This is a genomic window from Actinomadura meridiana, assembly GCF_039537545.1.
In the GTDB taxonomy this organism is placed as follows: domain Bacteria; phylum Actinomycetota; class Actinomycetes; order Streptosporangiales; family Streptosporangiaceae; genus Spirillospora; species Spirillospora meridiana.
The window spans coordinates 167,600-277,833 of record NZ_BAABAS010000007.1 but is presented as its reverse complement, the minus strand read 5'-3'; the positions used below and the strand labels follow the sequence as shown (position 1 = coordinate 277,833).

Annotated in this window: 123 protein-coding genes and 3 tRNA genes (2 of these 126 running past the window's edge); 22 read left to right on the top strand and 104 right to left on the bottom strand. The window is 68.8% G+C overall.

Translation table 11 applies throughout. The features are described from left to right. From ABD808_RS19360 to ABD808_RS19350, 3 genes are all read right to left on the bottom strand, one after another. On the bottom strand, positions 1 to 369 hold the start of the coding sequence (locus ABD808_RS19360; RefSeq protein WP_344898573.1) for an alpha/beta fold hydrolase. Its footprint begins 714 nt before the window's first position; only the first 369 of its 1,083 coding nucleotides appear in the window; it begins with the start codon at positions 367 to 369; its stop codon lies off the left edge, out of view. Positions 370 to 382: 13 nt separating this feature from the next. Continuing rightward, positions 383 to 1,507, bottom strand: coding sequence for an alanine racemase (gene alr / locus ABD808_RS19355; protein ID WP_344898571.1), 1,125 nt, complete (start codon positions 1,505 to 1,507; stop codon positions 383 to 385). Between the two features lie 140 nt (positions 1,508 to 1,647). Continuing rightward, positions 1,648 to 3,129, bottom strand: coding sequence for an NAD(P)H-hydrate dehydratase (locus ABD808_RS19350; protein ID WP_344898569.1), 1,482 nt, complete (start codon positions 3,127 to 3,129; stop codon positions 1,648 to 1,650). Positions 3,130 to 3,357: 228 nt separating this feature from the next. On the opposite strand from ABD808_RS19350, the gene ABD808_RS19345 reads away from it, so the two are divergent. The 3 genes from ABD808_RS19345 (at position 3,358) to ABD808_RS19335 (ending at position 4,938) form a co-directional block, all read left to right on the top strand. Further along, on the top strand, positions 3,358 to 4,218 hold the full coding sequence (locus ABD808_RS19345) for a helix-turn-helix domain-containing protein (protein ID WP_344898567.1): 861 nt from the start codon (positions 3,358 to 3,360) through the stop codon (positions 4,216 to 4,218). A 42-nt stretch (positions 4,219 to 4,260) separates the two neighbouring features. Beyond that, the gene (locus ABD808_RS19340) at positions 4,261 to 4,482 is read left to right on the top strand and encodes a DUF397 domain-containing protein (protein ID WP_344898565.1); all 222 of its coding nucleotides are present in this window, start codon (positions 4,261 to 4,263) and stop codon (positions 4,480 to 4,482) included. Between the two features lie 246 nt (positions 4,483 to 4,728). After that, positions 4,729 to 4,938 carry a DUF397 domain-containing protein gene (locus tag ABD808_RS19335; protein WP_344898563.1) on the top strand — a complete coding sequence of 70 codons (210 nt, stop codon included), beginning with the start codon at positions 4,729 to 4,731 and terminating at the stop codon, positions 4,936 to 4,938. A 191-nt stretch (positions 4,939 to 5,129) separates the two neighbouring features. On the opposite strand, the gene glmS is transcribed toward ABD808_RS19335, so the two are convergent. Further along, positions 5,130 to 6,974, bottom strand: a complete 1,845-nt coding sequence (gene glmS / locus ABD808_RS19330) for a glutamine--fructose-6-phosphate transaminase (isomerizing) (protein ID WP_344898561.1) — start codon at positions 6,972 to 6,974, stop codon at positions 5,130 to 5,132. A 122-nt stretch (positions 6,975 to 7,096) separates the two neighbouring features. Here glmS and coaA point away from each other — a divergent pair, with 122 nt between their 5' ends. After that, positions 7,097 to 8,038, top strand: a complete 942-nt coding sequence (gene coaA / locus ABD808_RS19325) for a type I pantothenate kinase (RefSeq protein WP_344898559.1) — start codon at positions 7,097 to 7,099, stop codon at positions 8,036 to 8,038. A gap of 8 nt (positions 8,039 to 8,046) precedes the next feature. On the opposite strand, the gene ABD808_RS19320 is transcribed toward coaA, so the two are convergent. The 3 genes from ABD808_RS19320 to ABD808_RS19310 form a co-directional block, all read right to left on the bottom strand. Then, the gene (locus ABD808_RS19320; RefSeq protein WP_344898557.1) at positions 8,047 to 9,411 is read right to left on the bottom strand and encodes an alkaline phosphatase PhoX; all 1,365 of its coding nucleotides are present in this window, start codon (positions 9,409 to 9,411) and stop codon (positions 8,047 to 8,049) included. 116 nt (positions 9,412 to 9,527) lie between these two features. Beyond that, positions 9,528 to 10,157: a DUF4328 domain-containing protein gene (locus ABD808_RS19315; protein ID WP_344898555.1), complete on the bottom strand. Its 630-nt coding sequence runs from the start codon at positions 10,155 to 10,157 to the stop codon at positions 9,528 to 9,530. 92 nt (positions 10,158 to 10,249) lie between these two features. After that, complete coding sequence (locus tag ABD808_RS19310; RefSeq protein ID WP_344898553.1) at positions 10,250 to 11,167, bottom strand: tyrosine-type recombinase/integrase; 918 nt, start codon at positions 11,165 to 11,167, stop codon at positions 10,250 to 10,252. Positions 11,168 to 11,542: 375 nt separating this feature from the next. On the opposite strand from ABD808_RS19310, the gene ABD808_RS19305 reads away from it, so the two are divergent. The 4 genes from ABD808_RS19305 (at position 11,543) to ABD808_RS19290 (ending at position 14,176) form a co-directional block, all read left to right on the top strand. Continuing rightward, positions 11,543 to 12,211, top strand: coding sequence for a hypothetical protein (locus ABD808_RS19305; protein WP_344898551.1), 669 nt, complete (start codon positions 11,543 to 11,545; stop codon positions 12,209 to 12,211). Positions 12,212 to 12,297: 86 nt separating this feature from the next. Next, positions 12,298 to 12,699 (top strand): hypothetical protein, encoded by a 402-nt coding sequence (locus ABD808_RS19300; RefSeq protein WP_344898549.1) that lies wholly within the window; start codon positions 12,298 to 12,300, stop codon positions 12,697 to 12,699. A 41-nt stretch (positions 12,700 to 12,740) separates the two neighbouring features. Further along, entirely contained in the window at positions 12,741 to 13,853 is a 1,113-nt protein-coding gene (locus tag ABD808_RS19295) for a chymotrypsin family serine protease (protein ID WP_344898547.1), read from the top strand. A gap of 20 nt (positions 13,854 to 13,873) precedes the next feature. Then, positions 13,874 to 14,176, top strand: a complete 303-nt coding sequence (locus ABD808_RS19290; RefSeq protein ID WP_344898545.1) for a hypothetical protein — start codon at positions 13,874 to 13,876, stop codon at positions 14,174 to 14,176. Here the strand turns inward: ABD808_RS19290 and ABD808_RS19285 are convergent, their stop codons facing one another. The 5 genes from ABD808_RS19285 to ABD808_RS19265 form a co-directional block, all read right to left on the bottom strand. Next, the gene (locus ABD808_RS19285; protein ID WP_344898543.1) at positions 14,177 to 14,893 is read right to left on the bottom strand and encodes an ABC transporter permease; all 717 of its coding nucleotides are present in this window, start codon (positions 14,891 to 14,893) and stop codon (positions 14,177 to 14,179) included. It lies immediately after the preceding gene. After that, entirely contained in the window at positions 14,890 to 15,732 is an 843-nt protein-coding gene (locus ABD808_RS19280) for an ABC transporter ATP-binding protein (RefSeq protein ID WP_344898616.1), read from the bottom strand. The genes ABD808_RS19285 and ABD808_RS19280 overlap by 4 nt, the downstream gene beginning before the upstream one ends. 227 nt (positions 15,733 to 15,959) lie before the next feature. Further along, entirely contained in the window at positions 15,960 to 16,838 is an 879-nt protein-coding gene (locus ABD808_RS19275; protein WP_344898541.1) for an ABC transporter permease, read from the bottom strand. Continuing rightward, on the bottom strand, positions 16,835 to 17,785 hold the full coding sequence (locus tag ABD808_RS19270; protein ID WP_344898539.1) for an ABC transporter ATP-binding protein: 951 nt from the start codon (positions 17,783 to 17,785) through the stop codon (positions 16,835 to 16,837). Before ABD808_RS19270 ends, ABD808_RS19275 begins: the two co-directional genes overlap by 4 nt. A gap of 86 nt (positions 17,786 to 17,871) precedes the next feature. Then, on the bottom strand, positions 17,872 to 18,828 hold the full coding sequence (locus tag ABD808_RS19265; RefSeq protein ID WP_344898537.1) for a DUF389 domain-containing protein: 957 nt from the start codon (positions 18,826 to 18,828) through the stop codon (positions 17,872 to 17,874). A 110-nt stretch (positions 18,829 to 18,938) separates the two neighbouring features. On the opposite strand from ABD808_RS19265, the gene ABD808_RS19260 reads away from it, so the two are divergent. Then, positions 18,939 to 19,601 (top strand): HNH endonuclease family protein, encoded by a 663-nt coding sequence (locus tag ABD808_RS19260; RefSeq protein WP_344898535.1) that lies wholly within the window; start codon positions 18,939 to 18,941, stop codon positions 19,599 to 19,601. Here ABD808_RS19260 and glmM read toward each other — a convergent pair. The 3 genes from glmM to rplM all read right to left on the bottom strand — a co-directional run bounded on the left by glmM (position 19,598) and on the right by rplM (position 22,450). Next, a complete protein-coding gene (gene glmM, locus ABD808_RS19255; protein WP_344898533.1) occupies positions 19,598 to 20,941 on the bottom strand; it encodes a phosphoglucosamine mutase in 1,344 nt (447 codons plus the stop codon). The genes ABD808_RS19260 and glmM overlap by 4 nt on opposite strands. Before the next feature lie 440 nt (positions 20,942 to 21,381). Beyond that, a complete protein-coding gene (rpsI, locus tag ABD808_RS19250; protein ID WP_344898531.1) occupies positions 21,382 to 21,897 on the bottom strand; it encodes a 30S ribosomal protein S9 in 516 nt (171 codons plus the stop codon). A 100-nt stretch (positions 21,898 to 21,997) separates the two neighbouring features. Beyond that, positions 21,998 to 22,450, bottom strand: coding sequence for a 50S ribosomal protein L13 (gene rplM, locus ABD808_RS19245; RefSeq protein ID WP_344898529.1), 453 nt, complete (start codon positions 22,448 to 22,450; stop codon positions 21,998 to 22,000). 649 nt (positions 22,451 to 23,099) lie between these two features. On the opposite strand from rplM, the gene ABD808_RS19240 reads away from it, so the two are divergent. From ABD808_RS19240 to ABD808_RS19230, 3 genes are all read left to right on the top strand, one after another. Continuing rightward, positions 23,100 to 23,843, top strand: a complete 744-nt coding sequence (locus ABD808_RS19240) for a CAP domain-containing protein (protein WP_344898527.1) — start codon at positions 23,100 to 23,102, stop codon at positions 23,841 to 23,843. 129 nt (positions 23,844 to 23,972) lie between these two features. Next, complete coding sequence (locus tag ABD808_RS19235; RefSeq protein WP_344898525.1) at positions 23,973 to 25,124, top strand: hypothetical protein; 1,152 nt, start codon at positions 23,973 to 23,975, stop codon at positions 25,122 to 25,124. Between the two features lie 21 nt (positions 25,125 to 25,145). Further along, on the top strand, positions 25,146 to 26,624 hold the full coding sequence (locus ABD808_RS19230; RefSeq protein WP_344898523.1) for a hypothetical protein: 1,479 nt from the start codon (positions 25,146 to 25,148) through the stop codon (positions 26,622 to 26,624). Between the two features lie 3 nt (positions 26,625 to 26,627). Here the strand turns inward: ABD808_RS19230 and truA are convergent, their stop codons facing one another. The 8 genes from truA to infA all read right to left on the bottom strand — a co-directional run bounded on the left by truA (position 26,628) and on the right by infA (position 31,661). Beyond that, positions 26,628 to 27,524: a tRNA pseudouridine(38-40) synthase TruA gene (gene truA / locus ABD808_RS19225; protein WP_344898521.1), complete on the bottom strand. Its 897-nt coding sequence runs from the start codon at positions 27,522 to 27,524 to the stop codon at positions 26,628 to 26,630. 262 nt (positions 27,525 to 27,786) lie between these two features. After that, on the bottom strand, positions 27,787 to 28,320 hold the full coding sequence (rplQ, locus tag ABD808_RS19220; RefSeq protein WP_344898519.1) for a 50S ribosomal protein L17: 534 nt from the start codon (positions 28,318 to 28,320) through the stop codon (positions 27,787 to 27,789). A 147-nt stretch (positions 28,321 to 28,467) separates the two neighbouring features. Next, the gene (locus ABD808_RS19215; protein ID WP_344898517.1) at positions 28,468 to 29,481 is read right to left on the bottom strand and encodes a DNA-directed RNA polymerase subunit alpha; all 1,014 of its coding nucleotides are present in this window, start codon (positions 29,479 to 29,481) and stop codon (positions 28,468 to 28,470) included. Positions 29,482 to 29,585: 104 nt separating this feature from the next. Then, on the bottom strand, positions 29,586 to 30,212 hold the full coding sequence (gene rpsD, locus ABD808_RS19210; protein ID WP_344898515.1) for a 30S ribosomal protein S4: 627 nt from the start codon (positions 30,210 to 30,212) through the stop codon (positions 29,586 to 29,588). Between the two features lie 20 nt (positions 30,213 to 30,232). Then, entirely contained in the window at positions 30,233 to 30,634 is a 402-nt protein-coding gene (gene rpsK / locus ABD808_RS19205) for a 30S ribosomal protein S11 (RefSeq protein ID WP_344898512.1), read from the bottom strand. Positions 30,635 to 30,682: 48 nt separating this feature from the next. Beyond that, positions 30,683 to 31,063: a 30S ribosomal protein S13 gene (gene rpsM / locus ABD808_RS19200; RefSeq protein WP_344898510.1), complete on the bottom strand. Its 381-nt coding sequence runs from the start codon at positions 31,061 to 31,063 to the stop codon at positions 30,683 to 30,685. Positions 31,064 to 31,251: 188 nt separating this feature from the next. Next, positions 31,252 to 31,365, bottom strand: a complete 114-nt coding sequence (gene rpmJ, locus ABD808_RS19195) for a 50S ribosomal protein L36 (protein ID WP_131963138.1) — start codon at positions 31,363 to 31,365, stop codon at positions 31,252 to 31,254. Between the two features lie 74 nt (positions 31,366 to 31,439). Then, the gene (gene infA, locus ABD808_RS19190; protein ID WP_018657567.1) at positions 31,440 to 31,661 is read right to left on the bottom strand and encodes a translation initiation factor IF-1; all 222 of its coding nucleotides are present in this window, start codon (positions 31,659 to 31,661) and stop codon (positions 31,440 to 31,442) included. 260 nt (positions 31,662 to 31,921) lie between these two features. Between infA and ABD808_RS19185 the strand changes: the two genes are divergently transcribed. Beyond that, the gene (locus tag ABD808_RS19185) at positions 31,922 to 32,479 is read left to right on the top strand and encodes a hypothetical protein (protein ID WP_344898505.1); all 558 of its coding nucleotides are present in this window, start codon (positions 31,922 to 31,924) and stop codon (positions 32,477 to 32,479) included. Between the two features lie 194 nt (positions 32,480 to 32,673). Next, positions 32,674 to 33,489 carry a phosphodiesterase gene (locus tag ABD808_RS19180; protein WP_344898502.1) on the top strand — a complete coding sequence of 272 codons (816 nt, stop codon included), beginning with the start codon at positions 32,674 to 32,676 and terminating at the stop codon, positions 33,487 to 33,489. A gap of 29 nt (positions 33,490 to 33,518) precedes the next feature. On the opposite strand, the gene ABD808_RS19175 is transcribed toward ABD808_RS19180, so the two are convergent. From ABD808_RS19175 to ABD808_RS19025, 31 genes are all read right to left on the bottom strand, one after another. Further along, a complete protein-coding gene (locus ABD808_RS19175; RefSeq protein WP_344898500.1) occupies positions 33,519 to 33,962 on the bottom strand; it encodes a DUF1707 SHOCT-like domain-containing protein in 444 nt (147 codons plus the stop codon). A gap of 44 nt (positions 33,963 to 34,006) precedes the next feature. Next, on the bottom strand, positions 34,007 to 34,837 hold the full coding sequence (gene map / locus ABD808_RS19170) for a type I methionyl aminopeptidase (RefSeq protein ID WP_344898498.1): 831 nt from the start codon (positions 34,835 to 34,837) through the stop codon (positions 34,007 to 34,009). A 77-nt stretch (positions 34,838 to 34,914) separates the two neighbouring features. Further along, complete coding sequence (locus ABD808_RS19165) at positions 34,915 to 35,565, bottom strand: adenylate kinase (RefSeq protein WP_344898496.1); 651 nt, start codon at positions 35,563 to 35,565, stop codon at positions 34,915 to 34,917. After that, the gene (gene secY / locus ABD808_RS19160) at positions 35,566 to 36,864 is read right to left on the bottom strand and encodes a preprotein translocase subunit SecY (protein ID WP_425548946.1); all 1,299 of its coding nucleotides are present in this window, start codon (positions 36,862 to 36,864) and stop codon (positions 35,566 to 35,568) included. It abuts the gene before it with no gap. Positions 36,865 to 37,101: 237 nt separating this feature from the next. Further along, positions 37,102 to 37,593 carry a 50S ribosomal protein L15 gene (gene rplO / locus ABD808_RS19155; RefSeq protein ID WP_344898494.1) on the bottom strand — a complete coding sequence of 164 codons (492 nt, stop codon included), beginning with the start codon at positions 37,591 to 37,593 and terminating at the stop codon, positions 37,102 to 37,104. Between the two features lies 1 nt (position 37,594). Beyond that, positions 37,595 to 37,777, bottom strand: coding sequence for a 50S ribosomal protein L30 (gene rpmD, locus ABD808_RS19150; protein WP_344898492.1), 183 nt, complete (start codon positions 37,775 to 37,777; stop codon positions 37,595 to 37,597). After that, the gene (gene rpsE, locus ABD808_RS19145; RefSeq protein ID WP_425548945.1) at positions 37,774 to 38,394 is read right to left on the bottom strand and encodes a 30S ribosomal protein S5; all 621 of its coding nucleotides are present in this window, start codon (positions 38,392 to 38,394) and stop codon (positions 37,774 to 37,776) included. The genes rpmD and rpsE overlap by 4 nt, the downstream gene beginning before the upstream one ends. Positions 38,395 to 38,428: 34 nt before the next feature. Then, positions 38,429 to 38,815 (bottom strand): 50S ribosomal protein L18, encoded by a 387-nt coding sequence (rplR, locus tag ABD808_RS19140; RefSeq protein WP_344898490.1) that lies wholly within the window; start codon positions 38,813 to 38,815, stop codon positions 38,429 to 38,431. A gap of 58 nt (positions 38,816 to 38,873) precedes the next feature. Next, complete coding sequence (gene rplF, locus ABD808_RS19135) at positions 38,874 to 39,410, bottom strand: 50S ribosomal protein L6 (protein WP_344898488.1); 537 nt, start codon at positions 39,408 to 39,410, stop codon at positions 38,874 to 38,876. A 17-nt stretch (positions 39,411 to 39,427) separates the two neighbouring features. Further along, positions 39,428 to 39,826: a 30S ribosomal protein S8 gene (gene rpsH, locus ABD808_RS19130; RefSeq protein WP_344898486.1), complete on the bottom strand. Its 399-nt coding sequence runs from the start codon at positions 39,824 to 39,826 to the stop codon at positions 39,428 to 39,430. A 176-nt stretch (positions 39,827 to 40,002) separates the two neighbouring features. Further along, a complete protein-coding gene (locus ABD808_RS19125; protein ID WP_018657585.1) occupies positions 40,003 to 40,188 on the bottom strand; it encodes a type Z 30S ribosomal protein S14 in 186 nt (61 codons plus the stop codon). 6 nt (positions 40,189 to 40,194) lie between these two features. Further along, positions 40,195 to 40,785, bottom strand: coding sequence for a 50S ribosomal protein L5 (gene rplE, locus ABD808_RS19120; protein WP_344898484.1), 591 nt, complete (start codon positions 40,783 to 40,785; stop codon positions 40,195 to 40,197). A gap of 5 nt (positions 40,786 to 40,790) precedes the next feature. Next, the gene (gene rplX, locus ABD808_RS19115) at positions 40,791 to 41,111 is read right to left on the bottom strand and encodes a 50S ribosomal protein L24 (protein ID WP_344898482.1); all 321 of its coding nucleotides are present in this window, start codon (positions 41,109 to 41,111) and stop codon (positions 40,791 to 40,793) included. Continuing rightward, complete coding sequence (rplN, locus tag ABD808_RS19110; RefSeq protein ID WP_067629407.1) at positions 41,111 to 41,479, bottom strand: 50S ribosomal protein L14; 369 nt, start codon at positions 41,477 to 41,479, stop codon at positions 41,111 to 41,113. Before rplN ends, rplX begins: the two co-directional genes overlap by 1 nt. A 65-nt stretch (positions 41,480 to 41,544) precedes the next feature. Next, a complete protein-coding gene (gene rpsQ, locus ABD808_RS19105; protein WP_344898479.1) occupies positions 41,545 to 41,823 on the bottom strand; it encodes a 30S ribosomal protein S17 in 279 nt (92 codons plus the stop codon). Further along, on the bottom strand, positions 41,820 to 42,059 hold the full coding sequence (rpmC, locus tag ABD808_RS19100) for a 50S ribosomal protein L29 (RefSeq protein ID WP_344898477.1): 240 nt from the start codon (positions 42,057 to 42,059) through the stop codon (positions 41,820 to 41,822). The genes rpsQ and rpmC overlap by 4 nt, the downstream gene beginning before the upstream one ends. Positions 42,060 to 42,135: 76 nt before the next feature. Continuing rightward, on the bottom strand, positions 42,136 to 42,555 hold the full coding sequence (gene rplP, locus ABD808_RS19095; RefSeq protein WP_344898475.1) for a 50S ribosomal protein L16: 420 nt from the start codon (positions 42,553 to 42,555) through the stop codon (positions 42,136 to 42,138). Between the two features lie 6 nt (positions 42,556 to 42,561). Then, positions 42,562 to 43,434 (bottom strand): 30S ribosomal protein S3, encoded by an 873-nt coding sequence (rpsC, locus tag ABD808_RS19090; RefSeq protein ID WP_344898473.1) that lies wholly within the window; start codon positions 43,432 to 43,434, stop codon positions 42,562 to 42,564. Next, on the bottom strand, positions 43,434 to 43,823 hold the full coding sequence (gene rplV, locus ABD808_RS19085; protein WP_344898471.1) for a 50S ribosomal protein L22: 390 nt from the start codon (positions 43,821 to 43,823) through the stop codon (positions 43,434 to 43,436). The genes rpsC and rplV overlap by 1 nt, the downstream gene beginning before the upstream one ends. Positions 43,824 to 43,857: 34 nt before the next feature. Continuing rightward, positions 43,858 to 44,139 (bottom strand): 30S ribosomal protein S19, encoded by a 282-nt coding sequence (gene rpsS / locus ABD808_RS19080; RefSeq protein WP_344898469.1) that lies wholly within the window; start codon positions 44,137 to 44,139, stop codon positions 43,858 to 43,860. Positions 44,140 to 44,151: 12 nt separating this feature from the next. Continuing rightward, on the bottom strand, positions 44,152 to 44,985 hold the full coding sequence (rplB, locus tag ABD808_RS19075) for a 50S ribosomal protein L2 (protein ID WP_344898468.1): 834 nt from the start codon (positions 44,983 to 44,985) through the stop codon (positions 44,152 to 44,154). 45 nt (positions 44,986 to 45,030) lie between these two features. Further along, positions 45,031 to 45,330: a 50S ribosomal protein L23 gene (rplW, locus tag ABD808_RS19070; protein WP_344898467.1), complete on the bottom strand. Its 300-nt coding sequence runs from the start codon at positions 45,328 to 45,330 to the stop codon at positions 45,031 to 45,033. An 11-nt stretch (positions 45,331 to 45,341) separates the two neighbouring features. Further along, positions 45,342 to 45,944 carry a 50S ribosomal protein L4 gene (gene rplD, locus ABD808_RS19065; RefSeq protein WP_344898465.1) on the bottom strand — a complete coding sequence of 201 codons (603 nt, stop codon included), beginning with the start codon at positions 45,942 to 45,944 and terminating at the stop codon, positions 45,342 to 45,344. Next, positions 45,941 to 46,591, bottom strand: coding sequence for a 50S ribosomal protein L3 (gene rplC, locus ABD808_RS19060; RefSeq protein WP_344898463.1), 651 nt, complete (start codon positions 46,589 to 46,591; stop codon positions 45,941 to 45,943). The genes rplD and rplC overlap by 4 nt, the downstream gene beginning before the upstream one ends. 13 nt (positions 46,592 to 46,604) lie before the next feature. Next, positions 46,605 to 46,913 carry a 30S ribosomal protein S10 gene (rpsJ, locus tag ABD808_RS19055; protein WP_018657599.1) on the bottom strand — a complete coding sequence of 103 codons (309 nt, stop codon included), beginning with the start codon at positions 46,911 to 46,913 and terminating at the stop codon, positions 46,605 to 46,607. Between the two features lie 108 nt (positions 46,914 to 47,021). Then, positions 47,022 to 48,215: an elongation factor Tu gene (tuf, locus tag ABD808_RS19050; protein WP_344898460.1), complete on the bottom strand. Its 1,194-nt coding sequence runs from the start codon at positions 48,213 to 48,215 to the stop codon at positions 47,022 to 47,024. Between the two features lie 81 nt (positions 48,216 to 48,296). Further along, a complete protein-coding gene (gene fusA / locus ABD808_RS19045; protein ID WP_344898458.1) occupies positions 48,297 to 50,408 on the bottom strand; it encodes an elongation factor G in 2,112 nt (703 codons plus the stop codon). Between the two features lie 42 nt (positions 50,409 to 50,450). Then, on the bottom strand, positions 50,451 to 50,921 hold the full coding sequence (gene rpsG / locus ABD808_RS19040; RefSeq protein WP_067629381.1) for a 30S ribosomal protein S7: 471 nt from the start codon (positions 50,919 to 50,921) through the stop codon (positions 50,451 to 50,453). Next, positions 50,921 to 51,295 (bottom strand): 30S ribosomal protein S12, encoded by a 375-nt coding sequence (gene rpsL / locus ABD808_RS19035; RefSeq protein ID WP_067889275.1) that lies wholly within the window; start codon positions 51,293 to 51,295, stop codon positions 50,921 to 50,923. The genes rpsG and rpsL overlap by 1 nt, the downstream gene beginning before the upstream one ends. 574 nt (positions 51,296 to 51,869) lie before the next feature. Continuing rightward, complete coding sequence (locus tag ABD808_RS19030) at positions 51,870 to 53,582, bottom strand: hypothetical protein (protein WP_344898454.1); 1,713 nt, start codon at positions 53,580 to 53,582, stop codon at positions 51,870 to 51,872. Positions 53,583 to 53,821: 239 nt separating this feature from the next. Further along, positions 53,822 to 54,802, bottom strand: a complete 981-nt coding sequence (locus ABD808_RS19025) for an aldo/keto reductase (protein WP_344898452.1) — start codon at positions 54,800 to 54,802, stop codon at positions 53,822 to 53,824. Between the two features lie 47 nt (positions 54,803 to 54,849). Between ABD808_RS19025 and ABD808_RS19020 the strand changes: the two genes are divergently transcribed. Together ABD808_RS19020 and ABD808_RS19015 are read left to right on the top strand one after the other, a co-directional pair. Then, complete coding sequence (locus ABD808_RS19020; RefSeq protein WP_344898609.1) at positions 54,850 to 55,848, top strand: sigma-70 family RNA polymerase sigma factor; 999 nt, start codon at positions 54,850 to 54,852, stop codon at positions 55,846 to 55,848. Positions 55,849 to 55,904: 56 nt separating this feature from the next. Then, on the top strand, positions 55,905 to 56,459 hold the full coding sequence (locus ABD808_RS19015) for a dihydrofolate reductase family protein (protein WP_344898451.1): 555 nt from the start codon (positions 55,905 to 55,907) through the stop codon (positions 56,457 to 56,459). Positions 56,460 to 56,582: 123 nt separating this feature from the next. Here ABD808_RS19015 and ABD808_RS19010 read toward each other — a convergent pair whose 3' ends face one another. Beyond that, positions 56,583 to 57,293, bottom strand: coding sequence for a TetR/AcrR family transcriptional regulator (locus tag ABD808_RS19010; protein ID WP_344898449.1), 711 nt, complete (start codon positions 57,291 to 57,293; stop codon positions 56,583 to 56,585). Positions 57,294 to 57,394: 101 nt separating this feature from the next. Between ABD808_RS19010 and ABD808_RS19005 the strand changes: the two genes are divergently transcribed. Next, a complete protein-coding gene (locus ABD808_RS19005) occupies positions 57,395 to 58,858 on the top strand; it encodes an MFS transporter (protein ID WP_344898447.1) in 1,464 nt (487 codons plus the stop codon). 14 nt (positions 58,859 to 58,872) lie between these two features. Here ABD808_RS19005 and ABD808_RS19000 read toward each other — a convergent pair whose 3' ends face one another. The 12 genes from ABD808_RS19000 to ABD808_RS18945 form a co-directional block, all read right to left on the bottom strand. Further along, positions 58,873 to 59,646: a methyltransferase domain-containing protein gene (locus tag ABD808_RS19000; protein WP_344898445.1), complete on the bottom strand. Its 774-nt coding sequence runs from the start codon at positions 59,644 to 59,646 to the stop codon at positions 58,873 to 58,875. 34 nt (positions 59,647 to 59,680) lie between these two features. After that, on the bottom strand, positions 59,681 to 59,845 hold the full coding sequence (locus tag ABD808_RS18995) for a GAP family protein (RefSeq protein WP_344898443.1): 165 nt from the start codon (positions 59,843 to 59,845) through the stop codon (positions 59,681 to 59,683). Between the two features lie 14 nt (positions 59,846 to 59,859). Next, positions 59,860 to 61,665, bottom strand: coding sequence for an alkyl/aryl-sulfatase (locus ABD808_RS18990; protein WP_344898441.1), 1,806 nt, complete (start codon positions 61,663 to 61,665; stop codon positions 59,860 to 59,862). A gap of 67 nt (positions 61,666 to 61,732) precedes the next feature. Next, the gene (locus ABD808_RS18985; protein WP_344898439.1) at positions 61,733 to 62,563 is read right to left on the bottom strand and encodes a DUF4253 domain-containing protein; all 831 of its coding nucleotides are present in this window, start codon (positions 62,561 to 62,563) and stop codon (positions 61,733 to 61,735) included. 359 nt (positions 62,564 to 62,922) lie between these two features. Next, positions 62,923 to 64,251 (bottom strand): ABC transporter permease, encoded by a 1,329-nt coding sequence (locus ABD808_RS18980; RefSeq protein ID WP_344898437.1) that lies wholly within the window; start codon positions 64,249 to 64,251, stop codon positions 62,923 to 62,925. Continuing rightward, positions 64,248 to 65,021, bottom strand: coding sequence for an ABC transporter ATP-binding protein (locus ABD808_RS18975; protein WP_344898435.1), 774 nt, complete (start codon positions 65,019 to 65,021; stop codon positions 64,248 to 64,250). Before ABD808_RS18975 ends, ABD808_RS18980 begins: the two co-directional genes overlap by 4 nt. Next, on the bottom strand, positions 65,018 to 66,178 hold the full coding sequence (locus ABD808_RS18970) for a peptidoglycan-binding protein (RefSeq protein ID WP_344898433.1): 1,161 nt from the start codon (positions 66,176 to 66,178) through the stop codon (positions 65,018 to 65,020). The genes ABD808_RS18975 and ABD808_RS18970 overlap by 4 nt, the downstream gene beginning before the upstream one ends. A 26-nt stretch (positions 66,179 to 66,204) precedes the next feature. Beyond that, complete coding sequence (locus ABD808_RS18965) at positions 66,205 to 67,002, bottom strand: hypothetical protein (RefSeq protein WP_344898431.1); 798 nt, start codon at positions 67,000 to 67,002, stop codon at positions 66,205 to 66,207. A gap of 185 nt (positions 67,003 to 67,187) precedes the next feature. After that, entirely contained in the window at positions 67,188 to 67,520 is a 333-nt protein-coding gene (locus ABD808_RS18960) for a peptidase inhibitor family I36 protein (RefSeq protein WP_344898429.1), read from the bottom strand. Between the two features lie 930 nt (positions 67,521 to 68,450). Continuing rightward, positions 68,451 to 68,633, bottom strand: a complete 183-nt coding sequence (locus ABD808_RS18955) for a DUF397 domain-containing protein (RefSeq protein WP_344898426.1) — start codon at positions 68,631 to 68,633, stop codon at positions 68,451 to 68,453. Then, positions 68,624 to 70,153: an MFS transporter gene (locus ABD808_RS18950; protein WP_344898424.1), complete on the bottom strand. Its 1,530-nt coding sequence runs from the start codon at positions 70,151 to 70,153 to the stop codon at positions 68,624 to 68,626. The genes ABD808_RS18955 and ABD808_RS18950 overlap by 10 nt, the downstream gene beginning before the upstream one ends. Continuing rightward, on the bottom strand, positions 70,150 to 70,629 hold the full coding sequence (locus ABD808_RS18945; protein WP_344898422.1) for a GNAT family N-acetyltransferase: 480 nt from the start codon (positions 70,627 to 70,629) through the stop codon (positions 70,150 to 70,152). Before ABD808_RS18945 ends, ABD808_RS18950 begins: the two co-directional genes overlap by 4 nt. Positions 70,630 to 70,655: 26 nt before the next feature. Here ABD808_RS18945 and ABD808_RS18940 point away from each other — a divergent pair, with 26 nt between their 5' ends. Further along, positions 70,656 to 71,201: a CGNR zinc finger domain-containing protein gene (locus ABD808_RS18940; RefSeq protein WP_344898420.1), complete on the top strand. Its 546-nt coding sequence runs from the start codon at positions 70,656 to 70,658 to the stop codon at positions 71,199 to 71,201. Between the two features lie 100 nt (positions 71,202 to 71,301). Here the strand turns inward: ABD808_RS18940 and ABD808_RS18935 are convergent, their stop codons facing one another. The 26 genes from ABD808_RS18935 to ABD808_RS18810 all read right to left on the bottom strand — a co-directional run bounded on the left by ABD808_RS18935 (position 71,302) and on the right by ABD808_RS18810 (position 99,895). Next, complete coding sequence (locus ABD808_RS18935) at positions 71,302 to 72,069, bottom strand: hypothetical protein (protein WP_344898418.1); 768 nt, start codon at positions 72,067 to 72,069, stop codon at positions 71,302 to 71,304. Positions 72,070 to 72,077: 8 nt separating this feature from the next. Then, a complete protein-coding gene (locus ABD808_RS18930; RefSeq protein ID WP_344898416.1) occupies positions 72,078 to 72,722 on the bottom strand; it encodes a hypothetical protein in 645 nt (214 codons plus the stop codon). 184 nt (positions 72,723 to 72,906) lie between these two features. Beyond that, entirely contained in the window at positions 72,907 to 73,314 is a 408-nt protein-coding gene (locus tag ABD808_RS18925; RefSeq protein WP_344898414.1) for a DUF4360 domain-containing protein, read from the bottom strand. Between the two features lie 133 nt (positions 73,315 to 73,447). Beyond that, on the bottom strand, positions 73,448 to 73,690 hold the full coding sequence (locus ABD808_RS18920; protein WP_344898412.1) for a hypothetical protein: 243 nt from the start codon (positions 73,688 to 73,690) through the stop codon (positions 73,448 to 73,450). A gap of 194 nt (positions 73,691 to 73,884) precedes the next feature. Beyond that, entirely contained in the window at positions 73,885 to 77,757 is a 3,873-nt protein-coding gene (locus tag ABD808_RS18915; protein ID WP_344898410.1) for a DNA-directed RNA polymerase subunit beta', read from the bottom strand. 20 nt (positions 77,758 to 77,777) lie between these two features. Further along, positions 77,778 to 81,245, bottom strand: coding sequence for a DNA-directed RNA polymerase subunit beta (gene rpoB, locus ABD808_RS18910; protein ID WP_344898408.1), 3,468 nt, complete (start codon positions 81,243 to 81,245; stop codon positions 77,778 to 77,780). Between the two features lie 505 nt (positions 81,246 to 81,750). Then, positions 81,751 to 82,515, bottom strand: a complete 765-nt coding sequence (locus ABD808_RS18905; protein ID WP_344898406.1) for a type II secretion system protein — start codon at positions 82,513 to 82,515, stop codon at positions 81,751 to 81,753. Continuing rightward, the gene (locus ABD808_RS18900) at positions 82,512 to 83,000 is read right to left on the bottom strand and encodes a hypothetical protein (RefSeq protein WP_344898404.1); all 489 of its coding nucleotides are present in this window, start codon (positions 82,998 to 83,000) and stop codon (positions 82,512 to 82,514) included. Before ABD808_RS18900 ends, ABD808_RS18905 begins: the two co-directional genes overlap by 4 nt. Positions 83,001 to 83,010: 10 nt before the next feature. Then, a complete protein-coding gene (locus tag ABD808_RS18895; RefSeq protein WP_344898402.1) occupies positions 83,011 to 84,432 on the bottom strand; it encodes an MCE family protein in 1,422 nt (473 codons plus the stop codon). Then, complete coding sequence (locus ABD808_RS18890) at positions 84,429 to 85,676, bottom strand: MCE family protein (protein ID WP_344898400.1); 1,248 nt, start codon at positions 85,674 to 85,676, stop codon at positions 84,429 to 84,431. Before ABD808_RS18890 ends, ABD808_RS18895 begins: the two co-directional genes overlap by 4 nt. Continuing rightward, positions 85,673 to 86,911 carry an MCE family protein gene (locus ABD808_RS18885; RefSeq protein ID WP_344898398.1) on the bottom strand — a complete coding sequence of 413 codons (1,239 nt, stop codon included), beginning with the start codon at positions 86,909 to 86,911 and terminating at the stop codon, positions 85,673 to 85,675. The genes ABD808_RS18890 and ABD808_RS18885 overlap by 4 nt, the downstream gene beginning before the upstream one ends. A gap of 15 nt (positions 86,912 to 86,926) precedes the next feature. Further along, on the bottom strand, positions 86,927 to 87,961 hold the full coding sequence (locus ABD808_RS18880; protein ID WP_344898396.1) for an MCE family protein: 1,035 nt from the start codon (positions 87,959 to 87,961) through the stop codon (positions 86,927 to 86,929). After that, a complete protein-coding gene (locus ABD808_RS18875) occupies positions 87,962 to 88,993 on the bottom strand; it encodes an MCE family protein (RefSeq protein ID WP_344898394.1) in 1,032 nt (343 codons plus the stop codon). Further along, complete coding sequence (locus ABD808_RS18870) at positions 88,990 to 90,294, bottom strand: MCE family protein (RefSeq protein WP_344898392.1); 1,305 nt, start codon at positions 90,292 to 90,294, stop codon at positions 88,990 to 88,992. The genes ABD808_RS18875 and ABD808_RS18870 overlap by 4 nt, the downstream gene beginning before the upstream one ends. A 61-nt stretch (positions 90,295 to 90,355) precedes the next feature. Continuing rightward, on the bottom strand, positions 90,356 to 91,204 hold the full coding sequence (locus ABD808_RS18865; protein ID WP_425548944.1) for an MlaE family ABC transporter permease: 849 nt from the start codon (positions 91,202 to 91,204) through the stop codon (positions 90,356 to 90,358). Continuing rightward, the gene (locus tag ABD808_RS18860) at positions 91,204 to 92,052 is read right to left on the bottom strand and encodes an MlaE family ABC transporter permease (RefSeq protein WP_344898390.1); all 849 of its coding nucleotides are present in this window, start codon (positions 92,050 to 92,052) and stop codon (positions 91,204 to 91,206) included. The genes ABD808_RS18865 and ABD808_RS18860 overlap by 1 nt, the downstream gene beginning before the upstream one ends. After that, entirely contained in the window at positions 92,039 to 93,049 is a 1,011-nt protein-coding gene (locus ABD808_RS18855) for an ABC transporter ATP-binding protein (RefSeq protein ID WP_344898388.1), read from the bottom strand. Before ABD808_RS18855 ends, ABD808_RS18860 begins: the two co-directional genes overlap by 14 nt. A gap of 339 nt (positions 93,050 to 93,388) precedes the next feature. Further along, the gene (gene rplL / locus ABD808_RS18850) at positions 93,389 to 93,781 is read right to left on the bottom strand and encodes a 50S ribosomal protein L7/L12 (protein WP_344898386.1); all 393 of its coding nucleotides are present in this window, start codon (positions 93,779 to 93,781) and stop codon (positions 93,389 to 93,391) included. A gap of 50 nt (positions 93,782 to 93,831) precedes the next feature. Then, positions 93,832 to 94,437: a 50S ribosomal protein L10 gene (rplJ, locus tag ABD808_RS18845; protein ID WP_344898384.1), complete on the bottom strand. Its 606-nt coding sequence runs from the start codon at positions 94,435 to 94,437 to the stop codon at positions 93,832 to 93,834. A 336-nt stretch (positions 94,438 to 94,773) separates the two neighbouring features. Then, complete coding sequence (locus ABD808_RS18840) at positions 94,774 to 95,664, bottom strand: SCO4651 family lipoprotein (RefSeq protein WP_344898382.1); 891 nt, start codon at positions 95,662 to 95,664, stop codon at positions 94,774 to 94,776. A gap of 137 nt (positions 95,665 to 95,801) precedes the next feature. Continuing rightward, entirely contained in the window at positions 95,802 to 96,653 is an 852-nt protein-coding gene (locus tag ABD808_RS18835; RefSeq protein ID WP_344898380.1) for an SCO4651 family lipoprotein, read from the bottom strand. A gap of 286 nt (positions 96,654 to 96,939) precedes the next feature. After that, complete coding sequence (rplA, locus tag ABD808_RS18830; protein ID WP_344898378.1) at positions 96,940 to 97,656, bottom strand: 50S ribosomal protein L1; 717 nt, start codon at positions 97,654 to 97,656, stop codon at positions 96,940 to 96,942. A 60-nt stretch (positions 97,657 to 97,716) separates the two neighbouring features. Continuing rightward, complete coding sequence (rplK, locus tag ABD808_RS18825) at positions 97,717 to 98,145, bottom strand: 50S ribosomal protein L11 (protein WP_344898376.1); 429 nt, start codon at positions 98,143 to 98,145, stop codon at positions 97,717 to 97,719. A gap of 263 nt (positions 98,146 to 98,408) precedes the next feature. Continuing rightward, positions 98,409 to 99,155: a transcription termination/antitermination protein NusG gene (gene nusG, locus ABD808_RS18820; RefSeq protein ID WP_344898605.1), complete on the bottom strand. Its 747-nt coding sequence runs from the start codon at positions 99,153 to 99,155 to the stop codon at positions 98,409 to 98,411. 278 nt (positions 99,156 to 99,433) lie between these two features. After that, complete coding sequence (gene secE / locus ABD808_RS18815; protein ID WP_344898374.1) at positions 99,434 to 99,700, bottom strand: preprotein translocase subunit SecE; 267 nt, start codon at positions 99,698 to 99,700, stop codon at positions 99,434 to 99,436. Positions 99,701 to 99,822: 122 nt separating this feature from the next. Then, positions 99,823 to 99,895 (bottom strand) — tRNA-Trp (locus ABD808_RS18810). Positions 99,896 to 100,128: 233 nt separating this feature from the next. Here ABD808_RS18810 and ABD808_RS18805 point away from each other — a divergent pair. Further along, complete coding sequence (locus ABD808_RS18805) at positions 100,129 to 101,340, top strand: pyridoxal phosphate-dependent aminotransferase (protein ID WP_344898372.1); 1,212 nt, start codon at positions 100,129 to 100,131, stop codon at positions 101,338 to 101,340. 382 nt (positions 101,341 to 101,722) lie between these two features. Here ABD808_RS18805 and ABD808_RS18800 read toward each other — a convergent pair whose 3' ends face one another. From ABD808_RS18800 to ABD808_RS18790, 3 genes are all read right to left on the bottom strand, one after another. Then, on the bottom strand, positions 101,723 to 102,475 hold the full coding sequence (locus tag ABD808_RS18800; RefSeq protein ID WP_344898370.1) for a hypothetical protein: 753 nt from the start codon (positions 102,473 to 102,475) through the stop codon (positions 101,723 to 101,725). 3 nt (positions 102,476 to 102,478) lie between these two features. After that, positions 102,479 to 102,988: a SigE family RNA polymerase sigma factor gene (locus ABD808_RS18795; RefSeq protein ID WP_344898368.1), complete on the bottom strand. Its 510-nt coding sequence runs from the start codon at positions 102,986 to 102,988 to the stop codon at positions 102,479 to 102,481. 157 nt (positions 102,989 to 103,145) lie between these two features. After that, entirely contained in the window at positions 103,146 to 104,174 is a 1,029-nt protein-coding gene (locus ABD808_RS18790; RefSeq protein ID WP_344898366.1) for a hypothetical protein, read from the bottom strand. A 376-nt stretch (positions 104,175 to 104,550) separates the two neighbouring features. Here ABD808_RS18790 and ABD808_RS18785 point away from each other — a divergent pair, with 376 nt between their 5' ends. Continuing rightward, positions 104,551 to 105,552 (top strand): adenosine deaminase, encoded by a 1,002-nt coding sequence (locus ABD808_RS18785; protein WP_344898364.1) that lies wholly within the window; start codon positions 104,551 to 104,553, stop codon positions 105,550 to 105,552. Between the two features lie 15 nt (positions 105,553 to 105,567). Here the strand turns inward: ABD808_RS18785 and ABD808_RS18780 are convergent, their stop codons facing one another. The 7 genes from ABD808_RS18780 to ABD808_RS18750 all read right to left on the bottom strand — a co-directional run bounded on the left by ABD808_RS18780 (position 105,568) and on the right by ABD808_RS18750 (position 109,332). After that, positions 105,568 to 106,149, bottom strand: coding sequence for a TMEM165/GDT1 family protein (locus ABD808_RS18780; RefSeq protein ID WP_344898362.1), 582 nt, complete (start codon positions 106,147 to 106,149; stop codon positions 105,568 to 105,570). A gap of 290 nt (positions 106,150 to 106,439) precedes the next feature. Beyond that, complete coding sequence (locus ABD808_RS18775; RefSeq protein ID WP_344898359.1) at positions 106,440 to 107,507, bottom strand: UDP-N-acetylmuramate dehydrogenase; 1,068 nt, start codon at positions 107,505 to 107,507, stop codon at positions 106,440 to 106,442. Between the two features lie 42 nt (positions 107,508 to 107,549). Beyond that, the gene (locus ABD808_RS18770; protein WP_344898356.1) at positions 107,550 to 107,975 is read right to left on the bottom strand and encodes a MaoC/PaaZ C-terminal domain-containing protein; all 426 of its coding nucleotides are present in this window, start codon (positions 107,973 to 107,975) and stop codon (positions 107,550 to 107,552) included. Beyond that, positions 107,972 to 108,412, bottom strand: coding sequence for an FAS1-like dehydratase domain-containing protein (locus tag ABD808_RS18765; RefSeq protein WP_344898353.1), 441 nt, complete (start codon positions 108,410 to 108,412; stop codon positions 107,972 to 107,974). The genes ABD808_RS18770 and ABD808_RS18765 overlap by 4 nt, the downstream gene beginning before the upstream one ends. 234 nt (positions 108,413 to 108,646) lie before the next feature. Beyond that, positions 108,647 to 108,811, bottom strand: coding sequence for a 50S ribosomal protein L33 (gene rpmG, locus ABD808_RS18760; protein WP_026404241.1), 165 nt, complete (start codon positions 108,809 to 108,811; stop codon positions 108,647 to 108,649). Between the two features lie 121 nt (positions 108,812 to 108,932). Further along, a tRNA-Met gene (locus ABD808_RS18755) sits at positions 108,933 to 109,006 on the bottom strand. A 253-nt stretch (positions 109,007 to 109,259) separates the two neighbouring features. Further along, positions 109,260 to 109,332 (bottom strand) — tRNA-Thr (locus ABD808_RS18750). Positions 109,333 to 109,475: 143 nt separating this feature from the next. Here ABD808_RS18750 and ABD808_RS18745 point away from each other — a divergent pair. Then, positions 109,476 to 109,913 (top strand): hypothetical protein, encoded by a 438-nt coding sequence (locus ABD808_RS18745; RefSeq protein ID WP_344898349.1) that lies wholly within the window; start codon positions 109,476 to 109,478, stop codon positions 109,911 to 109,913. Next, positions 109,889 to 110,074, top strand: a complete 186-nt coding sequence (locus ABD808_RS18740) for a hypothetical protein (RefSeq protein ID WP_344898346.1) — start codon at positions 109,889 to 109,891, stop codon at positions 110,072 to 110,074. The genes ABD808_RS18745 and ABD808_RS18740 overlap by 25 nt, the downstream gene beginning before the upstream one ends. On the opposite strand, the gene ABD808_RS18735 is transcribed toward ABD808_RS18740, so the two are convergent. Beyond that, a protein-coding gene (locus ABD808_RS18735; RefSeq protein ID WP_344898342.1) for a hypothetical protein crosses the window boundary here: on the bottom strand, positions 110,071 to 110,234 show its 3' portion. The gene runs 559 nt beyond the window's last position; 164 of the gene's 723 nt are visible here — the last part of the coding sequence; its start codon lies beyond the right edge, outside the window; the stop codon is at positions 110,071 to 110,073. The genes ABD808_RS18740 and ABD808_RS18735 overlap by 4 nt on opposite strands.

Below are 110,234 nucleotides of genomic sequence, written 5' to 3'. Positions count from 1 at the left end.
GCTGCGCCCGGACCGGCCGTGGCTGCGCTGGTCCCAGAAGACCTTGCGCAGCGACTTCGGCAGGTCGCGGCGCTGGTAGTGCCAGGAGTCCTGGTTGAGGGTGTAGCCGTGGCTGAACACGATGGTGAGGTCGGCGTCGTCGGGGCCGTCCACCTCGACGTGCAGCGGCAGGCCGTCGCTCGCCTTGACGGTCAGCTCCCGGCCGCGCAGCTCGCCGAACGGCTCGCCCGCGTCCGGGTCGGGACGCAGCCGCACCCGGCCGACCGCGACATGCCGCAGCCCGACGGCCGCGCCGACCCCGGCCGCGCCGGCGCCCGCGACGGTGCCGACCACGCCGAGTCCTCGGCCGATCCCGCGCCTGCTGCCCATACGCGCGCGCCTCCTACAGCGCCCCGCCCGGGTACGCCCTCGGTACCCGGGACCCGATGCGGGTGACGATCTCATACGAGATCGTGCCCAGTGCGTCCGCCCACTCCTGCGCCGTCGGCTCGCCCCGGTCGCCCGGGCCGAACAGGATGATCTCCTCGCCCGCCGACAGCGCGTCGTCGCCGAGGTCGATGACGAACTGGTCCATGCAGACCCGTCCGGCGATCGTCCGCCGGGCGCCGCCCGCGAAGACCTCCAGCAGGTTCGACCCGTGCCGGGGGATGCCGTCCCCATACCCGACGGGGACGACGGCGAGCGTCGTCTCCCGCGTGGTGCGGTAGGTGTGACCGTACGACACGCCGCTGCCCGCCGGGGCCCGCTTCACCAGCGCGGCGTCCGCCACCATCGTCATCGCGGGCCGCAGCCCGAACCCGCCGAGCGCCGGGACCGGCGTCAGCCCGTAGAGCGCGATGCCCGGACGGACCAGGTCGAACCGGGCCTGCGGAAGCGTCAGCGCGCCCGCCGAGTTCGACAGGTGCCTGACCTCGAGCCGCGCGCCCGTGTGCTCCGCGTACTCGACCATCTCCGTGAACGCTCCAACCTGCGCCGCGATGGCCGGGTGGCCCGGCTCGTCCGCGCAGGCCAGATGCGACATGACGCCGACGACGCGGACCCGTCCCGACGCCTCCGCCTTCAGCGCGGCGTCGACCAGCTCCTCCCAGTCGCTGCCCCGCGCCCCGCCGCGCGACATGCCCGTGTCGGCCTTCAGATGGATCCTGGCGGCGCGTCCGGCCGACTCCGCCGCCCGGACGACCTCCTCCAGCAGCCACAGCGCGCCGACGGTCAGGTCGATGTCGCGGGCGACGGCCTGCTCGTAGGGCTCGCCGGGCACGCCGAGGCAGGACAGGGTCCGGACGGTGAAGCCCGCGTCCCGCAGCCGCAGCGCCTCCGCCAGCTTGGCGACCCCGAGCCAGGTGGCGCCGCCGCGCAGCGCCGCCCCGGCGGCCTCGGCCAGGCCGTGCCCGTACGCCTCGGCCTTCACCATGGCCATGATCTCGGCGCCCCGCGCGCGCTCGCGCAGCATCCCGACATTCCCGGCGATCGCCTCAAGGTCGACACGCGCCTCAGCAGGAACCTTCATAACCATCAGTGTGCCGCTCCCATCGCCATGCCTGGAGCAACACCGCCCAGGTCATGGCCACGTCGTGCCCTCCGCGAGCCCCCTTCCGACACCCCCTGTCCAATAAGACGCCACTGTCCGTTTCTGGGTTCGTTGGGCCGTCAGGAGGCATTGAGGGCGCGGAAGGCGGCGGGGAGCGCGTCGATGACGTCCGGGGCCGTGATGGGCGATTCGGGGCCTGGGGCGGGCGCGGCGGCCAGCCGGGCGGCCAGGCCGTGCAGGTAGGCACCGGCGGCGGCCGCGTCCAGCGCGGGCAGACCGCCCGCCAGAAGGGCGCCGATCAGGCCGGACAGGACGTCGCCCGTCCCGGCGGTGGCCAGCCGTGGCGTCCCCGTCGGGTTGACCCGGACGGGACGGTCCTCCTCGGCCACAAGCGTCGTGGACCCCTTCAGCAGCACGGTCGCGGACAGCTCGGCGGCGGCCCGGCGGACATGATCGAGCCGGGCGGCCTCGATGTCGTCGCGGGCGGCGCCGATCAGGCGGGCCAGCTCGCCCGCGTGCGGGGTGAGGACGGTCGGCGCGTCGCGGGCGAGGAGGTCGCGGCGGCGGGCCAGCACGGTGAGGCCGTCGGCGTCCACGAGCGCGGGCAGGTCGGTGCCGAGGACGGCCGCCACCAGCGACTCGGCGGCCTCGCCGGTGCCGAGCCCCGGGCCGACGACCCAGCACTGGACGCGGCCGATCCGTTCCAGCACCGCCGGTTCGTGCGGGCCGGGGTCGATGACCGTCGCGACAGCCTCGGGCCAGCGCTGCCGCACCAGCTCCACCGGCCGCCCGACGGACGCGAACCTGACCATGCCCGCGCCGCCGTGGAGCGCGCCACCGACACTGAGCACGGCGGCGCCGGTGAACTCCTCACCGCCCGCGAGGATGCCGACGACGCCCCGGCGGTACTTGTCGGACTCGGGGGCGGGCTCCGGCGGCTGGACGTCCGCCGGACGGGCCGCGACGACGTCCGGGTCGGGCAGATCGGGGCCGAGGCCGATGTCGACCAGTTCGACCACGCCGCAGTGGGACGCGCCCGGATCGACCAGAAGGCCCGGTTTGTGCGTGCCGAACGTGACCGTCACGTCGGCGTGGACGGCGGCGCCCTCGACGCGGCCGGTGCTCGCGTCCACGCCGCTCGGGACATCGCACGCGATGACCAGACCCTCGGACTCGGCGGCGAGGGCGGCGTAGCGGGCGTGGGGCTCGCGCAGGCCGCCCGTCCCGCCGATGCCGGTCAGCCCGTCGATGATCAGGTCGGCGTCGGCGATGGCGGCCGGGGTCTCGGCGTCGTCCAGCAGGCGCCCGCCCGCCTCGCGCAGGGACGCCAGCCCGCCTTCGTGGATCTTCGACCCCGCTTGGACGGCGTGGACGCGGGCGCCGCGCCGGGCGAGCCGGGCCCCGGCGTACAGGGCGTCGCCGCCGTTGTCCCCGCCGCCGACCAGAAGGACGACGCGGGCTCCGTACACGGCGGGCAGGATCCGCGCGCAGACCGACGCCAGCCCGACGGCCGCGCGCTGCATCAGGGTGCCGTCCGGGAGCCGGGCCATCAGGGCCCCCTCCGCCGCCCGCACCTTGCCGACCTCGTGCGCGTACCTCATCCGCGTCTCCCCACGTGGATCACAACCCTTAGAGTGCCACGCGAAGGCATTCCGCAACCCCGCACCCCAGGGCATTCGCACCTTGCGCTGCAACTTTCAGTGTTACGTGCGCCATTGAATGATCGGCCGTAGAATCTTCATCATCCGGTCCGATGTATTCGCACCGCGGCGCCCCCCGTGCCACGGAATGCGCCCTGATCAGTCCGTTTGGACTTGAGAGGCCGAGCAATGAGCACTTCCCGAGGGCCCTCGGTCCGGCAGCGGCGGTTGGCGGCCGAGCTGCGGCGGCTCCGCGAACGGCAGGGCCTCACCGGTGACGAGGTCGCCGACACCCTGGCCTGGTCGACCGCCAAGGTCAGCCGCCTGGAGAACGCGCGGACCGGCGCGAAGATCGGTGATGTGCTGCGTCTGCTCGACCTGTACGAGATCGAGGGCGCGCGCCGCCAGGACCTCGTCTCGCTGGCGCACGACGCCGCCCGGCGCGGCTGGTGGGAGGAGTACCGCGACCTGCCGAGCCCCCTCGCCGACTACATCGCGCTGGAGTCCGAGGCCACGGCCGTGCGGGAATGGTGCAGCACCGTGCTGCCCGGCCTGCTCCAGACCGAGGACTACGCGCGCAATGTCATCGGCGGCTGGAGCGACCTGGCGACCCTGCCGCCGCAGGAACTGGAACGCAGGCTGGACGTGCGAATGCGCCGCCGCGAGGTGCTCGACCGGCCGCATCCGCTGGAACTGTCGGTGATTCTCGACGAGGCGGTTCTACAGCGCCGGATCGGCGACCGGAAGGTCATGCGGGAGCAGCTCGAACATCTCCACAGGATGGCCTCGCTTCCCCACCTGACGGTACAGATCCTGCCTTTGAACGTGGCACACTCGGTGTTGGCCGAGTCATTTATCCTCCTGCAATTCTCACCGGTGCACGATATCGTTTTCCCTGATATCGTGCACACCGAATCGCTCACGATCAGCCACTTTGCGGAGGAGGCTGTCACCTATATGTACAGGCTCGCCTATACAAGCCTGGCCCGCCAGGCCTTGGACGCCGCCGACTCCCGGCGGCGTATCATCGAGGCCCGGGATGCCTGGTAGGAAGAGTCCGCAAAGGGGCTCTGTCCTTATGGAAGGCAACGAGTGTCCCGTTTCGCCACTCCTGCTCCACAATGGAGGAGAAGCGCCCACTGCGGGGCGAGCAACACGTGCGTCGAAATCGCTCCATTGGCCGGTCCTGCCGGCCTCATCGGGGCCCGTGACGCCAAGCACGGCACGCAGAGCCCGGTCCTGTCGTTCTCCCAGGGAGAGTGGCGGGAATTCGTCGAACAGGCCAAGAAGGGCGCGTTCGATTTGGGCCGATGACAGGCGGATGAGTCCCACCCCGCGCCTCACGAGGGCGCGGTAGGGCACCGCGGCGGACGGGCCGGGTCCACACCAGACTCGGCTCGTTGCCAGCTCACCGGAAACTCTGCTCCTTCCTCGCCACTCTGGCCACAAGGGCACCGCCAAGAGCGTGTGTGATCAGAAGTTTTTTGCGATCTTGTTACCGTGTGCTTGGCACCGGCAGCGTGGCCGCGGGCAAATGCAACTTTCGAGGCAGGAGCCGGAATGAGTTTCGTCCAGGGAACACCGCCCGCCCAATGGAGAAGGAGCGCTCGATGCGGCGCCAGCAACGCGTGCGTCGAGGTCGCACGGCTCGACGACGGCGCGATATCCGTACGGGACGCCGAGGACGTCACCGCACGCCTCGCGTTCGGTCGGGGTGAATGGCGCGAGTTCGTCGGGCGCGCGAAGGACGGCCGTTTCGACGGCCGCTGAAAGCATCCCTGCAAGTTACACAGGAACTGAGATTCTCAGTTCTGCGGAGAATCGCGTCCAAAGGCGTGCGCATTACTCTCCGGCCCCAGGTGTTCGGCACATACCGGGCCCCGACCCACCACGATCGAGGCCCGGCACCGAACAATCCGAATCACCGGCGGGAGGCGCCCCCGCGCCCCCGGAACAACCCGTTACTCGACGGTCACGGATTTGGCGAGATTGCGCGGCTGGTCGACGTCATGGCCCTTCGCCGTGGCCAGCTCGCACGCGAACACCTGGAGCGGAACGGTCGTCACCAACGGCTGGAGAAGCGTCGGAACGGCCGGGACGCCGATCAGTGTGTCCGCGTACGGCACCACCGACTCGTCGCCGTCCTCGGCGATCACGATCGTCCGGGCGCCCCGGGCCCGGATCTCCTGGATGTTCGACACGATCTTGTCGTGCAGGGTGTCGCGCGCCCGTGGCGGCACGATCACCACCACCGGCAGCCCCTGCTCGATCAGCGCGATCGGCCCGTGCTTCAGCTCACCGGCGGCGAACCCCTCCGCGTGCATGTACGCGAGTTCCTTGAGCTTCAGCGCGCCCTCCAGCGCGACCGGGAACCCCACATGGCGGCCGAGGAACAGCACGCACCGCTCACCGGCCAGGGAACGTGCCAGTTCGCGGACGGGCCCCATCGTCTCCAGGACCTTCTCCACCTTCTCCGGCATCCGCTCCAGCAACTGCACCATCGCGAACACCTCGTCGCCCCACTTGGTGCCGCGCGTCTGCGCGATGTAGAGCGCGATGAGGTACACCGCGACGAGCTGCGTGAGGAACGCCTTGGTGGACGCGACCGCGATCTCCGGCCCCGCGTGCGTGTACAGGACGCCGTCGCACTCGCGCGGCAGCGTCGAACCGTTGACGTTGCAGATGCCGAGCAGCTTGGCCTTCTGCTCCCGCGCGTGCCGGACGGCCATCAGCGCGTCCATCGTCTCGCCCGACTGGGAGATCGCGATGACCAGCGTCGTCGGCGACAGGATCGGGTCGCGGTAGCGGAACTCGCTGGCCAGCTCCACCTCGCACGGCAGCCCCGCCCAGTGCTCGATCGCGTACTTGGCGATCAGCCCGGCGTGGTACGACGTCCCGCAGGCCACGATGATGATCTTGTCGACCTCGCGCAGCTCGCGGTCGGAGATGCGCATCTCGTCCAGGCGCAGGCGGCCGTCGGCGCCGATGCGGCCGAGCAGCGTGTCGGCGACCGCGCGCGGCTGCTCGGCGATCTCCTTGAGCATGAAGTAGTCGTAGCCGCCCTTCTCGGCGGCGGACACGTCCCAGTCGACGTGGTAGGCCTGCACGTCGGCGGGACGGCCCTCGAAGTCGGTGACCTCCACCCCGCCCGAGCGCAGCTCGACGACCTGGTCCTGGCCCAGCTCGATCGCGTCGCGGGTGTGCGCGATGAACGCGGCGACGTCGCTGGCGAGGAAGTTCTCCCCCTCGCCGACCCCGACGACCAGCGGCGAGTTGCGGCGCGCCCCCACCACCAGGTCCGGGTCGCCGGTGTGCACCGCGACTAGGGTGAACGCGCCGTCCAACCGTCGGCACACCCGGCGCATCGCCTCGGCGAGACCGCCGCCCGCCTTCAGCTCGTCCTCCAGCAGGTGCGCGACGGCCTCGGTGTCGGTGTCGGACGCGAGCCCGTGCCCCGCCTCCTCCAGCTCCGCCCGCAGCTCGGCGAAGTTCTCGATGATCCCGTTGTGGATCACCGCGACGGACCCGGTGCAGTCGACGTGCGGATGCGCGTTGCGATCGTTCGGCGGGCCGTGCGTCGCCCACCGTGTGTGCCCCATGCCGAGCGTCCCGGCGGGCGGCGGATCCTCTTCCAGCGCGCCCCGGAGATTCACGAGCTTGCCCGCCCGCTTCGCCGTCGCCAGCTTCCCGTCGGCCAGCACGGCCACCCCGGCCGAGTCGTAGCCGCGGTACTCCAGCCGCGCCAGCCCCTCGACGACCACATCGAGCGCCGAGCGGCCGCCCACGTAACCCACGATTCCGCACATGACCGCAACCCTATTCAATGCGGCGACCCGCGCCACCTGCGAGGGACGCGGATGGTGACGGGCTCGTGGACGAGAGATGAAAACGCCGTGTCCTGCCGACGGGCCCGGTTACTGTTTCAGCCATGACGACCGGATGGGACAGCGTGCCGAGCCCCTACGTGGAGATCTCGCGGGCCGCCTGGCGGGGCCTGCGGGAGAACACGCCGCTGCCCCTCACCCCGGGCGAGCTGGACGCGCTGCGCGGACTCAAGGACCCGATCGACATCGCCGAGGTCGAGGAGGTGTACCTGCCGCTGTCCCGTTTACTGACCCTGTTCTTCCAGTCGGACGGGCGCCTGCGCGACACCGTCGGCGACTTCCTCGGCGGGGAGGTCCAGCCCACCCCGTTCATCATCGGCGTGGCGGGCAGCGTCGCGGTCGGCAAGTCGACCACGTCCCGGCTGCTGCGCACGCTCCTCGCGCGCTGGCCGGAGCACCCGAGCGTGGAGCTGGTGACCACCGACAGCTTCCTGTATCCGAACGCCGTGCTGTCCGAGCGCGGCATCCTGGACCGCAAGGGCTTTCCGGAGTCGTACGACCGGCGGTCGCTCGTCCGGTTCGTCTCCTCGATCAAGTCGGGCGCGGACGAGGTGTCGATCCCGGTGTACTCACACCTGGAGTACGACATCGTGCCGGACGCGGTTCAGACCGTCCGGCGCCCGGACATTCTGATCGTGGAGGGTCTGAACGTCCTCCAGGCCCCACCGCCCGGCACCCTCGGCGTATCCGACTTCTTTGACTTCTCCATCTATGTCGACGCCCGGGTCGAGGACATCCGCCAGTGGTACGTCGACCGGCTGTTCGCCCTGCGCCGCACCGCCTTCACCGACCCGCGCTCGTACTTCCACAAGTACGCCAAGGAGCTGGACGAGGACGAGACCGCCGCGTTCGCCCAGCGCGTCTGGCGCGACGTCAACGAGATAAACCTCGTTTCCAACATCCTTCCGACTCGCGCCCGGGCCACCCTCGTCCTGCACAAATCGCGCGACCACACCGTCCAACGCCTGCGGCTGCGTCGAATTTGATTCCTGTCCTAGTGGTGGGACCAGGGGCCGGTTATCGCGAAGGTCGTGCCCGGGGTGTAGACGTTGACGAACATCGTCTGGGCGTCCGGGGAGAACGTGACGCCCGCGAACTCGCCCCAGGCGGGGTCGTCCTCGGTGCCGATGTTCTGCCGGTTGCGGGCCATGGGGTAGACGTCGCGTTGGCGGGTCACACCGAAGACGTACTGGGCGCCGCCGCCGTCCTCGCAGACCATCAGGCCGCCCTGGGGCGCCAGGCAGATGTTGTCGGGCGAGTCGCCCGGCGCCTGGATGTGGGTGTCGGGGCCGAACACGATCACGAGGGTGAGGCGGCGGTCGTGCGGCTCGTACGACCAGACCTGCCCGAAATGGTCGGCCCGTGATCCCTCGTCGCGGCGGGCGTAGCTCGACACGAAGTAGACGCGGTCGCCGCCCCAGTAGCAGCCCTCCAGTTTCTGCGCGTGGGTGATGCCGCCGGGGCCGAAGTCCTGGAACCGGACGGGAGTCTGGTCCGCCCGGGGGTCGAGGACCTTCACCCACTCGACGCGCTCGAAGACCGTGCCGGTCTCCTGGATCATCGACAGGTCCGGGACGTCCGGGACGCGCAGCGCCTCCAACTGGCCGCCCGCCCGGAGGCTGTCGAAGCCGCCCATCGGCTTCTTCGGGAGGAAGCGGTAGAAGAGGCCGAAGGGTTTGTCGAAGGCGTCCTCGGTCTCGTACACGACGCCGTCGCGGGGGTCGACAGCGATCGCCTCGTGCTGGAAGCGTCCCATGGCGGTCAGCGGCTCGGGGACGGTCCTGTCCTGGCGGTACGGATCGACCTCGAAGATGAACCCGTGGTCCTTGGTGTAGCTGCCGGTGCCCGCCCTGTCCTCGGTCTCCTCGCAGGTCAGCCAGGTGCGCCAGGGCGTGTGGCCGCCCGCGCAGTTCACGGCCGTCCCGGCGATGGCGACCCGTTCGGTGCGGATCCGTCCGGCCTCGTCGAGCTCCAGGGCCGCGCAGCCGCCCAGGCCGCCGGGGTCGTAAGTGATGCCGGGGAGGGCCGGAACCCGGTGCGACGCGTCCAGCCGGTTCTCGTGGTTGCGGACGAGCCAGGCGCCGCCGCCCTTCCTGGGGAAGGCCGACATGCCGTCACAGTGGCTCGGGACCGGCCCCTCGCCCGAGAACATCCGCTCGCCCTCGCGGGACAGGACGGTGTACCGGAAGCCGCGCGGCAGGTCCAGCAGGTCGTTCGGGTCGGGCACCAGCGGCCCGTACCTCCCGGTGGGCGGCGCGGCCCCGTCGCCCCTGAACAGATGCTCGACGGCGCCGCTGAAGGCGATGCCCGCCCCCACCACGCCCGTCCCGGCCAGGAGCCCGCGTCGCGAGATCGCCATGGCCCACCCCCATCCTCGAACCGTCCCAGCATGCATATCCAGATTGGCGACATTACACACATGAACAGTTACTCAGTGTTATTTCCGGGAGGTGGTGGGCCAGAAGCGGACGCCGGTCAGGCTCCCGTGGCGAGGGCCTGCCTCAGCCGGACGGCCTGCGCCTCCTGGAAACGGGTGATCTTCCAGACGACCAGCATCGCGAGCAGGGCCCCGAGGGAGCCCGCCAGGGTGACGAACGGGTAGAGGTCGGCGCGGAACCCGTCCACCGGGTTCGTGCTCGCGACCCGTCCGCCGATCAGGTACACCAGGTAGGCCGTCCACCAGAGGTTCACCGGCCATTCGGTCGCGCGGGGCGGTGCGCTGACCCGCCACACCGAACCGACGATGCTGCGCGGCACCCAGAGGCTGACGACGGGCACGACCCAGCCGAAGATCACCCAGGGGCGCGACCAGGTGCTCGACAGGTCGTCGATGACGTCGGCGTTCGCCCGCGCCCGCCACAGCCAGATGATCACGAAGACGCCCGCGGCGGCGGTCAGCAGCAGTTCGAGGATGGAGCCGAGCGCGAGCGCGTCGGCCACGGGTTCGGCGTCGTCGCCGTTCTCCTCGACCTGGAACATCGCCCATAACCCGATGAGCGTGAGGATGTTGAGCGCCACGACGTTGACGCCGAGGAAGGTGAGCGCCGGGATCGCGGCGCCGACCGGCGGGCGAACGAGGTCCGGCGATTCGGGAGTCGGATACATCAGGTCTCCTGCGCGGGGGAGGTAGCGCCCCATCCTGGTGGCGGAGGCCCCCGGACGGTAGGCCCTAAATGATCACGAAATCGTGACGCCGGTCAGCCGGGCCGGACGTCCCGCGCCGGGCGCGCCTCCGGGATCTGGCATGGACCGTTCCGCGACCTGACGTAGGAGGCGAGGCTCCGGACGTCGTCGTGCCCGGACAGGCCCATCAGCATCGGCGCCGTCCAGCCGTCCTCGCCGAGGTGGGTCAGCCGGGAGTGGCGGAGCTGGTAGAGCGTGTGGCCCTGCCCGGCCGGGTCGATCGGCCGCGTCGCCCTCTTGAACAGGTACGCGGCGCGCTCGTAGGAGAGCCTGCCGCGCCCGGTCGCGGGGCACAGGTCGCAGGCGGCGGGCATCCGGGCGGGCGCGGGCCGCCGGTCGGCCAGGAAGAGGGGGCCGCGCGGGCGCCCCTCGGTCAGGTCGGCGAGCCAGCGCGACGTGACGGCCTGCCAGCGCATCCAGCGGAGCGTCCCGTCCTTGGCGACGCGGCCACGGTGGTCGACCAGGTCGAGGTCCTCGACGTTGAGGGACAGCGCCCAGTCGGCGCAGGCGGCCGACTCGTACAGCAGCCGCCATAACGTCCGCTCCCTGGCCGAGACGTCGGGACGGTCCAGCAGGGCCGCGACGGCGTGCCGGTCGATGACGCGCGCCCGGCCACGAGGTTCGGGGCGCCGCTCGATGCGCGCGGCCGGGTCGCCCATGTCCCAGCCGCGGCTCGCGGCCCAGGTCGTGAACGACCACAACGCGGACCGGTGCCGGTTCCAGGTGCGGGCGGCGACGCCGTCCCAGGCCACGACGAACACCGCCGCCACGACCTCGGCGGTCATCCGGCCCAGCGGGGTGTCGTCGCCGAACTCGCGGCGCAGCCAGCGCAGCGTCTGGGCGTAGGACCTGATGGTGTCGCCGTCCAGATCACGGCGGGCCAGAAAGCGCTCCGCCGCGGTCCGCAGCGAGACCTCCGACGTGGTGATCATTTGCGTCACGAGAGACACCGCTCATCTCCAGACCGAGAAAAGGGCCACCAGCGTTGAACCGTGCCCTGACCGGCCGCGACGGAAACCTCAGCACTCCCGGACAATGGTCCTTCATGATCGAAAACGAGTTTTAGCACGCTGCTTGTGACAGGGAATTGGATGTTCCCTGTCACATCATGTCGGGCCTTCTTCGTATTCTGTTGCCGTGGGCAGGACTTTGCCGTCGCATGGTTTCTCCGCAATGGCGTCCGTGCGTAGCGTGAACAGCGGTCGGCGACCATGCAATTCACGGTTCCGCCGCGTCAATACATTTGTGGTGATCGTCGAGCGCGTCAACGGGCGCACTGGCACCGCATTTCACAGAAAGGCGAAGACATGGCACAGTACAGCCTGACCGTCATCAACGAGTCAGAATTCGCGCAGGGCAGCCCGGATATCGCGATGTTCGCGGTGCTGCCGGAGGCCGAGCAGGGCCACGCCCTCAGCACGGTGTGGCGCCACCATGTGATCCACCCGGGGAACAGGCACACGTTCTGCTGGGACATCGAGTGGGGGTTCGCCTGGTCGGCGCAAGGAACGGAGAAGGGCAAGCCGTGGTCGGGGGGCGGCACCAGCGCCGCCGACCCGACCAGCCCGGCGAAGTGCGCGGTGCGGTTCGACTACAAGCACGACGCCTTCCTGTTCGAGGAGATGACCCAGGATCCGGCGCCCGACCACGACATGTTGTACATCGAGAACACCGGGGCTGTCCCGATCCCGAGCGTCCAGAACAGCTCGGTCGGGGTCACCCTCAACGGCACGCCCGTCTGCGTGACCAACGGCGGCCCCAACCTGGTGGAGTTCTTCACCCTGCACCCCGTCTACTACGTCGCCGCCGGAAACTACAAGCACACGCAGATGGTCGACGTGACCACGCTGACCCAGGCCCTGACCCTCGACTACAGCGCGGGAACCAAGGCGCTGACCGTCACCCTGGACGCCGAGAACAACTGGCACCTTCGTCCGGGCAAGCCGGAGGACCTGGCCGCCCCCTGCGCGCCGTGACCGGCTGACCAGCGAGGGGCCCGGCCGCACGGCCCGCCGACGCGGGTGACGTCCACGAACGACCACGCCAAGAAAGGAAAAGACCAATGGTGCAACTGCTACAGGGCAGGCCGCGTGCGCTCGACCGGACCAATCGCACGGTCCGGCGCCAGATCGGCGACCAGACGAGGGACATCGAGTTCGCCGACCTCTGGCGCACCGGCGGAAATCTGGTCCCGCCGTCCGGGCGCAATCCCGTTCGCATCGACAACCAGGGCGTCGGCTTCGATGTCATCGACAATGTGGGCCACAGCTATGGCAGCGGTCAGCAGATAGCCGCGAAAGGAGGAAACGCGACCTATGCGGTCGTCGCCGTCGCGGACAGTTTGAAGGTTCCGGAGACAGAACAGGACGGGCCGCGTAACGACGCTTTGATGGCCGCGGTGCGAAACGCATTGAAACTCAGTGCGAGCAGCGACCCCGGGTGTGTTTACATCGTCGTTCCCTAGCCCGGAAGAAAGACCCGATTTTCTAACCAAAGGAGTTGGTCATGAGTACTGATGATTCGAATGGACGGCCCTTCGCCACCCCACCGGAAGGCGCGCGGAGCAGGGCGGCCGACGCCAGGGTGTACTTTCAACCCCCGGCCGCGACGGCGTCCGGGGCCGTGGACGCTCCCGGCGCGATCCTGGACGTCCGGGACGAGATCGCCGCGTCCATCCACCGCAGCGTCCAGGAGCAGGCGGGTTCCGCCTACGCGCAGAACTTCGAGGGTGCCGGAAACGTGCAGGGAGTGGCCATCGGGATCGGCGGCGCGACGGCGCCCACAGCCCCGACCCTCACCGTGTACGTGGCTGAATCGGCGACGGCCGACACCGTACGGGCGTCGGTCGTGGACGCCATGGGCGTCCGGTCCGCGGCCGACGTCCCGATGCGGATTGTGACCAGCGGCGCCATCGACGCGCAGGGGAACCGGGCGCGTGTCCGCCCGGCACCCGGCGGCTTCTCGATCGGCCATGTCGACGGAACGGCCGGAACCCTCGGCTGCCTGGCGGTCGGCAAGGAGCAACCGCGCAACGACATGCTGCTCTGCCTCAGCAACAACCATGTCATCGCCCACACCAACCGCGGAATGGCCGGGGACTGCGTCTGCCAACCGGGCCCCTACGACGGCGGGACGTGCCCGCACGACCAGATCGCCGCCCTGGAGTCCTTCGTGCCGATCGACTTCACCGGCGTGAACCTCGTCGACTGCGCCACCGCCTGGTGCTGGCCCGACCGGGTCCAGCCCGAGATCGGCGTCCAGACCAGCGGGGGAATCGAACTCTTCCGGATCAGATCGGAGATCGAGACTCCCGCGCTGGGCATGATCGTGGGCAAGTCCGGCCGCACCACCCAGCGCACCAAGGGCGTCGTCACCAGCGTCGGCTGGTCGGGTAGGGTCGGTTACGGAGCGGCCGGGTCGGCGTTCTTCGCCGACCAGATCGTGATCGAGGAGGTCGGCGGCGGCCAGTTCAGCGCCCCCGGCGACTCGGGGTCCTGCGTCTGGACGTGGGACGACAAGGAGCCGATCGGCCTGCTGTTCGCCGGTTCACCGACCTGCACGCTGGCCAACCCGATGTCCCTGGTCGCCTACGCCCTGGACATCGACCTCTACACCTAGCGTCCGGGCAGGGGGAGCCCATGGAGCAGAACCGGCCACCACGCGAGTTCCGCGAGCCCCATGACTCCCCCGAGACGGCGGCGGTGCCGTTCGACCCGCCGCCGTCCACGCCCCGCTCCCCCATCGAGAAAGCGATCACGCGCCACCGGAACGCCCTCCTGAAGCTCGACGGCGTGCAAGGCATCGACCACAGTCACGCCCCAGACGGATCAGACGTCATCCGCGTACACGTCACGACCGAAGCCGCGCGCCCGAACGTCCCCACCGAACTCGACGGGTTCCCCGTGATCCCCCTCATCACCGGGCCGTACGAGGCGCACTGATCATTCAGCGTTGGCCACGGGCAGCGTCCGCAGCCGGAACGTCGCCAGGAACGCCGACACCAGCGTCACCACGATCAGCAGCGTGACCGACGCGGTCAGGTTGACCGACGACTCGATCGACGACGCCCCGGTCAGCGAGTCAGTGACCGACAGCGACCACTGCTGGATGGACGCCGACTTGGCGCCCGGCGCGAAGCTGCCGAGCAGCGACTCCCACACCAGCGCGTACAGCAACCCGATCGTCGCGGCGTTGCGGCTCGCGACCCCGAGCGCGACGAACACCGAACTGTAGGCGATGCCGCCGACCAGGAGACCGATGGTGAGCGCGGGCGTGACCTGCGCGGTCGTCCCGATCAGGATCAGCCCCGCGAGCAGCGTCGGCACGACCGCGAACACCGTCACCAGGACGATCGCCACCATCAGCTTGGTCAGCACGATCACCTCACGCGGGATCGGCTTCGTCAGCACGTACATGATCTGGCCGTCGTCGATCTCCGGCGCGATCACACCCGTCCCGGCGATCAGCGAAAGCAACGGCAGCAACGTCGCCAGCCCGAACCGCTGGAGGACGTCCGACGAGACGTCCAGATCGTTCTGCCCCACCAGCCGCAGGATCACCGCCAGCACCAGCAGGATCAACGGCAGCCCCAACAGGAGCAACGCGCGCTTACGACCGAGCATCGACCGAAACGTGATCATCGCGATCGTCGAGTTCATCGTGCCACCAGGTAGGAGAAGACGCTTTCGAGGGACTCGTCGGCTGGAGAGACTTCCCAGAGGCGGACGTCGGCGTCGCGGGAGGCGCGTGGCAGCAGCCAGGTGAAGCGCTGGAAGTCGACGGCCTCGATCTGGAGACCGTCGTCGGTGAGCTGGACGCTGCGGGCCGAGCCGTCCGCGATGAGGGCGGCGGCGAGCCGCCGGTCGTCGGACGAGCGGACGAGGAAGATGTGCGGCCGGTCGGTCATCAGCCGCCGGATCTTGCGGAAGTCGCCGGACGCGGCGTGCCGTCCCGCGACGATGACCTCGATGTGGGTGGCGAGCCGCTCGACCTCCTCCAGGATGTGGGAGGAGAACAGGATCGTGCGGCCCTCGTCGGCCATTCGCCGGATGAGGTCCATGAGCTGGAGGCGCTGCCGCGGGTCCATCCCGTTGAACGGCTCGTCCAGCAGGAGGACGGGCGGGTCGTGCACCAGCGCCGACGCCATCTTGATGCGCTGCTTCATGCCCTTGGAGTAGTTGCCGATCGTGCGTCCGGCCGCGTAGTCCATCTCGACGAGGCCGATGGCGCGGCGCGCGGCGGCGGTCGGGTCGGGCAGCTTGTGCAGCTTGGCCATCGCGACGATGAACTGCTCGCCGGTGAGGAAGTCGTACGCCGACTCGCGTTCGGGGACGAGGCCGAGGCTCCGGTAGACGCTCGGGTTCTGCCAGATCGGCGTCCCGTCAAGGGTGACGGATCCGGACGACGGCGAGAGGAACCCGCCCATCATGTGGATGAGCGTCGACTTACCGGCGCCGTTCGGGCCGAGCAGCCCGGTGACTCCCGGGCCGACCTTCATCGAGACCCCGTTGACAGCGACGACGTTGCCGTACCACCGGGACACGCTCTCCAGAATCAACTCGGTCTTACCTCTTGTGGGGGGACGACCCCCCACACCCCCCGTCTCGCTCCGCTCAGCCCCATCTCCTGTGGGGGGACGACCCCCCACACCCCCCGTCTCGCTTCGCTCAGCCCCATCTCCTGTGGGGGGACGACCCCCCACACCCCCCGTCTCGCTTCGCTCGGTCATGAGAGGCCTGCCTTCCGGAACCTGCGGTAGAGCACCGCGATCGAGCCGAGGACGATGACGGCGCACACCGCAAGCGCGACCACGCCGCCGGTGATGCCGGGCGCGATCCCGATGGAGGACGACTCCGCGCCGAGCAGCCGGACCTGGACGATGTCGACCAGGTTGAACGGCGCCAGCAGCCCCATCCAGCCCTGGAGGGTGAAGTTCGTCTCCGCCTCGGCGATGCCCTGGACGGCGGTCGCGATCGCCGTCGGGATCATGTAGGCGGCGATGACGGCGGCGACCCCGAAGCCGCGGCGCGGGGTGAACGCGGCGACCACCATCCCGATCGCGGCGAGGACCAGCGCGTACAGCACGCAGCCGACGAGGCCGCCGAGGTACTCCAGCAGCTGCTGGCCCGAGTCGGGCGCCTTGGCGACCAGGCCGCCGACGTACAGGACGGTGACGGGCACCGCCATCAGCGCGAACAGCGCGGTCGCCATCGCCGCGGCCTTCGCCAGGACGTAGTCGAAATGCCCGACGGGCCGCGAGAAGTACAGCGGGATGACGTGGAAGCGCAGCTCCCGCGACGCCAGCACCGGCGCCTGGGTGGCCAGGAAGATCGCCACGATGACCTGCATCAGGCTCGCGTAGCCCGAGTACGGGATCAGCGCGTCCTCCTCCTTGGTGAAGGTGAACGCGGCGACGGACCCGGCGGCGGGCAGCAGCATCAGCGCCGCCACCGCGAACGGCATGATCTTGGCGCGGGCGGGGCGGCCGAGGCCGAACGCGGCGCGCAGGTTGTGCACGAACAGGGACCGCATGACGTAGGCGCGGCCGTTGCGGCGCCCGTCGTAGTGCCGGTAGCCGATGTCGTGGATCGTGCTCGTCGTCATCGCGTCACCTCCTGCGGGACGGCTCCCACACCGTGCGGCCCCGGGGCGGCGGGCTCGGTCTGGAAGACCTCCTCGATGTGGTGGCGGCGCTGCTCCATCCGGATCAGCCGCAGCCCGAGGTCGGCGACGCCGTCGCGGATCAGGTCGTAGGTCGTCTCACCGGCGATGTCGACGACGAGGAACCGGCCCTCCGGATGCGCGGCAGCGCCCTGCTCGGTGAGGAGTTGCCCGAGCCGGTCGCGGCCCTCGTCCACCTCCACGGTGAGGACGCCGCTGACGGTCGTGTACGCCTCGACGGCCTGGGAGCGCAGCAGCTTCCCGCCGTCGATGATGACGACGTGGTCGCAGACCCGTTCCAGCTCGCCCAGCAGGTGGGACGTGACGAGCACGCTGATCCCGAACTCGGCGCCGATGCGGCGGATCAGGTCGAGCATCTCGTCGCGTCCGGCCGGGTCGAGGCCGTTGGTGGGCTCGTCCAGGAACACGAGCTTCGGGTCGTGGACGAGGGCCTGCGCGAGCTTCACCCGCTGGCGCATCCCGGTGGAGTAGCCGCCGATGGGACGGTAGCGCTCCTCGTACAGGCCGACATGCCGGAGCGTGTCGGCGGCGCGTTCGCGGGCCGCGGTCGGCGGAAGCCCGCACATCCTGGCCATGTGCACGACGAACTCGGTCGCGGACACGTCCGGGGGCAGGCATTCGTATTCGGGCATGAACCCGACGCTCTCCCGGATCCGCAGCCCGTCGCGGGCGATGTCGAGGCCCAGCACGGTCGCGGTCCCGGAGGACGGGGGCAGCAGGCCGAGCAGGATCTTGATGAGCGTCGACTTGCCGGCGCCGTTGGCGCCGACCAGCCCGACGACGCCCGGCTCGACGGCCACGGAGAGGTCGTCCAGGGCGGTCACCCGGGGGAACCTCATCGTCAGCCCCTGGGTGGCGATGATCGGCATGTCTACGAAACTAGTGGTCCGCGCGGCCGGGCACGTCAGTCTGAAGGGCGATGTGCATCGGCCGTTCGGCCAGATTTCGGATCTACCTAAGTACGTCCCCGGGCGAACCTTCTGCCCTGCCCGCGGAGGACGGCCTTCCATACCGCGCGCTGGACGACCAGCGTCAGCGACCCGGCGATGATCATTCCGAGGAAGTTGACCCCGAGCTGGAGCAGCGACCCGCTGATCTCGCTGCCGTGTTCGAGCGCCAGCGCGACCGCGAGGTTCCCCGCGGCGGGCACGGTCGTGACGGAGATGAAGACTCCGACCAGGGCCGACGACTTGCCCGCGGTGAGCGACAGCACCCCGGCGGCCCCGGCGAGCAGCGCGACGATGAACGACCAGCGGTCCGGGCTGTAGATGAACGCGGTCAGCGGACGCTGCTCCGGCAGCCGGTCCAGCTCGATCACGCCGATCCACCGGCTGACCAGCGCGCACACATAGGTGATCACGATCGCGGCGGCGAACCCCACGGCCAGCGCCCGCGCCGCCCGCGCGATGCGTCTCGGCTGCCACCGGACGAGCCCGTAGCAGACCGCCGCGACGGCGCCGAACTCCGGCCCGAGCACCATCGCGCCGACCACCAGGACCGGCGAGTCGATCAGCGCCGCGATCCCCGCCAGCTGCGTGGCGAGCGCGAGGAACGCCACGAACGACCAGGTGAGGTCCGTGCCCTCGCTGACCTGCCGGTCCAGCTCCTCCCAGACGACGGCGTCGTCGCCGTGGCCGGGCGCCCGGTCCTTGGCCTCCTCGGCGCGGTCCGACAGCGTCAGGTCGACCTTGTCGAGCGCGATCGACCCGTCCTGGTCGACGCCGAGCGCGCGCAGCGCGTCCAGGACCTCGTTGGCGGACTCGCGGGCGATGTCGCTGGTCACCAGGTCGCCGCGCGGTGACCGGGCCGCGTTGTCGATCACCACGACGTTGGTGGCCCCGGCGCAGTCAGCCAGCACCTCGCAGACCGCGTCGGTGCGGTCCGCCGGGACGATCGCTCTCAGATGCAACACGCGCCACATCGTGCCGCAAACAAGGGAGGTACGTCGTCCGGGACACCCACCCCTTACGCTGTCGTCCGTCCAATTTCGGAAATAAAGCAAGAAACAAGGATGGTGAGGTCATGACCCGGACGACCGCGGCGAGACGGACAACCGCGGCGGCCCTGCTCCTCACCGCCCCGCTGCTGACGGCCGCCTGCGAGGGCGACGTCGGCCTCTCCGAGACCGGCCGCCCGACCGCGACGAGCACCGGAACCCAGCACGCCGACCTGTCCGCGCTCCGGATCGCCCCCGAGGGCAAAGGCACCGGCTACAAGCGCGACAAGTTCGGGACGCGCTGGAAGGACACCGACCACAACGGCTGCGACCAACGAAACGACGTCCTCGCCCGCGACCTGACGGCGGTCGCGAGGAAGGGCCGGTGCGTCGTGCTGTCCGGTCGCCTCCACGACCCCTACAGCGGCAAGGACATCACCTTCGCCAAGAAGGACGCCGCCGAGGTGCAGATCGACCACGTCTACCCGCTCGCCCTCGCCTGGCGGATGGGCGCGTCCCGCTGGAGCGAGGACCAGCGGGAACGGTTCGCGAACGACCACTCCAACCTGCTGGCCGTGTGGGGCGTCCCCAACCGCCAGAAGAGCGACTCCGGCCCAGGCGAATGGAAACCGCAGAAGGCTTTCCAGTGCTCCTACGCAGGCAAGTACATAGCCGTCGCGAAGAAGTACTCACTTCCGGTCACCCGCGCCGACCACGACGCCCTCCAGACCTTCCTCGGACGCTGCTAGCCGAGTGCGCTCCGCACGACGCCCGCGAGGTGCTCGGCGACCGACTGCGCCTGGTCCTCCGACTCCGCCTCGACCATCACGCGCACCATCGGCTCGGTGCCGCTCGGCCGGATCAGCACCCGTCCCGTGTCGCCGAGGTCGGCCTCCGCCGTGGAGACGGCCATCGCCAGCTCCGGCGATGCGTTCGCGCGGGTCTTGTCGACGTCCCTGACGTTGATGAGCACCTGCGGCAGGCGCGTCATCACCTTCGTCAACTCGTCCAGCGGCTGACCCCGCCGCACCATCGCGGCGGCCAAGTGCAGACCGGTCAGGACGCCGTCGCCGGTCGTCGCGTGGTCCAGCATGATCACGTGCCCGGACTGCTCGCCGCCGAAACCGAACCCGCCGTCCTTCATCGCCTCCAGGACGTACCGGTCGCCGACCGCGGTCTCCACCACGTCGATCCCGGCGTCCCGCATCGCGAGCTTGAACCCCAGGTTCGACATGACGGTCGCGACGACGGTGTCGGCGGCCAGCAGACCCGCCTCCCGCAGGTCGAGGGCCAGGATCGCCATGATCTGGTCACCGTCCACGACGTCCCCGGACGCGGTGACGGCCAGACACCGATCGGCGTCACCGTCATTGGCGATTCCGACATCGGCACCATGCTCCTGGACCGCGTTCTGCAACGCCTCAAGATGCGTGGACCCGCAGCCCGCGTTGATGTTCAGGCCGTCCGGCGCGGTCCCGATCGTGAACACCTCGGCCCCGGCCCGCCGCAACGCCTCGGGTGCCACATCGCTGGACGCGCCGTTCGCGCAGTCGACCACGACGCGCAGACCGTCCAGCGACACCGGCAGCGTAGACAGCAGATGCGCCACATACTGCTCGACGGCGCCGTGCGCGTCACGAACTCGTCCGACCCCCGCCCCGGTCGGCGGATCCCACAGCTTGCCGAGCCGCGCCTCGACGCGGTCCTCCAGCTCGTCGGGAAGCTTGTAGCCGCTGCGGTCGAAGAACTTGATCCCGTTGTCCGGAGCCGGGTTGTGCGACGCCGACAGCATCACCCCGAGGTCGGCGTCCAGCGCGTGCGTCAGGTACGCGACGGCGGGCGTCGGCAGGACGCCGAGCCGCAGCACGTCCACCCCCGAACTCGCGAGCCCCGCGACGACGGCCGCCTCCAGGAACTCACCGGAGGCCCGCGGGTCACGCCCCACCACCGCCAGCGGACGGTGCCCCCGGAACGCCCCCTGCTCACCCAGCACCCGCGCCGCCGCGACGGACAGGTCCATGGCGAGCGGAGCGGTCAGATCCCGGTTGGCGAGCCCACGCACACCGTCAGTCCCGAACAGACGAGCCACTATTTCACTCCCAATACGAAGAAAGACCGCCACCCCGCCCGGTCAAATCTAGTGGGCACCAACCCGTCTACCCGCCCACACCCCAGAACCACACAAAAACGACTTAGACGAGCCGCGTCCCTCTCTTGGCCCCCAACCCTAGGCCGAAACCACAACCCCCCACACGGACAATGCACGCACACCACCTACGCCCCTTGCCCGAATAACACCCCGCCATACGAACAAGCCCCCACCCACAACCATGTGACAAACACCCCACCACGCCCACAAGACCCAACCACAATCGCGCGTCGCGCGGCGCAACGCGACGACGCAGGCGACCGCAGCGACGCCGCAGAACCGTGACAGGCACGGAAACCGCAACACGTCGTGAGGATCGCCTGCGTCGTTGACGGGGGTTCCAGGGGGTCGCCCCCCTGGGCAAACACAGCCCCCTGGTATTAACGCTTGCTGTACTGCGGCGCCTTGCGGGCCTTCTTGAGGCCTGCCTTCTTGCGTTCCGGGACGCGGGCGTCGCGGGTCAGGAAGCCGGCCTTCTTGAGGGCGGGGCGGTGTTCGATGTTGCTGAACTGGAGGGCGCGGGAGATGCCGAGGCGGAGCGCGCCCGCCTGGCCGGTGGTGCCGCCGCCGCTCACGCGGGCGAGGACGTCGAACTGGCCCTCAAGGCTCAGCAGGACGAACGGCTCGTTCACGATCTGCTGGTGGACCTTGTTCGGGAAGTACTGGTCCAGGGTCCGGCCGTTGATCTTCCACTTGCCGGTGCCGGGGACGATGCGGACGCGCGCGATGGCCTGCTTGCGGCGGCCGGTGCCCGCGGCGGGGCCGGTCGCGACGGGCTGGCCGAGGAGGCCCTCGCCCGCGGCCTCGGGGGTCTCGGTGCTGTACTCGGACGGCGCGTCCTCGTACGAGTCGAGTTCGGCGGCCGGCTCGGTGCTCGGCTCGGTGGTCTCGTCCACGGTTCTCCTTGGGGTGTTCTGGCCGGGGCGGCTGACCCGTCTCGCGGGTGCCCCGGCGGCCGCTGTTTCCTGGTGCGCACGGACGGGCCGTGCGCGGGCGTCACTTCTGGATCTGGCTGACCTGGGTGATCTCGAACGGGACCGGCTTCTGCGCCTGGTGCGGGTGGTCCGGCCCGGCGTAGACCTTCACCTTGCCGAACATCTTCCGGCCGAGGGTGTTCTTGGGCAGCATGCCCTTGATCGCCTTCTCGACGGCCCGCTCGGGGTGCTTGGCGAGCAGGTCGCCGTAGGTCACCGAGCGCAGACCGCCCGGGTAGCCGGAGTGCCGGTAGGCACGCTTCTGCTCCAGCTTGTTGCCGGACAGCGCCACCTTGTCGGCGTTCACGATGACGACGAAGTCACCGGTGTCGAGGTGCGGCGCGTAGATGGGCTTGTGCTTGCCCCGAAGCAGCTGCGCGACCTGACTGGCGAGACGGCCCAGCACGACATCGGTCGCGTCGATGACGTACCACTGACGCTGGACGTCAGCGGGCTTAGGGGTGTACGTGCGCACGGTCGTAGGCCTTCGTTTCTCGTCGACTTACCAGCGGTTTCGATCCTCGCCCGCCCGTGTGGGCGAGCGCCGTCAAGCGGAATCCTGCTCGCGCCGATCAGTGGATCGTCCGACCTGGCGCTCCGGGATGCCGGGGGCCCAGAACCGACGCCCACGCCGTTGGACGCGGGCACTATCAGGGGCACACCGACTCGTCATAGCGCCGACTCCGGCCGCAGGCCTTCGACGCACACAACAAACAGGCAGGATACTCTGCGCCGCGCGCAAGGGTCAAAACGAACGGCGACCGCCGCCCCTCAGTGCCCGGCCGGAACACTCAGCACCACCCACATTACCCGGAGTAGCCCAATAGATCTTTTTTGGACGATCTTCGTAACACGGGGTGTATAGCGGGATATCGTGCCGGGCGACCGGTCCACGTCGGCGTGTGCCGACCCGCACCCGGGAGCCCCCGCTGTCCACTCCCCGCAGACCAGGTGATTCCGCCGGACGCCCCCAGCCCGGGCGCACCGGGCGGCGCGGCATGTCCCCCCGCCCAGACGAACTCGTCGCGAGCGGCCCTCGACGGGCCACTCCGCGCACCGGCCCACCGCCCGGCGGTGGTGGCCGACGGTCGCGACCCACTCGCGGCAAATCCAGAGCGAAAAGCGTGACGGGCATCGTGGTGGCCGTCACCGCGTCCGTCCTCGCCCTCGGCACCGGCGTCGCGATCGACCGCCTCCTGCTGCCGGGGTCGGAGCAGACCTCCGCGTCCGGTCCCGAAGCACGGTCGTCCGAAGCCACACCGCCCGGACCACAGACAGAGACGTCCACCAGAACCGGGACGGGCACCGAAGACGGCGATACACCCGCCGCCAGCGGCACCCCGAAGGCGACGGACGCGCCCCCGCCGTCGTTGAAGCCGATGCGCGCACCCGGAAAGACGCCGGAAAAGCCGTCCGAGACCGAGAAGCCGTCCACGACAAGCGGCGGCGCGTCGGGCGACGACGAACCGTCCGGCGGATCGGGTGGCTCGTCCAGCACCGAGGCGGCGGTCGTGTCGCTCACCAACTCCGAGCGCGCCAAGGCCGGTTGCAAGCCGCTGCGCGTCGACGAGCGGCTCGCCACCGCCGCGCGCAGGCACTCCGCCGACATGGCGGCCAAGAACTACTTCGACCACACGTCCCGCAACGGCGACAGCCCGTGGAAGCGGATGGAGGACGCCGGATACACCAGCCCCGGCGCCGAGAACATCGCGAAGGGCTACGCCACCGCCGCGGCCGTCATGAAGGGATGGATGGACAGCCCGGGGCACCGCGCGAACATCCTGAACTGCGGTCTGCGCGCCATCGGCGTCGGCAGGGCCGCCGGCTCCGGTGGTCCCCTCTGGACACAGGACTTCGGCTGGAAATGATCGTCACCTGATCAGGTCTGGTCGCGGCTCATGATCTTCGTGAAACCACCGGCGCCCGGTTCACCCCCATGTCATGGTGGGTGTCTCGAAGGTCCAGAGCCCTGAACGAGGAACGGTAAGGTCCAAGCCATGGGTTATCCGGGCGATCAAGGCAGGCCCGGCGGCTGGCCCCCTCAACAGCAGCCGCCGCACACGCCGTACGGACCCGGAGCCGAAGCGGCACCGTACGGCCACGACAACGACGAAGCCCCCTTCGCGCCACGCGACGAGGGCCCCGGCACAGCGCCCTTCGGTGCTGAGCAGTACGGCGCTCAGCAGTACGGCGACGACCAGTTCGGTGCCGGGAACTACGGCAACGACCCCTTCGGCGGAACGACCGACCAGAACACGGCGTGGGCGGACGAGCCCGTCGCCGGACGCTCGAACGCCTCCTTCCCTCCGGGGCAGTCCGGTAGCGGCCAGGGCACCGACCCCTTCGGTCCGGGCGACTTCGGGCCGGACGACGGCTATCCGGCACCGTCCGGCGGAACGCCCCCCACCGAGCGGCGCCGCAACCTGCCGCTCGTCATCGGCGGCGCGGCCGTCGCCGGGCTCCTGCTCATCGGCGGCGGCGTCGCGCTGTCCTCGGTGCTGAAGGACGACTCCGACTCGGGGAACGCGAAGAAGCCGCCCCCGGCGGCGTCCGAGCAGCCGTCGACGACACCGAGCCCGACACAGCCCGTCCTGGCGCCGGTGAAGCTCCAGAGTCGCACCACCGACCCGAAGCCGCTGACGCTCAAGGAGGTCTTCGGCAACGGGAAGTTCACCTCGGGCAAGCACAAGTACGTACGGACCGCAGCGAGCGCGAAGAAGGGCTGCACCTCCGTCGTCGGCGGGGCGAAGCTGGACAAGGCCCTCAAGAAGGGCGGCTGCACGCAGGCGCTGCGCGCCACCTACGCGCTCACCAGCGGATCCCTCATCGGGACCGTCGGCGTGTTCAACCTGGAGAACGAGGCCGCGGTCCAGCTCGCCGTCAAGGCCGCCGCAGACAAGGACGCCTTCCTCGTCGCGCTGCCCGGCACGGGCGTCTCCAAGACCAACGGCAAGGGCGAGGCCCTCGGCACCTCCCAGGCGCGCGGCCACTACCTGGTGATGACGTGGGTGCAGCGGCCGGACGGCAAGAGGATCGCCAAGAAGTACCATGCGGCCGTCCGCGTCTTCGGTACCCAACTGGTGAAGGGCAGCAACCTGGCGCTGGCCCTGCACTACCGGGAAACCGAAGGCAAGCCCCTCCAAAAGTGACTCCGAATGCCCTCCACGCCTATGTCTGGACCTAGAGAAACCCGGGATTCCGCCGACGCGGCGGGGACGTCGGACGTCCCCGCCCAGTCCGCGCCGCCCAGCTTCGGCGGCTCGACCTCCCCGGTGGAAGAGCCGTCCGCCGCCGACACGGTCCCCACCCCCTTCACCGCGCCCGCGTTCGGTCTGGAGGCCCCCTGGTGGGCGGCCGAGTCCGCCGACACGGCCCCGCCCGCCGGGGACGACGCGTCCAACGCCGCCGAACCCCCGGCCGAGCCGCCAGCCAACTCCTCGGCCGAGCCTCCCGCCGAGCCCTCGGCAGGGGACGACGAACTAGTCTTCGGCGCCGACACCGCCGACGACCGTCCAAGCGAGCCGGAGGCGTCCGCCGCCGCCCCGCCCGGGACGCTCGTCGCCGGGGTGGGCGTCCCCAGAGTCGACTCCCGCCGGGCCGTGCCCGCGAAGCCGATCGTCAAGCGTCCCCCGTCATCCGGCGACACCGACCCGGACGGCATCCCCGCCGTCCGCCCGGAGGAGGACGCACCCGTAGTGAAGGAGACCGTCGTGGGCCAATCCGAGGCGCCCTCCGCGTTCCAGAAGGCCAAGGATGCGGAGGACGCCACCTCCGCGACCCTCGCGCCCGTGCTCGTCCCGGACGCGATCCTGCCCCCCGGCTTCACGCCCCCCACCGGCAGCGGGCCGTTCCCCACCACCGCGGCCGACGGCACCGTCGTCGCCGAGCAGCAGCCCGGCATGCCGCCGACCGACACGCCGCCCCACCCGCGTGTCCAGCGCGGCGGCGGAGGCGGCAGCAAACGCAGGATCCTGCTGGTCGGCGGGGGCGCGGCCGTCATCCTCGCCGCCGCCATCGGCCTGTTCACCATCGGCGGGTCGGACTCCGGCAAGAAGGACGGGAACGGGAAGGTCGCCGAGTCGCCCGCCGCGACGCGGTCCACGCCGCCGCCCGCCGCACCGGCCGCGCCCGTGGACATCACGAACGAGAAGACCGACACCCAGGACCTCGCGTTCCACGACATCTTCCCCACCGAGACCATCAGCCTCGGCGGACGGACCTACTCCCGCGAACGCTGGTCCCTCAACCGCGACGTGTCGTACGCCGCCCGGGGCGCCATGCTCAAGGCGCTCCAGCGCGAACAGTGCCGCAAGATCGTCCGCGCCACGTACATCGACCGGGCCAGCAAGCTGGCCGTCACGTCCGGCATCGCGGTGATGCCGACGAAGGAGGCCGCGCTCACGATCAGCAAGGCCGGGAACCCCGCCAAGTACGAATGGTTCCGCGGTCTCGGCGGCAAGCACGCCCCCGACCTCGACCAGGCGGGCGGCTACGCGGCGGCCACGGTGCGCGGACGGTACGTCGCCTACGCCTACGTGCAGTGGGCGAACGGCAAGAAGGCCGAGCCCGGTGACGCCACCATCAAGCAGGCCGCCCAGCAGTTCCTGGACTACGACCTGCGCCCGATCGTGGCCCGCGCCGGAGGCTGACCGCTAGGGCGTCTCCTGCCGGGACGACGCCTCCGCTGCTTCCGCGGCCTCCGCCGCTTCCACGGCGGCGGCCGCGTTCAGCGTCCGGACGCGCCGCGTCTCCTGCGCGCGCCTGGCCAGGCTGTCGTCGTCCGGGTAACGGATCTCCTCCAGCGACAGCCCGTGCGCGGGGACGACGGTCACCCCCGAGTCGCGGACGCGGGCCGCCAGCACCTCGGCGGGCCATTCCACCTCGCGGCGCCCGTCCCCCACCATCAGCAGCGCCCCGACGAGCGCCCGGACCATCGAATGGCAGAAGGCGTCCGCCTGCACGGTCGCGAGCGCCAGGTGCGGGTCGTTGTCGTCGCGGACCCACTCGTAACGCAGCAGCTCCCGGATCGTCGTCGCGCCCTCGCGCTTCCGGCAGTACGCGGCGAAATCCTGCTCGCCGACCAACAGCCGGGCGGCCTCGTTCATCCGGGCCAGGTTCAGCGGACGCGGATGCCACAGGACGTCGTGACGGCGCAGCGGCTCCACCCCGAACGGGTTGTCGCACACCCGGTACACGTAGCGGCGGAACAGGGCGGAGAACCGGGCGTCGAAACCCTCCGGCGCGATCGACACGCGCCACACCCGCACGTCCGGCGGCAGCAGCCCGGCGAGCCGGCGCGGCATCGTCCCGTTGATCGCCGAGTAGGCGGCGACGGGAACGACCAGGTGGGCGACCTGCCCGCGTGCGTGGACGCCGGCGTCCGTCCGTCCGGCGACGGTGAGCATGGGCGGCGGATCGAGGCGCAGCATGCGGGCCAGCGCGTCCTCGATGACCCCCTGGACGGTCCGCTGGTTCGGTTGCCGCGCCCATCCCGCGAAACCCGACCCGTCATAGGAGATGTCGAGCCGAAGACGTACCAAAGCGGTCATGTCAGCCGAGCTGTCCTGCTGCACCACTGGCGGTGTTCCTCTCCCGATGAGCCGACCCGCTCAACGGACTGTCCTTGACCTGCTCCCCGGCGACCCGTCGCTCCCCTGACATGACCATGGAAGCAAGTCTGGCAAAGATGAAGGCCCGCCGTCCCGAATCGAACGGCGGGCCCAATCCATCATGTCGGCCTAGACCATTAATGGAACGGCCAAGGGAGTGGATCACCCCGCGTGCGCGGGGAGCACCCTGGCGACCATCAGGTCACTTCGCGTCGTCGTCGCCGTCCTCGGCGTCGGCCTCGGCCTTGGCGTCCGTGGCGGTCTCGTCCGCCTCGGTCTCCTCAGCGTCGGTCACGTCGTCGGTCACGTCATCGACGGGCGCGGTGTCCTCGACGGCCGTGGCCGGGGCGGCCTTGGCGGTCGAGACGGAGGAGGACATCTCCTCCTGCACCAGCTCGATCACGGCCATCGGCGCGGCGTCCCCCTTGCGGGGGCCGATCTTGGTGATGCGGGTGTAGCCGCCGGGCCGGTTCTCGAAGTGCGGCGCGATCTCGGTGAAGAGAGCGTGCACGACGCCCTTGTCGCGGATCGTCCGGGCCACGAGGCGACGGTTGTGGAGGTCGCCCTTCTTGGCCTTGGTGATCAGCTTCTCCGCCAGGGGGCGGACGCGGCGGGCCTTGGCCTCGGTGGTGGTGATGCGGCCGTGCTCGAACAGCGCGGTCGCGAGGTTCGCCAGCATGAGGCGCTGGTGCGCGGGACCGCTGCCGAGGCGGGCGCCCTTGGTGGGCTTGGGCATTGCTGTTCCTTCCTGCACCGGCCGTGTCAGGTACCGGTGTCAGCTGGGTCCGCGCACGGCCGGGGGACGCGCCCCCGGCCGCCGCGGATCGGGTTGTCGGTACTGCTCGGTCGTCAGTACCGCTCGTTCTTCAGTACCGCTCGGTACTCAGTACTGCTCGGTCTCGGCGTAGCTCTGGTCGTCGTCGTTGTAGGAGTCGGCCGCCGCGCTCGGGTCGAACCCGGGCGGGGAGTCCTTCAGCGACAGGCCCATGTCGTTGAGCTTCTGCTTGACCTCTTCGATCGACTTGGCGCCGAAGTTGCGGATGTCGAGCAGGTCCTGCTCGGAGCGGGCGACGAGCTCGCCCACCGAGTGGATGCCCTCGCGCTTCAGGCAGTTGTAGGAGCGGACCGTGAGGTTCAGCTCCTCGATCGGCAGGGCCAGGTCGGCGGCGAGCGCCGCGTCCGTCGGGGACGGGCCCATGTCGATGCCCTCGGCCTCGACGTTGAGCTCCCGGGCCAGCCCGAACAGCTCGACGAGGGTCTTGCCCGCGGACGCGACCGCGTCGCGGGGCAGCATCGCCTGCTTGGTCTCCACGTCCAGGATGAGGCGGTCGAAGTCGGTGCGCTGCTCGACTCGGGTCGCCTCGACCTTGTAGGTGACCTTCAGCACGGGCGAGTAGATGGAGTCGATCGGGATCCGGCCGATCTCCTGGCCCGGCTGCTTGTTCTGCGCGGCGGAGACGTAGCCGCGGCCGCGCTCGACCGTCAGCTCCATCTCCAGCTTGGCCTTGTTGTTCAGCGTGGCGATGTGCAGGTCGGGGTTGTGCACCTCGACGCCCGCGGGCGGCGCGATGTCGGCCGCGGTGACCTCGCCCGGGCCCTGCTTGCGCAGGTACATGACGACGGGCTCGTCGTGCTCGGACGAGACGACGAGCTCCTTGAGGTTCAGGATGATGTCGGTGACATCTTCCTTGACCCCGGGCACGGTGGAGAACTCGTGCAGGACGCCCTCGATGCGGATGCTGGTGACGGCCGCACCGGGAATCGAGGAGAGCAGGGTACGACGCAGCGAGTTGCCGATCGTGTAGCCGAAGCCCGGCTCCAGCGGCTCGATGGTGAACCGCGACCGGTACTCGTCGACCTGCTCTTCGGTGAGAGTCGGGCGCTGAGCAATGAGCATGGGTGCCTTCTTTCCGCGGTGCCCGCTATTTGACTACCGCGTGTGTGAGTCTTCCCCGTCCCGCCGGAATCCCACGTGGGACTCCGGCGGGCCGTGTCGAGCGCTTACTTCGAGTAGTACTCGACGATGAGCTGCTCCTGGATGGGAGCGTCGATCTGCTGCCGGACCGGCATCGAGTGCACGAAGACCCGCATCTTCTCACCGTCCACCCCGAGCCACGCCGGGACGGGACGGTCGCCGACCTCGGCCTTGGCCACCTGGAACGGGACCATCTCCAGGGACTTCGGCTTCACGTCGACGATGTCGGACTCGCCGACCAGGGCCGACGGGATGTTGACCTTGCGGCCGTTGACCCTGATGTGGCCGTGCCGGATCAGCTGACGGGCCATGTCGCGGGACTTGGCGAAGCCCGCGCGGTAGACCACGTTGTCGAGCCGCCGCTCCAGGAGGGCGAGCATGTTCTCGCCCGTCTTGCCCTGCTGGCGGTTCGCCTCGACGTAGTAGTTGTGGAACTGCCGCTCCAGGACGCCGTAGATGCGCCGCGCCTTCTGCTTCTCGCGAAGCTGGAGCAGGTACTCGGTCTCCTTCGGCCGACCGCGTCCGTGCTCACCCGGCGGGTAGGGACGGATCTCGATCGGGCACTTCGGGCCCTCGCACTTGCTGCCCTTGAGGAACAGCTTCATCTTCTCGCGGCGGCAGAGCTTGCAGTCCGCACCGGTGTAACGAGCCATTGTTCTAGATCTCCCCTGCCTCAGACCCGGCGACGCTTGGGCGGGCGGCAGCCGTTGTGCGGAACGGGCGTGACGTCCTGGATCGAGCCCACCTCCAGGCCGGTCGCCTGGAGCGACCGGATGGCGGTCTCGCGGCCCGAGCCCGGGCCCTTCACGAAGACGTCGACCTTGCGCATCCCGTGCTCCATCGCGCGCCGGGCGGCGGCCTCGGCGGCCTGCTGCGCGGCGTACGGCGTGGACTTGCGGGAGCCCTTGAAGCCGACGTGGCCCGACGAGGCCCAGGAGATCACGTTGCCGTTGGGGTCGGTGATCGAGACGATCGTGTTGTTGAACGTGCTCTTGATGTGAGCGTGCCCGTGGGCGATGTTCTTCTTTTCCTTGCGGCGCACCTTCTTGGCGCCGACACGGCTCTTAGGAGGCATCTGCTCTCTCTACTCGTGAGGTCATCGATCCGGAGGAACGACTCCGGACTACTTCTTGCCGGCCTTCTTCTTGCCGGCCACGGTCTTCTTCTTGCCCTTGCGGGTGCGCGCGTTGGTCTGCGTGCGCTGACCGTGCACGGGAAGACCGCGGCGGTGCCGGATGCCCTGGTAGCAGCCGATCTCTTTCTTGCGGTTGATGTCCGCCTGGACCTCGCGGCGAAGATCACCCTCGATCTTGTAGTTCGCCTCGATCCAGTCGCGGAGCCTGACCATCTCGTCGTCGCCGAGCTGGTGCACCCGCACGTCGCCGCTGATGCTGGTACCCGCGAGGGTCTCCAGCGCCCGCGTCCGGCCGATGCCGAAGATGTAGGTGAGAGCGACCTCCAGGCGCTTTTCGCGCGGGAGGTCGACGCCGAGGAGGCGTGCCATGTGGGCAGTTCCCTTCGTTGCCGGAGGTATGGACGCATCGTTTCCGCGAACACCCTGCCCGGGTGGCGGCCCCGGCCTCCGTCGATCCGGGGGTGGTCCCCTACACGCCTGTGCCGTACGACCCGACGAACGGGCGTACGGCTACCTGCGCGAGGGAGGCGATGCGCTTGTCGCGCGACGCGAGGGCGTCAGCCCTGGCGCTGCTTGTGGCGCGGGTCAGAGCAGATGACCATGACCCGGCCGTGCCGCCGGATGATCCGGCAGTTCTTGCAGATCTTCTTGACGCTCGGCTTGACCTTCACTGGGTCTCCTAGGGATCAGGGTCACCCCCGCGCAGCCACGCGCGAGGAAGGCAACCCCAGTGGGAGTGACTGGTTCACTTGTAGCGGTAGACGATCCGACCGCGCGTGAGGTCGTAGGGGCTCAGCTCCACAACGACGCGGTCGTCCGGCAGGATCCGGATGTAGTGCATCCGCATCTTGCCGCTGATGTGGGCGAGCACCTTGTGCCCGTTGTCGAGCTCCACCCGGAACATGGCGTTCGGGAGGGACTCGATGACGGTGCCCTCGATCTCGATGGCCCCTTCTTTCTTGGGCATGTCCTCCGCGCTTCGCTGATCGGCTCATTGGACTCGGCCCGGCTCCCGGAGGAGAATCGACCGCAATCCACACCGCGACGCGAGAGGCGTCAGGAAGGGGAATCAGGCGGTCGGCGAAGGGCCGACTAGGGAGTGTACGTCAACCGGGCGTCCGACGCGAAATCAGCGCATGACACGAGTCCGGAGACCGCTCCCGACACCAGCATACATCGCTCGCCCGTTGTACCTTTCCAGGAGAGATACGTTCGAGGAGGATCAGCATGCCGAGCTATGACTTCGCGCTGATCCTCAGCCGTCCCCTCTATGAGGACGAGCTGGATCCCCTGTTCGACCGCACGCACGGCGCCGTCACGGTGTCGATCATCAGCGAGCCCCAGCACGCCGACCGCGCCGGAAACGCCTCCTGCACCTGGGCCGGCCCGACCCTCGCCGCCGCGATCATGGAGGTGGTGGGGCATGTGGAGGGCAGCGCGCCCGACGTGCACGTGCTGCGGGTCGAGGCCGATCCGCTGCTGACGATCCGCGACATCGCCGAGCGGGTCGGGCGCTCGCTCGACTCCGTCCGGCACGCGATCACCGGGGCGCGCGGCGCCGCCGGGTTCCCGTCCTCGGAGATGTCCACCGCGGGCCACCGGCTGTGGCGCTGGTCCAAGGTCGCCGCCTGGTACGGCCTGGACGACCCGCAGCTCGTGGAGGCCAAGCCGACCGTCCAGGCGATCAACGGATGGCTCGCGCTCCGTGACGTCGTGCCCGACGTCGCGCCCGCGGCCGAGGAGGTCACCTCCGCGCTCTCCCTGGTGATCCCGCACGTCGCGTGAGGGCACGGCGGCCGCGGCCGGTGAGGGCGCGGCGCCCGCGGCCGTGCCCCTGCGTGACCGGTGCGGAGCGGAGCGCACGCCCGTGGTCCCCGAGTCGACAGTGCGGGCGGCCGGGCGCGAAGATCGTCCCGGCGCGGTTCCGGGGCGGCGCCTGAACCGAGGTCCGTGATGTGCTTGGGCAAGGGGGAGGATCGATGGCGATCATCGCGCAGCTGAGCGATGTCCACCTGGCGGCCGGTCGGGACGGCGAGGTGGACGACGGCTCGGGCCCGGTGCGCGCGCTGCGGGCGGCCGTGTCGAGCCTGCTGTCGCTGCCCGCGCGGCCCGACGCCGTGGTCATCACCGGCGACCTCGCCGACGGCGGCAGACCCGCCGAGTACGCCCGGCTGCACGCGCTGCTGTCGCCGCTGCCCATGGCCGTGTACCCGATGTGCGGCAACCACGACGACCGGGACGAGATGCGCAAGGTCTTCGACGACCACGCCGTGGTGGCCGAGACGGGCGTCAGTCCGCGCGCCCCCGTGCAGTACGCCGTCGACGTGGCGGGCGTGCGGCTCGTCTGCTGCGACACCACCGTGGACGGGCACGCCCACGGCCACATGAACGAGGAACGCCTCGCGTGGCTCGACCGGACGCTCGCCGCCTCCCCCGACGTCCCGACGATCATCGCGACGCACCATCCGCCGTACCGGACCGGGATGCGGTTCATCGACGACCTGCGCTTCGTCGACCCGACCGGGTTCGCGTCGGTGATCTCACGGCACCCGCAGGTGGTGCGGGTGATCTCCGGGCATGTGCACCGCGCGTCGGTCGGGTCGCTCGCGGGGACCGTCTCCACCACGTGCCCGAGCACGTACCGGCAGCTGTACCTGGACCTGTCCTCGCAGGGCCGCGCGGCCTACACCGGGGAGCCCGCCGGGTTCGCCGTCCACGTCGTCGGCGAGGACGGCTCGGTCACCACGCACTTCGCGCCGACCGGGAACTACCGCCCGCTGATGGACGCGGAATGAGCCGAGCGCGGTAGGCGGGCGACGGCCGGTCAGCCGCGCCGGTCGCCGAAGATCGTCCGGGCGAGCAGGATCACGCCCCACGGGCCCGCCACCCAGATCCACCACGGGTAGACGTCGCCCGACCCCTGCACCAGCAGGACCAGCCAGATCGCGAGGTTGATCGCGCTGACGACGCCCCACGCGCCCCACATCGCGCGCATCCGCTGCACGTCGAGACCGCCCGACGGCCGCCGCGCGGGAGACGCGGTGCTCTTCGCCTGCGTGGCCGGGACGGGTAGCTGGTACAGGTCTTCTTCCGGAAGATCGGCGGTGACCTCCTGGAGCTGCCCCAGGGTCTTCGCCGCGTACACGGTCTCCAGGCGCTCCTGGAGCTCGTCCATCGTGATCCGGCCCTCGGCGCAGTGCTCGCGCAGGCTGGCCGCCGCACGGTCGCGGTCGGCGTCCGAGGCCCGCAGATCAGGGTTCGGCGCCATCGTTCCTCCGCTCGTCAGGACCCCCCGCTCGTCAGGACGAGGTCTCAGGTCTCCGTTCCATTCTGGCCGACGCCGAGCCTGGTGAGCCATGCCTCGCCCTCATCCAGGGCGGTCAGCACGCGGGGGCCGTCCTCCGTCACCGCGAACGTGTGCTCGAAGTGCGCCGACGCGCGGCCGTCGACGGTGACGACCGTCCAGCCGTCGTCCAGCTCGACGGTCTCCTTGGTGCCGAGGTTGACCATCGGCTCGACGGCGAAGCACATCCCCACCTCGAGGACGGGCCCGTGCCCGGCCGCGCCGTGGTTCGGAATGAGCGGGTCCATGTGCATCTCGGTGCCGATGCCGTGGCCTCCGTACCCCTCGACGATGCCGTAGGCGCCCTCAGAGCGAATGTGAGCCTCGATCGCGTGCGACATGTCGGTGAGCCTGGCTCCGGCGACTCCGGCCGCGAGACCGCGCCACAGGGACGCTTCGGTGACCTCCAGGAGCCGTTGCCGCTCCGCGGAGATCTCCCCGACGGGCACGGTGATCGCCGCGTCGCCGTGCCAGCCCTCGACGATCGCGCCGCAGTCGACGGAGATGACGTCGCCGTCCCGCAGGACCTTCCCGGCCCGCGGGATGCCGTGCACGACCTCCTCGTTGACGGACGCGCAGATCGTCCCGGTGAACCCGTAGTAGCCCTTGAAGGACGGGACGCCGCCGTTGTCGCGGATGTGCTGTTCGGCGAGCGCGTCCAGGTCGAGCGTGGTGACGCCGGGCTTCACCGCGTCCCGCAGCAGCTCCAGCGTCCGGCCGACCAGCAGCCCCGCCGCGCGCATCAGCTCGACCTGCTCGGCGGTCTTGACCTGGATGGCGGGCCTGTGCCGTCTGAACATCTCTCCCCTGACCGAGAAGGGCCCGCCAGTCACTGGCGGGCCCGACACTTCTCCGGCGAGCCCGTCGAGCGGGCCCGTTACTTCTCCAGCGGCCGCAGCGCGGTCAGGGCGCGTTTGGTGACGTCTTCGACCGGGCCGGTCGCGTCGATGCCGACGAGGATGTGCTCGTCGGCGTAGAACTGCACCAGCGGCGCCGTGTCGTGCTTGTACACCTCCAGGCGGTGCATGACGACCTCTTTCTTGTCGTCATCGCGCTGGAACAGGTGCCCGCCGCAGTCGTCGCAGATGTCGTCCTGCTTGTCGTCGAAGTCGACGTGCCAGATCCGACCGCACTTGTCGCAGGTCCGGCGGCCCGACAACCGCCGGACGACCTCGTCCTCGTCTACGACCAGCTCCAGGACGATGTCGAGCCGCGCGTCCCACTCGGCGAGGATCTTCTTCAGCGTCTCCGCCTGGGGGACGTTGCGCGGGAACCCGTCCAGCAGGAACCCGTCGCCCGCGTCGTCCTCGCCGAGCCGGTCGCGCACCATCGCGATGGTGACCTCGTCGGGGACGAGATCGCCGCGGTCCATGTACTGCTTGGCCTGCCGGCCGAGCTCGGTGCCGCCGCTCACGTTGGCGCGGAAGATGTCACCTGTCGAGATCTTCGGGATGGACAGATGCGATGCGATGAACTGGGCCTGTGTCCCCTTGCCCGCACCCGGGGGGCCCACCAGGACGATGCGCATCTATCGGAGGAAGCCCTCGTAGTTGCGCTGCTGGAGCTGACTCTCGATCTGCTTCACGGTATCCAGTCCGACGCCGACGATGATGAGGATGCTCGTCCCGCCGAAGGGGAAGTCCTGGCTCGCGTTCAGGAGTGCGAACGCGACCATGGGGATCAGCGACACGAGCCCCAGGTAGAGCGCACCGGGTGTGGTGATCCGGGTCAGCACGAAGTCGAGGTACTCGGCGGTCGGCCGACCAGGACGGATACCTGGGATGAACCCACCATACTTCTTCATGTTGTCGGCTACTTCAGTGGGGTTGAAGGTGATCGCCACGTAGAAGTAGGTGAAGAAGATGATGAAGACGAAGAAGATCGCCATGTGCCAGGCGTTGTCCTGCTGGAGGTACGGCTGGACCTTCTGCAGCCACTTGGTGTTGGGCCACAGCTGGGTCGCCAGTACGGGCAGGTAGAGCAGCGACGACGCGAAGATGATCGGGATGATGCCGGCCTGGTTCACCTTCAGCGGGATGTAGGTCGACGTCCCGCCGTACATGCGGCGGCCGACCATGCGCTTGGCGTACTGGACGGGGATGCGGCGCTGCGCCTGCTCGACGAACACGACACCGGCCATGATCGCCAGGCCGACGAGGATCACGACCGCGAAGACGAAGCCGTTCTTGGCCTTGTAGATGCTCCAGAACTGGGCGGGGAAGACCGCGACGACCTGCGTGAAGATCAGGATCGACATGCCGTTCCCGACGCCGCGGTCGGTGATCAGCTCGCCCAGCCACATGATCACGGTCGTGCCCGCCACCATGCAGCCGACCATCACGATGATCGAGAAAAGGTCCGTCTTGTACAGGACGTCGCCGCTGCCGGAGATCCCCTGGAAGAGCTGACCGGTGCTCGCCATCGCGACGATGCCGGTCGCCTGGAGGATCGCCAATCCGACCGTCAGGTAACGGGTGTACTGCGTGATCTTCGTGGTGCCGGACTGGCCCTCCTTCTTCAGGGCCTCAAGTCGCGGGATCACCACCGTGAGGAGCTGCAGGATGATGCTCGCCGTGATGTACGGCATGATCCCCAGCGCGAAGATCGACAGCTTCAGGAGCGCCCCGCCGCTGAACAGGTCGACAAGGCCGTAGAGCTGGTTGCTGTCCTTGGCCTCGTCGGCGGTCTTCTTCAGCACCTCAACGTTGACGTTCGGCGTCGGGATGATCGATCCCAACCGGAACACAACGATGATGGCCAACGTGAAAAGGAGCTTTTTACGCAGGTCAGGCGTACGGAAAGCCCGAGCGAAAGCGGTTAGCACCATTCCTCCTGCGTGGCTGGCGGGTTCGTGGCCGCCGAAGGGCCGGTTCGAAGTCCATGATTTCGGGCGGAGGATACCGGGTGTGAGGCCGGAGTGTGCAATCTCACGCGGATCACCTTCGCCGGAGTGACTCTAACAGCAGATGTGGGATGCGCCGACGCGCGAGAGGCCGCCCCGCCCGCCCCGGCGGCCTTACGGCCCCGGGCGCTGGGCGAGAGCGGCCCCCGCATCGGATTGTTCTTACAGCTCGTCGGTGGTGCCACCGGCGGCGGCGATCTTCTCCTTGGCGGAACCGGAAAAAGCGTGAGCTTTCACCTGAACCGCGACGGAGATGTCGCCGGTGCCGAGGATCTTGACCGGGCGGCCGCGGCGAACCGCGCCCCTCGCCGCCAGATCGTCCGCCGTGACCTCGCCGCCCTCGGGATAGAGCGCGGCGAGCTTGTCCAGGTTCACGACCTGGTACTCGACCCGGTTCCGGTTCTTGAAGCCCCGCAGCTGCGGCACCCGCCGCACCAGCGGCATCTGGCCACCCTCGAACCCGATGCGGACCGTGCTGCGGGCCTTCGTGCCCTTGGTGCCGCGGCCCGCGGTCTTGCCCTTGGACGCCTCGCCGCGGCCCTTGCGGACCTTGCGACGGTTCGCGCCCGGGGCCGGACGCAGGTCGTGCACCTTCAGCGGCGTGCCCTCGTTCTCGACGGCCGCCTCGGGGGCGTCTTTGGAGAGATCAGCCATGTCAGTCGACCTCCTCGACGGCGACCAGGTGCGCCACCGTCCGGATCATGCCGAGCACCTCGGGGCGGTCCTCGCGGACCACGCTCTGCCCGATCTTGCGCAGACCGAGGGTGCGCAGCGTCTCACGCTGGTTCCGCTTCTCGCTGATCACCGACTTGGTCTGAGTGATCTTGAGCTGGCTCATGACGCGGACGCCTCCGCCCTCGGCTCGCTGCCCGCGGCGCGGGCCCGCAGCATCGCCGCGGGGGCCACGTCCTCGATCGGCAGGCCGCGCTTGGCCGCGATCTCCTCCGGACGCTTCAGCGCCTTCAGACCCGCGATCGTCGCGTGCACGATGTTGATCGCGTTGTCGCTGCCCAGCGACTTGCTCAGCACGTCGTGGATACCGGCGCACTCCAGCACCGCACGCACCGGACCACCGGCGATCACGCCGGTACCGGGGCTCGCCGGACGCAGCAGGACCTCGCCCGCCGCGTCCCGCGCCTGCACCAGGTGCGGGATGGTGCCCTGGATCCGCGGCACCTTGAAGAAGTGCTTCTTGGCCTCTTCGACGCCCTTGGCGATCGCCGCGGGCACCTCCTTGGCCTTGCCGTAGCCGACGCCGACGGTGCCGTTGCCGTCACCGACGATCACCAGGGCGGTGAAGCTGAAGCGCCGACCGCCCTTGACGACCTTGGCGACGCGGTTGATCGCCACGACCTTCTCGATGTACGACTGGCCCTTGTCGGCGCCACCGCGGCGGTCGTCGCGGCGGTCGCGACGGTCGCCACCCTGACCGCCGCCACGCCTCTGCGCTGCCATCAGTGGTTCCTCTCGTTGACCTTGTCGGGGGTGCTCACAGTTCGAGGCCCCCCTCGCGCGCACCGTCCGCGACGGCGGCGATGCGGCCGTGGTACTTGTTGCCGCCGCGGTCGAACACGACCGCGGAGACACCGGCCTGCCTGGCCCGCTCGGCGACGAGCTCGCCGACCCTGCGGGACTTGGCGGTCTTGTCGCCGGAGTCGGCGCGCAGGTCGGCCTCCATCGTGGACGCGTAGGCCAGCGTGTGACCCTTGTCGTCATCGATGACCTGGACGAACACGTGCCGGGTGGAGCGGGTCACGACCAGGCGAGGACGCTCGGCGGTGCCGACGACCTTCTTGCGGACCCGGATGTGCCGGCGCCTGCGGGCCTTGGTCCGCGCCGACGTGCCCCGGCGGGCGAGGGTCTTCGTGCCTGCCATGGTCACTTACCAGCCTTTCCGACATTCGGAAGCGCAGCGGCGGATCTGCTCGCCGTCATCACTTGCCGGCCTTTCCGACCTTGCGGCGGATCTGCTCGCCTTCGTACCGCACGCCCTTGCCCTTGTAGGGGTCGGGCTTACGCAGCTTGCGGATGTTGGCGGCGACCTCGCCGACCTTCTGCTTGTCGATTCCCTCGACGACCAGCTGGGTCGGGCGCTCCACCGTGAACGAGATGCCCTCGGGGGGCTCCACGGTGATCGGGTGGCTGTACCCGAGCGAGAACTCCAGGTTCTTGCCCTTGGCCACCACACGGTAACCGACGCCCTGGATGACCAGGGTCTTCTTGTAGCCGTCGGTCACGCCGACGACCATGTTGTTGATCAGCGTCCGGGTCAGCCCGTGCAGGCCGCGCACCTTGTTGACGTCGTTCGGCCGGGTGACGACGATCTTGCCCTCGTCCCGGCTGACCTCGATCGGGTCGGCCACGGTGAGCGACAGCGTGCCCTTCGGCCCCTTGACGGTGACGTCGCGTCCATCGAGGGTGACCTCGACATTGCCGGGCACGGTGATGGGACTACGTCCAATTCGAGACATCGGTCAGAACCCTCCCCTCACCAGACGTAGGCGAGGACTTCGCCGCCCACGCCGCGCTTGCCCGCCTGCCGGTCGGTCATCAGGCCGGAGGACGTCGAGATGATCGCGACGCCCAGGCCGCCGAGGACCCGCGGCAGGTTGTCCTTCTTCGCGTACACGCGCAGACCCGGCTTCGAAACGCGCTTGATGCCCGCGATCGAACGCTCCCGCGTCGGCCCGAACTTCAGCTCGATCAGCAGGTCCTTGCCGACCTTGGCGTCCTGCACGGTCCAGCCCGAGATGTAGCCCTCCTGCTGGAGGATCTCGGCGATATGCGCCTTGATCTTCGAGTACGGCATCTGCACGGAGTCGTGGTACGCCGAGTTCGCGTTCCGCAGACGAGTCAACATGTCTGCGATCGGGTCGGTCATCGTCATGGCCTACTGGCCCTCCCTCGCCACGGTTTCCTCTGGTTCCTCGATGTCGCGCGCTTCGATGTCGCGCGCCGCCGAGGACCGTGGACCTTTGGCGCGGTCGTGGGCGTCCTGCCGGACGCCCGGTCGGTTCATTACAGGCCGGTCACCGTCCCCGGAGCCGCGCCCCGGGGACGCGGTCACCAGCTGGACTTCGTGATGCCGGGCAGCTCGCCGCGGTGGGCCATCTCCCGGAAGCACACGCGGCACAGGCCGAACTTCCGGTAGACGGAGCGCGGACGCCCGCAGCGCGAGCATCGAGTGTACGCGCGGACGCCGAACTTCGGCTTCCGCGCCGCCTTGGCGATCAGCGACTTCTTCGCCATGCTCGGTCAGCTCTCCTTGAAGGGGAAGCCCAGGTGCCTCAGCAGCGCCCGGCCCTCGTCGTCGGTCTTCGCGGTCGTCACGACCGTGATGTCCATGCCCCGCTGCCGGTCGACCTTGTCCGGGTCGACCTCGTGGAACATGACCTGCTCGGTCAGCCCGAACGTGTAGTTCCCGTTGCCGTCGAACTGCTTCGGCGACAGGCCGCGGAAGTCACGGATACGGGGCAGGGCCGTCGCCAGCAGCCGGTCCAGGAACTCCCACATGCGGTCGCCGCGCAGCGTGGCGTGCGCGCCGATCGGCATGCCCTCGCGCAGCTTGAACTGCGCGATGGACTTGCGGGCCCGGTTCAGGGACGGCTTCTGGCCGGTGATCAGCGACAGGTCGCGGATCGCGCCCTCGATCACCTTGGCGTCCCTGGCGGCCTCGCCGACCCCCATGTTCACCACGATCTTGGTGAGCGTGGGGATCTGCATGACGTTGGCGTAGCCGAAGTCCTCCCGCATCCGCCCCGCGATCTCCTCGCGGTAGCGGACCTTCAGCCGCGGCGGCGGCACGGGACGCGTGTCGGTCTGCGTCTCGGTGACGGTCTCGGTCATCAGTCTCAGATCTCCTTACCGCTGCGCCGCGAGATCCGGACCTTGGTCGTGGTGCCGTCCTCGTCCTCGTCGATGCGGTAACCGACCCTGACCGGCTTGCCGTCCTCCACGATCGCGACGTTGCTGACGTGCAGCGGCGCCTCGACCGTGACCCGGCCGCTCTCCTTGCCGGCGCGCTGCTGGTCGGCCTTGATGTTCTTGGTGATCATGTTGACGCCCTCGACGACGACCCGCTCCTCGCGGGGGATGACGCGCAGGACCTTGCCCGTCGCGCCCTTGTCCTTGCCGGCGAGGACGATCACCTCATCGCCCTTACGGATCTTCATCAGAGCACCTCCGGCGCGAGCGAGATGATGCGCATGAACTTCTTCTCGCGCAGTTCACGGCCCACGGGGCCGAAGATTCGGGTGCCGCGGGGGTCGCCGCCGTCCCTGATGAGCACCGCGGCGTTCTCGTCGAAGCGGATGTAGGAGCCGTCCGGGCGCCGGCGCTCCTTGCGGGTGCGCACGACGACCGCCTTGACGACGTCACCCTTCTTCACGCCCGCGCCGGGAAGGGCGTCCTTCACCGTCGCGACGATGATGTCGCCGACTCCCGCGTAGCGCCGACCCGAGCCGCCGAGAACCCGGATGCAAAGGATCTCCTTCGCACCCGTGTTGTCGGCGACCTTGAGTCGCGACTCCTGCTGGATCACGTCAACTCCTGTTCGTCACACCGGTTCTGCCGCGTTACCTGGCGGCAGCCTGGTGGAACCAGTAATTACTTGGCCTTCTCTAGGATCTCCACGACGCGCCAGCGCTTGGTGGCCGACAGCGGGCGGGTCTCCATGAGACGGACGCGGTCGCCGACGCCGCACTCGTTGGCCTCGTCGTGCGCCTTGTAGTTCTTCGTGCGGCGGATCACCTTGTGGTACTTGGCGTGCTTCACGCGGTCCTCGACGGACACGACCACGGTCTTGTCCATCTTGTCGCTGACCACGAGGCCCTCAAGGATCTTGCGGCTGGTCCGTCGCTCGCTCTGCTCGGTCTGCTCGGTCATTCGCTTTCCTCCGCGGCGTCCTCGACCCTGACGATGCCGAGCTCGCGCTCCTGCATCACCGTGTAGATACGGGCGATCTCGCGCTTGACCTCACGGAGCCGCCCGTGGCTCTCCAGCTGGCCGGTCGCGGCCTGGAAGCGGAGGTTGAACAGCTCCTCCTTGGCCTCCTTGAGCTTGGTGACCAGGACGTCCTGGGGCTCGGTCCGCAGATCATCGGCGGTAAGACCCTTGGCCATCAGGACTCACCCACCTCTCGCTTAACGATCTTGCAGGTCAATGAGCGCAGCATCGGCAGTTTGTGATGCTTGAACATCAGCTCTCACCAACCTCACGCTTAACGATCTTGCACTTCATCGGCAGTTTGTGGATCGCGCGGGTGAGCGCCTCCCGAGCGATCTGCTCGTTCGGGTAGGAGATCTCGAACAGCACGCGGCCCGGCTTCACGTTCGCGATCCACCACTCCACGGAGCCCTTACCGGAACCCATCCGGGTCTCGGCGGGCTTCTTGGTCAGCGGACGGTCCGGGAAGATGTTGATCCAGACCTTGCCACCACGCTTGATGTGCCGCGTCATCGCGATACGAGCGGCCTCGATCTGCCGGTTCGTCACGTACGCGGGCTCAACGGCCTGGATGCCGTACTCGCCGAACGAGACCTTCGTGCCGCCCTTGGCCATGCCGCGGCGCCTCGGGTGGTGCTGCTTGCGATGCTTGGTCTTGCGAGGGATCAGCATGGGTTGTCAGCTCCCCTCACCCTGCGGAGCAGCCTCGGCCGACGGCGCCGGCTGCTCGGAACCCTGCTGCTGCTTCTGCTCGCCGCCACCACCGCGGCCGCCGCGCTCGCCGCCGCCGCCGCGCTCGCCGCCACGGCCACCGCGACCGCCGCGGCCTCCGCCACGACGCTCGCCGCCGCCACCGCGGCGCTCACGGCCACCGCCGCCGCCCGCGGCGCGCTGCTGCGCTGCCTTCTGCTCGCGCTCGGCGCGCGTCGCCGCGGCCTCGCCCTTGTAGATCCACACCTTGACGCCGATGCGGCCGAACGTCGTCCGGGCCTCGTAGAAGCCGTAGTCGATGTCGGCGCGCAGCGTGTGCAGCGGGACCTGGCCCTCGCGGTAGAACTCCGACCGCGACATCTCGGCGCCGCCGAGGCGGCCGCCGCACTGGACCTTGATGCCCTTGGCGCCCGACTTCATCGCCGACTGGATCGCCTTGCGCATGGCGCGCCGGAACGCGACACGGCTCGACAGCTGCTCGGCCACGCCCTGCGCGACGAGCTGCGCGTCGATCTCGGGGTTCTTGACCTCGAGGATGTTCAGCCGGACCTGCTTGCCGGTCAGCTTCTCCAGGTCGCCGCGCAGGCGCTCGGCCTCCGCGCCGCGGCGGCCGATGACGATGCCCGGCCGGGCGGTGTGGATGTTGACCTCGACACGGTCACGGGTCCGCTCGATCTCCACCTTGGAGATGCCCGCCCGGTCCATGCCCTTCTGCAGCATGCGCCGGATCTGGACGTCTTCCTTGACGTAGTCCTTGTAGAGCTTGTCGGCGAACCACACGCTCTTGTGGTCGGTGGTGATGCCGAGCCGGAACCCGTGCGGGTTGATCTTCTGACCCACTACCGGGCCCTCCTCGTCTTCCTGCCACCGCCGGACGCGCCGCCGGAGGACGCGGTCTCCCGCGACTCGACGACGACGGTGATGTGGCTCGTGCGCTTGTTGATGCGGTAAGCCCGGCCCTGGGCGCGGGGACGGAAACGCTTCAGCGTCGGCCCCTCGTCCACGAACGCCCGGCTCACGACGAGCGTGTCGGTGTCGAGCTTGAAGTTGTGCTCGGCGTTGGCGATGGCGCTCGCCAGCACCTTGCCCACCGGCTCACTCGCGGCCTGGGGGGCGAACCGCAGCACCGCCTGAGCCTCCGCGGCGGGCAGGCCGCGGATGAGGTCCACCACGCGGCGGGCCTTCCTGGGCGTGACGCGGATGAACCGCGCCTGGGCCCTGGCTTCCATCGCTGTTCCTCTCTCCTACGATCCCTGGGCCCGCTCAGCCGCGACGGCTGCGGCGGTCTTCCTTGACATGGCTGCGGAACGTGCGCGTCGGCGAGAACTCGCCGAGCTTGTGCCCCACCATGGAGTCGGTGATGAACACGGGGACGTGCTTGCGGCCGTCGTGCACGGCGATCGTGTGACCGATCATGTCCGGCACGATCATGGAGCGCCGCGACCACGTCTTGATGACGTTCTTGGTGCCCTTCTCGTTCTGGGCGTCCACCTTCTTCATCAGGTGGTCGTCCACGAACGGGCCCTTCTTAAGGCTACGTGGCATGACGAGCGACTCCTACCGCTTCTTCTTGCTGCGACGACGGACGATCAGCCGGTCGCTCGGCTTGTTCGCCTTGCGGGTGCGGCCTTCCTTCTTACCGGCGGGGTTCACCGGGTGCCGACCACCGGAGGTCTTGCCCTCACCACCACCGTGCGGGTGGTCGATCGGGTTCATGGCCACACCGCGGACGGTCGGGCGCTTGCCCTTCCACCGCATGCGTCCGGCCTTGCCCCAGTTGATGTTCGACTGCTCGGCGTTGCCGACCTCGCCGACCGTCGCGCGGCACCGCACGTCCACCATCCGCATCTCGCCGGACGGCATCCGCAGCGTGGCGTACTTGCCCTCCTTGGCCAGCAGTTGGACGCCCGCGCCCGCGCTGCGAGCGATCTTGGCGCCGCCGCCGGGCCGGAGCTCGATGGCGTGCACGACGGTGCCCGTCGGGACGTTGCGCAGCGGCAGGCAGTTGCCCGGCTTGATGTCGGCGCCCGGACCGTTCTCCACCCGGTCGCCCTGCTTCAGGCCGCGGGGGGCGAGGATGTAGCGCTTCTCGCCGTCCACGTAGTGCAGCAGCGCGATCCGCGCGGTGCGGTTCGGGTCGTACTCGATGTGCGCGACCTTGGCCGGGACGCCGTCCTTGTCGTGCCGACGGAAGTCGATCACGCGGTAGGCGCGCTTGTGACCGCCGCCCTGGTGCCTGGTGGTGATGCGGCCGTGGTTGTTGCGGCCGCCCTTCTTCGGCAGCGGACGCAGCAGCGACTTCTCGGGCGTGGTCCGCGTGATCTCGACGAAGTCGGACACGCTGGAGCCGCGACGGCCCGGAGTGGTCGGCTTGTAGTTACGGATGCCCATCTCGTTCGTTCATCCCTTGTCCGTCTTCAGCAGGGCCCCGGCGTGTTACGCCGGACCGCCGAAGATGTCGATGCGGTCGCCCTCGGCGAGGCTCACGATCGCGCGCTTGGTGTCCTTGCGCTTGCCGTAGCCGAACCGGGTGCGCTTGCGCTTGCCCTGCCGGTTGAGCGTGTTCACGCTCGTCACCTTGACGTCGAACACCGCCTCGACCGCCTGCTTGATCTGCGTCTTGTTGGCGTCGGTGCGGACGACGAACGTGTACTTGTTCTCGTCCAGCAGCCCGTAGCTCTTCTCCGAGACGACCGGCGCGATGATGATGTCGCGGGGGTCAGCGATCTTGTTCATGTGCGACCCTCCTACTTCTTCGCCGTACGCGAGATGAACTCGTCGTACGCCGCCTTCGTGAAGACGACGACGTCGTTCACCAGCACGTCATAGGTGTTGAGCTGGTCGGAGACGAGCAGGTGGACGCTCGCCTCGTTGCGCAGGCTCTTCCAGGTCACCTCGTCCTCCCGGTCCAGGACGACGAGGACGCGCTTGGCATCGGTCACCTCGCGAAGAGCGGCGAGCGCCGTCTTCGTCTTCGGCGCGTCACCCTCGATGAGGTGGTCGACCACGTGCACCCGGTCGAACCGGGCGCGGTCGGACAGGGCGCCGCGCAGCGCCGCCGCCTTCATCTTCTTGGGCGTCTTCTGCGAGTAGTCGCGCTGCTGGGGGCCGTGGACGACGCCGCCGCCGGCGAACTGGGGCGCGCGGGTCGAGCCCTGACGGGCGCGACCGGTGCCCTTCTGCCGGTACGGCTTGCGGCCGCCGCCGCGCACGTCGCCGCGCGTCTTGGTGGCGTGGGTGCCCTGCCGCGCCGCCGCCTGCTGGGCCACCACGACCTGGTGGATCAGCGGGACGTTGGTCTTCGCGTCGAAGACCTCGGCGGGCAGGTCGATGTCGAGTTTCGTCGTCACTTGCCCGTCCCCTTCGTTGCGTCGCGGACCAGCACCACGCCGCCGTTGGGGCCGGGAACGGCGCCCTTGATGAGCAGCAGGCCCTTCTCGGCGTCGATGGCGTGGACGGTCAGGTTCTGCACGGTGGTACGGGTGTTGCCGTGCCGTCCCGCCATGCGGAGGCCCTTGAAGACGCGACCGGGGGTCGCGCAGCCGCCGATCGAACCCGGGGAGCGGTGCTTGCGCTGGGTGCCGTGGGAAGCGCTGAGGCCCTTGAAGCCGTGACGCTTCATGACGCCGGCCGTGCCCTTGCCCTTGCTGGTGCCGGTGACGTCGATTCTCTGACCGGCTTCGAAGACGTCGGCGGTGATCTCCTGGCCGAGTTCGTACCCGGTGGTGTCGTCTGCCCGCAGTTCGACGAGGTAGCGGCGCGGCGTGACGCCGGCCTTCTCGAAGTGACCCGTGCGCGGCTTGTTCACCTTGCGCGGGTCGATCTGCCCGAACCCGATCTGGACGGCGGTGTAGCCGTCGTTCTCCTGGGTCTTGAGCTGGGTGACGACACACGGCCCGGCCTGGACGACGGTCACCGGAACGATCCGGCCCTCATCGTCGAAGACCTGGGTCATGCCGAGCTTCTCGCCCAGGACGCCCTTCCTCTGCGTACTCATGTCGGTGCGTCCCTCAGAGCTTGATCTCGATGTCAACGCCGGCCGGAAGGTCGAGTCGCATCAGCGAGTCGACCGTCTTGGGCGTCGGGTCGATGATGTCGATCAACCGCTTGTGCGTGCGCATCTCGAAGTGCTCGCGGCTGTCCTTGTACTTGTGCGGCGAGCGGATGACGCAGTACACGTTCTTCTCGGTCGGCAGCGGCACCGGGCCCGCGACCTTGGCGCCCGTCCGCGTCACCGTCTCAACGATCTTCTTCGCGGAGGTGTCGATGACCTCGTGGTCGTAGGCCTTGAGCCGGATGCGGATCTTCTGTCCCGCCATGGTGGCCTCGGTGTCCTTTGCTGTAGTGCCGCTGGTTACTTCACTGGTCGTGACGCGGCGGCCCGATCGCCGGTGTCCGACGGCCGGGCCGCCGCGTCACGGAGGGTGTTACTTGATGACCTTGGTGACGCGGCCCGCGCCGACGGTCCGTCCACCCTCGCGGATGGCGAACTTCAGGCCCTCCTCCATGGCGACGGGCTGGATCAGCTCGACGCGCATCTCGGTGTTGTCGCCCGGCATGACCATCTCGGTGCCCTCGGGGAGGTACACCACGCCGGTGACGTCCGTGGTCCGGAAGTAGAACTGCGGACGGTAGTTGTTGAAGAACGGCGTGTGGCGGCCGCCCTCGTCCTTGGACAGGATGTAGACCTGCGCCTCGAACTCGGTGTGCGGGGTGTTGGTGCCCGGCTTGATGACACACTGGCCGCGCTCCACCTCCTCGCGCTTGATGCCGCGCAGGAGCAGGCCGACGTTGTCGCCCGCCTGGCCCTGGTCGAGGAGCTTGCGGAACATCTCGACACCGGTGACGGTGGTTGTCGTCGACTCCGGCTTGATGCCGATGATGTCGACGGTCTCGTTGACGTTGATGACACCGCGCTCGATGCGGCCGGTCACGACGGTGCCGCGGCCGGTGATCGTGAAGACGTCCTCGATCGGCATGAGGAACGGCTTCTGGATGTCGCGCACCGGCTCCGGCACGTTCTGGTCGACGGCGTCCATCAGCTCGGAGATCGACTTGGACCACTTCTCGTCGCCCTGGAGCGCCTGGAAGGCGGAGACGCGGATGACCGGAAGGTCGTCGCCCGGGAACTCGTACTCGGTGAGCAGCTCGCGGACCTCGAGCTCGACGAGCTCCAGGATCTCCTCGTCGTCCACCATGTCGCACTTGTTCAGCGCGACGACGATGTAGGGAACGCCGACCTGGCGGGCCAGGAGCACGTGCTCCTTGGTCTGCGGCATCGGGCCGTCGGTGGCGGCGACCACCAGGATGGCGCCGTCCATCTGCGCCGCACCGGTGATCATGTTCTTGATGTAGTCCGCGTGGCCCGGGCAGTCCACGTGAGCGTAGTGCCGGGCCTCGGTCTGGTACTCCACGTGCGCGATCGAGATCGTGATGCCGCGCTCGCGCTCCTCCGGCGCCTTGTCGATGTCCTCGAACGGCGTGAAGGGGTTGAGGTCCGGGTACTTGTCGTGAAGCACCTTGGTGATCGCCGCGGTAAGCGTGGTCTTACCGTGGTCGATGTGTCCAATGGTGCCGATGTTCACGTGCGGCTTCGTCCGCTCGAACTTGGCCTTCGCCACTGGCTTGCTCCTTGCTTGCGATCCTCGGCCGTTGGACGACCGTTGCGATGTACGTCTTGAGATCCGTTGGGCGGACGGTGCTTACTCGCCCCGCGCCTTGGCGACGATCTCCTGCGCCACGTTCGTCGGAACCTCGGCGTAGGAGTCGAACTGCATGGTGAAGACAGCCCGGCCCTGGGTCTTGCTGCGCAGATCACCCACGTAGCCGAACATCTCGGACAGCGGCACGAGCGACTTGATGACGCGCATGCCGTGCCGTTCGTCCATGGACTGGACCTGTCCGCGGCGGCTGTTGAGGTCGCCGATCACGTCGCCCATGTTCTCCTCGGGCGTGGTGACCTCGACCGCCATCATCGGCTCCAGCAGCGTGGGGGACGCCTTGCGGGCGGCCTCCTTGAACGCCATGGAACCGGCGACCTTGAACGCCATCTCCGACGAGTCGACCTCGTGGTAGGCGCCGTCCCTGAGGGTGACCTTGATGCCCACCATCGGGTACCCGGCGAGCACACCGAACTCGGCGGCCTCCTGGCAGCCCGCGTCCACCGACGGGATGTACTCCCGGGGGATGCGGCCGCCGGTCACCTTGTTCTCGAACTCGTAGCCGTCCGAGCCGCCGCCCAGCGGTTCGAGGTCGATGATCACGCGGCCGAACTGGCCCGAGCCGCCCGTCTGCTTCTTGTGGGTGTACTCGACCTTCTCGACCTTGCGGGAGATCGTCTCGCGGTAGGCGACCTGCGGCTTGCCGACGTTCGCCTCGACCTTGAACTCGCGCTTCATCCGGTCGACGAGGATGTCCAGGTGCAGCTCGCCCATCCCGTAGATGATCGTCTGCCCGGTCTCGTCGTCGGTCTTCACCTGGAAGGAGGGGTCCTCCTCGGCGAGCCGCTGGATGGCGGTGCCCAGCTTCTGCTGGTCGCCCTTCGTCTTCGGCTCGATCGCCAGGTGGATGACCGGCGCGGGGAAGTTCATCGACTCCAGGACGATGGGGTCCTTGTCGTCGCAGAGCGTCTCACCGGTGGTGGTCTGCTTGAGGCCCATCACCGCGACGATGTCGCCCGCCCCGGCGCGCTCGATCTCGGTGCGCTTGTTGGCGTGCATCCGGTAGATCTTGCCGATGCGCTCCTTGCGCTCCTTGACGGAGTTCATCACGTTCGAGCCGGACTCCATGACGCCGGAGTAGACGCGCACGAACGTGAGCTTGCCGAGGTGCGGGTCGCTCGCGATCTTGAACGCGAGCGCGGAGAACGGCTCCTCCTCGCTGGGCTTGCGGGAGAGCACCTTCTCCTCGTCGCGGACGGCGTGGCCCTCGATGGCCTCCACGTCCAGCGGCGACGGCAGGTAGCGGACGATCGCGTCCAGCAGCGGCTGCACGCCCTTGTTCTTGAAGGCCGTGCCGCACGTGACCGGGGTCAGCTTGGCGGCGATCGTCGCGCGGCGGATGCCGGCGTGCAGCTGCTCCACGGTGGGCTCGTCGCCCTCCAGGTACAGCTCCATGACCTCGTCGTCGTTCTCGGCGAGGGTCTCGACGAGCTTGTCGTGCCACTCCCGGGCCGTCTCGGCGTGCGTCTCGGGGATGTCGAGCACGTCGTACATCTCGCCGAGCTTGGCCTCCTCGTTCCAGACAAGGGCCTTCATCGCCACGAGGTCGACGACGCCCTTGAAGTCGGCCTCGGCGCCGATCGGCAGCTGGAGCACCAGCGGGGTCGCGTTGAGACGATTCTCGATCATGTCGACGCAGCGGTGGAACTCCGCGCCGACCCGGTCGAGCTTGTTGACGAAGCACATGCGGGGCACGCCGTACCGGTCGGCCTGGCGCCACACGGTCTCGGACTGCGGCTCCACACCGGCGACACCGTCGAACACCGCGACCGCGCCGTCGAGCACCCGCAGGTTGCGCTCCACCTCAATGGTGAAGTCGACGTGCCCCGGGGTGTCGATGATGTTGATGGTGTGCTTGACCTCGTCGACCGGCCATTCGCAGGTGGTGGCGGCGGAGGTGATGGTGATGCCCCGCTCCTGCTCCTGCTCCATCCAGTCCATGGTCGCGGCGCCGTCGTGGACCTCGCCGATCTTGTAGCTCATCCCGGTGTAGTACAGGATGCGCTCGGTCGTCGTGGTCTTGCCAGCGTCGATATGGGCCATGATCCCGATGTTGCGGACCTTGGCCAGGTCTACACCGGTTTTGGTAGCCACTTTCGTCCTCGCGTCGTCTCTCGTCGTTGCGGTTCGCCGGGGTTACCAGCGGTAGTGGGCGAATGCCTTGTTGGACTCCGCCATCTTGTGGGTGTCCTCGCGCTTCTTGACCGAGGCGCCGAGGCCGTTGCTCGCGTCGAGCAGCTCGTTCATGAGCCGCTCGGTCATGGTCTTCTCGCGGCGCTGCCGGGCGTACACCACCAGCCAGCGCAGGGCGAGCGTGGTGCTGCGGGCCGGCCGCACCTCGACGGGGACCTGGTACGTCGCGCCACCGACACGGCGGCTGCGGACCTCCAGGGTCGGCTTGACGTTGTCCAGAGCGCGCTTCAGCGTGACGACCGGGTCGTTGCCGGTCTTCTCGCGAGCACCCTCCAGCGCCTCGTAGACGATGCTCTGCGCGATGGAGCGCTTGCCGTCCAGGAGAATCTTGTTGATGAGCGCGGTGACCAGCGGCGAGTTGTACACCGGGTCAGCGATGAGCTGGCGCTTGCCAGCGGGTCCCTTGCGCGGCATCAGCCCTTCTCCTTCTTCGCGCCGTAGTGGCTGCGGCCTTGCTTGCGGTTCCGGACGCCCTGCGTGTCCAGCGTCCCGCGAATGATCTTGTAGCGAACGCCGGGGAGATCCTTCACACGGCCGCCGCGCACGAGCACGATCGAGTGCTCCTGCAGGTTGTGTCCGACGCCGGGGATGTAGGCCGTGACCTCGATCCCACTCGACAGCCGGACACGGGCGACCTTGCGAAGCGCCGAGTTCGGCTTCTTGGGGGTCGTCGTGTAGACGCGCGTGCAGACACCCCGGCGCTGGGGGCTGCCCTTGAGCGCGGGCGTCTTGTTCTTGGTCACCTTGTCCTGGCGGCCCTTGCGGACCAGCTGCTGGATCGTGGGCACCGCGTCTCCGTCTTCCTCGTACCGAGCCGGTAAGTCTTTTTGCTGCAATCACCACCTCGGGCGAGGCTGTGACCTGCCGGTTTCCCGACCTCTCCGACCCACGCGGTCGGGCGTGTCGCCGCTACCCGGGAATTCACCCGCGCGCAACCCACACTGACCGCCCGGCCCGTAACGGGGCCGACTCAAGCCGGGGAGTGAGCCTCTATCATCCGGCGCACCGGGGCGGCCCTAGACCGCCAAGCCCACCAAGGATGAGAGAGCCTCATGTGATGCGGCGCTGGGGCTGGCCTTCCGGCCTCTCCGACGCGCACGCACAGCGGCCCGCACACAGCGGGCACAAGTGAAGAGGTTACCGACCCCCGCGTGAAAGTGCAAAGCGAGACGCACTACCGCGCGGACTCCCTCCGGCGCAAGCCCGAGAGGAGCCGTCAGGTCGGTGGGGAGACTTCTCCCCGCGAGTATGAACGGCGGAACGCCGACGGATGTTCCCGGCTCCGAGTCGGGCTCGGAGGTGGGAAGACCCGTCGGCATTGTGTCCCAGGTGGGGGCCGTTGAGGAAGATGTCGACGAGGTTTTACCGGAGGAACGCGACGTAGACGACGGCGAGGACCACCACGACGGCGACGATGGCCCCGACGATGAGGAGCATCTTGTTCTTGCCGCCCGCGTCGCCGTCGGCGCCGCCGTAGCCGGGCTGCTGGCCGTACTGCGCCTGCTGCCCCCCGTACTGACCTTGCTGGCCGGGCTGACCCTGCTGCCCAGGCTGCCCCTGCTGGCCAGGCTGCCCGTACTGGCCGGGTTGACCGTAGGGCTGGGCCTGGCCGGGGGCGCCGGGCGTCTGGCCCAGATGTTCGCCCGGCTGGCCGTAACCCTGCTGACCGAAGCCCTGCTGCTGGTCGTAACCCTGCTGTTCGTAGCCCTGTCGCTGCTGTTGGTCGTAGGGCTGCTGCTGTTCGTACGACTGTTGTTGTTCGTACGACTGTTGTTGTTCGTACGACTGTTGTTGTTCGTACGACTGTTGCTGGTCGTACGACTGTTGCTGGTCGTACGACTGTTGCTGGTCGTAGCCCTGCTGCTGACCGTATTGCTGTTGCTGCCCGAACTGCGGCTGCTGGCCGAAGCCCTGCTGCTGCGGGGGCTGGGGCTGCTGCTGTTGCTGCTGCTGGCCCCACTGCTGGGCGCCGATGTCCATGCGGGTGTGCTCCGCCAGGCCCTGCTGGTCGGCGGGCTGGCCGCCCTGGGCCCCGGGCGGGTAGAACGCCTCGGTCGGCGGTGCGTCCTCCACCCCACGGTCACCCGGGGGGCGGTACAGGTCGTCGGCGGAGGGCGCCTGCGGCGCGGCCCCGAAGCCGGACTCCGGCGGCGGCGTGATCATCGTCCGGTCGGTGTCCAGCTGGCCTTGCGGGGCGCCGCCCGGCTGGGACGACTCCGGCGACCACGGCTCGGGCGTGGACGGCGGCGTCGGCGTCTGCCACGGCTCGGCCGGAGGATCCTGCCTGCGCTCGGGGCCGGTGGCGACCGGGATGTCGGTGCCGGGCGACCAGTGCAGCGTCGCCTGGTCGTCGATGACGGGACGCTGCTGTTCCGGCTGCGGCGTCTCCGCCGTCGGGCCGGGGACGATCATCGTGCGGTCGGTCAGCGGGTCCTGCTGGGGCGGCTGCTCGGCGGGCGGCTCCGGCGGGGGGAACGCGCTCTGGTCGCCGAACTGCGGCTGTCCGTACTGGGGCTGCGTCTCCTGGGGCGCGCCGTGCATCGGCTGCTGCGGATACGCGGGCGGCTGCTGGCCGTAGGGCGGCTGCTCCGGCGGCTGCTGCCCGTAGGGCGAGGGCTGCTTCTGCTCGAAGCCCTGCTGCGGCGCGCCGTACGGCTGCTGTTCCTGCGGCGGCGGGTAGCCGCCCGGGCCGGGAGGCGCTCCGTACGGCAGTTGCCCGGCGGGCTGCTGCCCGTACGGGGACTGTTGTTCCTGCGGGCCGCCGAAGGGCGGCTGCGGCGGAGGCGGAGGCTGCTCGCCGAACTGCTGGACCGGCTGCTCGACCATCGTGGGAGGCGGCGGAGGCGGGGCCTCGGCGCTCGGCTCCTGTGGCTGGTTCGGTGGCTGGTTCGGTGGCGGGGGTGCCCCGGTGCCGCCGAGCTGCGGCGCACCGAACACCACGGTGCGGTCGCCCATCGGCCGGGCGGACGGGTCCTGCGCCTCCGGCGGTGCGGGACGCGCCTCCGGCGGCGTGGGCTGCCCCTCGTCCTCCGGCAACGGCCGCCGCGGCCCCTGCGTGCCGTCGTTCTCGGTCATCGTCGGGCTCCTTCAGCGCCGTCGTCCCGGTTTCTCGGCTCCCGGACGTCCGAAAGCGCGCGGCGCGTAACGCGGCCTTCGAACCCTGCCACCCTGTCCCACGTGGCGATCTTGCCGTGCGTGGGCGCTCTCTCCCCCAGCCTGCCCCGATCGCCCTCAGGATCGCAAATCACCACCCTGGACAGACGCCGAACGCCCCCGGACCGTTCCTTCCGGGGGCGTTCTGGCTGATCGGCCCGTCAGCGGTGTCCGCGTACGGGATGCGGCCGGTAGGGCGCCTCCAGCCGCGTGACCTCCTTCTCGTCCAGCTCCAGGCGTTCCGCGGCGATCGCGTCCTCGATGTGAGTGAGCTTCGTCGCTCCGACGATCGGCGCCGTCATCCCGGGCTTGCCGAGCAGCCAGGCGAGCGCGACCTGTGCGGGTGTGACGCCGCGTTCGCCCGCGATCTCGCGGACCACGTCGACGATGTCGAAGTCGTCGTCCGTATAAAGGCTGTCGCCGTAGGCGTCGTTCTGGGATCGGACGGTCTTGCGTTCGCCGCCCCTGTCCCGGTTTCCCGCCAACATCCCGCGTGCGAGTGGGCTCCACGGAATGAGCCCTACGCCCTGGTCAACGCAGAGCGGAATCATCTCCCGTTCCTCTTCGCGGTAGATGAGGTTGTAGTGGTTCTGCATGGTGACGAACTTCGTCCAACCGCGCAGCTCCGCGACGTGCTGCGCCTTGGCGAACTGCCATGCCCACATGCTGGAACCACCGATGTACCGCGCCTTGCCCGACTTCACGACGTCGTGCAGGGCTTCCATGGTCTCCTCGATGGGGGTCTCATAGTCCCATCGGTGGATTTGGTAGAGGTCGACGTAGTCGGTACCGAGCCGCCGCAGTGATGCGTCAATGCTCGCCATTACGTGCTTACGCGACAACCCACGGTCGTTGGGCCCCTCCCCCATGGGGAGACACACCTTCGTAGCGAGGACGTAGTCGTCGCGTTGGGCGAACAGTTTGCGAAGCAAACTTCCGGTGATCTGTTCGCTCACGCCTTGCGCGTACACGTTGGCGGTGTCGTAGAACGTCACGCCCGCTTCCATGGCGCGCCGGACGATCGGCTCAGCGGCGTCCTCGTCGAGCATCCATGCCCGCGAGGACGGGTCGCCGTAGCTCATCATGCCGAGACAGATGCGGGAGACCCTCGTCCCCGTGGCGCCGAGACGTACCTGTTCCATGAAACGACTCCTTTCACTGCTCTCCACGGTGCAACGACTCCCCCGTGATGACCAAACGATTCGGACGGGTCGGCCAGGTCGTCGCAGTGGCGTGCGACGATCGGGGGGTGGACATCGAGCCGTTTCGCGGTGAGCTGGTGGCGTACTGCTACCGGATGGTCGGCTCGTTCCACGAGGCCGAGGATCTGGTGCAAGAGACGATGTTGCGGGCGTGGAGGGCCCGTGACAAGTACGACTCGACGAGGGCGTCTGTCCGAACCTGGCTGTATCGGATCGCGACCAATGTGTGCCTGACGGCTCTGGAGGGACGTCCGAGGCGGCCGTTGCCGTCCGGGTTGGGCGCCGCCAGTACCGATCCTGGGGCGCCGCTCACGCCCGCGCTCGATGTTCCCTGGCTTCAGCCGTTTCCGGACGCGCGTTCCGACGTGGGGGTCCGGGCCGATCTGCGGCTCGCGTTGGTGGCGGCGGTGCAGTTCCTGCCGCCACGGCAGCGGGCCGTGCTGGTGTTGCGCGAGGTGCTCCAGTTCAGCGCGGCGGAGGTGGCCGTCCAGCTGGACACGACGGTCCCGGCCGTCAACAGCGCCCTGCAACGGGCCCGCACGGCGTTCGCGGACGTCGGCGGGATCGACGAGGTCACCGAGCCGGACGACCCCGAGGTGCGGGCGGTGATCGAACGGTACGTGCGGGCGTTCGAGGCGGCCGACGTGCCCGGGCTCGTGCGGCTCCTCGCGCGGGACGCCGTCCTGGAAATGCCGCCGGTCCCGCTGTGGTACCGGGGCACCGGCGACTACGGCCTGTTCATGCGCCGGGTGTTCGATCTGCGCGGGACGACCTGGGCCGTCCGAACCCTGACCGCGAACGGGCAGCCCGCGCTCGCCGCCTACGCGCCGGAGCCGGACGGCGGGCTTCGCCTGCACACGTTGCAGGTGTTCACGGTGACCGGGGGCCAGATAGCGCGCAACGTCGTGTTCGCCGATCCGGTCGTGTTCGAGACTTTCGTCCTGCCCCCGAAACTTTCTTTGGACGAGTTCGATCCGGAGCGATGAGTTCGGCCGGTGCCGCCGGTACATCCAGGTGAGCATCGACGGAAGGAACACTCATCATGAGCATCATCGTCATCGAGTTCGTCACCCTGGACGGGATCGTCTCCGACCCGGACGGGTCCGCGGGCACCCCGACGGGCGGCTGGGCGTTCCGGCACGGCCCCGAGGCGGTCGCCGGGGACAAGTTCAATCTCGGCAGCGTGTTGGACGACGGGGTCATGGTTCTGGGGCGTAGTACCTGGCAGCTCTTCTCCCGACTGTGGCCGGGACGCGACGACCCGTTCTCCGCGCGCATGAACGCCGTGCCGAAGCGGGTCGCGTCGCGCACGCTGACCGACACGTCCGCGTGGGCGAACTCGGAAGTCATCGACGGTGACCTCCGCGACGCCGTGAAGGCCGAGCGGCGGGACGTCGTCGTCGCCGGGAGTCTGAGCGTCGTGCACGCGCTGATGGCGGAGGATCTGGTCGACGAGTACCGGCTGCTGACCTTCCCCACGGTCCTCGGCACGGGCGACCGGCTCTTTCCCGAGGGTGGCGCGCCCATCCACCTGGAATGCCTGGAGGCCCAGCAGGCGGGCCCGGCCATCCTCGCCCGGTACGGGCGAGCGGCATGACCCAGGCGCGAGAGGTGATGGCGGCCGTCAGCCGACCACCTCGACCACGGCGTCCAGGCTCCGCAAGGTGGACATGGCCTGCCCCTCCTACCTGGAGGAAGTCATTCGGGCGGGTCCGCTGGGTTACAGCTGGGCTTCCAGACCGTCGAGGATGAATTTCAAGCCTGTGCTGTAACTGCCGTCCCAGTCGTCGTCGTAGAGATAGCCGTTGGCGGCCAGGGTCGGGTACTGGCCGCTGGCTGCCTTCAGCTGATCCTGGCCCAGGCGGCGTTCCTCGTCCGTGATGTGCAGGGCGGTCTGTGAGGACGCCGATCCCATGACGTGGTTGTACAGCGCCCAGGTCGCCGCCGAGAGTCCCTGGCCGGTGAACCCGGCGCGGGCGAGCGTCGCCTGGAGGAGTTCCATTCCGGCCAGGAAGTGGGGGCCGATGGTGGGACGTCGGCGTGCCGGGACGGCGGCCGCCCAGGGATGCCGCAGCAGCACCGTCCGCCAGCCGGTGAGCACGGCCGTGACGTCGGCGCGCCAGTCCTCGGCGCGGCCCGTCCCCGGTTTCGGCGGGGCCTCCCCGAAGATCGCGTCGACGGCGAGGTCGATCACGTCGTCCTTGGTGTCGACGTGCCAGTAGAGGGACGGCGCGACGACGTCGAGCCGCTCGGCGAGCCGCCGCATGGTGAGGCGGTCGATGCCCTCCTCGTCCAGCAGGGCGACGGCCGCCGCGACGATGCGCGAGTGCGTCAGCGGCGGCTCTCCGCGTCGCTCGCGCCGGGGCCGCAGCCAGACGCTGTTCACCTGGTCCGCCTTGCCCGCCCTGCCCGTGTTGGCCGCCTTGCCCATCGCACCTCGCCGTAAGTCCGCGCCGACCGGTCGAGCCAGTGTAATACAGTGTTCGGCACGCCTAACAATGTTAGGCAATCCCAAACGACGTTAGGGGCGGCATGGTGAAAGACGGTTCGGGCCGGTGGGGGACGCTGCTGGCGGTGAGCGCGGCCCAGCTACTGGTCGTGCTGGACGGGACGATCATCAACATCGCGCTGCCCTCCGCGCAGCGCGCGCTCGGGATGTCCGACGCCGGACGGCAGTGGGCGATCACCGCCTACGCGCTCGCGTTCGGCGGCCTGCTCCTGATCGGCGGACGGGTCAGCGGCGCGCTCGGCCACCGCCGCACGTTCATCGTCGGCCTGCTCGGATTCGCGGGCGCGTCCGCGCTGGGCGGCGCGGCGACGAGCCCCGAGCTGCTGTTCGGGGCGCGGGCCCTGCAAGGCGTGTTCGCCGCCGGGCTGGCCCCGGCCGGACTCTCGCTGCTCACGATCACCTTCACCGAGGGACGCGAACGCGGCCGCGCCTTCGGGGTGTTCGCCGCCGTGGGCGCCGCGGGCTCGGCCCTCGGCCTGGTCGCGGGCGGTCTGCTGACGGAGTACGTGAGCTGGCGCTGGTGCCTGTACATCAACGTCCCGGTCGCGCTGCTGGCCGTGCTCGGCGCCACCAGGGTGCCCCGCGACCGACCGCACGGTCCCGGGTCGGGGCTTGACGTGCCGGGCGCGCTCCTCAGCGCGGCGGGCTTCGCGACGGTGGTCTACGGGTTCAGCCAGGCCGAGTCGCACGGCTGGGGTTCGGGCAGGGTGCTGGCGCTGCTGGCCGGAGGCGTCCTGCTCCTGGCGTTGTTCGTCGTGGTTGAGCTGCGGACGAAACGCCCGCTACTGCCGATGCGGATCCTGCTGCACCGGTTGCGGGGCGGCGCGTTCCTGGCGATCACCCTGATGTTCGTCGCGATGTTCGGCTTCTACCTGTTCATGAGCTACTACACGCAGACCGTCCTCGGCTACTCGCCGGTCGAGGCGGGCCTGACGCTGATCATCAACGCGCTGGCGGCCCTGTTCGCCTCGACGGTCATCGCCGGACGACTGCACGGCCGCGTCCCCCCGGCCGCGCTGATCCTGCCGGGACTGCTCGCCGCAGCCGCCGGGATGCTGCTCCTGACCCAGCTCGCAGCGGACAGCACCCATGTCTTCGGTGTTTTCCTGGTTCCCGCGCTGGTGCTGACCGGCCTCGGCATCGGCCTGGTCATGCCGCCGACCGCCAGCCTGGCGACGGCGGCCACCGATCCGCAGGACATCGGGGCCGCGGCGGCGGCGTACAACGCGGCCCAGCAGCTCGGCGCCGCACTCGGCACCGCCCTGCTCAACACCCTCGCGGCCAGCGCGGCGGCGTCCTACCTGGCCGACCATCCGCGGGCCGTCCCGGACGCGGCGGCGGTGCACGGCTACACCACGGCCCTGGCCGTCGCGTTCGCGATCCTGCTCGCCGCCGCGCTCCTGGCCGCGCCCCTGCTCCTCGTCCGCCGATCCCGGCAGCAGGACGTCGAGGAGAGCACGCCCGCCGAAACAGCACGCACCCCCTAGGACGGCCCGGACGGTCAGCGGCGCGTGGCCGCGATGACGAACATCGGCAGAGCGAAGAACAGCCGCCCGCGCTCGCCGCGCTCCCGCTGCTCGGCGATCCAGGCGTCGACCCGCGCGTCGCTGACCGTCCCGGCCGCCCTCGCCTTCTCGGCACTGTTGACCAGGACGGGCACCATCGTCGCGTCGGTGTGGACCCTGGTGTGGATCTCGATGGTCACGTCGGCGAAGCCCCCGTCCAGCAGGAGATTGCGACTGCCGCGGACGACGCGCGGCTTGGCGACGAGGTCGGCGCGAGCGTGCACGATGGCGCGGGTGAGCGCGGCGTCGTCGGAGTCGATGACCATGGTGTCCCAGTCCTGACCGACCAGCACGATCCGCCCGCCGGGGACGAGCACGCGCCGCGCCTCGTCGACGGCGCGGGCGGGGTCGTCCAGGACGTGGAACACCTTCTCGGCCCGGTAACCCTGGAACTCGCCGTCGGCGAAGGGCAGCGTGTAGGCGTCCGCCAACCGGAACTCGGCGGCAGGCCAGCGCTCGCGGCCCACCTCGATCATCCGTTCGTCGGGGTCGACGCCGACCGCCCGCGCGCCCCGCTCGGCCATCTCCGCGACCGCGCGACCGGCCCCGCACCCGACGTCGACCACGGCCGCGTCCGGCGCGACGCCGAGCAGCTCATAGGAACGGGCGCGCAGCTCACTCGCCCCCGGCATGGCGTCGCCGATGTCGAGCAGCTTGACGAGCGCGTCGGTGTCGGCGCTGGTACGGCCTGTCGTCTGGTTAACGTCCATGTCCGGGATCCTGCGGCTTGAAGCACACTTGAAGTCAAGCGCCACTCGCGGCGATCCCCGCCGTCCATCCGCCCAGGAAGCCCAGCCCCGTCGCGCGGGCCCACGGCGTCAACAGCATGAGGATCACCGCGATGATCGGGATCGGGCTGATCGCGACCCCGACCGCCAGCGGCAGAACGTCCCCGATGACCTCGCCCATCTCGTCCTCCCGGGTCAGGGGGTGACGATGGGGAAGTCGGGCTCGGGGGCGTCCATCACGGCGAGCAGCCGGTGCAGGGCCGCCGCGTCCCCCGTACTGGTGATCCCCTCGGTGCCGTCCCCGGCGATCAGCGCGAACAGCTGCGGGCGAGTCAGGGTGAGCGTCAGGTCGGCTTCGCCGTCCCCACCCCCCGCGCGGCGATGGATCAGGACGCCGTCGGACAGCATCATGCGGTACCTGTCGCCGCTGTCGGTGATGTCCCAGTCGATGGTCACGTGCTCGTCCCACGCCTTGGGCCCGTTCACCCGGATCGCCATCGAGTCGAAGACCTGCTCGACCGACAGGCCCGCGGTCATCCCACCAGCGATGCTCATCGGCACGGGCTTGATCCCGTCGCGCAACTCCATGGCCCCGGCCAGGTAGAAGTTGCGCCACGTCCCGTTCTCGGCGCCCTGGCCGAGCCGCTGGAAGACGTCCGCGAGAGCCTTCTTGGCGTCGACGTTGTCAGGGTCGGCGAACACCGCGTGGCCGAGCAACGTCGCGGCGAACCGCAGGTCACCATGCCCCGCGTAGTCCCGGGCCAGCGACATCACCCTGGACGCGCCGCCCATGCACTCCACGTACCGCTTCGCCTCCTCCACCGGAGGGTGCTTCCACAGATGGGCCGGATTGCCGTCGAACCAACCCATATAGCGTTGGTAGATCGCCTTGACGTTGTGGCTGACCGACCCGTAGTAGCCGCGGGCGTGCCAGGCGTTCGCCAGCGCGGGCGGCAACTCGATCATCTCGGCGATCTCGATGCCCGTGTGGCCCTGGTTGAGGAGCCGCAGCGTCTGGTCGTGCAGGTAGGCGTACAGATCCCGCTGCTGCGCCAGGAACTCAGCGATGGTGTCCCGCCCCCAGGTCGGCCAGTGGTGGGACGCGAACGCCACGTCGGAATCGTCGACGAACATGGTGATCGCCTCGTCCAGGTACCGGGCCCACACCCGCGCGTCCCGGACGACAGCACCCCGCAACGTCAGGACGTTGTGCAGGTTGTGCGTGGCGTTCTCGGCCAGGCACAATGCGCGCCGCTCTGGGAAGTGGAAGTTCATCTCGGACGGGGCCTCGGTGCCCGGCGTCAACTGGAAGACGATGCGCACACCGTCCAGAACCTCTTCCTGCCCGGTGTGCGTGATGTCCATGTTCGGCGGGATCAGCGACACTCGTCCGGACGACGAGGTCTGCCCGAGACCCGTGCCGACCATCCCGTCCGGGCTCCGCTCCAGCAGGACACCGGTGTGGTACATGGCACGGCGGGCCATCGCCGTCCCGGCGTACACGTTCTCCGACACGGCATGCTCCAGGAACCCGGCCGGAGCCAGGATCGGCACCTTCGCGGACGGCTCGATGACCCCCTCCGCACCACCGAAGTGGTCGACGTGCGAATGGGTGTAGATCAGACCCGTCACGGGCCGATCCCCCCGATGCTCCCGGTACAGCCCCAGCGCGGCGGCAGCGGTCTCCACCGACACCAGCGGGTCGATCACGATGACGCCCCGGTCGCCCTCGACCAGCGTCATGTTCGACAGGTCAAGGCCCCGCACCTGGTAGATGCCGTCGGTCACCTCGAAGAGCCCCTGCTTGGCGCACAGTTGCGACTGCCGCCAGAGCGACGGGTTCACGGTCTCGGGACATGACCCGTCCAAGAACTCGTACACATCGTTGTCCCAGACGACCCGCCCGTCGGCGTCCCTCACCACCCCGGGCGACGACGAGGCGACAAGCCCCCGCTCAGCGTTCTCGAAGTCAGCCCGGCCCCCAAACGCAAGATCCCCCATGCCATCCCAATAACCACCCCCACCCCACCCCAAAGCCGCCAACAAGCAAAAAGCCCCCCACGACTCGTCAATCCCACCAAAACGACCAGGAGTTCGCACCTTTGATCATTTTGGCGTACTCGCGCAACGTGCCCGCCCCCTGCTGGATGTTGTCCGGACAGAAGACAAAATGCTCAGCGGCCACATGGAGCGCGTGCTCCTCGGTCATCGGAGGGGCGGCGACACTCACATCCAACGTATCGAAACCGACCCGGACGACCCGCACCCCGAACCGGTCCTCCCAACTACGCAACATCACCGACAGGGACACGGAATCGGTGTAGTTGATCGGCCCCATCCAACCAACGACCGCCAACACGTCAGCACTACGCGCCGACGCGGCGAGCCCGATCCTCGTCCTTCCGTCGTCGAGCTCACCAGCAAGGCGGTCGGCGGCCATATCCGGCGAGCTTCCAGCCACTCCGGCCGGAGCAAGATCGGGACAGACGCGCCCAATCGGTTCGAGATACCCGAAGTCGTCGTCAGGGTCGACCTCACCGTCCTCATCGGCAGACCATTCACCCCACGCCTGCCGCATGAACTCGGCCGCGTCCTCCCGACCAACCTCGTCCACCAGCCCCGGCACCACATCCCCCGCCACCCACGGCATGGTCCGTTCACCCCTGAGGGGTTGCAGCAGCAAGGGCCACAGCCCCGAAACGGTATGCATCGCCCGCAGCCGCCGCCACAGATCCGCGGACCCCGGGCCGTCGCTCAACCAGTAGGCGGGCCGCTCGGCCGCAGGAAGATCGCGAAGTTGAAGCCCCCGGGCATTGGGCCACACCAGCCGCCCGGACGGCACCTCAGGCAGCTCAACAGAAGCACCGGAGCCTGAGAACAAGGCCTTGAGATCGCTCATGCCCGGCATGCTGACACGCGGGTCGGACAACCCGACCAGGGTCAGCGATCAACCTTCCACGCCACGTCCCGTGGAGGCACACCATAGGAAAGAATGTGCCGCTCCTGCCCTCAAGGGGCATGCTCATTCTGGACGTCGTAAAAGGCCGGATCATGTATGTCGAGGTACTGGATCGACCCTCCATGCACAATCAGCTCACCGACTAGGGCCCTTCGATCAGCTCCGCCACCGACGGGGCGTGCCGGGCGGCCATCGGAGCACGTGAGCACGTGACCACGTGCGAGTCCATATCGACCAGCGCACAGCCGCCCCGTCATCGACCTGGGTGATGACCGCTTCGTCGACGATGTGTCCCACTTCTAACGCGACAGGGCCTGGACGGGTTCGATGCGGGCGGCCTTGAGCGCCGGGTACAGGCCCGCGACGAGGCCGGTCGCGGTGCCGATCAACGGTGCGGTCAGGACCAGGAAGGGCGCGATCACCGGCGTCCAGCCCTTGAACGCCGACACCGCGACCACCACCATGACGGCGCCGCACGCGCCGAGGAGCCCGCCCCCGCTTCCTAACAGGCCGCTCTCGGCGAGGAACTGCGCGGCGATGTGCCGTTTGCGGGCGCCGAGCGCGCGGCGCAGGCCGATCTCCGGGACCCGTTCCATGACGGAGACCAGCGTGGTGTTGGCGATGCCGATGGCCCCGATGACCAGCGAGACGCCCGCGAGGACGAGGAAGAGAGAGTCGATGTCGCCCTCGATGTTCTGGCGGAGCGTGCGCGGGTCCGGCGGGACGATCGCGACCAGCCGGGACGGGTCCTGCGGGCGCAACTGGAGCGGCGCCTGGCGGCCGATCAGCTGCGCCGCCCCGGGACGCGTGTCGATCAGGATGTTCCGCTGCCCGCCGTGGAAGGCCGGGTCCGCGTCCGCCGTCCGATCCGGAATGATCACCGAGAGCAGGAAGTCCTGGTTGTGCCGCACATCGTCGATGATCCCGATGACCGTGAAGGCGGTGTCGCCGATGAACACGGCGGGCTGGTTCTCGGCGCTGTGGATGCCGAGCCGGGAGGCGACGCCGATTCCGAGGACCGCGACGGGATCGCGGCGCGCGTTGTGGCCCTCGTCGTACAGCCTGCCCGAGCGGACGCTCGCACCGGCGGCGAGCAGCGCGCCGGGGGAGGCGGCGACCAGGCTGACGCCCTCCTCGTTGTCGCCGCGCGCCTGCCGTTCGGGCGTGCGCCGCACCATCACGTCGCCCGACCCGACCGTCCAGAACACCCCTGCGGCCCGCACGCCGTTCAGGCGGCCGAGGCGGCGCTCGGCGTCCGCGGGGAACGCCGCGTCGCCGGACAGGTCGCCGTCCGGCGGGGGCCGTCCGTCCTGGACGGTGATCTCGGTCGCCTTCAGGGCGTCGAACCGGCTGCTGATCTGCGCGCCCGCCGATCCGGTCACGCCGAGGGTCGCCACGAACGCCCCCACTCCCAGTAACGTCCCGAGCGCGGTGAGCGCGGAACGGGCCCGCTTGCGGAGGATCCACGCGATCGCCTCGCCGAACAGGTCCAGGAGCCCGAGCCGGGACGCCCCTCCGGGCTCATGGACCAAGGGCCTCGCGCCGACGTCGAGCCGCAGCTCAGCGCTCGGTTCGGTGTCGGGCCGCGGCGTGGCGGCACGCCGTTCACGGCCCTGCCGAAATCTCACGCCGGAGTCCCCTCGCCAGTACTCTCGCCCTGGACACGGACGTCGGTCCCACTGGCGGCGAGGCTCCCCGCCCCAGCCGCGACGCCGCTGTCCATTTCGGTCTCGTGGAGTTGGCCGTCGCTGATCGTGATCCGGCGCCGGGCGCGGGCCGCGACATCGCGCTCATGGGTCACCACGAGCAGCGTCAGGCCGTCCTGGTTCAGCTCCTCCAGCAGGTCCAGCACCACGCCGGTCGTCCTGGAGTCCAGGCTTCCCGTCGGCTCGTCGCACAGCAGGACGCTCGGGCGTGCTGCGAGGGCGCGGGCGATGGCGACCCGCTGCCGCTCCCCTCCGGACAGCGTCCCCGGGAACGAGTCGATCCGGTGGTCGAGCCCGACCCGCGAGAGGGCCTCCCGGGCCCGCGCCGCGCGCTCCCTGCGGCCCACGGTCCCGTACAGCATGGACAACTCGACGTTCTCCAGCGCGGTGCGGTAGTTCAGTAGGTGGAACGACTGGAACACGAAGCCGATCTGCCGGCTGCGCCATGACGTGCGCCCGAGCTCCGTCATCAGGCCGACGCTCCGGCCGTTCAGCAGGTACTCGCCGCCGGTCATCCGGTCCAGAAGACCGATGATGTTCAGCAGCGTGGACTTGCCCGACCCGGAGGGGCCCGTGATGGCCAAGTGGTCGCCCGGCCGCACCGTGAGATCCGAGGGACGCAGCGCCTCCACCGGAGGCGTTCCGGGATAGGTGCGGTGGACGCCGGTCAGCGCCAGGACCGGTGTGCTCATGAACGGCCTTCGCCCACGATGACCAGGTCACCCTCGCGCGGCTCGCCCCTGGGCCCGATGAGCTCGACGAACCCGTCAATCGACATGCCCAGTTCGACCCTGATCTGGCGTTTCGTCCCGTCCTTGTCGATCGTCTGCACATATGTGGAGCCGTCGCTGTGCGCCCAGATCGCCGCCATCGGAACGACCCTGGCCTTCTCCGCCGTTCCGGACAGCTTGAACGTGACCTTGACCTCCTCGTCGCGCAGCGAGAGCGGAAGGCTGTCGCCGCCGCCCGACACCCGCACGGCGAAACTGTTGCCGTTCTTGTCCTTCGCGCGCCTCTTCACGCTGACGACCTCGCCGGTGAAACGCCTGTCCATTCCCTCGAACTCGACGGTGGCCCAGATGCCCAGTTCGACCCTTCCCGCCTCCTCCTCGGTCAGGTCCGCCTCGGCGACGAGACCGCCGTCGGTGAGGCTGAGCAATGTGCCGTCCGCCTTCTTCCCGAGGCGCGCGGAAACCTTGACGACGCGCGCCGGAAGGTCGTTCAGGAACAGCACCTCGCTCATTCCGACCTGGGGGTCGCCCTTGTCGGACCCGCCCTGCGAAGGGCTGGGCGAACTGGTCGCGGAACCCGTCCCGCTCCCGGCCTTTCCGGAACCGGACGGTGACGGGACGTATCCGCGGGCCTGGTAAAAGCGCTTCACCGCCGTGGCGGTGCTCTGCCCGAAATGGCCCGGCCGATCGTACGTCCTGTATCCGAGTCGTCCCAGCGCTGCCTGGAGCTGGCTCACGTCCCGGCCCTGCGAGCCAACCGTCAGATTGCGGAACATCGGCCCTCTCCCGCGCAACAAGAAAACGGGCCGCTGTGCCACCTCGACGGCCACCATGCCCTCGCGGACTGTCTGCCCCGCCCGCAACGGCATGCTCGTGACCAGCGGCCTTCCCTCAACGTCCGGGGCCTCGAACTCGACCGGTCGTTCGTGCGTGACGCGGATGTGCCCGCGCGTGACGAGCGTCTTCGACAGCTCCCGAAACTCCACCGGCGCGGTGATGAGCGACGCCTTCGGGGCCCGCGCGTCGGCTGCCGCCTGTTCGGGGGAGCGGACCTTCGACCCGAGCCACCAGGTCAGCCCGGAGGCCGCGACAACGCTCGCGAAAACCACGATGAGCACGCGCTTCGCGCCCGCACCGTTTGCCATCAGCTGCCGAGCAGTTTCGGGTTGACGAGTTTCTTGGCGTGGGCCAATGCGGTCTTCTCCAGTTCCCGGTACGCCAGGATGTCGGCCTGGTACTTCTTGGCCATGGCCTCCTCGTTCTTCTGCTGGATCTCGTGCTGGAGTTTCGAGAGACCGACCTGCCGGTTGCATTCCGCGTCGGCCATCGCGACGGCGATCTCCTGCCGCCGGGCCTTGGCCTTGTCTTCCGCCTTCTCGTACTCCTCGTCCGTCGCCTCGTAGGCGGCCTTTGGCGAGTCGAAATGGTAGCCGCGGCCCGTCATGCACTGCTTCCAACGGCCGACGGCCGCGGTGTAGGCGGGGTCGCCGATGGTGAGCCTGTACGCCTCGCCCGTGTAATTGACGGCGACCATGTAGACCCGCAGATATTTCGAGATGTCCCCGTAGAGGGTGCGGCGCGCCTCCGTCACACAGCCGTCCGATCCCGTCGAGACCGTGCTTCCGTCCGGCATCGTCACGTTGATCTTCTTGGTGTCGTCACCGATGTACGTCCGCTGCCAGCGGGCCTGTTCGGCTTTGGACAGCGAATCCAAATACCGCCCGTTGACGCCGACGCCGTCCAAGCCGTTCCCCTGTCCTCGGCTGGACAGTCCGTATCCGTTCGCCTTGCGCGAGGCGATGTTGTCGCCCTCCACGGCTGCCGGGTCCGGCGCCTCCCGGACGGGCGGGATCGCGGTCACGTGCTTGAAACCGTGCTTTCGCATGCAGATCGACGTCAGCTCGTTCTCCGCGATGATGAGCTGCCGCCGTTCCAGTGTCATTCCGGACTGGCTGTCACCTTTCGGCGGCGGGTCCGTTTTGCCGCCGCATGCGGTGAGTACCAGGCCGGCCGTTCCCGCCACGGCCGCCAGTCCCGCGATCTTAGACCTGAGTCCCAAAACAAGCACCTTCGACTCAAGGAGCCAGGCGAAGCCCGCGGGGGAGGCTCCACCCGTCTCAATGTGGATTAGCAATAACCCCACCCGTGGGATGAACCACGGTCCTGCGGGTTGAGCCTCCCCCAGCTCACGGCTGCGGGGATGCACCAGATCCGAGCTTTGTAGTCGTGGTAGTCGTGGACGCGAACGCCCAGCCCGGTGGTGCCATGGTTCGAGGCGGCCGAATCCTTGTTCTCGATCCAGTTGGGCCAGTTATTCTCGTAGCTCTGCGTCGTGAGGACGTCGTTGCCGCCGAAGTTGGCGTCCTCCCAGAAGCGCACCTCTTTCGGGTCGCAGGACTGATCGGCGCTCGCGGTCAGGCCCGCGCCCCCCGACATCACCGCCGTCGCCGCGACGGTCACCACCGGCACGCTGGAGAGTGGCCAGGTACTTTCGCCTTGCGCTGGCCCGGTCCCGCGATAGAGCACCAACTACTGCCGTGGGATCGGGCTAATGACTTGTGAATGCTGACAGATGGTCAACGTCCTGTAAAGGCCATTTTTGTTGGATCAGCGCATTACCGCGCAAGCACTCTCCGTCTTCCCGTGACGACAATACGACGGGGTCGCGGCCATTGACATGCGACGACATTCCACCCGCACCAGGCGGGCGAAACTCCCCTCCTCTCGCACATCCACCTGAGGGTGACGCACATCACACCAGTCGCCTGACTTGATCTGTCCGCCCGGGGTAGAGATTTCTCCCTTGAACGGACCCAACTGCCAACCGGGGGGCGGGTCGGCGGCACGCATGATCGTCCAGCGCTGCCGTGGGGCCCGCCGTCGCACGAACTGCGTCGAATGCGCTGGCGGGAGAGCACCACCCACCGGGAGATGGCTGCGCTTACCGGCATGGCCAGCTCTACCCAAGGCTTGCATGCCCAGGCCAGCCAGGTCTCAGGAAGGTCAATCATCCAGTATCCGGAACTGCTGGACGGCGATCCCCCGCAGCCTGTCGGCGAGCGCCCGCCGAGCGGCTTGGACACTGGACGATGGAGACGGCGAGGACGACAGATGCCAGGATCGCGTCGAGGCGTCAAGAAATCGCGTACTCCGGGTGATCGACGGCTCGTTTCCAGGCGGCCGCGAAGGCAAAGGCGCACAGCTTGATCGCCTCGGCGTCGTCGGTCAGGTCGTCGACAAATGTTCGCCGTCGCCTGGTCGTTACCCGGCAGAGCCAGGTCCGAGACACAGAGCTCAAGTAGCGCCCACCGCCGTCTCACCCCGCGCTACCGTGACCAAGCTGGCACCACAAAGGAAAGGCCGAACCTCCCCCGCGCACGCGGGGATGTGTTAGCGCTTCAGTTCGGAGATCAGAGCGGCGAAAGCGTGGCGCGTCACAAGAAGCTTTGGCCCGTCTGGGTCTTTGCTGTCGCGCACCGCTACTGTTCCCGGCAAGGATGCGAGTTCGACGCATTCTCCGCCGTTGGCGGTGGTGTAGCTGGACTTACGCCAGGCTGCGTTGGTCAGGTCCATTTCTCTCGTACCACCTTTTGAATCATCTCGATGGACTGGTCTACGGGTAGGGCGAGCGATCGGACGGACATCAGGTTTCTGTGGAGGGTCGCGATGTCGTCTGGATCGCTCATGCTGAGTCCGCGCGCCGCCATGTCTGCGTAGGCGATCTCGGTGCGGTCAGCCAGCGTAGCGATGGTGAAGGCCCCGCTGTTACCCACGTGCTCTCCGCGGCTCGGGACGATCTGGAGTGTTACCGTGCCTCGCTCAACCACGTAGAGCAGGTGCTCTAGTTGCTCTTTCATGATTTCGGGGCTGCCGGTGAGTCGGGTCAGGGAGATCTCGTCCTGGAGTAGCGAGAACTCCGGGGGTGGCGGGTTCTCCCTGGTGAGGATGGCTTGACGGTTGATCCGGGCCTCGACCGCAAGAAGGCCGAGGGTGGGCGGGGCCAGAATGACGGCGGACTGGGTGGTTGCCATGGTGAGGCCCAGCGCGAAACCCGTCTGGTTTGGTGGCGCGGACTCGGCTACGTAGGCGATCCACGGGCCGTACCAGCCGATTCCGAAGAACCCGAGCCAGACGAAGAGGACGGAAGCCGTTACTGGGGAATGGCCCAGTGGGGTTATCAGTGCCATCATTCCTGCGGTTACGGCCATCATGCAGGTCATGACCGTGGCGTAGCGTCCGGACTTGCGGCGGTCGCTCCAGGCCGCCAGGCAGACTCGTCCGGCGACGCCCGCTCCCTGCGCCGCCACCAGGACTAGGGCTGCGCGGCCCGCGCTTAGCGAGGCTGTCTCGTGCAGGTATAGGACGGTCAAGACGCCCACGGCGCTGTGTACCGAGATCATGCACACGCCGGACATGACGCTCTTTGCCATGGACGGGCGGCGGAACATCTGTAGGCGTGCCTTCAGTGTGGTGTGGGTTCTCGCGGCGACGCCCTTCTGGGAGATGGGCGGGCTGCGGTAGAAGGTCATGAAGGCTATGGCTCCTAAGAGTGCGACTAGGGAACCGACTCTGAGTGTCATGCGCCAGTCGAACGCGTCGGCTAGGACGGGCATCACCGCCGCAGCTCCTACCCCTGCCAGTGGGAGTCCTGCTTGACGAATCCCCATCGCCAACCCGCGCTGGGACTCGTCGAACCAGGACGCCACCGATTTGCTGCCTCCGGGCTGGACGGTGCTGTATCCCGCGCCGACCACGAGTAGGACGAGAAGCAGGGACGCATAACCGGGAGCCATACTTCCCAGCGCCAGGGCCGCTGCGACGATGCTCGCGCCCGCGCCGACGACCCACCGTTCGTTGTAGCGGTCCAGGAGTTCGCCCGCCACCAATAGACCGACCAAAGGGGCCAGTTGTGCCGCTGAGAGGAGTAGGCCCAGTTGGGCTGTGCTCAGGTGCAGGTCGTGTTCCAGGTGGACGCCCATCGCCCCGATGCTCTGCACGAAGAACGCGGACGCGGCCTGCGTGAACGTGGCGACGCCGAGGATCGTCCACCGATAGCGCAGGGCGTGGTGAGGCAGTGCCGCGACGGCCGTCACGGGCGCCAGCACAGCGCCGGGTCGGGGTGGTCGATGAAGCCGAGTTCCCGGTAGAGCGATTCGCCGTCGCGTGAGGCGTACAGGTCCACCCGGACGGCGTCCCGTTGCCGAAACCAGTCGAGCAGGCCGCGCATGATCGCGCGGCTGTATCCCCGCCGCCGGTACGCCGGGTCCGTGATCACACCGCCCAGGTGGCCGATCCGGCCGTTCCGCGAGTGCGGGGCCGGGAACCACTGCGCGATGGTCCCGATGCCACAGGCGGCCAGGCCGGTGTCGCCGTCCACGACCAGGATGTGTGCGTCGTCGTCCTTCATCTTGTCCCGCAGGACGCGGGCCAGGTCGTCCCGCCAGGCGTCGCCCGCTGACGGTGAGTCGAAGAAGTCGCCGCCGATGGTTCCGAACAAGAGCGCGCGTAGGCGGACGAGCTCCGGGATGTCGCTTTCCTCCGCCTGCCGTACCGGGGTGTCGTGGGTCATGGCATCCACCGTGATGTAATGGACTTGTGCACCTCAACCCTTACGGCGAGGATGCGGTGAAGCTCGCGGCGAAACTGGCGAACCGCCGCCCGGCATCCGGCACGGAACTCGCGCACTGCTGCCAGGCGGCGGGACTGCTGATGGACCAGCCGGTCACCCAACAGGACGTCGACCGCACGTGGGCCGTCCTCGACGAGTGGGAGAAGGTCGTCGACACGACCGACGAGCGCGAACGCGCCGCGCTGGTCAACCGGATGCTCACGGCGGCCGCGGCCCACCCGCGCCTGACCGACCACGGTGGCGGCGGCTGGCACCTGCACTACCGCGACGACGGGCAGCCGCTCGGCTCCGTCCTGTCCGCGCTGATCCCCGTCGCCACCGCGCTGCACCTGGTGGGACCGGGCATGCACCGGCTCGGACGATGCGCCGTCGACGGTTGCACGATGATCTTCGCGGACACGTCCCGCCTCGGCCGCCAACGCTACTGCTCCCAACGATGCGCCAACCGCGACGCCGTCCGCCGCCACCGCGCCCGAACCGCGCGGCCCGAACACGCGAGCGGCCCCGCCTGAGGACGGGGCCGCATGCCGTAACTCACACTCGTGTTCCACCCGCCCGCGAAACAGACGAAAGCATCAACCAATCCTCAAGCGGGTCGGCCTACGAGCCCGATCAGTCGCAGGCGGTGGACGCGGGCTCGGCCGCCAGCGCCTGTTTCTCACCGGCGGGCGCGGCCTTGAGCGCGGCGGTCAGCGCGGCGGCGTCCTGCCCGGTCAGCTGCTCCTCCAGCCCGCGTTCACCGGTGGCCTTGGCGAGGAGGGACCGGGCCTGGGCCGCGGTCTGGACACGTCCCTCCGTCTCCCCCTCGCCGATGATGTTGTGGTCGTACGGCACCTCTGACCCCTCGCCGAGACCCATCCAGCGGGCCGGTTCGGGCTCGTCGCCGGGCGAGCAGCGGGCGGGCTCCCAGGCGATGGCGAGGATGTACTGGTGTCCGACCTCCATCCGGGGGCGGTCGTTCAGCGCCATCGGGATCGCCGTCGGGTCGCCCTCGGTGAGGACGAAGCCCGCCGCGTTGTAGGTCCAACTCTTGGGCGCCGCCTTCGGAGCGTCCTTACGCGACCACAGGACCTTCGTGACCTCCATGTCGACCGTCCGGCCGATGAGGCCCTCGCCCCGTTCCGCGTCGGTCGGGTTGGCAGGGAGACGGCGCTCGGAGGCGGCGGTGACGACCACGACGTGGTCGGCGTAGGTCACCCAGTCAGTAGCGGTGGTGCTGGGCAGACGGTCATCGCCCTCGGCCACCATGACCCGTGGAGTGGCGGCCTCGGGGGCGGCGGTCGCGCCGCTCGCCTGATCGTCGTGCGGGGCGAGGACGGCCACGGCGGCGGCCAACAGACCCACCACGCCAACCCCCGCCAAGTACATGCCGCGTTTCATGGCTTCCCCTAGTAGGTGGCGTTGATGTTCGTGACGTTGTTGGCGCCGAGGTCGTTGTGACCGGTGGACGGTGTCACCAGGCAGCCCAGGCGGGAGTCGGTCCTCGACAGCCGTGGGTTGGAGTTGTCGCCGTGCTGCAACCCCACCGCGTGGCCCGTCTCGTGGCAGGACCTGGCGTAGGTGTAGTAACCGGCCCCACGGACGCGGATGAACTGCTGGTCGCAGTCGACTCCGTCCCCGCCAGCGGCGTCGCACCAGGTCGTCCCCGCGACACTGTCCGGAAGGCCGGTGGAACCCTCCTGGTAGACGATGTCGGTCTCGCCGCTCCCCTTGAACACCGGCGTCGAGTCGTAGTGGAAGGCCAGGTCAGTGGGGCGATACTCCCCGTCGATCGCGGCGTTGACGGTCTTCTTGTCCACCGCCTCCAGCATGTACTCGCCGTGACTGTCCATGTAGAAGTAGACGTCGCGGTTGTCGGTCTGGCAGGGACTGCCCTTGCGGAAACCAGTCCAGCAGTGGCTGTCGTTGACGTAGGTGGGGAACATGTTGTCGGTGGCCGCAGCCCAGCCGACCCCCACCGCGAGTGTCAGTGGAACGAGAGTGAAGGCGACCACGCCAACAAAACGTCGGCGCGTCCGCGCCCTGAAGTTCATGCGCAACTTTCGCTCCTGAGTTCGAGCAGACGTCGCCAGCATGAACGATCATGAAACCAAGATCAACACCTCGATGATCACATAATTGTCACACGACAAACAACCGGCATCTCACCCGTTACCGCCCAAGCACGACGCGTCCACCCCGGGAGACCCGGCGACGAACCGGTCAGGGCCCGTGACGCTATGGGCAGGCCTTCCAGGCGAGGTCGTAGGTCGAGCGCGTTCCGGGAATGTCCCACGCCACGCCATTGAGAAGAGAACGGTCCGAGCCCCTGGCCGCTCTCAGCTCACTGATGGAGATCAGGTCACGTAGATCGCCACAGCGCATGAAGACGAGTTGGTGGGGTGGGACCCCTGCTCCACGAGTCAGGTCGGCGAAGACGCGGTACTCAGCCCGTTCGATCGCGAACGTGTACCCCTCGGGAGCGTGTATCCGAACGGCGACCTGACAACTCTTTCGGGCGTCCGACGGAGCGGAGTCGCCGCCCGCGCTCACGTGGAACTTCGAGTGGCTGACCGTGTACCCGGTGAGCGGTTCGGACGCCGCGAGCGACGTGCCCTCGCAGTCATAGCGAGGAGTGTCGCCCACCAAGGAGACGGATGCCCCGGGTGGCGGCGGGATCAATGGGCCCGCGGAAGCCGAGGGAGCTGTCAGGGCGGATGTGAAGAGAACGAAGGCAGGGCGTTTACGGGCCGCGTCCGTGCATCCGCCCCGGCAGGCCTCAGGCGAAGGCGTGGCATTCGACTGTGGCGCGGCGTTCGGTCATGCCCTGTTGGACGGACGTGGTCACGCACGCGCGCTGCTTCTCGGTCAGCTTGGGCTGACCGCATTCGGTGGTGCTGGAGTAGGTGCGGCAGTCCTGGCGCGGGGTCTGGTCGTGGGACGGTGCGGCCGCCGCCGCGCTGCCGATCCCGCCGATCCCCAGCGCCGCGACGATGAATGCCCCGGTCACGATCCGCTTCATGCTCTCTCCCCCGTCGTCTCGCATCGTCAACGAGGGGTTACCTCCCCGGCCGAACCACCGCAAAACCCGGCAAATGGTCAAGAAAATCGACAAACGCCCAGGTCAAGCCCCGGCCCGGCGAACCGGTCGCCTGAGAAACGCGGAAGGCCGCCGCCCGCGGTGCGGGTGGCGGCCCTCCTGGTGCGCGCTGTGCGTCAGCGGTTGTACTGGCCGAAGTCGTACTCCTCCAGCGGGACGGCCTCGCCGGAGCCCTGACCGAAGGCGTACTCGGCGCCGTCGTCGTAGGAGCCGACGGAGTAGACCGCCGCCTTCGCCTCCTCGGTCGGCTCGACCCGGACGTTGCGGTACTGCGGCATGCCGGTACCGGCCGGGATGAGCTTACCGATGATGACGTTCTCCTTGAGGCCGAGCAGCGGGTCGCTCTTGGCGTGCATCGCGGCCTCGGTGAGAACCCGGGTCGTCTCCTGGAAGGACGCCGCCGACAGCCACGACTCGGTCGCGAGCGAGGCCTTGGTGATGCCCATCAGGACGGGACGGCCCGCGGCGGGGACCCCGCCCTCGGCGACGACGTTCCGGTTGCGCCCCTCGAAGATCGGTCGCTCGATCAGGTCGCCCGGCAGCAGGTCGGTGTCGCCCGACTCGAGGATGTTCACCCGCTTCAGCATCTGGCGGACGATGATCTCGATGTGCTTGTCGTGGATCGACACACCCTGCGACCGGTACACCTCCTGGACCTCCTGGACGAGGTGCAGCTGCACCGCGCGGGGGCCGAGGATGCGCAGCACCTCGTGCGGGTTGATCGCACCCGCGATGAGCTGCTGGCCGACGCCCACGGACTCGCCCTCCTTGACCAGGAGGCGGGACCGCATCGGAATCGGGTAGGCGATCTCGTCGGAGCCGTCGTCCGGGACGATGACGACCTTGCGGGCCTTCTCCGTCTCGTCGATCTTGACGCGGCCGGCGACCTCGCTGATCGGGGCCACGCCCTTCGGGACGCGGGCCTCGAACAGCTCGGTGACACGCGGCAGACCGTGCGTGATGTCGCCACCGGCCACACCGCCGGTGTGGAAGGTGCGCATCGTCAGCTGCGTGCCGGGCTCGCCGATGGACTGCGCGGCGATGATGCCGACGGCCTCGCCGACGTCCACCCGCTTGCCGGTGGCCAGGGAACGGCCGTAGCAGGCGGCGCAGACACCGATCTTGGCCTCGCAGACCAGCGGGCTGCGGGTGCGGACGCTCTCCACGCCCGCCTCCACCAGGCGCGACACGACCACGTCGGACAGGTCGGTGTCGGCCGGGAAGATGACCGTGCCGTCGACCACGACGTCCTCGGCGATGGTACGGCCCGACAGGCTCGTCTCCGAGGTGGCGGGCTTGACCAGGGTGCCGTCGGACAGCTTCTCGGCGACCTCGAACGGGATCGTGCGGTCGGTGCCGCAGTCCTCCTCGCGGACGATGACGTCCTGCGCGACGTCCACCAGGCGCCGGGTCAGGTAACCCGAGTCGGCGGTGCGCAGCGCGGTGTCGGCCAGGCCCTTGCGGGCGCCGTGCGTCGAGATGAAGTACTCGACGACCGACAGGCCCTCGCGGAAGGACGACTTGATCGGACGCGGGATGGTCTCGCCCTTCGGGTTGGAGACCAGGCCGCGCATACCAGCGATCTGGCGCAGCTGGAGCGGGTTGCCTCGGGCGCCCGACTGGATCATCATCCAGATCGGGTTGTCCTTCGGGAACGCCTTCTCCATGTCCACCGCGACGTCCGCGGTGGCCTTGTTCCAGATCTCGATGAGCTCCTGCTTGCGCTCGTCGTCGGTGATCAGGCCGCGGTTGAACTCCCGCTGCACCTTCTCCGCGCGCTGCTCGTAACCGCCGAGGATGTCCTGCTTGCCAGGCGGCGTGATGACGTCGGCGATCGCGATCGTGACACCGGACCTGGTCGCCCAGTGGAAACCGGTGCTCTTCAGCGCGTCCAGCGCGCCCGCGACCTGGACCTTCGGGTACGTCTCCGCCAGCTCGTTGACGATCGCCGAGAGCTGCTTCTTGCTGATCTCGTCGTCGACGAACGGGAAGTCGTCCGGCAGCGTCTCGTTGAAGATGGCGCGGCCGAGCGTGGTCTCCAGCCGGTACGGACGGCTGGGCTCGTAGCCCTCGGGCGCGATCCACTCCCGCGGCGGCGGGACGTCCTTCAGCCGGACCTGGATCTTCGCCTGGAGGTCCAGCTCGCCCCGGTCGTAGGCCATGATCGCCTCGGCGATCGAGGCGAACGAACGGCCCTCGCCGGTCGCGCCGTCCTTCTGCGTCGTCAGCCAGTACAGGCCGATGACCATGTCCTGGGTGGGCATGGTGACGGGCTTGCCGTCCGACGGCTTCAGGATGTTGTTCGTCGACAGCATCAGGATGCGCGCCTCGGCCTGCGCCTCCGCCGACAGCGGCAGGTGCACGGCCATCTGGTCACCGTCGAAGTCCGCGTTGAACGCGGTGCAGACGAGCGGGTGGATCTGGATGGCCTTGCCCTCGACCAGCTGCGGCTCGAACGCCTGGATGCCGAGACGGTGCAGGGTCGGCGCCCGGTTCAGCAGCACCGGGTGCTCGGTGATGACCTCTTCGAGGACGTCCCACACCACCGGGCGGGCGCGTTCGACCATGCGCTTGGCGGACTTGATGTTCTGCGCGTGGTTGAGGTCGACAAGCCGCTTCATCACGAACGGCTTGAACAGCTCCAGCGCCATCTGCTTGGGCAGGCCGCACTGGTGCAGCTTCAGCTGCGGGCCGACGACGATGACCGAACGGCCCGAGTAGTCGACGCGCTTGCCGAGCAGGTTCTGGCGGAACCGGCCCTGCTTGCCCTTCAGCATGTCGGACAGCGACTTGAGCGGACGGTTGCCAGGACCGGTGACCGGACGGCCGCGGCGGCCGTTGTCGAACAGCGCGTCGACGGCCTCCTGGAGCATCCGCTTCTCGTTGTTCACGATGATCTCGGGCGCGCCGAGGTCGAGCAGCCGCTTGAGCCGGTTGTTCCGGTTGATGACACGCCGGTACAGGTCGTTCAGGTCGGACGTGGCGAACCGGCCGCCGTCGAGCTGCACCATCGGGCGCAGGTCCGGCGGGATGACCGGGATGCAGTCCAGCACCATGCCGAGCGGGCTGTTGCGGGTGTTGAGGAACGCCGAGACGACCTTCAGCCGCTTGAGGGCGCGGGCCTTCTTCTGGCCCTTGCCGGTGCGGATGATGTCGCGCAGCCGCTCGGCCTCGGCGTCGAGGTCGAAGTTCTGGAGCCGCGCCTGGATGGCCGCGGCGCCCATGCCGCCCTCGAAGTACTTGCCGAACCGGTCGCGCATCTCGCGGTAGAGCAGCTCGTCGCCCTCAAGGTCCTGGACCTTGAGGTTCTTGAAGCGGCTCCACACCTCGTCGAGACGGTCGAGTTCACGCTGCGCGCGGTCGCGCAGCTGCTTCATCTCCCGCTCGGCGCCGTCGCGCACCTTGCGCTTCTGGTCGGCCTTCGCGCCGGCCGCCTCCAGCTCCGCCAGGTCGCCCTCCAGCTTCTGCTGGCGGGCCTCGACCTGCGCGTCGCGGGCCTGCTCGATCTGCTGGCGCTCCACGGAGATGTGGGCCTCCAGCGTCGGCAGGTCACGGTCGCGCCGCTCGGCGTCCACGCTGGTGATCATGTAGGCCGCGAAGTAGATGATCTTTTCGAGATCCTTCGGGGCCAGGTCCAGCAGGTAGCCGAGCCGGGACGGGACGCCCTTGAAGTACCAGATGTGCGTGACGGGCGCGGCCAGCTCGATGTGGCCCATCCGCTCACGGCGCACCTTGGCACGGGTCACCTCGACGCCGCAGCGCTCACAGATGATGCCCTTGAACCGGACGCGCTTGTACTTGCCGCAGTAGCACTCCCAGTCGCGGGTCGGGCCGAAGATCTTCTCGCAGAAGAGCCCGTCCTTCTCCGGCTTCAGGGTGCGGTAGTTGATCGTCTCCGGCTTCTTGACCTCGCCGTGCGACCACTGGCGAATGTCGTCAGCGGTCGCCAGGCCGATGCGTAGCTCGTCGAAGAAGTTGACGTCAAGCAACAGAATTCCCCTTGAGTTGATCAGACCTCTTCGACACTGCTCGGCTCACGCCGGGACAGGTCGATGCCGAGCTCCTCCGCGGCGCGGAAGACGTCCTCGTCGGTGTCGCGCATCTCGATGGACATGCCGTCGCTGGAGAGCACCTCGACGTTGAGGCACAGCGACTGCATCTCCTTGATGAGCACCTTGAAGGACTCGGGGATGCCGGGCTCGGGAATGTTCTCGCCCTTGACGATGGCCTCGTACACCTTCACGCGGCCGAGCACGTCGTCGGACTTGATGGTCAGCAGCTCCTGAAGGGCGTAGGCGGCGCCGTATGCCTCCAGCGCCCACACCTCCATCTCACCGAATCGCTGGCCGCCGAACTGCGCCTTACCGCCGAGCGGCTGCTGGGTGATCATGGAGTACGGGCCGGTCGAACGGGCGTGGATCTTGTCGTCGACCAGGTGGAGCAGCTTGAGGATGTAGATGTAACCGACCGAGATCGGGTCGCGGTAGGGCTCGCCGGTGCGGCCGTCGAACATCCGCGCCTTGCCGCCGGGGCCGACCAGACGCTGGCCGTCGCGGTTCGGCAGGGTGCTCTCGATCAGACCGGTGACGTCGTTCTCGCGGGCGCCGTCGAACACCGGGGTGGCGGTGTTCGTCCACGGCGGGGCCTCGGACGCGCCGATCTCCTTGAGCGCCTTCTTCCACGCGGCGTCCTCGCCCTCGACCTTCCAGCCGCGGGACGCGACCCAGCCGAGGTGGGTCTCCAGGACCTGACCCACGTTCATGCGCCCGGGGACGCCGAGCGGGTTCAGGACGATGTCGACCGGGGTACCGTCCTCCAGGAACGGCATGTCCTCGACGGGGAGCACCTTGGAGATGACGCCCTTGTTGCCGTGCCGTCCGGCCAGCTTGTCGCCGTCGGTGATCTTGCGCTTCTGCGCGACGTACACCCGGACCAGCTCGTTCACGCCGGGCGGGAGTTCGTCGCCCTCGTCGCGGGAGAACACCCGGACGCCGATGACCTTGCCCTGCTCGCCGTGCGGCACCTTCAGCGAGGTGTCGCGGACCTCCCGCGCCTTCTCACCGAAGATCGCGCGCAGCAGCCGTTCCTCCGGGGTCAGCTCCGTCTCGCCCTTCGGGGTGACCTTGCCGACCAGGATGTCGCCGGGGACGACGTCCGCGCCGATGCGGATGATCCCGCGCTCGTCGAGGTCGGCGAGGACCTCCTCGGAGACGTTCGGGATGTCCCGGGTGATCTCCTCGGGGCCGAGCTTGGTGTCACGGGCGTCGACCTCGTGCTCCTCGATGTGGATCGAGGACAGGACGTCGTCCTGCACCAGGCGCTGGCTGAGGATGATGGCGTCCTCGTAGTTGTGGCCCTCCCACGGCATGAACGCCACCAGGAGGTTCTTGCCGAGCGCCATCTCACCGTCGTCGGTGCACGGGCCGTCCGCGATGACCTGGCCGATCTCGACGCGCTGGCCCTCGTCCACGATGGGCTTCTGGTTGAAGCAGGTGCCCTGGTTCGAGCGCTTGAACTTCGAGACGCGGTAGGTCGTCCTGGTGCCGTCGTCGTTCATGACGGTCACGTAGTCGGCGGAGACCTCCTCGACGACGCCCGCCTTCTCGGCGGTGATGACGTCGCCCGCGTCGGTCGCCGCGCGGTACTCCATGCCGGTGCCGACCAGCGGCGCCTCGCTGCGCAGCAGCGGGACGGACTGGCGCTGCATGTTGGAGCCCATCAGCGCGCGGTTCGCGTCGTCGTGCTCCAGGAACGGGATCATCGCGGTGGCGACCGAGGTCATCTGCCGCGCCGAGACGTCCATGTACTGGACCTCGCGGGCGGGGACCAGCTCGACCTCGCCGCCCTTACGGCGGACCAGGATGCGGTCGTCGACGAAGGTGCCGTCGTCGTTCAGCAGGGAGTTGGCCTGCGCGATGACGTAGCGGTCCTCCTCGTCGGCGGTCAGGTAGTCGATCTGCTCGGTGACCACGCCCTCGGTGACCTTGCGGTACGGCGTCTCGACGAACCCGAACGGGTTGACGCGGCCGAACGCGGCCAGCGAGCCGATCAGGCCGATGTTCGGGCCTTCCGGCGTCTCGATCGGGCACATGCGGCCGTAGTGCGAGGGGTGGACGTCGCGGACCTCCATGCCCGCCCGTTCACGGGACAGACCACCGGGGCCGAGCGCGTTCAGACGCCGCTTGTGCGTCAGCCCGGCCAGCGGGTTGGTCTGGTCCATGAACTGCGACAGCTGGCTGGTGCCGAAGAACTCCTTGATGGAGGCGACGACCGGCCGGATGTTGATCAGGGTCTGCGGCGTGATCGCCTCGACGTCCTGGGTGGTCATCCGCTCGCGGACGACGCGCTCCATCCGGGCCAGGCCCAGCCGGACCTGGTTCTGGATCAGCTCGCCGACCGTGCGCAGGCGCCGGTTGCCGAAGTGGTCGATGTCGTCGACCTCGATCGGGACGGCGACCGCGCCGAGCGTGGCCTCCTCCTCACCGGCGTGCAGCCGGACGAGGTACTCGATCGTGGCGACGATGTCGTCCTTGGTCAGCGTCCCCTGCTTCATGTCGAGGTCGAGACCGAGCTTTTTGTTGATCTTGTAGCGTCCGACCTTGGCGACGTCGTATCGCTTCGGGTTGAAGTACAGGTTCTCCAGCAGGGTCTGCGCCGACTCGCGGGTCGGCGGCTCGCCCGGACGCAGCTTGCGGTAGATGTCCAGCAGGGCGTCGTCCTGCCCGGAGGTGTGGTCCTTCTCCAGGGTGACGTTGATCGACTCGTAGGAGCCGAAGCGCTCACGGATGCGCGCCTCGTCCCAGCCGAGCGCCTTCAGCAGCACCGTGACGGGCTGCTTGCGCTTGCGGTCGATGCGGACGCCGACGTTGTCGCGCTTGTCGATCTCGAACTCGAGCCAGGCGCCGCGGCTCGGGATGACCCGGCAGCCGTAGATGTCCTTGTCGGACGCCTTGTCGAGGGCCCGGTCGAAGTACACGCCGGGCGATCGGGTCAGCTGGGAGACGACGACCCGCTCGGTGCCGTTGATGATGAAGGTGCCCTTCGGGGTCATGAGCGGGAAGTCGCCCATGAACACCGTCTGGCTCTTGATCTCACCGGTGGTGTTGTTGATGAACTCCGCCGTGACGAACAGCGGAGCGGAGTACGTCATGTCCTTGTCCTTGCACTCCTCGACGGAGTACTTCGGCGGCTCGAACCGGTGGTCGCGGAACGAGAGGGACATGGTTCCCGAGAAGTCCTCGATGGGACTGATCTCTTCGAAGATCTCCTCGAGGCCCGACTGCGTCGGGACGCTCTTACTTCCGGCCTTCTGGGCCGCCTCGACCCGGGCCTTCCACCTCTCGTTGCCGAGCAGCCAGTCAAAGGAGTTGGTCTGCAGAGCAAGGAGGTCCGGGACTTCGAGCGGCTCCTTGATGCGCGCGAAGGAGACGCGGTTCGGACCGGTTGTGGTGTTCGAGGCGTTGCGCGAGGCTGCCAAGAGTGGTCCTTCCGAGGGCTCGCGGCGTAAACTGGTTACACGCACGCCAGACGATCCACGTCCGAGACCTGCACAGAGTGATCCAAAACGGACCGACGCAGGGTTGCTCTCACACGCGGATAGTCAGAGGGCAGCGCAAAGGGGCAGTGTAGCCGACATGCCACACCGCTCGCAACTCTAGCGCCGCAGAATGCATCACGTTGTCATGGAGCATCGCTCCTCAGCGCCTCCCAGTCAAGAGCGGACTTGGACTTTTCGGGCCGTGACGTGCAGTGATGAAAGCCATAGTTTACCGGGGGGACGAGAGTGTCTTCCCAGGGGGACGACCCCCTGGAACCCCCGTCAGCGACGCGGGCGATCCTCACGACGACGTGCGGTTTTTGTGCCTGTTGCGGCTTGTGATCGTCGCTGCGGTCGCCCGCGTCGCCGGGTCGTGCGACCTCCGGCGCTGGGGCGCCTCCGGCCGCCCAACCCGTGACCGTGGCTGGGGTCCCTTGTCCAGGGGTTAAGAGATGACTTCCATCTTCGCCGCCAGCCACGTGCCGTTGGTCTTCTGCATCGTGACCTTGAGGCGGAGGGCCTCGGGGAGGCGTTGGGTCTTGTCGTCCTTGGTCGTTGAGGAGCGGTTGGCGTAGATCAGGACCACCACCTTGGTGGACGTCGCGGTGATCACGCCGGTCTTCATGACCGTGGTGGTGCCGATCAGCTGCTTCTTGACCGCTTCTGCCTTGAAGGCCGGGATCTGCTTCTCGTAGTCGGTGTGCAGCTTGCCGGTGGTGAGGGAGGCGGCCGTCTTCACGTCGGCGTCGATCGTTCTGTAGTCGTAGGCCGACAGCTCTTGGGCCGCTCTGGACGCCGCCCAGGACGCTTCCTTGCGGGCGTGGTCCACAGCGTTCTGGTCGCGGTCCTTGAGGAAGAGGGTTATGGCGGCCGTGGCCAGGACGATGACTATCACGGCCAGGATGGCGATCACTGTGTAGCCGGGGCCCGCCGTATGGGCGTCTTCGGGGTCTGTGGGTTCTGTGGGCTTGGTCAGGCGGACGACCCTTGTTCTGGTGGGTTTTGCCGCTGGTTCTGGATCTGAGTCCTCTGTGGTGGGCTCTTCGGGCTCTTCTGCGGCTGCTGCGGCTTCTTCGGCGGCTTGTTGGGCCTGGCGGGCTGCTTCTCTGGCCTTGGCCGCCGCTTCTTCGGCTACGCGGGCGGCTTCTTCCGCCTTGGCCGCCTTGGCGGCCTGTTCGGTGGCCTTGCGGGCTTTGTCGAGCATTGTCACGGGACCACCTCCAGGTCGGCGACAAGCCAGCGGTCGCCCTTGCGGTCCAGGTCCATCAGGTAGCGGAACGAGCGCGGGGCGCCGTTCTTGACCTTCGGGTTCGTGACGGTGCCGTTCAGGGAGACCATCACTTCCGCGGAGTCGCCGTCCATGGAGACGACACCGGCCTCTACCTGGTCCACGCTGGACTTGGCCTGGGTCTTGTTGAGCTGGTTCAGGAGCTCCTTGGACTGGGCGCTGAGCGTGTTCTTGAGTTTGCCGGTGGTCCCGGCCACGATGCGGTCCAGGTCCTTCTGGGCGGTCGCGGCGTTCAGGGACATCAGGTTGACGCCCATCTGGCGGGCCGCCTGGACCGCTGCGGCGCGGCGGTCGTCGTCGCGTTTGCCTTGCCAGGTGCGGACGCCCAGGACTGCTGTGGTGACGGTGAGGGCGACGATCAGCACGCCCAGGGTGAGCGTGGTGATCTGGAGGCCGCGGCGTCTCATCGGACCGGCCTCATTGGGTCAGGGGTCCGAACATGAGCCACTTCCACGAGGAGTCTCCCAACTCACGGGTACCGGCACTGCGGGGCATGACGTAGCGCTTGCCGTCGGGGCCGTAGACCGCACCGGTCGATGGATCGTATCCAGCGAATTCCACTGAACCGGCCGGATACGAGAGGTAGAGCTGGCCATTTGAGAGTTGGCCGGTGGGGGCTGACGGTGCGGCCTCGGGGTTGTTGGAGGGCTTGGGTTCGGTGCCGTCCTCCGGGAATCCCGCGCCCGTCGTCGCGCCTGGGGGGACCTGCGGGTAGGGCGCGATGGCGTCCGGGGGGAAGTTGCGGGGGCCGCGTACGGACGTGCCCGAGTCGTGGGCCGCCTTGCATCCGGCGTTCAGGGGCGGGTTCTTGGTGGACGTGTCCTGCGGCCAGCGGTGTTTGACCTTCTCGTAGCCCTTGGTGCATGCGGGCGGGTCGTCGATGTTCAGCGCGAGGCCGAGGTGTTGGGTTCCGTCTCCTGGGGTGACGGTGAACGCGCCCGCGACGGTGACCGGATACAGGATGAACAGGGATCGCAAGCCCGCTTTGCGGGACGAGATGATCTGGCCGGTCGTGGTGAGGTTCGCTAGGAGGACCGGCAGTGTCGGCGCGAGTTGGTTTATGGCTTTGTGTGTCTCGTTTACCGCGCCGGGGACGTTGTCGATGGTTTTGCGTAGGGCCGGGTCGTCCTTGCGTAGGGACGTGGTGAGGTCGTTCAGGTTGCGGGCGAAGCCGCGGATGTTGGCGGCCTGACCGCGTTGGGTGCCGAGGACGGTCACGCTGTTGTCCAGGAGCTGTTTCGTGTCCGGGTAGGCCTGTTCGGCGGTCTTCAGCAGGCGGTCGGTGTCGTCCAGGAGGGACTGGAGGTCGTCGGCGGAGCCGGTGAACGCCTTGCCCAACTCGTCCACGATCACGCCTAGGTCGCGGGTGTTCACCGAGCCTACGAGTGAGTCGACGTTGCGGAGCAGTTCGGCCGTGGGAACGGGGAGTGTGGTGCGTTGGCGGGGGATCGTGTACGGGTCGCCCTCGTCCAGGTAGGGGCCCGCTTTCTTGGTGGGCTCCAGGTCGATGTACTGCTCGCCTACTGCTGAGCGGTTGGCGATGATTGCTTTTGTGCCGTCGCGAGGGATGCGTTTGCCTCGGTTGAGCTTGAGTTTGACGCGGATGCCGTTCTCGGTGAGTTCGATGGGGCCGACCCGTCCGACGGGAACGCCACGGTAGGTGACCTCGGCGTTGGTGAAGACGCCGCCGGAGTCGGTGAGGTCGACGTAGGCGGTGTACTCCTTGCCGAGCACGCCGCGGCCGATGCCGATGTAGTTCACCGAGACGATCGTCACGCCGACGACCGTGATGACCGCGAAGGCGATCAGCTGGAGGATGACGCCGCGTTTGAGGATCACGAGAATCCTCCCGTCAGCAGGCCCCACAGGCCGCCGTCGTCCTTGGGTGGGGCGCTTGGGGGTGTTTTCTCTGTTGGCGGGGTCAGGCCCGGGATCGCGGGGAGCGCGTTGTCCTTTGGCATTTGCGGGAGGACGCCCAGGGGTGTGTCCGGGAGCGTGACGTTCGGCACCTGGAGCATGTTGCGCATCTCCTTCCCGCTGCCGAGGAGGCCTTCGACGTCGGTGCCGCCGAGCAGGTTGCGGCCGATCGAGTCGAAGTCCAGGTCGAGGGTCAGGCGGACGTTGCCGTAGTCGCCCGCGATGGTGTTCTCGAACGTGGCGGGGAACGGGAACGTGATCAGGCTTTCCAGTGCCTTCGGCAGGTCGGAGCCCGATTTGTTGAGGTTCCGCAGAATCTTGTCGAGGTCCTTGAGGTTGGCGACCAGGTCGGCCTTGGACTGGTCGATCACGCCGGTGGTGGTGCGGCTGAGCTTGTTCAGCGCGACGAGCATCCTGGTCAGGTCGGCGCGGTTGCGGTCCAGGACGGTGATCGCGGGGCCCGTCTCGTCGATGGTGTCCCTGATCGTCTTGCGTTCGGTCGCGAGTTTGCCGGTCAGGCGGTCGATGCTGTCGAGGGCCCGGGTGATCGCGGCACGGTTGCGGTCGAGGGTTCCGGTGAACGTGTCGACGCGGTGCAGTACCGACCTGATCGTGGGTTCGCGGCCGCGCATGGCTGCTTGGAGTTCGTGGCTGATCGTGGAGACCTGTTCCAGCCCGCCGCCGTTCAGCAGGAGCGACATCGCCGACAGCACCTCTTCGATCTCGGTGCCGTGGTTCGTGTGGTTCAGCGGGATCAGGTCGCCCGAGCCCAGGTCGCCGGTCGGTGGCTGGTCCTTCGGTGGTTCCAGCTCCACGAACTTCTCACCGAGGAGGCTGGTCTGGTTGATCGTGGCGAAGGCGTTGTCGGGCAGCTTGACGTTTCCGCGGATCTTGATGGTGACTACGGCGTGCCAGCCGTCCTGTCCGGATGTTCCGCCCGCCAGGTCGATCTTCTCGACCTTGCCCACGGAGACGTCGTTGACCTTGACCACCGACTGCGGGACGAGGTCCAGCACGTCCGAGAACTCGATCTTCACGGTCTTCGGGTGCGAGCCGAGGTCGGGGCCGCCCGGGAGCGGGAGCGATTCGACGCCGTTGAAGGAGCATGCCGCCAGGGGCAGTGTGATCGTCAGGAGGGCGGCGGCCAGTTTGCCTTTTCTGGTCATTGGCCGCCTCCCGGGAGGAGTGCGGTGATGTTCTTTGGTTTGCCCTGGTCGCGGGTCTTTGGCGGGCCGCCGGGGCCGTAGGCGTCCGGTGGGACGGGGACCGGGTCGTAGTGCGTGGTCAGGGCGGTGATCCAGGACAGGTCCAGGCTGAAGTTCGTCAGCGCCCTGCCGACGCCGTTGACCGGACGGAGGAGGTCCAGGCACTGCTGGGCGGGCGTCCCGACCGAGTAGGTGAGCGAGCAGATCCAGTCGGCGAGGTCGTGGAACTGGCGGAAGTTGTCGCGGGTGTGGATGGTGCCGCTGATCGGGTCGTAGGCACGGGCCAGGTTGTTGATGGCGAGCGGGCCGGTGGTGAGCGCCTCGGTGAGCGCGGCCTTCTCCTTCACCAGTACGCCGGTGATCTGCGCGAGCTGCCGGACGTTCGCGGCCAGCTCACCACGGTTGTCCCTGATGAACCGCCGCACGTTCCGCAGGGTGGGGGCGAGGGTGTTGAGCGCCGCGCTGAGCTCCTCCTTCTCCCCTGCCAACTGGCCGGACACCGCGTTGAGATGGCCGGTGAACGCCTTGATCTGCTGGTCGTTCGCCTTCATCGCACCGGTGATGATCCGCAGGTTCCTGATCGTCTCGGCGACGTCACCGCGGTCGGCGCTGAGGGTGCTCAGCGCCTTGGCCGTGTCGCTGATCGTCTGGCGGATGTCGTCACCCTGGCCGTTCAGGTTCGCGGCGCCCACCCCGAGGAGGCGGGAGAGCGAGCCCTCCTCGCCGTTCGGTCCCGGGGCGTTGGCGCCCTGCGGGCCGAGCGCCTTGGACAGGTCGTTCAGGTTGCCGCCGATCTCGTCGACCTCGACCGGGACGGCGGTGCGGCTCGTCGTGAGCGTCGCCTTGTCCGCCAGGATCGGGCCGCTCTTGTAGACCGGGGTGAGCTGGATGTAGCGGTCCGAGACGAGGGTCTGGTTGACGATGACGGCTTGTGCGTTCGTGGGCACCCTGTACTTGGCGTCGTATCTCAGTTCGACCTTCACGGCGTCGCCCACCGGTTCGACGCTCGTGACCTCGCCGACGGGGATGCCGAGGATGCGGACGTCCGCGCCCTTGTACAGGCCGACGGTTTTGGTGAAGTACGCCGTCATGTGGCGTTGTTCCGGCTTCTGGAGCAGGAGCATCAGGGCGGCCGCGAGCACCACGACGGTGAGGACCGCGCCGCCGAGGCGGAGGATCGTTACCGAGTTACGCACGCTGACCTGCCTGGTTCACGGGAGGAAGGGGAGGGGGTTGCCGGACTGGCCGCCTTGTTTCTGAGGGGTCGCCCCGTTGCTCTGCGGGAGTTGGATGGACGCGGGAATGGGCACGAGGTTCTGGATCCAGGAATCGAACCAGCGGCCGGTGCCGGTCACGTCCGCGAACTGGCGGGTGAACGGCGCGAACAACTGGAGGATCCGGTCGAGGTTGTCCTGGTTCTTCAACAGGACGTTGTTCACCTTGGCCAGGTCGTCCAGCATGGGTCGGAGTTGTTTGTTGTTCTCGCTGATGAGCGCGTTCACCTGCTGGGACAGGCTCACAGTGTTGAGCAGTAGTTGGTGAATGACCGCGCGCCTTGCTTGGACGGCCTGGAGGACCCTGTCGCCGTCTGCGACGAGTTTCGCGAAGTCCTGGTTGCGGTCGGCGAGCAATTTGGTGACGTCCTTGGCCTTGCCCGCTAGTTCGTGCAGTTGTTCGTCGCGGGATGCGACCGTGTTCGAGAGGCGCCGCAAGCCCTGGAGGGACGCGCGGACCTCCTCCGGAGAGTTCTTGAATGTCGCCGACAGCACGTCGAAGGACTTGGCGACCTGCTGGACGTCGATCGCCCCGACGCGCTTGCTCAGCTCGCTGATCGCGGGGACGACCTCGAACGGGACGTGCGTCCGCTCGACCGGAATGTTGCGGCCGAGTGTGCCGCCGCCTCGTGGGGTGAGGGCCAGGTAGTGCGCGCCGAGCACTGTCTTGATCTTGATGCTGGCCTCGGTGCGGGTGCCGAGGCGGACCCCGTCGTCGACGCGGAAGGTGACCTTGACGTGGTCGCCGTCCAGTTCGAGGTTCGTGACCTTGCCGACCTTGACGCCCGCTATGCGGACCTCCTCGTCCTGCTTGAGCCCGGCCGCCTCCTTGAACGCGGCGGTGTGGGTGGTGCCGCTGGTTATGAACGGGATGTTGTCCAGGTTCAGCGCGGCCACGACCAGCGCGATGATGACCGCGAAGCCGGTAAGGCCGATGGGGACGGGATTGCGCTCCCGGAACGAGACCTTCATCTACTTGCACCTCGCGTTCTCGTTCACGAGCGCTGGTGACTGGTAGATCGGTCCGCCCGGTAGCCGGATCCTCGCGTCGAACCCGCAGAGGTACATGTTGAACCAGGACCCGTAGGACGAGATGTTGACCAGCTCTTGCAGCCGGTTCGGGGTGCGTTTCAGGGTCAGGTCGAGATCGCGTTGGTTCGTGTTCAGCGTCCCCATCAGCGTGCGGAGCCCGGCGATGTCGTCCTTGATGGCCGGACGCGACTCGGCGAGCAGGCCCTGCGTGGTGCCGGTCAGGTCGTTGATCGCGGTGACCGAGTCGAAGATCGCCTGACGGTCGTCGGAGACGCCGCCGACGAAGCCCCGCAGGTCCGTGATCATCCGGTCGACCTGGTCGTGGCGCTGGTCGATGGTGCCGAGCACGACGTTCAGGTTGTCGACCACCTGGCCGATGACCTTGTCGCGGTCGGCGAGCGTGTTGGTGAGTGAGGCCACGTGCGCGAGGAGGCTGTTGACCGTCCCGCCCTCGCCCTGGAGCACCTGGACGATCTGCGTCGCCAGCGTGTTGACGTCCTTCGGTTCCAGCGCGCGGAACAGGGGTCGGAAACCGTTGAACAGGGTCGTCAGGTCAAGGGCCGGTTCCGTTTGGGTGACCGGGATCGTGTCGCCTGGGTGGAGGTACTCGTTGGCCTGTCCGGCACCGTCGGTGAGCGCGAGATACCGCTGGCCCATCAGATTGCGGTAGCGGATCTGCGCGTGCGTGGACGTCGGCAGCCCGTTCCTGAACACGCCGCCGTCCTGGACGCTGAACGTCACCTCCGCCTGCTTCCCCTTGTACAGCCGGACGTGCTCGATCTGCCCGACCCGAACGCCCGCGACGCGGACGTCGTCGTTGTCCAGCAGGCCGGTGACGTCCGTGAAGATCGCCTTGTACTGGACGGTGTCCCGGAAGCGCGTGTTGGAGATCGTCATGGCCAGCACGCCGGTCGCCACCGAGGTGACCACCACGAAGATGGTCAGCTTGATCGCCGCACTCGTCGTCCTCACCTGATCGTCACCACCGATCCGTCGCCGAGCAGCGGGCCGAACAGCAGCGTGGACACGTCGGAGACCTCGTCGGCGGGGGTTCGCGTGAGCGGGCCGATGACGTTCTTGATCTTTTCCTGCTCGGACATGGCGCCCGGGTCGACGAACACGCTCGACAGCGCCCTGCCCCGGCCGCCGCCCCCGACCGGGGAGTCGGGGTTCTTCCACCACAGGTCGTCCTGCGTGCCGTCCAGGGCCAGATAGTCAGGGAACGGGGACTTCGGGTTGGGCAGGCCGTAGCAGCGGGGGTTGCGCTGGTCCTTGGCCTCCGGCAGGTCCAGCGGGTACTTGTAGCCGGGCCGCGGCTTGACGATCTCGACGGTCAGGTCGAACGTCTTCGAGCCGTTTCCGCCGCCCGCCTTCTCGGCGTCCGACTTGAGCTTCATCATTCCGGCCAGCACGCACGGCAGCGACGGCGAGTACCGCGCGACCAGGGCCAGCGCGTCCCGGTTCGCGATGTTCACGCCGATGATCTTCGGGCCGTTCTGCCGCATGAACGTGTCGGCGTCGCGGGCCAGCGCGGTCGTCGCCGGGATCAGCGTCTCGATCGTCGCCTTCTTGTCGGTGATCGTCCGGCTGGTCACGTTGAGGTTGCGCAACGTCTGCAACAGGTCGGGCGCGGCGGCGGTGTAGATGTCGGACACGTCGGCCAGGCCGTTCAGGTCGTGCACCAGCGTGGGGAGCTGCGGGTTGATCTTTCGCAGCAGCTCGTCCGCCTGCTCCAGGTTCCGCCCGATCTGGTCGCCGCGTCCCTGCAACGCCGTCGCCAGCGCGTTCAGCGTCGCGTTCAACTCCGTCGGCTTCACCGCGCGCAACAGGGGCAACAGGTCGTCCAGCACCTTGTCGATCTCGACGGCGGCCTGCGAGCGGTCCTGCGGGATGACCGCGCCCTCCCGCAACCCCAGCGGGCCCGGCCGGTCGGGGATCTCCAGGTCGACGTACTTCTCGCCGAACAGCGTCTTCGGCAGCATCCGCGCCTGGACGTCGCGCGGGATCAGCTTCGCCTTGCCGGGGTCGAGCGCCAGGTGCAGCGTCGCGCCGTTCGCGGTCACGTCGGTGTCGCGGACCTCGCCGACGATCAGGCCGCGCACCTTCACGTCCGAGTGGGGCAACAGTTGCAACCCGGCGCGCTCGGCGTCCACGGTCACCCTGGTCACCGGCGTGAACGACTTGTTGAACAGCGCCACCGTCAGCGCCAGCAGCAGCGCGATCACGAGAAGCATCGCCAGGCCGAGCACCCGGTACCGGATCCGTTCGCTCATCTGGCCCTCACCCGTGGGGGGACGACCCCCCACACCCCCCGGTTCGCTCCGCTCATCCCTTTCACCCCGCGATCCGGACCGTCGTGTCGGTGCCCCAGATCGCCATGCCCATCATCAGGTCGGCCACGTTGATCACGACGATGCTGGTGCGGACGGCGCGTCCCACCGCGACGCCGACGCCCGCCGGGCCGCCGCTCGCGTGGTAGCCGTAGTAGCAGTGGATCAGCATCACCAGCACCGCGAAGATGATCACCTTGCCGAACGACCAGAGGATGTCCTGCGGTGGCAGGAAAAGGTCGAAGTAATGGTCGTAGGTGCCGGTCGACTGGCCGTAGAACGTCGTCACGATCGCCCGCGTCGCGCCGTAGGACGCCAGCAGCCCCACGATGTACAGCGGGACAACCGCGATCATCCCGGCCAGCATCCGGGTCGTGACCAGGAACGGCATCGACGGGACGGCCATGACCTCCAGCGCGTCGATCTCGTCGGAGATCCGCATCGCGCCGAGCTGCGCGGTGAACCCGCAGCCGACCGTCGCCGACAGCGCCAGCGCCGACACCAGCGGCGCGATCTCGCGCGTGTTGAAGTAGGACGCGACGAAACCGGTGAACGCGGCCGTCCCGATCTGGTCCAGCGACTCGTACCCCTGGAGGCCGACCTGGCTGCCGGTGAAGAACGTCATGAAACCGACGATCACCACCGAGCCGCCGATCACGGCGAGGCCGCCGGTGCCGAGGCTGACCTCCGCGAGCAGCCGCAGCACCTCCGTGCGGTAGCGGCGCAACACACGGAACGTCCACGCGAACGCGCGGACGTAGAAGGACATCTGGTGCCCGAAGTCGTCCAACCGGTCCAGCGGCGCGTTCAACCACCGCACGAACCGCCGCCGCCAGACTCCGGGCATGGCCATCACATGCCCTTCGACGGGACGAACTGGAAGTACAACGCGGAGATCAGGAAGTTCTCCACGAACAGCAGCATGAACGTGATGACGACTGTCTGGTTGACCGCGTCGCCGACGCCCTTCGGGCCGCCCCTGGCGTTCAGGCCCTTGTAGCAGGCGACGAGCCCGGCGGTGATGCCGAACATGAACGCCTTGAACTCCGCCTGGAGCAGGTCCGACAGCTGCGCGATCGCGTTGAAGGACGCCAGGTACGCGCCGGGCGTCCCGTCCTGGAGCATCACGTTGAAGAAGTAGCCGCCCATCAGGCCGACCACCGACACCAGACCGTTCAGGAAAAGTGCGACGAACGCGCAGGCCAACACCCGCGGGACGACGAGGCGCTGCAACGGGTTGATGCCCAGCACCTCCATCGCGTCGATCTCCTCGCGGATCTTGCGCGACCCGATGTCGGCGCAGATCGCCGAGCCCGCCGCGCCCGCGACCAGCAGCGACGTGACCAGCGGGCTGGCCTCCCTGACGATCGCCGCGACCGCCGTCGCCCCCGTGTACGCCTGCGCGCCGAACTGCCGGATCAGCCCGCCGACCTGGAGCGACAGGACGCCCCCGAACGGGATCGCCACCAACATCGTCGGGACGACGGTGACGCTCGCGATGAACCACGCCTGCTGGACGAACTCGCGCCACTGGAACGGCCACGCGAACAGCGCGCGGCCGGTGTCCAGGCAGAGCGCGAAGAACCGGCCCGGCTCCCTGATCGCGACATTGACCGCGCCGTCCCCGATCTTGCGGAACGTCGCCGAAGAGCCGCCGCCCTTCCTCCCTCGCCGGCCGGCACCGGTGTCAGGAGCCGACATCGGTACCCTGCGCCTGGGACGCCACGTAACGCGGCCACTCCGCCACCCAGTCGCGGCCCAGGTCGTCGACGAACGACCCCGGCGGCGGGGTGACGCCGTTCGCCGCGCACCACGCGCCGGGCGGGTGCATCCCCGCGCGGACCAGCCCGCTGCTCGGCATCTGCTGCGGCGGGATCGGCGGCAGGCGACCCGGATCGTGGCCCATCCTGGCCTCGGCCTCCAGCTCGGACTCGTCCTTCTCCTCCGACATGCCGATCGGGCCGATCTTGCTGGCGTTGAGGAACTGCCGCACCACCGGCTCCTCGCTGGACAGCAGCATCTCCCGGGGCCCGAACATCGCGAGGTGCCGCTGGTACAGCAGGCCGATGTTGTCGGGCAGCGTCCGCGCCGTGTTGATGTCGTGGGTGACGATGAGGAACGTCGCGCCGATCTGCGCGTTCAGGTCGATGAACACCTGGTTCAGGAACGCCGTGCGGACCGGGTCGAGACCGGAGTCGGGCTCGTCCACCAGCAGGATCTCCGGGTCGAGCACCAGCGCGCGGGCCAGCCCGGCGCGCTTCTTCATCCCGCCGGAGATCTCGCCGGGCAGCTTGTGCTCGGCGCCCAGCAGGCCCACCAGCTCCATCTTCTCCAGGACGATGCGCTTGACCTCGGACTCGCGTTTGCGCGTGTGCTCGCGCAACGGGAACGCGATGTTGTCGAAGAGGTTCATCGAGCCGAACAGGGCGCCGTCCTGGAACAGGACGCCGAACAGCTTGCGCGTCTCGTACAGCTTCGACTCGCGGAGACGGGGCAGGTCGCGGTCGCCGATCCAGATGTGGCCACGGTCCGGCTTCAGCAACCCGACCAGCGACTTCAGGAACACCGACTTGCCGGTGCCGGACGGGCCCAGCAGGACGGAGATCTCACCGGCGGGAACGGTCAGCGACACGTCCTGCCAGATGACCTGGCGGCCGAAGGACTTGGTCAGACCCTCGACCCTGATCTCGACGCCCACTCGTCACCTTTCGTCCAGGCCGGGGGGGGGACACCCGAACCATGAGCGAGGAGCACTCAGGCTCTGTCTTTCATCACATCCTGTAATCGTCCTCTTGCTACCGTCCGGTAGCCGTGACGGGTTCCTACCGTAGCGGCCCGGCGACCAAATGGAAGGGGTTCCAGCTCAGATCATCAGCGAAAGGCGACGTCGTAAGACAATCGTTACGTACAGCGCGCGGGCCGGTACAGCGGCGGTGACGTGCCCGGTCAGCGTCCTCCCGCCGTCCTCCAGCGACGACGAAGGCGGCCGCCCACCCGAGGGTGGACGGCCGCCTTGCGGTGCAGAAGAGAAGAAGGACTACTTGACGGTGACCGTCGCGCCGGCCTTCTCCAGGGCCTCCTTGGCCTTCTCGGCGGCCTCCTTGTTGACCTTCTCCAGCAGCGGCTTCGGCGCGCCGTCGACCAGGTCCTTGGCCTCCTTGAGGCCGAGGCTCGTCAGCGCGCGAACCTCCTTGATGACCTGGATCTTCTTGTCGCCAGCGCCCTCCAGGATGACGTCGAACTCGTCCTGGACGGCGGCCTCCTCGGCGCCACCGCCGGCCGGGGCGCCCGGGGCGGCGGCCACGGCCGCGACCGGGGCGGCGGCCTTGACGTCGAAGACCTCCTCGAACTCCTTCAGGAAACCGGACAGCTCCAGGAGCGTCATCTCCTTGAAGGCGTCGAGCAGGTCGTCGTTGCTGAGCTTCGCCATGATCATTCCTCCGCTATGGCTTACGAACTGGGGTTGGGGTACCGCGGTACCTACTCGGCTGACGCCTCGGCGGGCGCGTCGGCTGCGTCGGCGGCCTCGACGGCCGGTTCGGCGGCGGGCGCCTCGGCGGTCTCGCCGGCCGCCTCGCGCTTGACGCGCAACGCCTCGACGAGCTGGGCGGCCTGCGTCGGCAGGGCGTTGAACAGCGCGGCCGCGTTCGACATCGACGCCTTCATCGCACCCGCGAGCTTCGCGAGGAGCACCTCGCGCGACTCCAGGTCCGCCAGCTGGGAGATCTGCGCGGCGTCCATCGACTGACCGTCGATGAACCCGCCCTTGATCACCAGCATCGGGTTGGCCTTGGCGAAGTCACGCAGACCCTTGGCGGCCTCGACCACGTCACCGCGGACGAACGCGATGGCCGACGGGCCTTCGAGCAGGTCACCGAACCCCGCGTCGACACCGGCCTCGCTCGCCGCACGCTTGGTCAGCGTGTTCTTCACCACGCGAAACCGTGCGGTCTCGCCGAGGTTGCCGCGCAGCTCCTGCACCTGCGCGACGGTCAGCCCGCGGTACTCGGTCAGCACGGCGCCGTTGGAGCCCTCGAACTCGCTCTTGAGCTCGGCGATCGCCGCGTCCTTATCGGCCTTGGCCATGTGGCCTCCTTCCGATTACCTGGGTGGTCACGACCCTTCACCAGCCCAGGGGGACGGTTCGGATCGACCAAAAAACGCCCCGGCGCAGGCGCACGGGGCGTTCAGGCACGGCACGGAAGCCATGCGAAGCTCTCGTCTCACCTACGCGGGCCGCCCGAACGAGTCGGGACCTTCGGTCACCCCATGCGGGATGACGACCGGCGGTCTTCGGCAGGACACAGAATACGTGTGTCCCTCCGATAGGCCAAATTCAATGGCCATGAGGCGAGCTGACAGGCGAGGGGCCGCGCCGGTGGTCACCGGCGCGGCCCTCTGGCCGTTCTGTTTCGTGGACGGTCAGGCGCCCGGAAGGCCCGCGCCGCCGCCCGCGCCACCGAAGTTCTTCATCATCTCGGCGAAGTCAGTGGTCTGGCTCGCCGGAGGCGCGGTGACCTCCACCGGCTTGCCGTAGTCGCGGTACGTCATCGTGATGTTCATGGTGCCGCTGGTCGCCTGCTGCGACTTCATCGCCAGCTTGCGCGGCAGCTGCTTGCCGTCGACCCACAGGTCGAAGGACATGCTGTCCATGCCCGCGTCCGCGTAGCTCTTGCGGAGCGCCTCCTGCTGGTCGGCGGGCAGCTTCGCGATCGCGTCCTCCATGCGGTAGGTGCCGGTGTAGTGCGTCGTCTCGACGCCGTCCACCGTCTCCTTACCGACTTCACGCACGTCCTTGGACGCCGTGAGCATCTTGGTGTTCTGCACCGGGTCCATCTGCTTGGACTGCTTGAGCATCTCGTCCAGGTTCAGCCCGGACTTCTGGCCGAGCTCGTCCAGCGAGATCTTCAGCCACGGCTTGGCGGCGCTGCCGCCGAGCTCGGTCAACATCGGAATCTTCATGTACATGGCCCGGTCGACCAGCAGGTACTCCGTACCATTCATCGACTTGCCGGCGGCCGTCATCTGGTCGAACCTCATGCCGTAGGCCAGGTCGGGCTTCGTCCGGTACCGCATCGCGCCGGACGCCGTGAGGTTGCCGTCACTCGAACCGGAGATCTGCATCGTGAAGTCGGCCTTGAAGGAGTCGACCGTACCGGTCTCCTCCGCGGCCTTGCCCAGCACCTGCGCGGCGGTCAGCTTCAGGTTCTTGCCGGCCTCGTCCACCTTGTTGCCGGTGTCCCCGAGACAGCCGGTCAGCGAGATGACGAGGCCGACCGCCAGCACCGTGCCCGCGGCGAAACGACGGATCATTGTGGGGGAGTCTCCTTTGGTCTGCTAGCGCCGGTCCGCGCGGAGACGCGCCCGGCCGTGAAGCCGAATGCTAGATCAGACGCACCGTCGCCCGCCGGGGTTCACTCTGTCCGGTGATGTCGTTTGTGCGGTATTTCTCAGTTACCGCCGAGCAGGCCACCGATCGACAGCGTTCCCACCTGGTCGGACGGCGGCGGGTTCACCTTGAACGACTTGCCATAGTCGCTGTAGAGAACCGTCACCGTGCCACCGTCGCCCTGGGCGTCCGTCGACTTGGACACGAGCTTGCGCGGCAGGTTGTCACCGTCCGTCCACACATCGAAGTTGATCTTGCTGTGGGCGCGGTCCTTCGGCAGCCACGTGCCGACCTTCTCGCGGGTCTGCGGGTCGAGACGGTTCAGCGCGTCCTGGACGGTCACCGTGCCGGTGTAGTGCACCGTGGTGACACCGTCCACCTTCTCGGTGCCGACCTTGCGGGCGTCCTTGGAACCGGTGAACATCTTCGTCTGCTCGGCCGGGTTGACCTTCCCGACCTGCTGGAGCAGGCTCTGCACGTCGAAACCGCTGCGCTGCGCCATCTGGTTCACGTCGATCTTCAGCCACGGCTTGCCGCCGCTGACGAACTTCGCGAGCCGCGGGACCTTCGCGTACAGGACATCGTCGGTGTACAACGCCTGACCCTCGACGCCAGGAACGCTCTGGCCGCCGGGTTTGAAATCGTCCAGCTTCGCGCTGAACTTCAACTTCGGGCTCAGCTGGAACCGGCCGTTGACGTGCACCTCGTCCGTGCTCTTACCGACACCCGCCACGGTGAGGTCGGCCTTGAACGTGTCGGTACTGCCCGTCTTCTGGGACGCCTTCAGCAACGCCTCGTTGGCGCTGAGCTTCATGTTCTCGGTGCTCGCCGTCCCATCTCCGCCGCATCCGGACAGGACGAGCGCGGCACCCACGGCGGTGCCGCCGGCCGCCACCATGAGTCGTCGGTTCATGAGGGTTGAGCCTCCCTTGATCGCCTTGCTGACGTTCCCAGTCTCCCGAGACGGCGACGGCGCTACATCCCCCGGTGGTACGAATGCCGCGGCGGACCGTACGACCCCCGGCGTAGCCGCGCACGAACCAGATGACCGATACAGCGCGCCCACCCCGGGCCCACCCGGGCAGACGGCGGACCCAGTCGGACAGACGGCGGGCCCGCCCGGGCAGACGAAAACGGCACGGCGCCCCCACCTTGGCGGGGGCGCCGTGCTCGGTCGTGCTGCTGTCCGGTGCGGCCGGTCAGACCGCTTCGAGGTCGGAGGCCAGATCGCGGATCGCGTTCGGGTCGACCGGGATGCTCGGGCTCATCGACGTCGTCAGCGACGCCTTCTTGACGTACCGGCCCTTGGCGGCCGACGGCTTGAGCCGCTGGACCTCCTCGATCGCGGCGGCGTAGTTCTCCACCAGCTGGCGCTCGTTGAACGACGCCTTGCCGATGATGAAGTGCAGGTTCGCGTGCCGGTCCACCCGGAACTCGATCTTGCCGCCCTTGATGTCGGTGACGGCCTTCGCCACGTCCATCGTGACCGTGCCCGTCTTCGGGTTCGGCATCAGACCGCGCGGGCCGAGGACGCGGCCGAGCCGTCCGACCTTGCCCATCTGGTCCGGCGTCGCCACCACGGCGTCGAAGTCCAGGAAGCCTCCCTGGATCCGCTGGATCAGGTCGTCGGAGCCGACCAGGTCGGCGCCCGCCGCCTCGGCCTCCTCCGCCTTCGCGCCGACGGCGAACACCAGCACGCGGGCGGTCTTACCGGTGCCGTGCGGCAGGTTGACGGTGCCGCGCACCATCTGGTCGGCCTTGCGCGGGTCGACGCCCAGCCGCAGCGCGACCTCCACGGTCGGGTCGAACTTGACGACCGTGGTCTCCTTGACCAGCTTCACGGCCTCGACCGGGCTGTACAGCCGCTCGCGGTCGATCTTCTCCGCGGCGGCGCGGTACCCCTTGCTGCGCTTCATCTGCGTTCCTCCACTGGAACTCGTGGTGCGGGCCAGCGCCGGCCCTTCCACTGGGTGTGACTACTTGACCTCGATGCCCATCGACCGCGCCGTACCGGCGACGATCTTCTCGGCGGCGTCCAGGTCCTTGGCGTTCAGGTCGGGCATCTTCGTCGTGGCGATCTCGCGGACCTGGTCACGGGTCACGGACCCGACCTTGGTCTTGTGCGGCTCTCCGCTGCCCTTCTCCACGCCCGCGGCCTTCAGGATGAGCTGCGCGGCCGGAGGCGTCTTGGTGACGAAGGTGAACGACCGGTCCTCGTAGATGGTGATCTCTACGGGGATGACGTTCCCGCGCTGGGACTCCGTGGCGGCGTTGTACTGCTTGCAGAAGTCCATGATGTTGACGCCGTGCGGACCGAGCGCGGTACCAACCGGCGGCGCCGGCGTAGCGGCACCCGCCTGCAACTGCACCTTGACGAGCGCCGCGACCTTTTTCCTCGGAGGCATGTGAACCCCTTTGTCCCATTTACTGGTGGTTCCGACTCCCGACTGCCCGGGCAACACGACGGCTGGGACACATCCACCGTGTAGGAACCGCTATATAGACCCCGTCCAACGAAACTGGACGTGTCCAACACTGCTTGGACGGGCGACCCCCACTCACGTGGGGAACATGGCGTTTCCCGACCCAAGATCGAAACGAGGACCGGACCACCCCCACCTACGTGGGGACAACCCGTCCAGGATATGCGCTGATCAAAGCTGTTCGGTCAGATCTTGGAGACTTGGTTGAAGGACAGCTCCACCGGCGTTTCGCGCCCGAAAATCGACACCAACACTTTGAGTTTCTGCTGTTCGGCGTTGATCTCGTTGACGGTCGCGGGGAGGGTGGCGAACGGGCCGTCCATGACGGTGACGGACTCGCCGACCTCGTAGTCGACCGTGGCGGCGACCTTCGCCTGCTCCTTGGCGGGCGCGGTGCCCTCCTCCGGCTCGGGGGCCAGCAGGTTGGCGACCTCGTCCAGGCTCAGCGGGGACGGCTTGTTCAGCAGCCCGACGAACCCGGTGACGCCCGGCGTGTTGCGGACCGCGGCCCACGACTCGTCGGTGAGCTCCATGCGGACCAGGATGTAGCCCGGCAGGACCTTCTCGTTGACCTTCTGGCGCTTGCCGCCCTTGATCTCGGTGACCTCGTGCTGCGGGACCTCGATCTGGAAGATGTAGTCCTCCATGTTGAGGGTCTGGGTACGGGTCTCGATGTTGGTCTTGACCCGGTTCTCGTACCCCGCGTAGGAGTGCACGACGTACCAGTCGCCCGGCTGGAGGCGAAGCTGCATCTTGAAGTCGGCGTACGGGTCGGCGGGCGGCTCGGCAGGGGGCTCCTCGCCCTCCTCCTCGTCCGTGTCGGCCTCGGCGTCGGCACCGGCTTCGGTGTCGGTGTCGGTGTCGGCACCGGCTTCGGCTTCGGCTTCGGCGGCAGCGTCGGCTTCGGCGTCGTCCTCGACGGCCTCGGCCAGATCGGCGGCGCCCTCCGCGGCACCCGGGGCGGGGCGGTCCTCGCCCTCGAGCTTCGTGTCCGCGGGTTCGGCCTCGCCGGCGGAGACGACCGCCTCGGCCGTCTCGTCGGTCGGCTGGGCCGCCTGGCCGGCCGTAGCAGCCGCAGCTGACTGGGCCTCGTCAACGGCCTCGTCGTAGGGCTGGGATGGCTCGGACACGATGACTCTTTCTCTCGGACTTCGGTGATGGACTTGCGAAGAATGCTCGGCGGTCGCCGGTGGGCGCGCCGGCCGCGTCGTCAGCCGAAGACGGCGTAGACGCCCTGCTGTAGGCCGTAGTCGACGGCGGACACCAGCGCGACCATGATCAGCACGAAGACGAGGGAGACGGTCGTGTAGGTGACGAGCTCCCGCCGCGTCGGCCAGATGACCTTGCGCAGTTCAGCGGCGATCTGGCGCACGAAAAGCGCTGGAGACGTCCGCCGCGAAGCGGACCTCTTCTCCTTCTTGTGCTTGCCCTCGTCCTTGGCCTCGGGCTCGTCGCGCTCGTCAGTCTCGGTCGCCATTGCCGCCGTTCACCTCATCGGTAGTGATCCAACCACCATGTGGTCGCCGCGCCTTTCCAGACCGCGAACCGCCCCTGGTAGGGCCGGGACGCGGACGACACGGGTGCGCGCACCGCACCTCGCAGGGCAGGAGGGACTCGAACCCCCAACCGCCGGTTTTGGAGACCGGTGCTCTACCAATTGAGCCACTGCCCTTCATTCTCCCGGAAAGGAGAACACCCGACCGCTGGGTCAGGCTGATGCCGAATCCCAGCTTACGGACCGTATACGGCATCCGCATGCGGACAGGCTCGTATGGCGGGGACACGTCACTTGGAGGGTGAGTCTACGTGTCCGGGGCCCCCGCGTCGAACCAGCCGTCCACGGGTCGTCCGACCGGCGCGTATATATCGCTCGGGCTCCGTGGCGGCGTCTGTAACGATAGGGGTATGAGCATCGACCGTCCTCGCATCTCCAAGCGCATCGCCGCGATATCCGAATCCGCCACGCTGGCCGTCGACGCCAAGGCCAAGGCGCTGAAGGCGGCGGGTCGCCCGGTCATCGGGTTCGGCGCGGGCGAGCCCGACTTCCCGACTCCCGACTACATCGTCGAGGCGGCGGTGACCGCCTGCCGGGTGCCGCGTTTCCACAAGTACACGCCCGCGGGCGGGCTGCCCGAGCTGCGCGCCGCCGTCGCCGAGAAGACCGCGCGCGACTCCGGGTACCGGGTGGACGCCGCCCAGGTGCTGATCACCAACGGCGGCAAGCAGGCCGTGTACGAGGCGTTCGCCGCGCTGCTGGACCCGGGCGACGAGGTGATCGTCCCGACGCCGTACTGGACGACCTACCCCGAGTCGATCAAGCTGGCGGGCGGCGTGCCCGTGGACGTGGTCGCCGACGAGACCACCGGCTACAAGGTGACCGTCGAGCAGCTGGAGGCGGCCCGCACGGACCGGACGAAGGTGCTGCTGTTCGTGTCGCCGTCCAACCCGACCGGCGCGGTGTACTCGCGCGACGAGGTCGAGGCCATCGGCCGCTGGGCGGACGAGCACGGCCTGTGGGTCATCACGGACGAGATCTACGAACACCTCGTGTACGGGGACGCCGAGTTCCACTCGATCCCCGTGGTGGTGCCGGAGCTGGCCGACCGGACGCTCGTCCTGAACGGGGTCGCCAAGACGTACGCGATGACGGGCTGGCGGGTCGGCTGGATGGTCGGCCCGGCGGACGTGGTGAAGGCCGCGCAGAATCTCCAGTCGCACGCGACGTCCAACGTGGCGAACGTGTCGCAGGCGGCGGCGCTCGCGGCGGTGACCGGCGACCTGTCGGCGGTGGCGGAGATGCGCACCGCGTTCGACCGGCGCCGCAAGACGATCGTGCGGATGCTGAACGAGATCCCGGGCGTGGTGTGCCCCGAGCCGGAGGGCGCGTTCTACGCCTACCCGTCGGTCAAGGCGCTGCTGGGCAGGGAGCTTCGCGGGAAGCGTCCGGAGACGTCGGTGGAGCTGGCGTCGCTGATCCTGGAGGAGGCGGAGGTCGCGCTGGTTCCGGGCGAGGCGTTCGGCACCCCCGGCTACTTCCGGCTGTCGTACGCGCTCGGCGACGACGACCTCGTCGAGGGCGTCTCGCGGGTCGCGAAGCTGCTCTCCGAGGCGAGCTGATCCGACCGGACGGGCGACCCCGTCCCCCACTGTCACGAGAACTGTCACGAGAACTGTCACGAGAACCGTCACGAGCCGGCCCCGGGCGCACACATAGCCCGGGGCCGGTCCCGTGTGGAACGGGGTCCGCCTCCAATGAACCCGTTCCCGGATGTCCGGCGGGACGTCCCGCCGCGGCCCCTCTCCGCCGCGGAACGCCCCGCCGGAACGGGGTCAGTGCGCGTCCCTCACGGACGCACCCCCTCAATGCCCTTCACGAACGCACCTACTCGGCGTCCTTCACGAACACATGTCCTTGGCGCGCTCACGAGCGCGACCCCTTCGGCACCGTTCACCGGCGTACGCACTCGGCGCCGTTGGCGGGTGGACGCCCTCGCGTCGGTCATGGGCGGACGCCTTCGGCGATGCGCATGAGCTGGCCCTTGACCGATCCCCCGGCGGACACGGTGACACCGACGCCGGGACGCGCCAGCCAGGAGATCTGGCGTGCCGAGTCGGGACGGTCGACGGTGAGCGCGGGCATGCCGCGCACGGTCGTGCGGTTGGGGATGCCCGCCGACTTCACGAGGTCCTGCGGGCCGGACAGGCCGCCGCTCCGCACGAGGACGATCTCCACCCAGCCGACGCCCCCGCGCCACTTGCAGGTCGTCGTCTCGCGCTTGGCGTCGCCCGCCGACGCGCAGGGCGAGGAGACGACGAGACCGGACGGCAGGTAGGAGATCCAGCGCGGCAGGTCGTCGAGGGCCCCGCCGCCGGGCCGGTGCGGGCCGGTGCCCGATTCGCCGGACGACGGCCGGGCCCCCGGCCGTGTGGAGGCTCCCGCCCCGGGGTGTCCCTTTGCTGACGGGGGCCGGGAGAGTCCCGGGGCGGGAGGCCGTTCCGGCTGCTGGAGGACCGAGACGGTGTTGCTCGGGCGTGTCGTCTCGGAGTTCCCCGCAGGTGTGGCCCGGAACGACTGATAGGCGGGCACCAGGGCCAGCGCGGCGACCGAGGCCGCGACCGCCCCCGCGGTCGCGTGCAGCCGGGTCCTCCTGCGCCGGTGCCGGCGTTTGACGTCGGCGACGAGCGACGGCGACGCGGACGCCTCGGCCACCTGCTCGGCCATGGCCTTCCGCAGCTCACTCTCCAGATCCATCGCTCATCTCCCCAGTGGCGCCAGGTTCTTGTCGAGGCGCTCCCGGAGCCTGGCGAGCCCCCGGGACGCCTGGCTCTTGACCGTTCCGACCGAACAGCCGAGCGCCCGCGCCGTCTCCGCCTCCGAGAGGTCCTCCCAGAAGCGCAGCACCAGGACGGCCCGTTGCCGCGGGCCGAGCCTGCGCAGTTCGTCCATGAGCGTCCCCCTCAGCTCGACCGCGTGGTCCGGTGCGGCGGCCGGTGTCTCCGGGAGCCGCGCCATGTGGATCTCGCGGAGCACCTTCCAGCGCCGGGACCGGCTGATCACGAGGTTGACCAGGATCCGGCGAACGTAGGGTTCGGGATCGCTGCCGACCTCAAGCCGACCCCAGTGCCGGTAGGCCTTCTCCAACGCGGTCTGCAGAATGTCCTCGGCGTCCTGCCGGGCCCCGCACAGCAGCGCCGCGGTGCGCAGCAGGGCATCGCCGCGTTCCGTCACGAACTCCACGAACGACCTGTCGTCTCGACGCCCCACTGTGCTCCGTCCCGGCTAGAGCTGTTCCGGCGTTCTGCCGAGAGCGGGCGGCCACCGCGCCGGGCCGCCCGCCCACGTTCTTTTTCTTTGTGTCCGGTGTGGGCGGCCCGCGTCCCCCCGGGCGCCCACACCGTTCTGCCTTGCCGACCCGGCTGTGTCAGCCGGCCTTGCTCACCGCGGCGGTCACGTCCTTCATGTCGCCCGCGAGGAGGGGGCTGCCGTTGACGAACAGCGAGTAGCCGGTCGGGTCGAACAGCAGCACGCCGCTACCGCCCGGGGCCATCCAGCCCGCCACGCCGTACATGGTGATCGGGGTACCGCCCTGGGGGAGGTTCAGCGCCTGCCGCAGCTGATTCTGCGTCATTCCCTTGGGGGTCCTCAGCCTTTCGACGGTGATCCACCGTCCGGCCGGGCCGGTCCACTTCTGCGTGACTGCGCAGATGTTCTTGTCGCGGAGGGCGGCGGAGCCCGGGGCGGTCGAGGCGAAGCGCAGGCCCTTCGACAGCATGACGGCCTTCTCGACCGGGCCGCCGACCTTCAGCGCGGGCGGCAGCTTGCCGCAGTCGAGCTTGGGCGCGGCGGGCAGGCCCGGCTTGGCGGGGACGCCCGGAACGCCGGGAACACCCGCCGGGGGCTGGGGCGCGGGAGCCTTCCGCTGGGTGCCACCGTTGGACGGCGGGCAGTCCGGCAGGTTCGCCGGGAGCTTTCCGCCCGTGTCCGGGAGCTTCGGAGCACCCGGGACGTTGGGGGCACCCGGGACGTTCGGAGCGCCGGGGACGTTCGGAGCGCCCGGGACGCCGCCGGGGACGCCGCCCGGAAGGTCGCCCTTCGGGGGCGTGACGCCGGGCAGGTCGGCCTTCGGCGGCTTGGGCAGGTTCTTGCCGACCGGGTTCTGCTCCAGCTGCTTCTGGGCCTCGTTCCGGACGCCGCCGTCCGGGAGCTTGCCCTTGGGCAGGCCGGGCGCGGGGACGCCGGGCTTCGCGGGCAGCTCCGGCTTGGCGGGCAGGCAGGTCGGCAGCTTGGCGGGCGCCTGGTCCTGGACCCGGTGGTTCGCCGCCGGGGCCTTGGCGTGGGACTGCGGGGCCGCCGGTTCGGAGGCGCCGGTCATCGCCCACGTCGCCCCGCCGCCCGCGACAACGGCACCGACCGCGGACGCCGCGATCAAGGCGGCCTTCAGCGTGATCATCGTGTATCCCTTCTGCCCGTCCACATCCGTGCGGGTCCCTGTTCTCTCTCTGGCGCCCCTCGTATACGCACGGTGCCCACGGGGGGTTGCACGGGATTCCAAAGTTTTTTGCGATGCCCATGGGCGGGCATGGCCGTGGAGTGTCATGCGATGTAGTCCGGTGTGGTGATCCCGGAGGGCTGGGGGTTCGGCGGAGACGATGATCCGGCAGCATTGGCTCATGGAGGCCCGTACCGTTTCAGTTCGTCCGGCGCAGGACGGTTCCCGTCCGGCCGGCTCTTCCCGAGGGTGCGCGGGGTCGCCCCCCACCAGGACGTCCGATCACGCGACACCGGACCACCCGGAACCCGCCCCCGCGGGCTCGACCCGCCGGGACGTGGCCCTGCTCCCGAAGGCCCACCTGCACCTGCACTTCACCGGCTCGATGCGGCATTCCACGCTGGTGGAGCTGGCCGCGCTGCACGGCGTGCATCTGCCGGACGCGCTCGTCGAAGACTGGCCACCCCGGCTGCACGCGACCGACGAGCGCGGCTGGTTCAGGTTCCAGCGCCTGTACGACATCGCGCGTTCGGTGCTGCGGACGCCCGACGATCTGCGCCGCCTCGTCCGCGAGACCGCCGAGGACGAGGCGGCGGAGGGCTCGGGCTGGCTGGAGATCCAGGTCGATCCGAGCGGCTACGCGGCGATGTTCGGCGGCCTGACCCCGACGGTCGAGCTGGTGCTGGACGCGGCGCGCGAGGCGTCGGCGGCGTCCGGGGTCGGCATCGGCGTCGTGATCGCGGCGAACCGGACGCGGCACCCGCTGGACGCCAAGACGCTCGCGCGCCTCGCCGTCCGGTACGCCGACCGGGGCGTGGTCGGGTTCGGATTGTCCAACGACGAGCGGCGGGGCCGCGCGTACGACTTCGAGGGCGCGTTCCGGATCGCCAAGCGGGGCGGCCTGCTGTCGGTACCGCACGGCGGAGAGCTGCTCGGCCCGGCGAGCGTCCGCGAGTGCCTGGAGACGCTCGGCGCCGACCGCATCGGGCACGGGGTGCGCGCCGTCGCGGACGCGGGCCTCGTGGCGGCGATCGTCGAGCGGGGCGTGACGCTGGAGGTCTGCCCGTCGTCGAACGTGGGCCTCGGCGTGGCGGCCACGGCGTCGGACGTCCCGGTCCGGAGCCTGTACGAGGCGGGAACGTCCATCGCGCTCGGCGCCGACGATCCGCTGCTGTTCGGGTCGCGCCTGGCCCGGCAGTACGAACTCGTCCGGGCGGAGCAGGACTTCACCGACGCGGACCTGGCGGAACTGGCCCGCCAGTCGATCAGAGCGTCGGCGGCCCCGGACGACATTCGCCAACGCCTACTGTCCGGCATCGACACCTGGCTCAACGACTGACGCGGCCGTCCCGCGTCAGGTGGTGGCGCCCTCGATGAGGAGGAGGACGCCGAAGATCGCGAATCCGGCGGCCGCGCCGTACTTGATGACCCGTTCGGGGAGCTTCCTGCCGAGGAGGCGGCCGACGACGATGGCGAGCGCGTCGGCGGCGACCATGCCGAGGGTCGACCCGGCCCACACGCCGGTCAGCGCGAGGAATCCGCCGTGGTCGGCGGCGAGGGCGACGGTGGCGAGCATCGTCTTGTCGCCGAGTTCGGCGAGGAAGAACGCGGTGCCGACGGCCAGGATCGCCGAGCCCGTGGCGCGCCCGGCCTTGTCGCGTTCGGCGTCGTCCAGCTCGTCGCCGCGCAGCGTCCACAGCGCGAAGCCGAGGAACGCGAGGCCCGCGATGATCGAGATGGGGCCGGTGGGGAGCGCGGCGCCGACCGCCGCGCCGACGGCGACGCTCGCCAGGTGGACGAGCGCGGTCGCCGCCGTGATGCCGATCAGCACCGGGACGGCGCGGAAGCGGGCGGCGAAGGTCATCGCCATGAGCTGGCTCTTGTCGCCCAGCTCGGCGACGAAGATCACGGCCAAGCTGATGAGAAAGGCGGACAACGGTTCCCTCTCGCTCGGACTGCCGAGCCGGAGGGCGGGAGCTTCGGGGCGTAACGACCTCGGCCCGGCATGGCTGCCAGGCCGAGGGTCTCGTCCGCCCGGTCGGAACGGGCCCGCGTGACCGGGCGCCACAGGCGGCGCCAGTATGTCGATCACGCGATTGGGAACTACTCCCCCTCGACGTCTCGACACTACCAAGCCGCGCGGACCGGCCGGTCCAGCCGCGCCGACCCGCCGGTCCAGCCGCAGGGGCCCGCCGGTCCAGCCGCGGGACGGGCGGGGCCGGACGGTCAGAGGGTGACGCCGACGAGGACCGGCTCGTTCACCAGCTCGACGCCGAACGCCTCGTGGACGCCGTCGCGGACCTGCCGGGCGAGGGCGAGCAGGTCGGCGGTGCTGGCACCGCCCGGATTGGTGAGGGCGAGGGTGTGCTTGGTGGAGATGCGTGCCGGTCCGAGGGCGTGCCCCTTGGTGAATCCGGCGCGGTCGATGAGCCAGGCTGCGGACGTCTTCACCCGTTCGCCCATCTCGGGGTAGCGGGGGAAGGTCGCGTCCGGTCCAAGGCGTTCGATGACGCGGTTTTCGAGATCGGCGACCTGCGCGGGTTCGAGAATCGGGTTGGTGAAGAACGAACCGGCGCTGCGGGTGTCGGGGTCGGCGGCGTCCAGGACCATGCCCTTGCCGCGCCGCAGTTCCAGGACGGCGTCGCGGGCCTCTTTCAAGGTGACCCTGTCGCCGGGCTGGGCGCCGAGTTTCCGCGCGAGTTCCGCGTAGGCGATCGGTTGTGATTCCTCGGCTTCGTGCAGCGCGTACGTCACGTCCAGTACGACGTAACGGTCGTCGCCCTTGAACACGCTGTGCCGGTAGGTGAAGTGGCAGGCGTCGCGATCGAGGGTGACGTGGGCGCGGGCCTGCCGGTCGTAGGCGCGGACCTCGACGATCGTCTCGCTGACGTCCTGCCCGTAGGCGCCGACGTTCTGAATGGGAGTGGCGCCAACACGACCCGGGATTCCGGACAGGCATTCGACGCCCGCGAGACCGTCCGCGACACAGCGGGCGACAAACGGATCCCAGTCTTCTCCCGCCTGCACTCGAACAAGGACCCGATCGCCATCGGCGGCCACCCGTTCGGAGCCGCGAGTGCCGACATGCACGACTGTCCCTCGGAAGCCTTCGTCGGACACCACCAGGTTGCTGCCGCCGCCAAGGACGAGGACGGGTTCGCCCGCGTCGTCGGCGTCACGGATCGCGGCGACGAGTTCCGCCTCGGTCGTCGCCTCGACGAAACGCCGCGCGGGACCGCCCAGCCGCAGCGTGGTGAATCCGGCCAGGTTCACCTCTTCAGCGAACACCGCCACGTCGTCCCACCCCTCCCGTATGGCGCCGGCCCCCGTCGACGGTCAGGCGAGCCTGACGACCGCCTTCGCGCGCGTGAGGACCTTCTGGTCGTTCGACCTGGCGGTCAGCGCCACGACGACTTGGTTGTCGTCGAGCTTCGCCTCCACCCTGCCGCTGATCTCCAGGGTCGCGCCGCCCTCGTCCGGGACGACGACCGGAGACGAGAACCGTACCCCGTAGTCGACCACGGCCCCGGGATCGCCCGTCCAGTCGGTGACGAACCGGCCGCCCTGCGCCATCGTGAACATGCCGTGCGCGATCACGTCCGGTAGCCCGACGGCCTTGGCGACGGACTCGCGCCAGTGGATCGGGTTGAAGTCGCCGGACGCGCCCGCGTACCGGACGAGGTCGGCGCGGTCGACGGCGAACGTCCGCGCGGGGATCTCGGTGCCGACCTCCACGTCGGTGTACCTCACGGTGGCGGTCATTTGGCCTCGCGCTCCACGATCGTGTTGGTGGACTTGCAGACCAGCTCGCCCTCGACGGTCCGGACGTCGGTCTCGATGGTCAGCTTCTCGTTGCCGCCGATCGACTTGATCTCGGTGATCGTCGTGACGGTGGTGATGACGTCCCCGGCGCGGAGCGGGCGCGTGTACGCGAACTGCTGCGCCCCGTGGACGACCATCGAGTAGTCGAGCCCGAGGTCGGGGTCGGCGAGGCCGGGGTCCAGGAGGGAGACGATGATCGGGAACGTGGGCGGCGCGATGACGTCGGGGTGCCCCACCGCCTTGGCGGCCTCCGGGTCGCGGTAGACCGGGTTGGCGTCACCGATCGCGTCCGCGAACTCGCGGATCTTCACCCGGCTCACCTCGTAGGGTTCGCTGGGCGGGAAGCTCCGCCCGAGGAAATCGCGGTTGAGTGCCATGCGGTCCCGTCCCTCCAAGGGGCGCGTGTTCGTCCGTCTCGGACGGACGCTAACAGACGACGTTCAGCCCGCCCTCGCGACTCTCGCTGGCGAGGACGGGCTGATCAAGACAGGGCAAGCGTGCGAAGAAGCAGCCGCTCGGCGGGCCTGGACGGCCCGCGCGACCATCGTGGCGGACGGTGGCTCTCACCTGGCGGCGCGTCGGCGGGCCAGGACTCACCGTCCGGACGTCGGCTAGCGGGTCTCCCGGTGCGGACGGTGCGTCCGGCAGTTCGGGCAGTACTTCTTGATCTCAAGGCGGTCCGGGTCGTTGCGCCGGTTCTTCCGCGTGATGTAGTTGCGGTGCTTGCACTCCTGGCAGGCCAGCGTGATCTTCGGCCGGACGTCAGTGGCAGCCACGATGGAGTGCCTTTCTGGGCTAGGGACAAAGGGACTTGCGGGCGTCGTCCACCCGGATGGGTAGGCGGCGAATCGACCCAGGCCTGCTCACCCCCGGAGCGGAGGTGAGAGACATGGGTAGTAGCGAGGGCCGGACTTGAACCGGCGACACAGCGATTATGAGCCGCTTGCTCTGCCTGACTGAGCTACCCCGCCGTGATGGTCGGTGTGAACCGGATTAGAAGGATACCGGATGCGCACCGCGCCCTGGAAACACGAAAACCGGGTGGTGATCGGGATCGGCTTCGAGGGCACCCCCGAACCGTCTCGCCGGTCGGCGGGTGCGCCGACGACCTGCGAAACGTCCTGCTGGAACCGGTGGGACGGTACCACAGGCCCTGGTATGGAGCGAATCAGGGCGTAGACGACGAAGGCCGCCGTCCCATGGGATGGCGGCCGTGCTGCTGTGAGCCCCTTTACGGAATCGAACCGTAGACCTTCTCCTTACCATGGAGACGCTCTGCCGACTGAGCTAAAGGGGCCTGCGCCGTTCGCGCAGTGAAACCATACACGGCCCGAGCAGATGGTGCGAACTTGTTTGGGACCCCCGGATCGCCGCTGGTCAGCGCGCCGGACGGCGACCAGATGTCCGCCTGTTCCGGGCGCTGTGCCAGGGTGATCGTTTATGTCGCTCTCGCACCTTGTCGACCAGCTCGTCCGGGCGGCGGTCATCGAGGACAGGTCCTTCGACGGCCTGCTCCCGCAGCTCATGGAGGCGTCCCGGACCGCCTCCCCCACCGAGATGGGCGCGGCGATGCCCCGCATGGCGGACGGCATCGCCGAGGCGCCCCCGAATCTCGGCGGCTGGCTCGCCATCGTCACCGGTGCCTGGATCGAGAACGGAGCCGACCCCGGCGCCGCGGGCCCGGCCGTCGTCGAGCGGATCACCGACGTCACGGCGGGGGCGCTGACGTTCGCCAACGCCTGGCAGGAGGCCACCGGCGGCGCGCCGCCCGACATGGAGGGGGAGCAGCCGTCCCAGCAGATCTTCGACACCATCGCGCCAAAGCTGGAGGACCGCGCGATCGGAACGAGGGCGTGCCCGCCGACATCCCCGCCGTGAACGGCACCCGCGTGGTCGTCATCGACCCGCCGTCCTACGTGCGGTCGTTCCCGGCCGGACGGCGCTTCCCGATGATGCCCGCCACCCTGCGCGTCAGCGCCGCGCACGGCCCGGACACACTCACCGGCTGGCGGCCGCACATCGCGGCCGCGACCCGCTAGAAACGGACGAGCACGGCGGTGGCGTCGTCATAGCGTTTCCCACGGGCACCGCTTGACGTCGCCTCCACCTCCCTGGTCCTTCTGACCAGTTCGCGTGGCCCTTCCTCGTCGAGGAGCTGGAGCAGGTCGTCCCACCCCATCCGCCCGAACCGCTCCACGA

Coding starts and splice junctions, on each gene's coding strand:
- ABD808_RS19285 (WP_344898543.1), bottom strand. CDS start 14,893: ATGAACTCGACGATCGCGATGATCACGTTTCGGTCGATGCTCGGTCGT.
- coaA (WP_344898559.1), top strand. CDS start 7,097: ATGACGACCGGATGGGACAGCGTGCCGAGCCCCTACGTGGAGATCTCG.
- rpsQ (WP_344898479.1), bottom strand. CDS start 41,823: ATGACCGAGCAGACCGAGCAGAGCGAGCGACGGACCAGCCGCAAGATC.
- ABD808_RS18990 (WP_344898441.1), bottom strand. CDS start 61,665: ATGGGGGATCTTGCGTTTGGGGGCCGGGCTGACTTCGAGAACGCTGAG.
- rpmD (WP_344898492.1), bottom strand. CDS start 37,777: ATGAGCCAGCTCAAGATCACTCAGACCAAGTCGGTGATCAGCGAGAAG.
- rpsH (WP_344898486.1), bottom strand. CDS start 39,826: ATGACGATGACCGACCCGATCGCAGACATGTTGACTCGTCTGCGGAAC.
- secY (WP_425548946.1), bottom strand. CDS start 36,864: ATGGTGCTAACCGCTTTCGCTCGGGCTTTCCGTACGCCTGACCTGCGT.
- ABD808_RS19010 (WP_344898449.1), bottom strand. CDS start 57,293: ATGGGCAAGGCGGCCAACACGGGCAGGGCGGGCAAGGCGGACCAGGTG.
- ABD808_RS19185 (WP_344898505.1), top strand. CDS start 31,922: ATGCCGAGCTATGACTTCGCGCTGATCCTCAGCCGTCCCCTCTATGAG.
- rpsK (WP_344898512.1), bottom strand. CDS start 30,634: ATGCCTCCTAAGAGCCGTGTCGGCGCCAAGAAGGTGCGCCGCAAGGAA.
- ABD808_RS19215 (WP_344898517.1), bottom strand. CDS start 29,481: ATGCTCATTGCTCAGCGCCCGACTCTCACCGAAGAGCAGGTCGACGAG.
- infA (WP_018657567.1), bottom strand. CDS start 31,661: ATGCCCAAGAAAGAAGGGGCCATCGAGATCGAGGGCACCGTCATCGAG.
- rplJ (WP_344898384.1), bottom strand. CDS start 94,437: ATGGCCAAGGCCGATAAGGACGCGGCGATCGCCGAGCTCAAGAGCGAG.
- ABD808_RS18900 (WP_344898404.1), bottom strand. CDS start 83,000: ATGAGACGCCGCGGCCTCCAGATCACCACGCTCACCCTGGGCGTGCTG.
- ABD808_RS19275 (WP_344898541.1), bottom strand. CDS start 16,838: ATGACGACGAGCACGATCCACGACATCGGCTACCGGCACTACGACGGG.
- rplE (WP_344898484.1), bottom strand. CDS start 40,785: ATGACCGAGACCGTCACCGAGACGCAGACCGACACGCGTCCCGTGCCG.
- rplO (WP_344898494.1), bottom strand. CDS start 37,593: ATGGCTGATCTCTCCAAAGACGCCCCCGAGGCGGCCGTCGAGAACGAG.
- rplL (WP_344898386.1), bottom strand. CDS start 93,781: ATGGCGAAGCTCAGCAACGACGACCTGCTCGACGCCTTCAAGGAGATG.
- ABD808_RS19020 (WP_344898609.1), top strand. CDS start 54,850: ATGACCAAACGATTCGGACGGGTCGGCCAGGTCGTCGCAGTGGCGTGC.
- ABD808_RS18975 (WP_344898435.1), bottom strand. CDS start 65,021: ATGAGCACACCGGTCCTGGCGCTGACCGGCGTCCACCGCACCTATCCC.
- ABD808_RS19180 (WP_344898502.1), top strand. CDS start 32,674: ATGGCGATCATCGCGCAGCTGAGCGATGTCCACCTGGCGGCCGGTCGG.
- ABD808_RS18965 (WP_344898431.1), bottom strand. CDS start 67,002: ATGACACTGGAACGGCGGCAGCTCATCATCGCGGAGAACGAGCTGACG.
- ABD808_RS19230 (WP_344898523.1), top strand. CDS start 25,146: ATGTCTGGACCTAGAGAAACCCGGGATTCCGCCGACGCGGCGGGGACG.
- ABD808_RS18985 (WP_344898439.1), bottom strand. CDS start 62,563: ATGAGCGATCTCAAGGCCTTGTTCTCAGGCTCCGGTGCTTCTGTTGAG.
- ABD808_RS19175 (WP_344898500.1), bottom strand. CDS start 33,962: ATGGCGCCGAACCCTGATCTGCGGGCCTCGGACGCCGACCGCGACCGT.
- ABD808_RS19005 (WP_344898447.1), top strand. CDS start 57,395: ATGGTGAAAGACGGTTCGGGCCGGTGGGGGACGCTGCTGGCGGTGAGC.
- rplV (WP_344898471.1), bottom strand. CDS start 43,823: ATGGAAGCCAGGGCCCAGGCGCGGTTCATCCGCGTCACGCCCAGGAAG.
- ABD808_RS19350 (WP_344898569.1), bottom strand. CDS start 3,129: ATGAGGTACGCGCACGAGGTCGGCAAGGTGCGGGCGGCGGAGGGGGCC.
- ABD808_RS18805 (WP_344898372.1), top strand. CDS start 100,129: ATGAGCATCGACCGTCCTCGCATCTCCAAGCGCATCGCCGCGATATCC.
- ABD808_RS19310 (WP_344898553.1), bottom strand. CDS start 11,167: ATGATCACCACGTCGGAGGTCTCGCTGCGGACCGCGGCGGAGCGCTTT.
- ABD808_RS18860 (WP_344898390.1), bottom strand. CDS start 92,052: ATGTCGGCTCCTGACACCGGTGCCGGCCGGCGAGGGAGGAAGGGCGGC.
- ABD808_RS18790 (WP_344898366.1), bottom strand. CDS start 104,174: ATGATCACGCTGAAGGCCGCCTTGATCGCGGCGTCCGCGGTCGGTGCC.
- rpsE (WP_425548945.1), bottom strand. CDS start 38,394: ATGGCAGCGCAGAGGCGTGGCGGCGGTCAGGGTGGCGACCGTCGCGAC.
- rplC (WP_344898463.1), bottom strand. CDS start 46,591: ATGAGTACGCAGAGGAAGGGCGTCCTGGGCGAGAAGCTCGGCATGACC.
- rpsM (WP_344898510.1), bottom strand. CDS start 31,063: ATGGCACGCCTCCTCGGCGTCGACCTCCCGCGCGAAAAGCGCCTGGAG.
- rplR (WP_344898490.1), bottom strand. CDS start 38,815: ATGGCAGGCACGAAGACCCTCGCCCGCCGGGGCACGTCGGCGCGGACC.
- ABD808_RS19305 (WP_344898551.1), top strand. CDS start 11,543: ATGGCACAGTACAGCCTGACCGTCATCAACGAGTCAGAATTCGCGCAG.
- truA (WP_344898521.1), bottom strand. CDS start 27,524: ATGACCGCTTTGGTACGTCTTCGGCTCGACATCTCCTATGACGGGTCG.
- ABD808_RS18880 (WP_344898396.1), bottom strand. CDS start 87,961: ATGAAGGTCTCGTTCCGGGAGCGCAATCCCGTCCCCATCGGCCTTACC.
- rpsD (WP_344898515.1), bottom strand. CDS start 30,212: ATGGCTCGTTACACCGGTGCGGACTGCAAGCTCTGCCGCCGCGAGAAG.
- ABD808_RS19260 (WP_344898535.1), top strand. CDS start 18,939: ATGACCCGGACGACCGCGGCGAGACGGACAACCGCGGCGGCCCTGCTC.
- ABD808_RS18800 (WP_344898370.1), bottom strand. CDS start 102,475: ATGGATCTGGAGAGTGAGCTGCGGAAGGCCATGGCCGAGCAGGTGGCC.
- ABD808_RS19290 (WP_344898545.1), top strand. CDS start 13,874: ATGGAGCAGAACCGGCCACCACGCGAGTTCCGCGAGCCCCATGACTCC.
- ABD808_RS19025 (WP_344898452.1), bottom strand. CDS start 54,802: ATGGAACAGGTACGTCTCGGCGCCACGGGGACGAGGGTCTCCCGCATC.
- ABD808_RS18920 (WP_344898412.1), bottom strand. CDS start 73,690: ATGAAGCGGATCGTGACCGGGGCATTCATCGTCGCGGCGCTGGGGATC.
- secE (WP_344898374.1), bottom strand. CDS start 99,700: ATGGCGACCGAGACTGACGAGCGCGACGAGCCCGAGGCCAAGGACGAG.
- rplW (WP_344898467.1), bottom strand. CDS start 45,330: ATGAACAAGATCGCTGACCCCCGCGACATCATCATCGCGCCGGTCGTC.
- ABD808_RS18945 (WP_344898422.1), bottom strand. CDS start 70,629: ATGACCCACGACACCCCGGTACGGCAGGCGGAGGAAAGCGACATCCCG.
- rpsS (WP_344898469.1), bottom strand. CDS start 44,139: ATGCCACGTAGCCTTAAGAAGGGCCCGTTCGTGGACGACCACCTGATG.
- ABD808_RS18770 (WP_344898356.1), bottom strand. CDS start 107,975: ATGACCGCCACCGTGAGGTACACCGACGTGGAGGTCGGCACCGAGATC.
- ABD808_RS19280 (WP_344898616.1), bottom strand. CDS start 15,732: ATGAAGGTCGGCCCGGGAGTCACCGGGCTGCTCGGCCCGAACGGCGCC.
- rplP (WP_344898475.1), bottom strand. CDS start 42,555: ATGCTGATCCCTCGCAAGACCAAGCATCGCAAGCAGCACCACCCGAGG.
- ABD808_RS19320 (WP_344898557.1), bottom strand. CDS start 9,411: ATGGCGATCTCGCGACGCGGGCTCCTGGCCGGGACGGGCGTGGTGGGG.
- ABD808_RS19000 (WP_344898445.1), bottom strand. CDS start 59,646: ATGGACGTTAACCAGACGACAGGCCGTACCAGCGCCGACACCGACGCG.
- ABD808_RS18765 (WP_344898353.1), bottom strand. CDS start 108,412: ATGGCACTCAACCGCGATTTCCTCGGGCGGAGCTTCCCGCCCAGCGAA.
- ABD808_RS18930 (WP_344898416.1), bottom strand. CDS start 72,722: ATGAACTTCAGGGCGCGGACGCGCCGACGTTTTGTTGGCGTGGTCGCC.
- ABD808_RS18955 (WP_344898426.1), bottom strand. CDS start 68,633: ATGGACCTGACCAACGCAGCCTGGCGTAAGTCCAGCTACACCACCGCC.
- ABD808_RS18995 (WP_344898443.1), bottom strand. CDS start 59,845: ATGGGCGAGGTCATCGGGGACGTTCTGCCGCTGGCGGTCGGGGTCGCG.
- ABD808_RS19235 (WP_344898525.1), top strand. CDS start 23,973: ATGGGTTATCCGGGCGATCAAGGCAGGCCCGGCGGCTGGCCCCCTCAA.
- ABD808_RS19300 (WP_344898549.1), top strand. CDS start 12,298: ATGGTGCAACTGCTACAGGGCAGGCCGCGTGCGCTCGACCGGACCAAT.
- rplX (WP_344898482.1), bottom strand. CDS start 41,111: ATGAAGATCCGTAAGGGCGATGAGGTGATCGTCCTCGCCGGCAAGGAC.
- ABD808_RS19335 (WP_344898563.1), top strand. CDS start 4,729: ATGAGTTTCGTCCAGGGAACACCGCCCGCCCAATGGAGAAGGAGCGCT.
- ABD808_RS19125 (WP_018657585.1), bottom strand. CDS start 40,188: ATGGCGAAGAAGTCGCTGATCGCCAAGGCGGCGCGGAAGCCGAAGTTC.
- rplK (WP_344898376.1), bottom strand. CDS start 98,145: ATGCCTCCGAGGAAAAAGGTCGCGGCGCTCGTCAAGGTGCAGTTGCAG.
- ABD808_RS19270 (WP_344898539.1), bottom strand. CDS start 17,785: ATGCCGATCATCGCCACCCAGGGGCTGACGATGAGGTTCCCCCGGGTG.
- ABD808_RS19295 (WP_344898547.1), top strand. CDS start 12,741: ATGAGTACTGATGATTCGAATGGACGGCCCTTCGCCACCCCACCGGAA.
- map (WP_344898498.1), bottom strand. CDS start 34,837: ATGTTCAGACGGCACAGGCCCGCCATCCAGGTCAAGACCGCCGAGCAG.
- ABD808_RS18865 (WP_425548944.1), bottom strand. CDS start 91,204: ATGGCCATGCCCGGAGTCTGGCGGCGGCGGTTCGTGCGGTGGTTGAAC.
- rpsG (WP_067629381.1), bottom strand. CDS start 50,921: ATGCCGCGCAAGGGACCCGCTGGCAAGCGCCAGCTCATCGCTGACCCG.
- ABD808_RS19165 (WP_344898496.1), bottom strand. CDS start 35,565: ATGCGCATCGTCCTGGTGGGCCCCCCGGGTGCGGGCAAGGGGACACAG.
- ABD808_RS18840 (WP_344898382.1), bottom strand. CDS start 95,664: ATGATCCGTCGTTTCGCCGCGGGCACGGTGCTGGCGGTCGGCCTCGTC.
- ABD808_RS19015 (WP_344898451.1), top strand. CDS start 55,905: ATGAGCATCATCGTCATCGAGTTCGTCACCCTGGACGGGATCGTCTCC.
- rplA (WP_344898378.1), bottom strand. CDS start 97,656: ATGAAGCGCAGCAAGGGGTACCGCGCCGCCGCGGAGAAGATCGACCGC.
- ABD808_RS18870 (WP_344898392.1), bottom strand. CDS start 90,294: ATGAGCGAACGGATCCGGTACCGGGTGCTCGGCCTGGCGATGCTTCTC.
- ABD808_RS18745 (WP_344898349.1), top strand. CDS start 109,476: ATGTCGCTCTCGCACCTTGTCGACCAGCTCGTCCGGGCGGCGGTCATC.
- ABD808_RS19315 (WP_344898555.1), bottom strand. CDS start 10,157: ATGTATCCGACTCCCGAATCGCCGGACCTCGTTCGCCCGCCGGTCGGC.
- ABD808_RS19030 (WP_344898454.1), bottom strand. CDS start 53,582: ATGACCGAGAACGACGGCACGCAGGGGCCGCGGCGGCCGTTGCCGGAG.
- ABD808_RS18890 (WP_344898400.1), bottom strand. CDS start 85,676: ATGACCAGAAAAGGCAAACTGGCCGCCGCCCTCCTGACGATCACACTG.
- rpmC (WP_344898477.1), bottom strand. CDS start 42,059: ATGGCCAAGGGTCTTACCGCCGATGATCTGCGGACCGAGCCCCAGGAC.
- rplF (WP_344898488.1), bottom strand. CDS start 39,410: ATGTCTCGAATTGGACGTAGTCCCATCACCGTGCCCGGCAATGTCGAG.
- alr (WP_344898571.1), bottom strand. CDS start 1,507: ATGAAGGTTCCTGCTGAGGCGCGTGTCGACCTTGAGGCGATCGCCGGG.
- glmS (WP_344898561.1), bottom strand. CDS start 6,974: ATGTGCGGAATCGTGGGTTACGTGGGCGGCCGCTCGGCGCTCGATGTG.
- ABD808_RS18835 (WP_344898380.1), bottom strand. CDS start 96,653: ATGAACCGACGACTCATGGTGGCGGCCGGCGGCACCGCCGTGGGTGCC.
- ABD808_RS19345 (WP_344898567.1), top strand. CDS start 3,358: ATGAGCACTTCCCGAGGGCCCTCGGTCCGGCAGCGGCGGTTGGCGGCC.
- rplQ (WP_344898519.1), bottom strand. CDS start 28,320: ATGCCCAAGCCCACCAAGGGCGCCCGCCTCGGCAGCGGTCCCGCGCAC.
- rplB (WP_344898468.1), bottom strand. CDS start 44,985: ATGGGCATCCGTAACTACAAGCCGACCACTCCGGGCCGTCGCGGCTCC.
- rpsJ (WP_018657599.1), bottom strand. CDS start 46,913: ATGGCGGGACAGAAGATCCGCATCCGGCTCAAGGCCTACGACCACGAG.
- ABD808_RS18935 (WP_344898418.1), bottom strand. CDS start 72,069: ATGAAACGCGGCATGTACTTGGCGGGGGTTGGCGTGGTGGGTCTGTTG.